This window comes from Moraxella tetraodonis, assembly GCF_022359095.1.
GTDB classification, from domain to species: Bacteria; Pseudomonadota; Gammaproteobacteria; order Pseudomonadales; family Moraxellaceae; genus Faucicola; species Faucicola tetraodonis.
Map to the genome: position 1 here is coordinate 1,268,775 of NZ_JACSYB010000001.1, position 115,343 is coordinate 1,384,117.

Annotated in this window: 91 protein-coding genes (1 of these 91 only partly in view); 59 read left to right on the forward strand and 32 right to left on the reverse strand. The window is 44.3% G+C overall.

The window, feature by feature from the left end:
- The 3 genes from ubiE to H9W84_RS05695 form a co-directional block, all read left to right on the forward strand.
- Positions 1 to 534, forward strand: partial view of a bifunctional demethylmenaquinone methyltransferase/2-methoxy-6-polyprenyl-1,4-benzoquinol methylase UbiE gene (ubiE, locus tag H9W84_RS05685; RefSeq protein ID WP_239742263.1) — the 3' portion only. Its footprint begins 498 nt before the window's first position; 534 of the gene's 1,032 nt are visible here — the last part of the coding sequence; the start codon falls outside the window, past its left edge; the stop codon is at positions 532 to 534.
- A 55-nt stretch (positions 535 to 589) separates the two neighbouring features.
- The gene (locus H9W84_RS05690; RefSeq protein WP_239742265.1) at positions 590 to 1,231 is read left to right on the forward strand and encodes a ubiquinone biosynthesis accessory factor UbiJ; all 642 of its coding nucleotides are present in this window, start codon (positions 590 to 592) and stop codon (positions 1,229 to 1,231) included.
- Positions 1,232 to 1,389: 158 nt separating this feature from the next.
- Entirely contained in the window at positions 1,390 to 3,054 is a 1,665-nt protein-coding gene (locus H9W84_RS05695) for an ABC1 kinase family protein (protein WP_239742267.1), read from the forward strand.
- A 4-nt stretch (positions 3,055 to 3,058) separates the two neighbouring features.
- Here H9W84_RS05695 and H9W84_RS05700 read toward each other — a convergent pair whose 3' ends face one another.
- The 3 genes from H9W84_RS05700 to rubA all read right to left on the reverse strand — a co-directional run bounded on the left by H9W84_RS05700 (position 3,059) and on the right by rubA (position 5,751).
- A complete protein-coding gene (locus H9W84_RS05700) occupies positions 3,059 to 4,021 on the reverse strand; it encodes an alpha/beta fold hydrolase (RefSeq protein WP_420846667.1) in 963 nt (320 codons plus the stop codon).
- 92 nt (positions 4,022 to 4,113) lie between these two features.
- Positions 4,114 to 5,565: an FAD-dependent oxidoreductase gene (locus H9W84_RS05705; protein ID WP_239742271.1), complete on the reverse strand. Its 1,452-nt coding sequence runs from the start codon at positions 5,563 to 5,565 to the stop codon at positions 4,114 to 4,116.
- Between the two features lie 21 nt (positions 5,566 to 5,586).
- The gene (gene rubA / locus H9W84_RS05710) at positions 5,587 to 5,751 is read right to left on the reverse strand and encodes a rubredoxin RubA (protein ID WP_036589380.1); all 165 of its coding nucleotides are present in this window, start codon (positions 5,749 to 5,751) and stop codon (positions 5,587 to 5,589) included.
- A gap of 384 nt (positions 5,752 to 6,135) precedes the next feature.
- Between rubA and H9W84_RS05715 the strand changes: the two genes are divergently transcribed.
- Positions 6,136 to 6,672 carry an adenine phosphoribosyltransferase gene (locus H9W84_RS05715; protein WP_065252647.1) on the forward strand — a complete coding sequence of 179 codons (537 nt, stop codon included), beginning with the start codon at positions 6,136 to 6,138 and terminating at the stop codon, positions 6,670 to 6,672.
- 115 nt (positions 6,673 to 6,787) lie between these two features.
- Here the strand turns inward: H9W84_RS05715 and H9W84_RS05720 are convergent, their stop codons facing one another.
- Positions 6,788 to 7,726, reverse strand: a complete 939-nt coding sequence (locus H9W84_RS05720; RefSeq protein WP_239742272.1) for a transaldolase — start codon at positions 7,724 to 7,726, stop codon at positions 6,788 to 6,790.
- Between the two features lie 407 nt (positions 7,727 to 8,133).
- On the opposite strand from H9W84_RS05720, the gene pheA reads away from it, so the two are divergent.
- From pheA to H9W84_RS05755, 7 genes are all read left to right on the forward strand, one after another.
- A complete protein-coding gene (gene pheA / locus H9W84_RS05725; RefSeq protein ID WP_050324445.1) occupies positions 8,134 to 9,234 on the forward strand; it encodes a prephenate dehydratase in 1,101 nt (366 codons plus the stop codon).
- A 54-nt stretch (positions 9,235 to 9,288) separates the two neighbouring features.
- Positions 9,289 to 10,374, forward strand: a complete 1,086-nt coding sequence (gene hisC, locus H9W84_RS05730; RefSeq protein WP_203171863.1) for a histidinol-phosphate transaminase — start codon at positions 9,289 to 9,291, stop codon at positions 10,372 to 10,374.
- Between the two features lie 4 nt (positions 10,375 to 10,378).
- Positions 10,379 to 11,293, forward strand: a complete 915-nt coding sequence (locus H9W84_RS05735) for a DMT family transporter (protein WP_239742275.1) — start codon at positions 10,379 to 10,381, stop codon at positions 11,291 to 11,293.
- Positions 11,294 to 13,528, forward strand: a complete 2,235-nt coding sequence (locus H9W84_RS05740) for a bifunctional prephenate dehydrogenase/3-phosphoshikimate 1-carboxyvinyltransferase (RefSeq protein ID WP_239742277.1) — start codon at positions 11,294 to 11,296, stop codon at positions 13,526 to 13,528.
- A 125-nt stretch (positions 13,529 to 13,653) separates the two neighbouring features.
- Positions 13,654 to 14,637 carry an EamA family transporter RarD gene (gene rarD, locus H9W84_RS05745; protein ID WP_239742278.1) on the forward strand — a complete coding sequence of 328 codons (984 nt, stop codon included), beginning with the start codon at positions 13,654 to 13,656 and terminating at the stop codon, positions 14,635 to 14,637.
- A gap of 11 nt (positions 14,638 to 14,648) precedes the next feature.
- Positions 14,649 to 15,176, forward strand: a complete 528-nt coding sequence (folB, locus tag H9W84_RS05750; RefSeq protein ID WP_239742279.1) for a dihydroneopterin aldolase — start codon at positions 14,649 to 14,651, stop codon at positions 15,174 to 15,176.
- A gap of 40 nt (positions 15,177 to 15,216) precedes the next feature.
- Complete coding sequence (locus H9W84_RS05755; RefSeq protein WP_096488898.1) at positions 15,217 to 15,765, forward strand: 2-amino-4-hydroxy-6-hydroxymethyldihydropteridine diphosphokinase; 549 nt, start codon at positions 15,217 to 15,219, stop codon at positions 15,763 to 15,765.
- On the opposite strand, the gene H9W84_RS05760 is transcribed toward H9W84_RS05755, so the two are convergent.
- Both H9W84_RS05760 and H9W84_RS05765 read right to left on the reverse strand, forming a co-directional pair.
- On the reverse strand, positions 15,762 to 17,468 hold the full coding sequence (locus H9W84_RS05760) for a sigma-54-dependent transcriptional regulator (RefSeq protein WP_239742281.1): 1,707 nt from the start codon (positions 17,466 to 17,468) through the stop codon (positions 15,762 to 15,764). The genes H9W84_RS05755 and H9W84_RS05760 overlap by 4 nt on opposite strands.
- Positions 17,469 to 17,643: 175 nt before the next feature.
- Positions 17,644 to 17,925, reverse strand: coding sequence for a subtilase-type protease inhibitor (locus H9W84_RS05765; RefSeq protein ID WP_138019279.1), 282 nt, complete (start codon positions 17,923 to 17,925; stop codon positions 17,644 to 17,646).
- Between the two features lie 389 nt (positions 17,926 to 18,314).
- On the opposite strand from H9W84_RS05765, the gene H9W84_RS05770 reads away from it, so the two are divergent.
- The 6 genes from H9W84_RS05770 to iscX all read left to right on the forward strand — a co-directional run bounded on the left by H9W84_RS05770 (position 18,315) and on the right by iscX (position 23,328).
- Positions 18,315 to 19,364, forward strand: coding sequence for a ribonuclease Z (locus H9W84_RS05770; RefSeq protein WP_239742283.1), 1,050 nt, complete (start codon positions 18,315 to 18,317; stop codon positions 19,362 to 19,364).
- Between the two features lie 222 nt (positions 19,365 to 19,586).
- Positions 19,587 to 20,708, forward strand: a complete 1,122-nt coding sequence (locus H9W84_RS05775; RefSeq protein WP_239742285.1) for a Re/Si-specific NAD(P)(+) transhydrogenase subunit alpha — start codon at positions 19,587 to 19,589, stop codon at positions 20,706 to 20,708.
- 43 nt (positions 20,709 to 20,751) lie between these two features.
- Positions 20,752 to 21,114: a proton-translocating transhydrogenase family protein gene (locus H9W84_RS05780; protein ID WP_219299461.1), complete on the forward strand. Its 363-nt coding sequence runs from the start codon at positions 20,752 to 20,754 to the stop codon at positions 21,112 to 21,114.
- 11 nt (positions 21,115 to 21,125) lie between these two features.
- Positions 21,126 to 22,514: an NAD(P)(+) transhydrogenase (Re/Si-specific) subunit beta gene (locus tag H9W84_RS05785; RefSeq protein ID WP_239743685.1), complete on the forward strand. Its 1,389-nt coding sequence runs from the start codon at positions 21,126 to 21,128 to the stop codon at positions 22,512 to 22,514.
- Positions 22,515 to 22,602: 88 nt separating this feature from the next.
- Entirely contained in the window at positions 22,603 to 23,115 is a 513-nt protein-coding gene (locus H9W84_RS05790) for an acyl-CoA thioesterase (protein ID WP_239742287.1), read from the forward strand.
- 12 nt (positions 23,116 to 23,127) lie between these two features.
- Positions 23,128 to 23,328 (forward strand): Fe-S cluster assembly protein IscX, encoded by a 201-nt coding sequence (iscX, locus tag H9W84_RS05795; protein ID WP_239742288.1) that lies wholly within the window; start codon positions 23,128 to 23,130, stop codon positions 23,326 to 23,328.
- A gap of 250 nt (positions 23,329 to 23,578) precedes the next feature.
- Here the strand turns inward: iscX and dapE are convergent, their stop codons facing one another.
- On the reverse strand, positions 23,579 to 24,817 hold the full coding sequence (gene dapE, locus H9W84_RS05800) for a succinyl-diaminopimelate desuccinylase (protein WP_239742290.1): 1,239 nt from the start codon (positions 24,815 to 24,817) through the stop codon (positions 23,579 to 23,581).
- A gap of 197 nt (positions 24,818 to 25,014) precedes the next feature.
- Between dapE and H9W84_RS05805 the strand changes: the two genes are divergently transcribed.
- Complete coding sequence (locus tag H9W84_RS05805) at positions 25,015 to 25,629, forward strand: LysE/ArgO family amino acid transporter (protein ID WP_227716754.1); 615 nt, start codon at positions 25,015 to 25,017, stop codon at positions 25,627 to 25,629.
- Here the strand turns inward: H9W84_RS05805 and H9W84_RS05810 are convergent.
- Entirely contained in the window at positions 25,615 to 26,229 is a 615-nt protein-coding gene (locus H9W84_RS05810) for a 2OG-Fe(II) oxygenase (protein WP_239742292.1), read from the reverse strand. The genes H9W84_RS05805 and H9W84_RS05810 overlap by 15 nt on opposite strands.
- A gap of 133 nt (positions 26,230 to 26,362) precedes the next feature.
- Here H9W84_RS05810 and H9W84_RS05815 point away from each other — a divergent pair, with 133 nt between their 5' ends.
- Together H9W84_RS05815 and pssA are read left to right on the forward strand one after the other, a co-directional pair.
- On the forward strand, positions 26,363 to 27,250 hold the full coding sequence (locus H9W84_RS05815; protein WP_007116651.1) for a 23S rRNA (adenine(2030)-N(6))-methyltransferase RlmJ: 888 nt from the start codon (positions 26,363 to 26,365) through the stop codon (positions 27,248 to 27,250).
- A gap of 129 nt (positions 27,251 to 27,379) precedes the next feature.
- Entirely contained in the window at positions 27,380 to 28,297 is a 918-nt protein-coding gene (gene pssA, locus H9W84_RS05820) for a CDP-diacylglycerol--serine O-phosphatidyltransferase (RefSeq protein ID WP_239742294.1), read from the forward strand.
- A 2-nt stretch (positions 28,298 to 28,299) separates the two neighbouring features.
- Here the strand turns inward: pssA and H9W84_RS05825 are convergent, their stop codons facing one another.
- Entirely contained in the window at positions 28,300 to 28,440 is a 141-nt protein-coding gene (locus H9W84_RS05825) for a hypothetical protein (protein WP_239742296.1), read from the reverse strand.
- Positions 28,441 to 28,464: 24 nt separating this feature from the next.
- Here H9W84_RS05825 and H9W84_RS05830 point away from each other — a divergent pair, with 24 nt between their 5' ends.
- The 5 genes from H9W84_RS05830 to H9W84_RS05850 all read left to right on the forward strand — a co-directional run bounded on the left by H9W84_RS05830 (position 28,465) and on the right by H9W84_RS05850 (position 39,558).
- Positions 28,465 to 30,129, forward strand: a complete 1,665-nt coding sequence (locus tag H9W84_RS05830; protein ID WP_050324457.1) for an alpha/beta hydrolase family protein — start codon at positions 28,465 to 28,467, stop codon at positions 30,127 to 30,129.
- 458 nt (positions 30,130 to 30,587) lie between these two features.
- Positions 30,588 to 33,401, forward strand: coding sequence for a DNA gyrase subunit A (gene gyrA / locus H9W84_RS05835; protein ID WP_239742298.1), 2,814 nt, complete (start codon positions 30,588 to 30,590; stop codon positions 33,399 to 33,401).
- 172 nt (positions 33,402 to 33,573) lie between these two features.
- Entirely contained in the window at positions 33,574 to 34,269 is a 696-nt protein-coding gene (locus H9W84_RS05840) for a glutathione S-transferase (protein ID WP_239742300.1), read from the forward strand.
- Positions 34,270 to 34,548: 279 nt separating this feature from the next.
- Positions 34,549 to 37,362, forward strand: coding sequence for a pyruvate dehydrogenase (acetyl-transferring), homodimeric type (gene aceE, locus H9W84_RS05845; RefSeq protein WP_239742302.1), 2,814 nt, complete (start codon positions 34,549 to 34,551; stop codon positions 37,360 to 37,362).
- An 84-nt stretch (positions 37,363 to 37,446) separates the two neighbouring features.
- Complete coding sequence (locus tag H9W84_RS05850; RefSeq protein WP_239742303.1) at positions 37,447 to 39,558, forward strand: 2-oxo acid dehydrogenase subunit E2; 2,112 nt, start codon at positions 37,447 to 37,449, stop codon at positions 39,556 to 39,558.
- Positions 39,559 to 39,661: 103 nt separating this feature from the next.
- Here H9W84_RS05850 and ppsA read toward each other — a convergent pair whose 3' ends face one another.
- Entirely contained in the window at positions 39,662 to 42,028 is a 2,367-nt protein-coding gene (gene ppsA / locus H9W84_RS05855; RefSeq protein WP_239742305.1) for a phosphoenolpyruvate synthase, read from the reverse strand.
- Between the two features lie 477 nt (positions 42,029 to 42,505).
- On the opposite strand from ppsA, the gene ppsR reads away from it, so the two are divergent.
- The 10 genes from ppsR (at position 42,506) to kdsB (ending at position 52,958) form a co-directional block, all read left to right on the forward strand.
- Complete coding sequence (gene ppsR / locus H9W84_RS05860; RefSeq protein ID WP_007116642.1) at positions 42,506 to 43,390, forward strand: posphoenolpyruvate synthetase regulatory kinase/phosphorylase PpsR; 885 nt, start codon at positions 42,506 to 42,508, stop codon at positions 43,388 to 43,390.
- 93 nt (positions 43,391 to 43,483) lie between these two features.
- Positions 43,484 to 45,178: a Si-specific NAD(P)(+) transhydrogenase gene (sthA, locus tag H9W84_RS05865; RefSeq protein ID WP_239742307.1), complete on the forward strand. Its 1,695-nt coding sequence runs from the start codon at positions 43,484 to 43,486 to the stop codon at positions 45,176 to 45,178.
- Positions 45,178 to 45,825 (forward strand): 16S rRNA (guanine(527)-N(7))-methyltransferase RsmG, encoded by a 648-nt coding sequence (gene rsmG / locus H9W84_RS05870; RefSeq protein WP_239742309.1) that lies wholly within the window; start codon positions 45,178 to 45,180, stop codon positions 45,823 to 45,825. Before sthA ends, rsmG begins: the two co-directional genes overlap by 1 nt.
- 101 nt (positions 45,826 to 45,926) lie before the next feature.
- Positions 45,927 to 46,727: a ParA family protein gene (locus H9W84_RS05875; RefSeq protein ID WP_050325335.1), complete on the forward strand. Its 801-nt coding sequence runs from the start codon at positions 45,927 to 45,929 to the stop codon at positions 46,725 to 46,727.
- A 178-nt stretch (positions 46,728 to 46,905) separates the two neighbouring features.
- A complete protein-coding gene (locus tag H9W84_RS05880; protein WP_239742311.1) occupies positions 46,906 to 48,051 on the forward strand; it encodes a ParB/RepB/Spo0J family partition protein in 1,146 nt (381 codons plus the stop codon).
- A gap of 51 nt (positions 48,052 to 48,102) precedes the next feature.
- Positions 48,103 to 48,726: a MotA/TolQ/ExbB proton channel family protein gene (locus H9W84_RS05885; protein WP_036593908.1), complete on the forward strand. Its 624-nt coding sequence runs from the start codon at positions 48,103 to 48,105 to the stop codon at positions 48,724 to 48,726.
- A gap of 30 nt (positions 48,727 to 48,756) precedes the next feature.
- Positions 48,757 to 49,212: an ExbD/TolR family protein gene (locus H9W84_RS05890; RefSeq protein ID WP_239742313.1), complete on the forward strand. Its 456-nt coding sequence runs from the start codon at positions 48,757 to 48,759 to the stop codon at positions 49,210 to 49,212.
- A gap of 63 nt (positions 49,213 to 49,275) precedes the next feature.
- Positions 49,276 to 51,039 (forward strand): lipid A export permease/ATP-binding protein MsbA, encoded by a 1,764-nt coding sequence (gene msbA / locus H9W84_RS05895; RefSeq protein ID WP_159676295.1) that lies wholly within the window; start codon positions 49,276 to 49,278, stop codon positions 51,037 to 51,039.
- Entirely contained in the window at positions 51,039 to 52,142 is a 1,104-nt protein-coding gene (gene lpxK / locus H9W84_RS05900) for a tetraacyldisaccharide 4'-kinase (RefSeq protein WP_239742316.1), read from the forward strand. Before msbA ends, lpxK begins: the two co-directional genes overlap by 1 nt.
- A 21-nt stretch (positions 52,143 to 52,163) precedes the next feature.
- The gene (gene kdsB / locus H9W84_RS05905) at positions 52,164 to 52,958 is read left to right on the forward strand and encodes a 3-deoxy-manno-octulosonate cytidylyltransferase (protein WP_239742318.1); all 795 of its coding nucleotides are present in this window, start codon (positions 52,164 to 52,166) and stop codon (positions 52,956 to 52,958) included.
- Between the two features lie 57 nt (positions 52,959 to 53,015).
- On the opposite strand, the gene H9W84_RS05910 is transcribed toward kdsB, so the two are convergent.
- From H9W84_RS05910 to H9W84_RS05920, 3 genes are all read right to left on the reverse strand, one after another.
- Entirely contained in the window at positions 53,016 to 54,017 is a 1,002-nt protein-coding gene (locus H9W84_RS05910) for an LLM class flavin-dependent oxidoreductase (RefSeq protein WP_065253079.1), read from the reverse strand.
- Positions 54,018 to 54,078: 61 nt separating this feature from the next.
- Complete coding sequence (locus tag H9W84_RS05915) at positions 54,079 to 55,005, reverse strand: LysR substrate-binding domain-containing protein (protein ID WP_128677843.1); 927 nt, start codon at positions 55,003 to 55,005, stop codon at positions 54,079 to 54,081.
- A 68-nt stretch (positions 55,006 to 55,073) separates the two neighbouring features.
- Positions 55,074 to 55,223 (reverse strand): hypothetical protein, encoded by a 150-nt coding sequence (locus tag H9W84_RS05920; protein ID WP_239742322.1) that lies wholly within the window; start codon positions 55,221 to 55,223, stop codon positions 55,074 to 55,076.
- A gap of 337 nt (positions 55,224 to 55,560) precedes the next feature.
- Between H9W84_RS05920 and H9W84_RS05925 the strand changes: the two genes are divergently transcribed.
- The 4 genes from H9W84_RS05925 to H9W84_RS05940 are packed head-to-tail and all read left to right on the forward strand — an operon-like array spanning position 55,561 to position 60,183.
- Entirely contained in the window at positions 55,561 to 57,159 is a 1,599-nt protein-coding gene (locus H9W84_RS05925) for an AmpG family muropeptide MFS transporter (RefSeq protein WP_338106443.1), read from the forward strand.
- Entirely contained in the window at positions 57,152 to 58,006 is an 855-nt protein-coding gene (gene prmC / locus H9W84_RS05930) for a peptide chain release factor N(5)-glutamine methyltransferase (RefSeq protein WP_239742324.1), read from the forward strand. The genes H9W84_RS05925 and prmC overlap by 8 nt, the downstream gene beginning before the upstream one ends.
- 55 nt (positions 58,007 to 58,061) lie before the next feature.
- Positions 58,062 to 58,856, forward strand: a complete 795-nt coding sequence (locus tag H9W84_RS05935; protein WP_239742327.1) for a HesA/MoeB/ThiF family protein — start codon at positions 58,062 to 58,064, stop codon at positions 58,854 to 58,856.
- A 13-nt stretch (positions 58,857 to 58,869) separates the two neighbouring features.
- On the forward strand, positions 58,870 to 60,183 hold the full coding sequence (locus H9W84_RS05940; RefSeq protein ID WP_239742329.1) for an ABC1 kinase family protein: 1,314 nt from the start codon (positions 58,870 to 58,872) through the stop codon (positions 60,181 to 60,183).
- A 12-nt stretch (positions 60,184 to 60,195) separates the two neighbouring features.
- Here H9W84_RS05940 and H9W84_RS05945 read toward each other — a convergent pair whose 3' ends face one another.
- A complete protein-coding gene (locus H9W84_RS05945) occupies positions 60,196 to 62,430 on the reverse strand; it encodes a DNA primase (RefSeq protein WP_239742331.1) in 2,235 nt (744 codons plus the stop codon).
- An 87-nt stretch (positions 62,431 to 62,517) separates the two neighbouring features.
- The gene (locus H9W84_RS05950; protein WP_239742333.1) at positions 62,518 to 63,600 is read right to left on the reverse strand and encodes an outer membrane protein assembly factor BamD; all 1,083 of its coding nucleotides are present in this window, start codon (positions 63,598 to 63,600) and stop codon (positions 62,518 to 62,520) included.
- Between the two features lie 249 nt (positions 63,601 to 63,849).
- Between H9W84_RS05950 and H9W84_RS05955 the strand changes: the two genes are divergently transcribed.
- Positions 63,850 to 64,905: an RluA family pseudouridine synthase gene (locus H9W84_RS05955; RefSeq protein ID WP_239742335.1), complete on the forward strand. Its 1,056-nt coding sequence runs from the start codon at positions 63,850 to 63,852 to the stop codon at positions 64,903 to 64,905.
- A gap of 93 nt (positions 64,906 to 64,998) precedes the next feature.
- Here the strand turns inward: H9W84_RS05955 and H9W84_RS05960 are convergent, their stop codons facing one another.
- From H9W84_RS05960 to H9W84_RS05970, 3 genes are all read right to left on the reverse strand, one after another.
- The gene (locus H9W84_RS05960) at positions 64,999 to 65,814 is read right to left on the reverse strand and encodes a TIGR03915 family putative DNA repair protein (protein ID WP_239742337.1); all 816 of its coding nucleotides are present in this window, start codon (positions 65,812 to 65,814) and stop codon (positions 64,999 to 65,001) included.
- Positions 65,815 to 65,898: 84 nt separating this feature from the next.
- Positions 65,899 to 67,155 carry a putative DNA modification/repair radical SAM protein gene (locus H9W84_RS05965; protein WP_239742339.1) on the reverse strand — a complete coding sequence of 419 codons (1,257 nt, stop codon included), beginning with the start codon at positions 67,153 to 67,155 and terminating at the stop codon, positions 65,899 to 65,901.
- A 191-nt stretch (positions 67,156 to 67,346) separates the two neighbouring features.
- Positions 67,347 to 67,901 (reverse strand): hypothetical protein, encoded by a 555-nt coding sequence (locus H9W84_RS05970; protein WP_239742341.1) that lies wholly within the window; start codon positions 67,899 to 67,901, stop codon positions 67,347 to 67,349.
- A 382-nt stretch (positions 67,902 to 68,283) separates the two neighbouring features.
- Here H9W84_RS05970 and H9W84_RS05975 point away from each other — a divergent pair, with 382 nt between their 5' ends.
- The 9 genes from H9W84_RS05975 (at position 68,284) to H9W84_RS06015 (ending at position 84,136) form a co-directional block, all read left to right on the forward strand.
- A complete protein-coding gene (locus H9W84_RS05975) occupies positions 68,284 to 69,480 on the forward strand; it encodes an amino acid aminotransferase (RefSeq protein ID WP_239742344.1) in 1,197 nt (398 codons plus the stop codon).
- A 280-nt stretch (positions 69,481 to 69,760) separates the two neighbouring features.
- Positions 69,761 to 70,543, forward strand: coding sequence for a vWA domain-containing protein (locus H9W84_RS05980; protein WP_050325355.1), 783 nt, complete (start codon positions 69,761 to 69,763; stop codon positions 70,541 to 70,543).
- A gap of 63 nt (positions 70,544 to 70,606) precedes the next feature.
- Complete coding sequence (locus tag H9W84_RS05985) at positions 70,607 to 72,709, forward strand: PP2C family serine/threonine-protein phosphatase (RefSeq protein ID WP_239742346.1); 2,103 nt, start codon at positions 70,607 to 70,609, stop codon at positions 72,707 to 72,709.
- Between the two features lie 3 nt (positions 72,710 to 72,712).
- The gene (locus tag H9W84_RS05990) at positions 72,713 to 75,229 is read left to right on the forward strand and encodes a hypothetical protein (protein ID WP_239742348.1); all 2,517 of its coding nucleotides are present in this window, start codon (positions 72,713 to 72,715) and stop codon (positions 75,227 to 75,229) included.
- Between the two features lie 41 nt (positions 75,230 to 75,270).
- Positions 75,271 to 76,149, forward strand: coding sequence for an RDD family protein (locus H9W84_RS05995; RefSeq protein ID WP_239742351.1), 879 nt, complete (start codon positions 75,271 to 75,273; stop codon positions 76,147 to 76,149).
- Positions 76,150 to 76,199: 50 nt separating this feature from the next.
- Entirely contained in the window at positions 76,200 to 78,449 is a 2,250-nt protein-coding gene (locus H9W84_RS06000; protein ID WP_239742353.1) for an FtsW/RodA/SpoVE family cell cycle protein, read from the forward strand.
- A 74-nt stretch (positions 78,450 to 78,523) separates the two neighbouring features.
- Positions 78,524 to 81,544, forward strand: coding sequence for a penicillin-binding transpeptidase domain-containing protein (locus tag H9W84_RS06005; RefSeq protein WP_239742356.1), 3,021 nt, complete (start codon positions 78,524 to 78,526; stop codon positions 81,542 to 81,544).
- Between the two features lie 25 nt (positions 81,545 to 81,569).
- Positions 81,570 to 83,165 carry a hypothetical protein gene (locus tag H9W84_RS06010; RefSeq protein WP_239742357.1) on the forward strand — a complete coding sequence of 532 codons (1,596 nt, stop codon included), beginning with the start codon at positions 81,570 to 81,572 and terminating at the stop codon, positions 83,163 to 83,165.
- Between the two features lie 62 nt (positions 83,166 to 83,227).
- The gene (locus H9W84_RS06015; protein ID WP_239742359.1) at positions 83,228 to 84,136 is read left to right on the forward strand and encodes a pseudouridine synthase; all 909 of its coding nucleotides are present in this window, start codon (positions 83,228 to 83,230) and stop codon (positions 84,134 to 84,136) included.
- 9 nt (positions 84,137 to 84,145) lie between these two features.
- Here the strand turns inward: H9W84_RS06015 and thiE are convergent, their stop codons facing one another.
- The 5 genes from thiE to H9W84_RS12115 all read right to left on the reverse strand — a co-directional run bounded on the left by thiE (position 84,146) and on the right by H9W84_RS12115 (position 87,404).
- The gene (gene thiE, locus H9W84_RS06020) at positions 84,146 to 84,805 is read right to left on the reverse strand and encodes a thiamine phosphate synthase (RefSeq protein ID WP_239742362.1); all 660 of its coding nucleotides are present in this window, start codon (positions 84,803 to 84,805) and stop codon (positions 84,146 to 84,148) included.
- The gene (locus tag H9W84_RS06025; RefSeq protein ID WP_239742364.1) at positions 84,795 to 85,256 is read right to left on the reverse strand and encodes a GNAT family N-acetyltransferase; all 462 of its coding nucleotides are present in this window, start codon (positions 85,254 to 85,256) and stop codon (positions 84,795 to 84,797) included. Before H9W84_RS06025 ends, thiE begins: the two co-directional genes overlap by 11 nt.
- The gene (locus H9W84_RS06030; RefSeq protein ID WP_239742366.1) at positions 85,256 to 86,188 is read right to left on the reverse strand and encodes a lantibiotic ABC transporter permease; all 933 of its coding nucleotides are present in this window, start codon (positions 86,186 to 86,188) and stop codon (positions 85,256 to 85,258) included. The genes H9W84_RS06025 and H9W84_RS06030 overlap by 1 nt, the downstream gene beginning before the upstream one ends.
- 241 nt (positions 86,189 to 86,429) lie before the next feature.
- Positions 86,430 to 86,732, reverse strand: a complete 303-nt coding sequence (locus H9W84_RS06035) for a polyhydroxyalkanoic acid system family protein (RefSeq protein WP_239742368.1) — start codon at positions 86,730 to 86,732, stop codon at positions 86,430 to 86,432.
- 72 nt (positions 86,733 to 86,804) lie between these two features.
- Entirely contained in the window at positions 86,805 to 87,404 is a 600-nt protein-coding gene (locus H9W84_RS12115) for a TetR/AcrR family transcriptional regulator (protein ID WP_275579720.1), read from the reverse strand.
- 220 nt (positions 87,405 to 87,624) lie between these two features.
- Here H9W84_RS12115 and H9W84_RS06045 point away from each other — a divergent pair, with 220 nt between their 5' ends.
- Genes H9W84_RS06045 through H9W84_RS06065 form a run of 5 tightly spaced genes read left to right on the forward strand, consistent with a single transcriptional unit; the run spans position 87,625 to position 93,006 of the window.
- Complete coding sequence (locus H9W84_RS06045; RefSeq protein WP_239742369.1) at positions 87,625 to 88,374, forward strand: SDR family NAD(P)-dependent oxidoreductase; 750 nt, start codon at positions 87,625 to 87,627, stop codon at positions 88,372 to 88,374.
- Between the two features lie 33 nt (positions 88,375 to 88,407).
- Positions 88,408 to 90,084 (forward strand): NAD(P)/FAD-dependent oxidoreductase, encoded by a 1,677-nt coding sequence (locus H9W84_RS06050; protein WP_239742372.1) that lies wholly within the window; start codon positions 88,408 to 88,410, stop codon positions 90,082 to 90,084.
- Positions 90,085 to 90,090: 6 nt separating this feature from the next.
- The gene (locus tag H9W84_RS06055) at positions 90,091 to 91,017 is read left to right on the forward strand and encodes a DUF1365 domain-containing protein (protein WP_239742374.1); all 927 of its coding nucleotides are present in this window, start codon (positions 90,091 to 90,093) and stop codon (positions 91,015 to 91,017) included.
- A 29-nt stretch (positions 91,018 to 91,046) separates the two neighbouring features.
- Complete coding sequence (locus H9W84_RS06060) at positions 91,047 to 92,531, forward strand: SAM-dependent methyltransferase (protein ID WP_239742376.1); 1,485 nt, start codon at positions 91,047 to 91,049, stop codon at positions 92,529 to 92,531.
- Positions 92,532 to 92,589: 58 nt separating this feature from the next.
- Positions 92,590 to 93,006, forward strand: a complete 417-nt coding sequence (locus H9W84_RS06065; protein WP_239742379.1) for a DUF2177 family protein — start codon at positions 92,590 to 92,592, stop codon at positions 93,004 to 93,006.
- A gap of 84 nt (positions 93,007 to 93,090) precedes the next feature.
- On the opposite strand, the gene H9W84_RS06070 is transcribed toward H9W84_RS06065, so the two are convergent.
- The 3 genes from H9W84_RS06070 to H9W84_RS06080 all read right to left on the reverse strand — a co-directional run bounded on the left by H9W84_RS06070 (position 93,091) and on the right by H9W84_RS06080 (position 95,533).
- Positions 93,091 to 93,822 carry an SDR family NAD(P)-dependent oxidoreductase gene (locus tag H9W84_RS06070; RefSeq protein ID WP_239742380.1) on the reverse strand — a complete coding sequence of 244 codons (732 nt, stop codon included), beginning with the start codon at positions 93,820 to 93,822 and terminating at the stop codon, positions 93,091 to 93,093.
- 3 nt (positions 93,823 to 93,825) lie between these two features.
- On the reverse strand, positions 93,826 to 94,860 hold the full coding sequence (locus tag H9W84_RS06075) for an NAD(P)/FAD-dependent oxidoreductase (protein ID WP_239742382.1): 1,035 nt from the start codon (positions 94,858 to 94,860) through the stop codon (positions 93,826 to 93,828).
- A 157-nt stretch (positions 94,861 to 95,017) separates the two neighbouring features.
- The gene (locus tag H9W84_RS06080) at positions 95,018 to 95,533 is read right to left on the reverse strand and encodes a fasciclin domain-containing protein (protein WP_239742384.1); all 516 of its coding nucleotides are present in this window, start codon (positions 95,531 to 95,533) and stop codon (positions 95,018 to 95,020) included.
- 263 nt (positions 95,534 to 95,796) lie between these two features.
- On the opposite strand from H9W84_RS06080, the gene H9W84_RS06085 reads away from it, so the two are divergent.
- Positions 95,797 to 97,242 carry an FAD-dependent oxidoreductase gene (locus H9W84_RS06085; protein WP_239742386.1) on the forward strand — a complete coding sequence of 482 codons (1,446 nt, stop codon included), beginning with the start codon at positions 95,797 to 95,799 and terminating at the stop codon, positions 97,240 to 97,242.
- Positions 97,243 to 97,341: 99 nt separating this feature from the next.
- Here H9W84_RS06085 and H9W84_RS06090 read toward each other — a convergent pair whose 3' ends face one another.
- Positions 97,342 to 99,006, reverse strand: coding sequence for a fatty acid--CoA ligase (locus H9W84_RS06090; RefSeq protein WP_239742388.1), 1,665 nt, complete (start codon positions 99,004 to 99,006; stop codon positions 97,342 to 97,344).
- Between the two features lie 272 nt (positions 99,007 to 99,278).
- Between H9W84_RS06090 and H9W84_RS06095 the strand changes: the two genes are divergently transcribed.
- The 3 genes from H9W84_RS06095 (at position 99,279) to H9W84_RS06105 (ending at position 101,788) form a co-directional block, all read left to right on the forward strand.
- Positions 99,279 to 100,466, forward strand: a complete 1,188-nt coding sequence (locus H9W84_RS06095) for a cupin domain-containing protein (RefSeq protein WP_239742391.1) — start codon at positions 99,279 to 99,281, stop codon at positions 100,464 to 100,466.
- 12 nt (positions 100,467 to 100,478) lie between these two features.
- Positions 100,479 to 101,150: a hypothetical protein gene (locus tag H9W84_RS06100; RefSeq protein WP_099834016.1), complete on the forward strand. Its 672-nt coding sequence runs from the start codon at positions 100,479 to 100,481 to the stop codon at positions 101,148 to 101,150.
- A gap of 80 nt (positions 101,151 to 101,230) precedes the next feature.
- A complete protein-coding gene (locus H9W84_RS06105) occupies positions 101,231 to 101,788 on the forward strand; it encodes a hypoxanthine-guanine phosphoribosyltransferase (protein ID WP_007115322.1) in 558 nt (185 codons plus the stop codon).
- 100 nt (positions 101,789 to 101,888) lie between these two features.
- Here the strand turns inward: H9W84_RS06105 and recD are convergent, their stop codons facing one another.
- The 3 genes from recD to H9W84_RS06120 are packed head-to-tail and all read right to left on the reverse strand — an operon-like array spanning position 101,889 to position 112,980.
- On the reverse strand, positions 101,889 to 103,856 hold the full coding sequence (recD, locus tag H9W84_RS06110; RefSeq protein ID WP_239742394.1) for an exodeoxyribonuclease V subunit alpha: 1,968 nt from the start codon (positions 103,854 to 103,856) through the stop codon (positions 101,889 to 101,891).
- A gap of 30 nt (positions 103,857 to 103,886) precedes the next feature.
- Positions 103,887 to 108,371 (reverse strand): UvrD-helicase domain-containing protein, encoded by a 4,485-nt coding sequence (locus H9W84_RS06115; protein WP_239742396.1) that lies wholly within the window; start codon positions 108,369 to 108,371, stop codon positions 103,887 to 103,889.
- Between the two features lie 25 nt (positions 108,372 to 108,396).
- Positions 108,397 to 112,980 (reverse strand): exodeoxyribonuclease V subunit gamma, encoded by a 4,584-nt coding sequence (locus H9W84_RS06120; protein ID WP_239742399.1) that lies wholly within the window; start codon positions 112,978 to 112,980, stop codon positions 108,397 to 108,399.
- Positions 112,981 to 113,343: 363 nt separating this feature from the next.
- Between H9W84_RS06120 and H9W84_RS06125 the strand changes: the two genes are divergently transcribed.
- Complete coding sequence (locus H9W84_RS06125) at positions 113,344 to 113,556, forward strand: hypothetical protein (RefSeq protein WP_239742402.1); 213 nt, start codon at positions 113,344 to 113,346, stop codon at positions 113,554 to 113,556.
- A 24-nt stretch (positions 113,557 to 113,580) separates the two neighbouring features.
- On the opposite strand, the gene H9W84_RS06130 is transcribed toward H9W84_RS06125, so the two are convergent.
- Both H9W84_RS06130 and H9W84_RS06135 read right to left on the reverse strand, forming a co-directional pair.
- Entirely contained in the window at positions 113,581 to 114,252 is a 672-nt protein-coding gene (locus H9W84_RS06130; RefSeq protein ID WP_239742404.1) for a YoaK family protein, read from the reverse strand.
- A gap of 173 nt (positions 114,253 to 114,425) precedes the next feature.
- Positions 114,426 to 115,229: an enoyl-ACP reductase FabI gene (locus H9W84_RS06135; protein WP_076776629.1), complete on the reverse strand. Its 804-nt coding sequence runs from the start codon at positions 115,227 to 115,229 to the stop codon at positions 114,426 to 114,428.
- Between the last annotated feature and the right edge of the window lie 114 nt (positions 115,230 to 115,343).

Below are 115,343 nucleotides of genomic sequence, written 5' to 3' on the forward strand. Positions count from 1 at the left end.
GGTGACTTGGCAAAAGCCTTTAGTAAAGAGGTGGGTCGCACAGGTCATGTGGTATTATCCGATATCAATGAAGCGATGCTAGAGGTCGGTCGTGAGCGTCTGCTCAATGCAGGCTGTAGTAATGTCGACTTTGTACTAGCCAATGCTGAGACGCTGGCACCATTTGATGATGAAAGTTTTGATTTGGTGACAATTAGCTTTGGGCTACGCAACGTCACCGACAAAGACGCGGCACTGCGCTCGATGTATCGGGTGCTCAAAAAAGGCGGGCGCTTGCTGATTTTAGAATTTTCAAAACCTGTGTTTGAGCCATTTGGTAAAGTGTATGATTTGTATTCATTTACCGCATTGCCACTCATGGGTAAATTGGTAGCGAATGACAGCGAAAGCTATCAGTATTTGGCAGAGTCTATCCGTATGCACCCAGACCAACGCACCCTAAAAGGCATGATGGAAGACGCAGGCTTTGTCAATTGTGACTATAACAACTTAACAGGCGGTATCGTGGCGGTACATCGTGGGTTTAAAAAGTAACTGATGGCGAAAAATATAATAGCTCACTGAAATTTATATACTAAAAGAGAATCAGATGTTTACTGTATTACTACTCGCAGGCATTGAAAAAGTGGTTAATCTAGCGATTGCCACTGACCCCATCACCCAAGCAGGGTTACAACCGTTATCGGGTAAAGTTTTGCGCCTAGTGATGGCAGAGCCCGCCATTGAATTTGATACGATTTTTAATGATGACCATATCCGCTTTGAGCCTGTGACGGTTGATGTTTTTGAACCTAAGGGTAGCGCTGTGGTAAGCAAACCTGATTGTATGGTCAAAGTAGACAACCCTGTGCATTTGCTCAATTTGATGGGTGAGCCACAAGGCAATCTGCCGATTGAGGGCGATTATAAAGTGCTGATGCAAGTCAAACAATTAGTTGCCGGGTTTGATCCTGATATCATTGGTAAACTGCAACCTCTGATTGGTCTGCCGATGGCAAGTCAACTGTCTAATCTGTTAGCCAACCTAAAAGGCACAATCGCTGCACCTGCCAAAGAGATGTTTGCCGATATTGCCAATATCAGAGAGTGGAAAACCAACGGTGCAAATACTGATGACAATGTAAGTCATGAGTTAAAACAACAGCTACTAAAACTGCGGGCGGATATTGAACGTGAACAAGCCAGACTCGATGCCATCAAGCAACAGCAAGCGGCTTTATTGGAAAAGTAGATTAGAAGAATAGATTGCAAAAGTAAATTTATTGCAAAATTCGCTTTTGCACAATCAAAATGACGGGTTAGATCCCCGTCTTTTTTTTAACCATTAAAAAATTGCTTATATCATGCTAGAATTCCCACCATTGATAAGCTTTCTAACGAGTTGCCAACGTGTTACTAAATCATCGCAAACGTCTTTTACAACTGTGGCGCATTGCCGCTCATTATCGTGTTGATACGCATCTGCCTATTGAAGAGACACCGCAGCTTGAGCCCATTGCCAAACTTATCCGTATGCACCCTGCCAGCTATTTTCAAAAACCTCATCCAGACGGGTTTAGGCTGGCGCTTGAAGAGATGGGCACGCTGTTTTTAAAATTAGGGCAGCTGCTTTCCACCCGTCGTGATTTGGTCACCCCTGAGATTATTGAGCAGTTGGTGCATCTGCAAGACAGGGTAAAACCCTTTAGTGTCGATACGGTTATCGAGCAAATTGAACAATCGACAAAAAAAGGCGGTTTGGGGCAACCTATCAATCAGCTATTTGCTAGATTCGATGGCACACCGTTAGCGGCGGCATCCATCGCGCAAGTACACACCGCACGCCTGCATGATGGGCGTGAAGTGGTAGTCAAAGTAGTTCGCCCAACTATCCGTGAACAGATTATTGAAGATTTTGAATTATTGCGCGATTTGGCAGGGTGGGCGTCAGCACGGATTGAAGCGGCGCGTGCCGTACATATTATCGATATCGTTGAAGATTATCGGCAAGTCTTGCTCAATGAGCTTGATTTAACCCTTGAAGCTGCCAATACCACCCAAATGCGCAACAACTTTTTGGGTTCATCGATGATGTATGTGCCTGAAGTGTATCAAGCCAGCAAAAACATCATGGTGATGGAGCGCATTATTGGGGTGCCGATTTCGCAAACCCAAGTATTTGATGCGCTTGGATATGATAGGGCGGCACTTGCGGCAAAAGGATTAACGATTTTTTTCACCCAAGTGTTTCGAGATAATTTCTTTCATGCCGATATGCACCCAGGCAATGTGTTTGTTGAAACGCTGCCAGCCGATACCCCAAGTCCCAATCCCCGCTACATCGCCCTTGATTGCTCAATCGTGGGCGAGCTATCTAAAGCTGACCAAATGATTGTGGCAAGGCTTTTATTATCGGTAATGAACAATAACTTTACCGGTCTAGTGGATATCATTGCTCGGGCAGGCTGGATTCCACCCAATACCGATAAGTACGCCCTCATGCGCGATATGCGCCGCACCGTGTCACCGATGATTAGTAAGCCAATCAACGACATTGATTTTGCAGGTGTGCTCATGTCGGTGCTTGATATTGCGCGTCGCTATCATTTGGATATACCGCCGCAGTTGATGCTGCTGCTTAAAACGTTAGTGCATGTGGAAGGTCTAGGACGGGATTTATACCCTGAGCTTGATATCTGGTCGCTCGCCAAACCGATTTTGACAGGCTGGGTGAAGCAGCAATTTGACCCGATGCAAAAAATTGGCGAGCTACGCAAGCAATTACCTGAACTGTTACTGAGTCTCAATGACATGCCACAATTGCTAGATAATAGTTTGCAAAGTCTATCAAATCTGGGGGGGCACCAAGATCAGCAGCTGCGTGAAATACAGCAAATTCGCTCAGATATGCTCAAAAGTCGTCAGCAGGATTGGCTTGCGGTGCTTGGGTTTGTGGGTGCTTTATTCATCGCGCAAATGATCGCCAGTCATGCCGTTTGGCAGGTGAGTAGCTGGCTTGCGCCAATTTTTTATGTGATTGCAGTGGTGTTTGTATTATGGCGGTTATTAAATTAGCGAGTTAAGCATGCTTCATATAATGATCGGCTAGCAGTTTGACAATCGTAGGGATAAAGGGTTTTGCCAAATCATGTCCCATGTCTTTAATCAAATGAAACTCACTGTGCGCAATCGCTTTGGCAATCGCCCGACCATGCGCCGATGGCACCAGCCCATCTTTTTCCCCATGAATGATAATGGTCGGCTGTTTGATTTTTTGGTCGAATTTAACAATAGAGCCAGTGGCTAATATTGCTTGCAGCTGCTGAAGCGCGCCACGGGGATGATAACTACGTTCAAACCGCAAGCGAATGAGCCGTTCTACTTCCTCTTCATCCACATGTTTGGGTGAGCCGATACGCTGCATACACCACACGCCGTATGCGACCACGTCATCAATTTGGGTGGTTTTGGGATGTGACAGTAGGGTTTGCAGCTGCTTTGGCTTGGTGGGTGGTAAAAATGGCTTGTTGTTACTGGTAAACATGAGACCCAGTGTCGACACGCGTTTTGGGTATTTGGCAGCCAAAATTTGCGCAATCATCCCGCCCATAGATGCCCCCACCACATACACATTTTTTAGCTCAAGCTTATCAAGCAAGCGGCGGGTATCTTCGACCATGTCAAATAAGTTATACGCCACAGGAAAATGACGGTTCGTCAAACCCACTTGCATACGCAGCATCATTTTGACATTGTTGACGGGAAAACGGGGGAAGGGTCGGGCGATTTTTGAGGATAGCCCGATATCACGATTGTCAAAACGAATCACAAAAAAGCCTGCATCAATCAAGCCTTTGACAAAACTATCTGGCCAAAACACCAACTGCGAGCCTAAGCCCATAATCAGTAGCAAGGGCGGATGATCAGGATTGCCACCAACTTCAACACACAGTTGTAATTCATCACCAATATCAATGATGGCACTCTGCATAAAGTCCGTAATCACTGAGGGTTCAAAATTAAATTTGGCTAAATCCATAATTTATTCCAAAAATATCAATCTGCTAGTAGGTTGTTGAATGAACTTGCCGCATTAGATGGCCCGTTGCACCAGCGTGGCAACTAAGATAGTTACTAAGACAGCCAATCTGCCACTTGCTTGGTTAACGTTAAGCGCTGTTTTGCTGCTTCTTTACCGGCTAATACAAACCCTAAAATGCTATTAGAGTCATCTTTTGGATGGGCGGTCATGACCATGCCATCAGTCGTTGGGGTCGTTTGCCAATAGAGTTGATCGTCACTGTACTGCCCCGATACCGGTAATACCACCAAAGGTAAACTAGGTGTTTTGATAGCCACTGGCATGGCAGGATACGCCACTTTGGTCGGCGCCATGTTAGGGTCAGCCAGGGTTTTTGCCAACGCTTTGGCTTGGTTCATCAATGGCATGACATAGGGCATATAGCTACCCATCACGTTGGCACAATCGCCAATGGCATAAATATGCTTTGCCGATGTGGCTAGGTAGGCGTCGACTTTGATGCCTTGCTGCACTGTTCTTGGCAAATGGGTTATTGCAGGATTGATGTGCTGTGATGATGCTATGGCAATGTTCGCTGATGCAGCAAGCTCAGTATTAGCCACCAAACCAATCGCTATCAAAACAATATCCGCTTCAAAGGTTTGTGATTGCTTATCCCTGTCAAACGAGATGGTCACGGTTGCATTATCGCTTGTATTAATATTTGTAGTAATATTTTTATTAAGGTTTGTCGTGATACTGGTAATATCAGTGCCTAGATAAAAATCCACCCCTGACTGAGTCAGAGCGTCTTGTAGCAAGATACCTGCCTGGCTAGGGAGTTGCTGAGCCAGTGGGCGTGCCGCTTTATCAAAGAGAGCTACTGCGATGTCAGCGGTCTGGTTATCTGTATTTTGACCAATCAAATCATTGGCAAATTCACAACCAATCAACCCTGCACCAATAATCGCTACCTTAACCGGTAATGATTTTTGAGATTTTAGGGTGTTTAGGCGCTGCTGAAAGCTTTTGTACTCATCTAAATGATTGACGGCAAAAATGGTTTGGTGATTGACAGCTAGATTGGGTAATAGTCTAGAATGCGCGCCTGTCGCCAATACCAAATCTCGATACGCAAGGGTTATCTGAGACGCTTCATTGACTAACGAGCGAACCACAATAACTTGTTTAGCGGCATTAATATCAATGACTTGATGAAAATTTAATAGGGTCAGATTTAACGTTTCTGCCATTTTTTCCGCGCTCGCATTGGCAATGCTATCGGCAAGTTTGTTTTGCGCATAGGCATTTGACAAGGTTGGCTTAGCATAGCTATCACCACTGTCTTGACACACCATGACGATAGGCAAGCTAGTCGTTAGCTTTCTGAGCTCACGCGCTAGCGTATAGCCCGCCATGCCTGAACCAATAATGATTACAGGTTGTGGTTGTGTATTTGACAGTTGCGCAATAGGCGCGTCATTTGAACTGATACTGTCTAAGCTTACACTATTGTCACTGGCACTATCGACACTCGCACTATCGGCATTGTTAGTTGATTGCATGATAAAACCCTATTATATTTATTATAGTTCAATCATTTCAAAGTCTACTTTGCTAACCCCACATTCAGGGCAAGTCCAGTCTTCGGGAATATCTTCCCAGCGTGTACCCGGAAGGATGCCTTCTTCTGGGCAGCCCAGTGCCTCATCATACACCCAACCACACACGATACATTGATATTTTTTCATTGGTAACTTTCCCTATGTTAGTGGTAACTTTTGCTATTGAAGATAAGGATAAAAATTGCAATTACAATGCCCAGCAGTATGTTAACCATGCAAAACTACGCAATCACCTAAAAATTTAACTTGCGATAGTTTACAAGTATGCACTGAAACAAGCAAGCCAATGACAGGCAACATTCAATCCCATATCGTAAATCTTTAAATCAGTTTGCCCAAGTCTAGCCTATTAATCATGGCTAAAGTAAATACTTAACGCCATCCATGACCTTGATTGGCTCAGCAGGAAAAAATTGCTAGAATGAGGCACGCTTTAACAATTTTTACTTAATTTTTACTTAACACTTACTTTTTACTTAACCCTTATTTTTTCTGAATTTGGTCAATCCTATGCAATCGACTATCTCCCCTGATTCACCGCACCCATTTTGGCAAATCATCAGAGTGGTACCTGATTTTCCCAAACAAGGCATTGCGTTTTATGATATCACGCCATTATTGCGCGCTCACGTCAATGCGGTAATCGATGCGTTACTGGCAGCGATACCACAGCCAGTATTTGAGGCGGTTGATTGCTTTGGCGCCATTGAAGCGCGGGGGTTTATTTTTGCTAGTCTGTTGGCGGGTCGAACAGGCAAAGGCATGGTATTGGTACGCAAGGAAGGCAAGCTGCCACCGCCTGTGGCGAATAAAAGCTATGCCCTAGAGTATGGTAGTGATACTTTAGAGATGCAGGCGGGACTTGCGCCGGCGAATGTGTTGTTGGTGGACGATATATTGGCGACAGGCGGTACTTTGAGCGCCGCGGTGGGGCTTTGTGAAGCCGCAGGGCATCAGGTGCTAGGCGCACTTGTATTGCTTGATTTGGTGGATTTGCATCAACCGCTTGCTATACCACTTTATACCGTGTTGCAAGCTAAAGGCTAATGGGGTGGCATAGGGCTAATCATGATTAAAGGATATGATTAGCCGCTAATGAAAATTTAATGAACCAAGCTTTATCCATCAAAGTTTTAATGAATAAAGCTTTAATTAACAACGCTTAGTTAACCAAGCCTCTCAAGGTTTGCTCTAACGCTTCTCGAGCTTGGATAAAGCCTTCAATACCAGCAGATAATAACGCTTGGCTAATAGGATCAAGCGCATGTTGTTCGGTAAATTGGGTCTCATCGAGGGTTTCTTTTTTTAGGTCAACAAATTTCATGTCGGGAAATAGCTGACGCTCGACTTTGACATCCATCGTGGCAAGTTGGTCTAGCAAATCAGGCGCAATCGTTAATAAGTCACAACCTGCCAATGCCAATATTTGCTCAATACTGCGAAAACTCGCGCCCATGATTTGGGTGGTGTAGCCATGCTGTTTGAAGTAATGATAGATAGTTTTGACTGAGTTCACGCCTTTATCGCGGCTGATTTCGATGCTATCGAGTCCTTCATCTTTTTTCTGCCAATCCAAAATCCGTCCGACAAATGGCGAGATTAAGGTAACATCGGCATCGGCACAGGCTTTGGCTTGGTGCAAGCCAAATAGCAGCGTCACATTACAATGGATACCTTGTTGCTCTAGCGCTTTGGCAGCTTGGATGCCTTCCCACGTGCCAGCGATTTTGATGAGTACGCGTTTTTTATCAATCCCGGCGACTTCATAGGCTTTGATAAATTGCTGCGCTTTGACAATTGTGCCATCGGTATCATAAGACAACCTTGCATCCACTTCAGTGGAAACCCGACCATCAATCAGTTTTAAAATTTCGGTGCCGATATAAATGGTGAGCTCATCAATCACCGCATCGATATCATTGGGGTGTTTTTTTAATGTCTCAATTAAAATGGGCTGCATTTGTGGCGCTGACAATGCCTTGGTAATTAAGCTTGGGTTGGTGGTCGCATCGACTGGTTTTAAGCGGGCAATCGCTTGCAAATCCCCAGTATCTGCCACAATGGTTGTCATCATTTTTAGTTGGTTTAAGCTGCTAGTCATGTACTTTCCTAAATGTCAAATTGCTGCGTGTCACTGATAACCTATCAGGGACAAAATAGTATGGTTTCATTCAATGTTGTTTAACCTATGTCAAAAGCTATCACAAACATTGTGACAATCGCTAGTTTTTTTTCTATTTTGCAAGTATTTGTTAAGCATCAAACCAAAAAATCCAACTTTTTTTAGGGTATGCCAAAAATATTGTGTCTATATCACTATTTGTGATGAAAAAGCGCCGAGCGAAACTCGATTAACAGGCGTGATTTGTGCTAGTATTAGGCAATTTCTGCTATAAAGCCATTTGGTAACTTTGTATATTTCAAGGTATATTTCAAGCTAGGCTGCCTGTGATTTATGACCCTCAATCCTATCGCGCAGGTCAGTGTTGACTGTTGAGTTGTAATTTTATGAATGAACAAACGATGAGCAATGATGAATTAATTGGACTTCGCCAAAAAATCGATGAAGTGGATGAAAAAATCCAGCGATTAATCAACGAGCGAGCAGGCTATGCGGTGCAAGTAGCCAAAGCCAAAAAGACGCAAGAGGACAATCCGATTTTTTATCGCCCAGAGCGGGAAGCACAGGTGCTAAAAAAAGTGATGGCGCGTAATGAGGGTCCACTCCCTGCCGATAAAATGGCACGTTTATTCCGCGAAATTATGTCAGTGTGTTTAGACTTAGAAGCCCCACAAAAAATTGCTTATTTGGGCCCTGCAGGTACCTTTACTCACATGGCAGCGCTGAAGCATTTTGGCAAAGCCGCCACGACAGTGCCGCTATCGACCATTGCTGATGTGTTTCGTGAAGTGGAAGCCGGCTCTGCGATGTATGGCGTCGTCCCTGTGGAAAATTCGTCAGAAGGCGTGGTCAATCATACCCTTGATGGCTTTTTATCCTCCGATCTGAAAATCATTGGCGAGGTGGAATTACCGGTGCATCATCAATTTTTGGTGGGTGAGCATACCAAAGTGGGCGCGATTTCAAAAATTTATGCCCACAGCCAAGCGCTTGCCCAATGCCGTCAATGGCTAGATACCCATTATCCCAATGTCGAGCGTGTGGCAGTCTCTAGCAATGGTGAAGCGGCGCGGCGTATCAAAAATGAGTGGCACTCAGCCGCGATTGCAGGGGAAGTGGCAGCAAGCGAGTATAATTTGCACAAACTATTTGAAAATATCGAAGATACCCCGTCCAATACCACACGTTTTTTAATCATTGGCCGCGAAGCAGTAGCGCCGTCAGGTCAAGATAAAACCTCGATTTTAGTGGCAGCCAAAGATCAGGCGGGCGCGCTGATTCAAATATTGCAGCCACTCGCAAAACATGGCGTATCGATGACCAGTATCGAAACCCGCCCAGAGCGTCCAAACAAATGGGCTTATGTGTTCTTTATTGATATGCTCGGTCATATTGACGATGCCAATATGCAGGCAGCGCTCGCTGAGATTCGCCCGCAAGTCAAAGATTTACGGGTACTAGGTGCTTATCCAAAAGCGGTGATTTAATCGTTTTTGGCAATAAATTTTTATCAGTATCAATCATCAATTAAAGGTTTTGATATGACGATCCAATCGGTCAATCACAGTATTGAGCAGTTAAAAGCTTATGAAATGGATAAATCCAATGAAGAGCTGACCCGTGAGTATGGCTTGGGTGACATCGTCAAATTGGCGAGCAATGAAAACCCAACGGGCTGCTCACCGCATGTGACCTTGGCAATCACGTCAAAACTGGGCGAATTATCGCGTTATCCCGATGGCGCAGGGCAGGGGCTTAAACAAGCCTTAGCTGATTTTTTGGGCTGCGAAACAAAACAAATTGTGTTGGGTAATGGCTCTAATGAATTACTCAATAACATTACCGCAAGCTTTGCCGATGGCGATGATGTGATTGTGTATTCTCAATACGCGTTTTCGGATTATGAATTGGCGTCCTTGGGTATCAATGAGCGAACCCAACAAGTCGCTGCCAAAAATTTTGCTCATGATTTGCCTGCGATGCTTGAGACCATCAATCAAACCGCCAATTGTAAAATGGTGATTATCACCAATCCCAACAACCCCACAGGCACCGTGCTCGCCAAAGATGACCTGATTAAATTCATCAAAAAAGTGCCATCGGAGGTGTTGGTGGTGATTGATGAAGCTTACATCGAATTTGTGCCAACGCTCAGCTGTGTAGATTTGACCCAAGAGTATGACAATGTCATTGTGCTACGTAGCTTTTCCAAAGCTTATGGACTGGCAGCCTTGCGCATTGGTTATGCAGTAAGCAGCGCAAGCATTGCCGAGATTTTAAATTATACGCGCCAGTCGTTAAATACCAGTACATTGGCGCATGCCGCCGCCACAGCCGCGATTAAAGACCAACATTTTATTAACCAATATTTGGCGTTTAACCATGAGCAAAAACAAGCCTTATATGATGGCTTGGATAGCTTAGGTGTCGTCTATGTCAAATCAGCCACCAACTTTGTGATGGTCAATGTCGGCGATGGCATGGATATCTACCAAACTTTGATTGAGCAAGGCGTGGTAGTGCGACCGATGGTTGGTTACGGTCTGCCAGCTTGGATACGCGTGAGCGTGGGGTTGCCTGAAGAAATCAACCGTTTTTTAGATACGTTGGCGCAGGTATTGAGCTGAGCCGATGTTAGAAAAAAGGTTAGAAAAAAAGTTAGAAAAAAATCGTGAAGTATTTTGGCATTTTTTAGCGTTATTTGTGGTCATCGTTTGGGGAACAACATTAGCAAGCACCAAGGTGCTGCTGGCGGATATGTCACCCATTCAGATTTTGCTGTATCGGTCGGTATTTGCCTATGGGTTATTGTTTGCCATGTCACCTAGACTGCAAACATTTAGCAGTGTAAAAAACGAAGTGTTGTATTTTTTGTCGGGGCTGTGCGGTATCACCTTGTACTTTTTGCTAGAAAATACCGCATTGCTATACACCTATAGCAGTAATGCGGCATTGCTAGTCACAGCATCACCTTTGTTTACGGTGCTGATTGCCAGTTTTATCATTAAAACGCATACCTTTAGCAAGTTGCTGTTGATTGCCTGTGTGATGGCGTTGGTTGGCGTGGCATTAGTACTAGCTAATCAGCCGATGAGTTTAACCAATGGCATGCTAGGTAATATTTTAGCGATATTAAGTGGGTTGGCGTGGTCATTTTTTGGCTTTGCTAACAGTGCTATTAAAGATGCGCTCAACCCGATGGTACGCATGCGTAAAGTGTTTTTGTATGGCATAATCACCGCGTCGCTGTATATGCTTGTGACAGGTGAAGGCTTTATCAACCTTCATGCGTTTACGCCCATTAATCTGGCAAATTTACTGTTTTTAGGTGGTATCGCTTCTGCCTTGTGTTTTGTGTTGTGGACCAATGCCAATAAGCATTTGGGCGTGGTGAAAACCTCGCTGTATATTTATTTTATTCCGCTCATTGCGGTATTGTTGGGTGTGGTTTTATTGGGCGAAACAATCACCATCACCACTATGTTGGGTGGGATTTTGATTGCGCTCGCAGTCTTTTTAGCAAATTATAAAAAATCGGTAAGTTAAATGTTTGAAAAAGTGTGTTTTATTGGGCTAGGGCTCATCGGCGCAAGTTTGGCACAAGCCATGCGTGATAAAAAATTGGTCAAATCAATTGTGGCGGTCAGCCGTTCACAATCAACCATTGATAAAGGTATCAATTACGGACTGCTTGATGCAGGATTTGATGATGCTGCCTTTGCCGTGCAAGGGTCAGACTTGGTGGTGATAGCCACGCCGGTAAAGGCAGTCAAAAAAATTTTTGAACAAATCAAACCCATCATTACCGATAAAACCATTATCATGGATGTGGGCAGTACCAAAGGCAATATCATTGCAGACGCCAGCGCGGTGTTTGGTGACGATATGCCCAAAGGTTTTGTGCCCGCCCATCCGATTGCCGGCGCAGAAAAATCAGGGATTGATGCGCGTAATGCCAAACTATTTGATAACCATAAAATCATCCTAACGCCGCTAGATACCACCAGCAAACAAGCGGTTAAAAAAGTGATTGCGTTATGGGTGCAGACTGGCGCAGAAGTGGTGACCATGCCAGCGGATTATCATGATAAGGTGCTCGCGCGTACCAGTCATTTACCCCACTTGCTAGCCTACAATCTAGTTGCGCAATTAGCCAAGCACAACGACAATATGGATATTTTTCGTTTCGCGGCGGGTGGCTTTCGGGATTTTACCCGTATCGCCGCCAGCGACCCAACCATGTGGCATGATATTTTTTATGCCAATAAAACCGCGCTCCTCGATGCCATTGATGAATTTAGTGAGCAATTAAGCCAGTTGAAAGCAATTATCGAAACCAATGATTCTGAGCGGATGCTGGGTATATTGACCCAAGCCCAAGCCGCTCGACAACATTTTGGACATATGTTAAATAAAACGCCTTATTTGGAAAAACAAGCCATGAAGCAAACTTACGTTATCGCCCCAGCCCAACAATTTGAAGGCAGTCACACCGTCGCAGGTGACAAGTCTATTTCTCACCGTTCGATTATGTTTGGTTCGTTAGCCAAAGGCACCACCACGGTTACAGGGTTTTTGGAAGGTGAAGACGCACTCGCTACTTTGCAGGCCTTTCGCGATATGGGCGTAGTGATTGAAGGTCCAAACCAAGGCAGAGTAGTGATTCATGGGGTTGGATTACATGGGTTAAAACCCTCGCATGATCCGCTATACATGGGTAATTCAGGCACCAGTATGCGCTTGTTATCAGGTATTTTATCAGCACAAAAATTCGATTCGGTGATGACGGGTGACCCGAGTTTATCCAAACGTCCCATGGAACGGGTCGCCAAACCTCTGCGGGATATGGGTGCCAAAATCCAAACCACGGGCGAAAAAGGTACGCCACCGATTAGCATCACCGGTAATCAAACTTTAACAGGTATCCGCTATGAAATGCCGATGGCATCAGCGCAGGTGAAATCGTGTTTGCTGCTAGCAGGGCTATGGGCACAAGGCACTACCACGGTGATTGAGCCAGAAGTGACGCGCGATCACACGGAGCGCATGCTGACGGCATTTGGTTATCCTGTAACAGTGACAAAAGTGCACAATGGCAATCAAATTAGTGTGACAGGGGGCGGCGAATTAACGGCGTGTGATATTGCAGTGCCTGCTGATATTTCATCTGCGGCATTTTTTATGGTGGCAGGCGCCATCGCCCAACAAGGCAATGTGACCATCAACAAAGTGGGCATCAATCCCACGCGCACCGGCGTGATTGATATCTTAAAGCTGATGGGTGCTGATTTGACATTGACCAATGAAACCACCGTTGGCGGTGAGCCAGTTGCCGATATCGTGGTGAAATCTTCAAAGTTGCAAGGTATTGAGATTCCTGAGCACTTGGTGCCACTCGCCATTGATGAATTCCCTGTGCTGTTTGTGGCAGCAAGTTGTGCCACGGGTAAAACCGTGCTACATGGCGCAGCTGAGTTACGCGTTAAAGAATCTGACCGTATTCAAGTCATGGCAGATGGGCTAAAAACCTTAGGAATTGCCTGTACCGTACTCGATGATGGCATTGAAATTGAAGGTCGCGGTGATGTGGCACAGGTGTTTGGCGGTGGTGAGATTGAATGTCACCATGACCATCGCATTGCCATGAGTTTTACTGTGGCAAGTTTGCGCGCAAGCGATACGATTACCATTCATGGTACTGAGACGGTCAATACCAGCTTCCCTAACTTTGCTGAACTGGTCAATAGTGCAGGGTTGCAAGTTAAAGTGGTGACTGACTAAACCATAGGTGAGCTAAACTTGTATCACTGTCGCAAGTCTTTACATGGATGACATGAAAACTAAGATAGACTATGACTTTCTTAGTTTTTACTTTTTTATAAAAAATAACATTTATCGTTGTGTTAATGAAAAATCAAATCCCCCAAAATCAAATCCCCGAAAGTCAAACCATTGATATCATCAATAGTGACATTCCGACCCGTGCCGTTGATATTACTGACCATGAAAAACCAACCATAGTGACCACGCCCAAAGGGGTATTGACCGCACTGGCTGCTTTTTTGATTTGGGGGTTTTTCCCGCTGTATTTTAAGCTACTCAAAGATTATGATGCGATTGAAATCATTGGGCATCGAATTATTTGGACGTTTGTCACGATTTTACTAATCATGACAGTGACCAAAAACTGGCACTGGGTAAAAGTGATTAAAGCCAACCCAAAATGGCTACTTTATACTGCCGTCTCGGGGACGATTATCTCAGTCAATTGGCTGGTGTACGTGTGGGCGGTCAATCATGATCAGATTTTGGAAGCCAGTTTGGGCTATTATATTGGTCCGTTGATGGGTATTTTACTATCCCTTGTGGTCATCAAAGAAAAACTGCGTCCTTTGCAATGGATGGCAGTGATTTTGGCAGCGATAGGTGTGGCGATTCAGCTGGTCGTGCTGGGTAAATTGCCGTGGGTATCGTTATTGTTGGCGAGTAGCTTTTCTGTGTATGGTTTGATGCATCGCCATACCCCGCTTGACGCGCTGTCTGCGATGTTTATCGAAACGGCATTATTGGTGCCGGTCTTTATTGGCTGGTTCGCTATGCATGATGTTGCTAGTAGTCAATTAGATTTTTGGCTGTCGCCATCAATTTTTTTATTGATGATTGCAGGGCCTGTGACCTTGATACCGCTCTTAATGTTTAATAAAGCCACCAAAATGGTTAATTTTAGCTTATTGAGCTTTTTAAATTATTTGACCCCGTCCATGATTTTTTTATTGGCGATATTCTTGTATCATGAGCCTTTTAACATTTATAAATTGATTACCTTTGCCTTTATTTGGACAGGGTTGGTATTTTTTAGTTATGATTTAATCAAACAACGAAATACCTAACGAGAGTAAAAATGACCACACCAGAAACCCCCCAACAAACTAAGCTTGAAACGCCCCACAGCACCACGCAAGCCCCTACACAAAAAACCATGCATGAATCGCTATATTCAGCGGCGGATGCCTTGCACGCGATAGCAAACGAAAAGTCCAATAATCAGCCAATCAAACTGACCGGCAATTCAACGGACACGGTATTTGTCAAGGGGCTCAAAGTCGATGCCGTGATTGGCGTGTATGAGTGGGAGCAGCAAATAACCCAACCGCTGATTTTTGATATTGAAATGGTGGGCTGTCAATACCAAGCGTCGCAGACTGATAATATTCAAGATGCCATCAACTATAAAAGTGTCAGTGAGCGCGTGGCTGAAGTGAGCATTGCCAATAAGGTCGCGCTGTTAGAGCGGTTAGCGCAATTGGTCGCTGAGATGATTTTGGCAGAATTTGCCCCAGAAAAAGTCACAGTGACGATTCACAAACCAACCGCCATCAAACAAGCCGATAGTGTTGGGGTTAAAATTACCCGTTTTCAGCAAAATTAATTAGCCTAAGCAAAAAATATGTTTATTTGAGCATTTGAGTATGAGTGTACCACCGCGTGATGTCATAGTCATCGAAGCCTGTGTTTTGTCGTTAGCCAGTAATGTCAAACAGCCTTATTATTTACAAAAAGCCAAAGACTGGCTGCAAAACTTTGGCACTTTGACCCTCAGCGTGATTCATAGTAGTGAAGATACTTGTAGTGATAACAATTTAAACGACGATTTAAACAAGCAAACATCCAATACACCGGTTTATTTTAACCAAGTGGCTTATTTAGCATTTGCGCAGCCCATAGATTATTGGCAGTGGTTACAACTCACCAAGAAGTTTGAACAGCAACAAGACAGACTTCTGTACCAAAAACCCGCTGTTACATTAGACATTGATATCATTGCGGTAAAATGCCTGCATCAAATTGACAATATCGACCAAAGCCTCGATGAAAAAGGCAATCGATTCGTGCTATTTGCTAAATCAGCAAACCAGTGGTTAGGCATCCACCGGCGTTTTCCACTAGCTTGTTATGACCAAGTAGGGATAGTAGATTTATCAAAAAATATCGATTTGTCCTTTATCCGAAGTTTTTAATCCTCATCGCTGTCACTATCACTATTAATATCACTGTCACTATCAATGCCCAATTTTTTCATACGGTAGCGCAGTGAGCGAAACGTTGTATTTAACAGTTTAGCAGCTTGGGTGCGATTCCAACCACTGCAGTTGAGCGCCGCGATAATGACTTTTCGTTCTTGATTCATCAAATATTCTTCCAGCCCTTCGGCAGGCAGTTGACCTTCTTCAGCAGAGGGCTGGGCTAAATTAGGTGCATTGATATTCCCTATCGGCGCATCTAAAGTTAACGATTCATGGGTTAACGCATCATGGGTGGATTGGGTTGGTGTGGGCGCAAGTTGAATATTGGGTTTGACTTTGTAACCACTTGCAAACAAGTTGCTGCTATAGGAAGTATTGATGGGGCTGTTGGAAGCGGATTTAGGCTCGGCTAAGGGCTCAACTTTTGGCGCGCTAGGTTGACTCGGTATTGATAAGACGGGGTGATTGGAGTTTTCTGTGATTTCATGAGTTTTTTGGGTTTCATGGATTCTAGGAGTGTCAGCCGGTACGTTGGCGGCTGATAATGGCAAATTTAAATGATGGCCTTCAATCACATTACCATCAGCTAGGGTAATCGCCCGCTCTAAGATATTTCTTAATTCACGTACGTTGCCTGCAAAGTGATGGTTTGCCAATTGAACCGCGGCTTCATTCGATAATGTCGGTGGCTGCGCTAGTCCCCAATCTTCTGCAATCAAAGCGATAAAATGATTGGCTAACAGTAAAATATCATCGCGCCGTTCATTGAGGCTTGGTAATTTTACTTCAATCACGTTGATTCGATAATATAAATCTTGTCTAAATTCACCCGTTTCGACAAGCTTAGCCAAATTTTTATGGGTAGCGGATAAAAGACGCACATCCACGGCAATTTCTTGGGTGCTCCCAATGGGGCGGATTTTCTTTTCTTGAATCGCGCGTAATAATTTGACTTGCATGGAAATCGGCAAATCCGCTACTTCATCCAAAAATAGCGTGCCGCCATTTGCTTGTTGGAATAACCCCTCTTTATCTGCGGTAGCCCCAGTAAAGCTGCCTTTTTTGTGCCCAAAGAACTCACTTTCCATCAACTCTGATGGGATGGCGCCGCAGTTAACAGGCACAAAATTGGCAGAGCAGCGCGGGCTTAAATCATGAATAAGCTTGGCAACGACTTCTTTACCGGTGCCCGATTCTCCCCACAAAAATACGGGCGCTTGGCTACGCGCCAATTTTTGGATGGTGGTTTTGAGCTGAGCAATGGCGTTAGAGTGTCCGATTAGGCGATTGCTAAAAGGATCATAGACTTCTTTACAATTGAGTTTATTGGCATTTTCCGCCACCTTCAAGGCGTTTTCGACCAACTGGCGCAGCCGCGACAGCTCAAGCGGTTTATTAACAAAATCAAAGGCGCCCAATTTTAACGCTTCAATCGCCAAATCCATGCTACCGTGAGCGGTAATCACTGCCACGGGGGTCTTGGCATAATTTTTACTGATAAATTTAACGATATCAAGTCCTGTGCCATCAGGAAGTTTGAGATCGGTTAAGCAAAAGTCAAAACTATACGCTTGAAGATGGCTGATGCCGGTGGCATAGTCATAGGCGACTTTGGTTTCAATGCCCATTTTTTTGAGTGTCATCTGCATCAACCGACACAAATCTACTTCATCATCAATAATCAGCGCTAATGCCATACAGATGCAAAACCTTTAACACAAAGTAATTAGAGGGATTATAGCTCTTCGCTTGTTTTATCGTCAGTCAGCTATGGCAAAACAAGCTAGTGCAGACGTTATAGCGGGCTAACTTATGATAGCCCAGCTATTTGCTAGCTCAGTCACTTACTAACTCAGTTACTTACTAACTCATTCACTTGCTAGTCTCTGACTCACAAGCACCTTTGGTGACGCTCATAGTGTTGTCCATAGCATTGACGCTATTACTCGCCATACAAGCGTTGCCATAGGTTTGATAGCGGACGATGCCATTATTGATAGTTTTGACACAGACAGGATCATATTGCATGGTGCACATCATCTCAGGTTTCTTAATTGGCTGAGGCATAGGTTGGGGGTTTTGCTGAGCTGGGCTAACAGCTTGGCAGCCAAATAAACTTAATGAGAAACAGAGTGGGGTAAAAAACTTGAACATAGCATTTCCTTATTGTGTTCAGTAGGTGATATAAGCGGCATTGAGTATACCAAAACTCAGTGAAATCATCTTCAATAATAACCCGCTTGCCAAATTATTATTGCTATTATCTGTTACCAAATTTTTAAAACGTAAACGGTTAAAGCGCGACGACAGCCGTTGTCCCCGTAACAAAGCATGCCCCAAATAAACCTATCGCCAAGCACAAGGCTAATGGTTAAAGGCTAGGGGTTAAGGGTTAAAAAGATACGTTGAGTCGTTGCTAATATCCCATTCACAAGTATCCCAATCAAAAGTTGTTGTGAAATTCGTTAGCGTATTTTATTTTATAGTTAAATTGATAAACGTTCACTATAACAATGTAACACTCGTTCGATCAAGAGGCAATCATGTTAACACTCACTTTTTTGGGCACATCTGCAGGGATACCCACCAAACACCGCAACGTCACCGCGCTTGCTGTATCACTCATCAATCCTTATAGCAAAGCAAAAAATGTCCCTTGGATATTGGTAGACTGTGGAGAAGCCACGCAGCATCAATTACTCAAAACCCCGTTGTCCGTGATGCAGCTAGAATTGATTTGTATCACCCATGTGCATGGCGACCACTGTTATGGCTTGCCAGGTTTACTGGCAAGTATGGCGATGAATGGTCGCAAGCACCCATTAACCCTCATCGCCCCACAAGCCATTGCTGATTATCTTGCCGCCGTGCAAGCCACGACAGCGCTGATGATAAATTTTGACATTCATTTTATCGCAACTGAAAATAGAGTGCAGGGGGATAGTTACCCACCCATCATGCTGGATTTGACAGACGACCATCAGTTACAAATTGACGTGATTGCGCTATCACACCGCATCCCTAGCCATGCCTTTAAATTCACCCAGCAACTTTCCAAAAAAACCTTATTGACCCAAAAACTCACCGAGCTTAACGTGGTAGATAAACGGCTATGGGGCAAACTTAAGTACGGTATTGACGTCGATCTAGATGATAACACCTTGCTAAAATCCGCGGATTTTGTCACCACCACGCTGCATAAAACCGTGCTGATAGTCGCAGGCGACAATGACTCACCTAAGCTATTAGCAAATGCCATATCACATACCGATGTGCTAGTACACGAGGCGACCTATACCCAAGCAATCGCTGATAAACGAAAATTAGCCACTCATTATTTTGACCCCATGCATTCAACCGCCAAGCAAGTAGCTGAGTTTGCGCAGTTGTCACAGTTAAAAAACCTGATTTTGACCCATTTTAGCGCACGCTTTCAACCTGTTGATAAACCTAGTAGCAAAACTTTGAATATGTCACATATTCGGGCGGAAGTGGGTGCAAATTATCAAGGTAACTTCTGGCTTGCGCAAGATTTTGATGAATTTGAAATCAATAACGGCAAGGTTAAAAAGCGCAATAGACAGCTAGATTAACCTTCAATAAGCCATCGTATTAAAAGAAAATTTTGTAAAAAGTTTTATTGATAACTTTTTTTTATACGCACCAGTCAAATTTACTTGTTATTCCGCCTAGAATTGTTTTGCATAATTAATTATATTTATGGTAATTTAATTATCATTTTTTTAATTTATAACTGTCTTAGCCAATCGCCAGTTGTGGATTAAGAAGCCAACCGAACCGCTTGAGGAGAGTGTATGCAAATTGGTGTACCAAAGGAAACTGCATTATATGAAAATCGGATTGCGATTACCCCCGATACCATCAAAAAGTTCATCAAGTTGGGTCACAGTATTGTGGTCGAACGTGATGCGGGTAAAGGTTCGTTTATTACCAATGATGCGTTGGAACAAGCAGGGGCGCAAATTGTTGATGATGCGATCTCAACAAGTGATGTGGTGCTCACGGTCAATAGCTTGCCGATTGAACAAATCAACCAGCTAAAACAAGAAGCGATTGTTATCGGTATGATGAATCCGTATCGTAATGCCAATTTGCAGGACTATGCCAATCGCCACGCCAAAGTGTATGCCATGGAGCTATTGCCACGAACTTTGTCGCGGGCGCAGAACATGGACGTACTGTCATCTCAAGCCAACTTGGCAGGTTATAAAGCGGTGATTTTGGCTGCCAACCAGTTTGGTCGTCCTTTCCCCATGTTTATGACATCGGCAGGCACGGTGAAACCTGCGCGTATTGTCATCCTAGGCGTGGGCGTCGCGGGTCTGCAAGCGATTGCCACCGCCCGTCGTTTGGGTGCTGTTGTAGAAGCCAGTGACTTACGTCCCACCGTGCGTGATCAAGTGGAGTCAGTCGGTGGTAAATGGCTCGATGTCCCCATGAGCGATGAGGAAAAAGCCAAAGCCAAAGACACAGGCGGCTATGCCTGGACACCGTCTGAGCAATATATCAAAGACCAAGCCGCGGTTGTCGATAAAGCAGTCAGCCAAGCAGATATCGTGATTACCACGGCTCAAATTCCTGGTCGCAATGCCCCGCGTTTGATACACCAAGCTACCATCGATAAAATGAAATCTGGCTCAATTCTACTCGATATGGCAGTGGAAACAGGCGGTAACGTAGAAGGCTCAGTGGTCGGACAAAATATCATCACCCCAAACGGTGTCACCATCATGGGTGTGCCCAATATTCCATCGACCTTGGCAGCGCAGTCATCGGTATTGTATGCCAACAACTTGTATAACTTTTTTGCAACCTTAATGGATGACAATAAAGCGTTTGCGCTCAATCCAGAAGATGAAATCCAAAAAGCCTTGCTGGTTACTAGCCAAGGTCAAGTATTGTTAGCCAGTCGCTAACCTAATTTTCATTTAATTTTACCTATCGAGGTTAGGAGGTTTTATGTTATTGACCCTATTAGCGTCTGCGACATCTGCCACCCCATTTGTGGCAATCTTTAGTATCTTTATTTTGGCTATTTTTGTGGGTTATTACGTGGTTTGGGGGGTAACACCTGCCCTACATACCCCGCTGATGGCGGTGACCAATGCATTATCCAGTATTGTCATCGTCGGTGCCATGCTGCAGACCGTCAGCATCGATGGCAATATGTTTACCCCAACCAGCTTATTGGGTGCGTTTGCGGTATTTTTAGCCAGCATCAATATTTTTGGTGGTTTTGCGGTGACGGAACGTATGCTTGCGATGTTTAAATCAAAAGATAAAAAAGCCAAAGCTGAGCCAAACAAAGAAGGAAATGCTTGATGAATGAGAATTTGAATTGGGTCGCCCAACATGCTGATTGGTTTTATTTGATTGGTGCGGTGCTATTTATTTTGACCTTACGGGGTTTATCAAGCCCAAAAACTGCCATCCGTGGTAACCGATTCGGTATGATAGGTATGGCGATTGCTATTATCACCACCTTTTTCTTGGCACCCAGTCCGGTATTTGTCTTAATTGTTGGCGCGATGGTGCTAGGCGCGGTGGTCGGCACTTGGAAAGCACGTACTGTTGCCATGACGCAAATGCCAGAAACCGTGGCTTTGATGCACTCTTTAGTCGGTCTATCGGCGGTTGCCATCGCACTAGCGAGCGTGTTGCATACAGGCGTCGAGCATAGCACCATCGCGCGGTTTGAGTTATTTGTGGGCTGTTTTATTGGTGCAATTACCTTTTCAGCATCAATGTTTGCTTTTGGTAAATTGGCGGCAAAAAGCTGGGCAAAGACGCTTAAAGGCACTTGGGTAAAACCTGTCCAAGCGCTATTGTTCATCGCGATGTTAGCATTTGGTATTATGTATTTTACCACCCAATCCATGCCAGCGTTTTATGCCATGACCATCCTTGCTATTATTTTTGGCTGGATGTGGATTGCGCCGATTGGCGGCGGTGATATGCCTGTGGTGGTATCGCTACTCAACTCATTCTCTGGATGGGCAGCAGCCGGTATCGGTTTTACCCTAGGTAACTCAATGCTGATTATCGCAGGGTCGCTGGTGGGTTCATCTGGGGCGATTTTGTCCTACATTATGTGTAAAGCCATGAACCGTTCACTGCTCAACGTATTGTTTGGCGGTATGTCAAGCAGCTCAGTCGCTGCGACAGAAGAAGATACGGGACCGAAAACTTACCGTACAGGCTCACCTGAAGATGCCGCCTTTATGATGGAAAACTCTAGCAGTGTCGTCATTGTGCCAGGTTATGGTATGGCGCAAGGTCGCGCCCAAAATGCGGTAAAAGAGCTTTATGAAATGCTAAAAGAAGAAGGCGTGGATGTGCGTTTTGCGATTCACCCTGTGGCAGGTCGTATGCCAGGTCATATGAACGTACTATTGGCTGAAGCGGATGTGCCGTATGAAGACATCTTAGAAATGGATGAAATCAACTCCGATTTTGCAGGTACTGACGTTGTGCTGATTATCGGTGCCAATGACGTGGTCAACCCAGCGGCAAAAGACGATCCAAACTCACCCATCTTTGGTATGCCAATTCTTGAAGCAAACAAAGCGCAAACCGTGATGGTCATCAAACGCTCAATGAGTGCCGGCTACGCAGGTCTTGATAATAGCTTGTTCTATATGGACAAAACCATGATGATCTTTGGCGATGCCAAAAAAGTGGTAGAAGACATGATTCGCCATATCAATGGCACCGGTCACTAAGTTTTTTTGACTTCAATCAACCCTGACTAATCAGTTTAGTCAGGGTTTTTTATTTGTTATAATTAGGCGGATATCACAAGGAAAATTCATGAATTTATTACTTCGTTACTTTATCTTATGTTTGATGCTAAAATCCGATAAAGCAAAGTCATCTAAACCAAGCTATAGCGATGCGATCATCCGCCACTACCGGATTTTGCCACATGATATGGGGTTTCGTCACCATGTGCCTAATTATCGCTACTTAAGCTTTATTGAGCTCAATATCCAGCAGTGGCTGATGCAGCAACGCCCAACGGACAAGCTAGGTTGGGTGATTGCATCGCAACAATTAACTTACATCAAAGAAAGCTTTTTGTTTGATAAATTGACGCTTCGCAGTCAATTATTGGCTTGGGATAAAAAATACCTGTATTTTCGCCACGAGTTTTGGGTGAAAAATGACTTAAATGTGGTGGCATTGACCAAAATTGTATTGATGCTAGACCAGCAAGTGCAACCGACCAGCGTCATTGTACAGCAAGATGAACAAACTCATCCTGTCATCAAAACCTGGCAAGACAATCTTAACGAAATCAAAAAACTCACCCCCATCAAGTAACTGGAGAAAAATATGTCCCTCAAATGGAACGACACGTTAGAAATTGCCATTCAACTTTCTGAAAAATACCCTGATGAAGACGTGCAATATATTCGTTTTACTGATTTGCATCGGTATGTGACGCAGTTAGAAGAATTTAGCGATGACCCAACCAAATCCACCGAAAAACAACTAGAATCGATTCAAATGGCTTGGCTCGACGAACTAGATTAAGCTGAATGCTAGATTCTTCTTCATGCTAGATTGTTAATGAGCAGCAGCTAAATTAATTTACCCATGAAAAATGACCCGCGTTTGCTTAATGCGTCAGCCAAAAAGTAACGGTTTTTGACATCATTTGACTTGGGTAAATAATCATTTGACTTGGGTAAATAATCATTTGCTGCCCCCACGAAGATTGCCATCCCAGCAAAATTAGCCGTATCACTGGGTTGTTAGCATGCAGTATTTGGGCTAACATTATTTAGTCTAACAGCAAGTTTTGTAATATTTGCTCATAAATTGCGGCAAGTTTACCCAAATCTTCAACCTCTACACACTCATCAATCTGGTGAATGGTTGCATTACGCACGCCAAGCTCAACCACTTCAGGCGACCTATTGTCAACATTCAAGGTTGCGATAAAACGACCATCTGAGGTGCCGCCTGTGGTTGACAGCTGTGTATCTGTCCCTGTCACGGCTTTAATCGCGGATTGACAGGCGCCCACGAGGTTGCCTTGTGGCGTCAAAAATGGGTTGCCCGATAGTTTCCAATTGATGTGATAACTGGCTGCACCGTCTTGAAAATGCTTGTCAAAAATCGCATGGGTAGTTGCTTTAAGTTTCTCATCGTTGGTCTCAGTGGAAAAACGAAAATTAAACTCGGCGCTTAAAGTTGCAGGAATCACATTGTTAGCCCCAGTGCCTGCATGAAGGTTGGAGATTTGCAGGGTGGTGGCAGGAAAATACGCATTGCCATTGTCCCAAGTTTGGCTACAAAGCTCGGATAGTGCTGGCAAAGCATAATGAATGGGGTTAACTGCCAAATGCGGGTAGGCAACATGGCCTTGTTTGCCGGTCACCGTCACAACGGCGCCAAGCGAGCCACGGCGACCATTTTTGATGATATCACCCAAGGTGTGAGTACTAGAGGGTTCGCCAATCAAGCAATAAGTTATTGGCTGGTTGCGAGATTGCAATGTTTCCACCACTTTGATTGTACCGTTAACCGAAGGACCTTCTTCATCAGCGGTAATTAAGAAAGCAATTGAGCCGTGATGATTGGGGTGCTTGGCGACAAAGTTTTCAACAGCGACAGTAAATGCCGCAATCGCTGTTTTCATGTCTGCAGCACCACGCCCATACAGTATGCCATCTTTGATAGTGGGTTCAAATGGCGGATAAGTCCATTGGCTGACATCGCCCGTGGGCACGACATCGGTATGTCCTGCAAAACATAAGACGGGCGCCTGCGCCTGCTCACGACCTTGACGAATTGCCCATAAGTTTTTGACTTCTGCTTCGCGTCCTGTTGCGCCTTTTTCACCAAAGTATAAAAACTCACAATCAAAGCCGAGGTGGTTAAGCCGCTCAGCCAGTATATTTTGACAGTCAAGGTCAGTCGGCGTCACTGATGGCTCGCGCATCAGCTGTAAACTCAGTGCTAAGGTCTGCGCTTGAAGGTGGTCTAAATCAGTCGCGTTACTGGCATAATCAGTCATTCTCGTTTCCTTAAAATCTCTTAAAAATCTCTCAAAAATCTCGCTTATTTGCGCTGCATATTAGCATAAATTAGCGCCTTAGCGGGTCGCATTGTTCGCAATCGCTCAGCATTTTGGCTACAATACGCTTTTTTTCTCACTGCGCTTTTTTTCTTACTGGGCTTTTTTGTGTTGTTTGCGAATGTTACTGGGGACATATGGTACCGATGAATATCTCTACTTTTTTCATGGGCATGAGCGTGTGCTTTTCCCTAATTTTGGCGATTGGTGCGCAGAATGCGTTTGTGCTTAAACAAGGGCTAAAACAACAATTTGTGTTCATCGTGTGTTTGATTTGCGCGTTATCCGATGCGGTGTTGATTACGGGTGGTGTGTTTGGTTTTGGCAAGCTGATTTCGCAATTCCCGCTGATTATTACCATCGCCAAATACGCAGGGGCGTTGTTTTTAATTGTGTATGGTGCCCGAAGTTTTATTGCGGCTTATCAATCAAACCAATCGCTCGTGGCGCAGGGTGAAGACGTTGGTAATTTAAAACAAGTAATTGCCATGTGCTTGGCATTTACTTGGCTTAATCCCCATGTGTATTTAGATACGGTGATTTTGCTTGGGACGATTGCATCACAGGTTACCGATAAATTGGCGTTTGCGTTGGGCGCAATTTTATCATCGTTTATCTTCTTTTTTAGTTTGGGTTATGGGGCGCGTGTGCTGCAGCCGCTATTTGCCAAACCACTGTCTTGGAAAATTCTTGATATCCTCATTGGGGTTGTGATGTGGGGGATTGCGGCAAGTTTATTACTGGCTAATTAGCCCATCTTTTCTCATCCAAGTGGCAATGGAGAAGCGTTCACGATGGGTGATTGCGACTTGATGGACTAAGTTACTGTTAAAAATCACCAATCTGTTACCTTGGGGCTGTAATTGTTGCTGTGTGTCATGCTGATCGATGACAACAATTTCACCGCCATCGTGCGCGCCCCAACCGTCATTGAGATAAAAAACTGCCGATAACACACGTTCATCACGCCCTTGCGGATTGTCTGAATGCCACTGATAACCAAACCCTGCAGGGTAGCGGGCATAATGGGCTTCACTACGGCGAATGCCTGTGTATAAGGTTTGATTAAAAAATTGCGCCAGCTCATTAATCGCTTGTAGATACTGCATACCAATCGGACAGCGCTCATCAATCCAGCGGGTGCTATCCCCGCGAATGCTAGTGATTCGCTCACCCTGCGTCAAATTAGCCGCTTGATAGTCAATCAAGCCACTCTCTTTTTGTAACGCCTGAAAAAATTTGACGTCAAAACAGTCATCTAGCACCATAAACCCGTCATTAACCAGACCGTCAAGCTGTGCGTCATTTATTTTTTCAAACCAGTTGGGCAGGATAAAATTCAACTCTGGCATGTGCGCTGTGTTTCCTCCAGCATTGTTTAAACATTTAACTGGGCAGTTTTTAGCAAAAACTTCTAGCAAAAACTTCGCCAATTTTTGATAGCTATGCTACCATACCTGCTAATTTGTTTACGAAAAATTTATTATGAATTATCAACACAGCTACCACGCGGGCAACTTCGCTGATGTGGTAAAACACGTTTTATTACTCCAATTACTTGAGATGATGAGCGCCAAGCCAAAACCTTATTATATTTTGGATGCGTATGGTGGGCGCGGTTTGTATTCACTTGCCAGTGATGAAGCCAAAAAAACGGGTGAAGCCATCCATGGTATTACCAAACTGCTAGCGCAAGATAACAGCCAAGCGCCACAGGCGGTGCAAACTTATCTACAAGATATTGGCTACGCCAAAAAATTCTACGATAAGCATGTGTATCCAGGTTCGCCTTGGTTTATTGCCCATCACATCGAAAAACAACAAGACGCTCACCCAGAGATTAACAATCGCGCCGAAGCGTTTGAATGGAAAGCAAGCGAGTTTGATGCGCTCAATTACCAACTGCACCAATTGCCCATTGGCGTGCAACATCGCAATGCCTATGAAGGGATTTTGGCGGTACTACCACCGCAAGAAAAACGCGGGTTGATTTTAATCGATCCTCCCTTTGAACAGGAACACCGTGATTTTAGCGCATTGGTAGATTTATTGGTAAAAGCGCATAAAAAATGGTCAACCGGAGTATTGGCTCTTTGGTACCCCATCAAAAACAACGATGCGGTTGAGCTGTTTTATAAAAAAATGAAACGTACTGAAATCCGCCGTCAATTGGTGCTTGAGCTGAATATTTTCCCACCCGATTTGCCAATGGGTTTAAATGGGACGGGCATGTTGGTGATTAACCCACCGTGGCAATTTGATGCTAAAGCCGAAGAGATTTTGCAATATCTACAGCCAATTTTGCAGCATCCTGAAAGCCCACAAATGAGCGTGGAACAGCGCACCAAAGTACAATGGTTGGTTGGCGAATAATGTCACACTTGGCGGGTTAACTGGTCACAAAACCCGCCAAATTTCGCAATTTTTTACCGAGCTTGATGCACCTAGCAACAGATGATTTATTATAGACGACCTGCAAGAGACAACCTGCAAGGATAATCAATGAATAACGATAATAATAACCAACCAACCCTTATCAAGACGCCCATCGAACCCTCCCAACAGCCGCCACAGGCTCAGGATATCAATCCAATTCAGCTTGAGCATCAGCGTAACCGTGAATTGGCAGAAACCGATGACTATGATGGGCTCACCTTTGAAGTCATTGAAAATGCGCGTGTCGCTGATAAAACGATTGCGCAAAAAGGCGTTTATTTAATTCCCAATTCATTTACCCTATTGTCGTTACTCGCGGCATTTTATTCGATTACCCAAAGCGCGTTGGGGGAAGGGCATTATATGCGTGCCTGTGTGGCGATTTTTATCTCGGCATTGCTAGATGGGTTAGATGGTCGGGCGGCAAGGCTGTTCAATGCACAAAGTCCCTTTGGCGAGCAGCTAGACTCGCTAGCCGACTGCATCGCGTTTGGACTGGCGCCTGCGTTATTGATTTATCATTATGCGTTAGAGCCGTTGGGGCGTATTGGTATTGCTTGCGCCTTTGTGTATGCTGCCTGTGCCGCGCTGAGACTGGCGCGTTTTAATGTACAAATTGGTGTCGTTGATAAAAAATACTTTGTCGGGGTAGCAAGTCCGTTAGCCGCTATTTTAGTCACGACGTTTGTGATGGTACATATGGATTGGCAAGTTGAATTGCCGGCGACCAGTCCCGCTTTTCAAATCTTGGCAGCCATTTGGGTAGTGGTTGCCGGCTTTTTGATGGTAAGTAATTTAAAATATTATAGCTTTAAAGAGTTTGATAAAAAGCGTGTCCCGTTTGTGGTATTGATTTTGATTGTGTTTGCGCTCGGTATCGTGTTGTATAATATTCCTGCAGGATTGCTGGCGATTAGCGTGATTTACGCCTTATCGGGCCCAGTAACTGCGGTTTGGAGCAAGGTTAAACGCAAATCTGTTTAGGGCTACTCTAGTTTTTTTGTTTCAGTAGCAAATTTTTTCATAAACGGATGTTCAAATAGTACAAAAACTGGCATGATGAGCGTATCGTTTTCATGCCCGTTTTTTTTGGGTAACATGATGCGTTGTTCAAGGATATGAACCATTAATTTCCTCATAAGGAGTATGAGATGCACCGCCAGTCTGATTTAATCCACCCTACTTTTAGCCTAACCAAAATTTTTATCTCGGTGTGGTTGGCCTCAACCTTAGCCGCTTGTGGTAGCGACAATGATTCCGCGACAACGCCACCTACCAAAACAGGCGTTGCTTCACTGCCCACAGGTAATTTAATCAAAGATCCATTAACGACCAAAAATCTAACTCCCAGCGCCTTAACCCAGTTATTTAATACCACAGATCCCGATTTTAGCCAAGTTGCAGCCACGCCCAAGTGCGGTGTGCGTGTTGAATACATGCAATATGATACCGTCGATGTCAAAGGTAATAAGACCGATGCGACGGGTGCTGTGTTTATTCCGACAGGCACGGATGCAAGCTGTAGTGGCAATCGACCGATTGTACTCAATGCTCACGGTACGGCAACGACCAAAGCCTATAATTTTGCAGAAGTGGGTAATGCCAACAATGAAGCAGGACCAGCCGCGACATTGTTAGCGGCTTTGTTTGCAGGGCAGGGCTATGTGGTTATCTCACCCAATTATGCAGGTTATGACAAATCAAGCCTAGCCTATCATCCGTACCTCAATGCCCAGCAGCAGTCACACGAGATGGCAGATGCGTTAAAAGCAGGCAGGGAAGTGTTACGCCGCACAGGCAGTGCAACCAATGTCGCTGACAATGGCAAATTGTTTGTTACAGGTTATTCTCAAGGTGGCTATGTCACCATGGCAACCACGCGCTATCTTGAAACGCTCAAAGAACCTGTGACAGCGGCGCTGCCAATTTCTGGACCTTATGCCATGGAAGCCTTTGGTGATGTGGTATTTGGTGGCAAAGTCATGCTCGGTGCGACTTTTTTTGCCCCGCTGATGGCTCGCAACTATCAAGAGCAGTATGGCAATATTTATGCCAAACCCAGTGACATGTTCGCGCCAGCCAATGCCGATGAAATCCCCTCGCTACTGCCTAGCGCCAGCATGACTGATATGCAGCTCATTTTAAGTGGTAAATTGCCTGCCTCAGCAATGTTTCAAAAAGCGCCAACGGGCAATTCAACGCTCGATGCGATATCACCGTCTGACCCAGCATTTAGCTTTGGCTTTGATACAACGCAGTATTTAGTCAAAAATGACTACCGTTTAGGGTACTTGGCGGATGCCCAAAAAAATGTCGATTGGGCAGTGCCTTATTTACAAGGCTATACCAACTATAGCCCAGTGCCTGCTACACTGCCTGAACATCCCCTACGTAAAGCGTTAAAAGCCAATGACTTGCGCGGCTATTTACCAACAATGCCTGTCATTATGTGTGGTGGTAACCAAGATCCGATGGTGTTCTTTGACGTCAATAGTAGTTTAATGAAAAAACTATGGGACACAGATACTAATAAAACTAGCGCGACCAAGTTGGGAATTATTGATATCGATGTCACCAATCGCGCCACGCGTCAAAAACCGGTTTATCAAACGTTAGGTTTTGATACTGTCAACAATAATAGCATCCAGTCTCAATCAGAAAAAATGCAGGCAGGATTTGCTAGTAAAGTGCAAAATATTGCGGCAAATGCGGCTGCCAACGGGGGCAATCCATCACAAGCCGTTGCTATGCAATATCATGGTTTAGTCACGCCATATTGTATGGGTGTGGCACAGACATTGTTTAGCCAGTTCTAAATTTGTCATATCTACTAAACATATACGTATATAACTGACTCCAATTTAACAAAGCCTGTTTATCAACAGGCTTTGTCATTAGACAGTTTGATATCGAGCCTCAGATTTAATCCGATTATTTTATAGCTTGTAAAAATAACTGGTAAAGTTTGGGCAGTTTGCCATGGGGGTAAAATAACACCCGTCAAAGCATGATATTTTGATGTTACCGTCGACATTTGGCGGTGGGTTAACTGCTAAATCATGCGTTTTATGCTATAATTATTCCTTTTTACTATCCTAAAAATATAACGTCATCTGTGTTACTTTTCTAAAAGTTTTGATTGGGTTTTTTTGCAACTTTTGGTCAAAATTGCGCATTGCTTTTAAACGCATGGTTGTTAACTTAGCTATCGCCTTGAAAAGTAAAATAAATAAGATGACTCGTATATTTAAGTAGCTTGATAAAAGGAGCGTGCATGTCCACCGATTCCGTTAGCCCGATTGGCATCGTCGATGAATTAAAACAATCTTATCTCGACTATGCCATGAGCGTAATTGTCTCCCGTGCTTTACCTGATGTGCGTGATGGGCTCAAACCTGTTCATCGCCGTGTGTTATACGCGATGCATGAATTATCAAACGACTTTAACAAACCTTACAAAAAATCGGCGCGTGTGGTCGGTGATGTTATCGGTAAATACCACCCACATGGCGATACTGCAGTGTATGACGCGATTGTGCGTTTGGCGCAGCCGTTCTCAATGCGCTATATGCTCATCGATGGTCAAGGTAATTTTGGCTCAGTGGATGATGACCCTGCCGCAGCGATGCGTTATACCGAAGTGCGCATGCAAAAACTTACTCACCAAATGCTGGGTGATTTGGATAAAGACACTGTGGATTGGGAGCCAAACTATGATGGTTCAGAGCAAATGCCAAGCGTCATGCCAGCCCGTATTCCAAATTTGCTTGTTAATGGTGCCACAGGCATTGCGGTGGGTATGGCGACCAATATGGCGCCACACAATCTGACGGAAGTGATTAATGCGTGTTTGGCGTATGCCGATGATCCGCACATCTCGGGTGAAATGCTTATGCAGTACATCACCGGTCCTGATTTCCCAACAGGCGGTATCATTTATGGCCGCTCAGGCATTGTCGATGCTTATCGCACCGGTAAAGGTCGCCTGCATTTGCGCGGCAAATATCACATCGAACCGATGAGTGAAACGGGCGCCAATAAAGAGCGTGAGCGTATTGTATTTACCGAGATTCCGTATCAAACCAATAAAGCAAAACTGATTGAAAAAATCGCAGAATTGGTACGCGATAAAAAACTTGAAGGCATTAGCGAGATTCGCGATGAGTCAGATAAAGATGGCATGCGTATCGCTATTGACTTAAGACGGGGTGAAAACGCGGAAGTCATCGTTAACAATCTATTTATCCAAACGCCTTTAGAATCGAGTTTTAGCATTAACATGGTTGCCTTAGATGAAGGTCAACCTAAAATCATGACGTTGCGGGATTTGATTGCCGCCTTTATACGTCACCGCCAAGAAGTTGTGACTCGCCGTACTATTTTTGAACTCAAAAAAGCACAGGCGCGTGGTCATCTGCTAGAAGGGCTAACGATTGCCCTTGCCAACATTGATCGTATTATTGACACTATCAAGGCATCGGCAAACCGCCAAGAAGCCCGCGATAACTTACTGACCAATACTTGGCAGTCAGGTGGCGTGATTGCCATGTTAGAGGCAGCAGGCAGTCATTCGATTCGCCCCGATGTGATTGAAGGCGAAGACCTAAACGCCCCATATGGACTGATTGATAACAACCAACATTATCGTCTATCGCCTGACCAAGTCAATGCTATTTTGGATATGCAGCTGCACCGTTTAACAGGGCTAGAGCAAGACAAGCTACAGCAAGAATTCAAAGAAATCTTGGCACTCATTGCCCAATTACAAAGCATTTTGGATAACTTTGACCAATTAATGCAAGTAATCAAAGATGAATTAATCCAAATCCGTGATGATTTTGGCGATGCGCGCAAAACCCAAATCGTCGATAGCCGCAGTGACTTTAGCCGTGCAGACTTGATTCCAGAGCAAACCGTTGTGTTGACTGTTTCACGCACGGGCTATGCCAAAACCCAGCCTATCAGCGACTATATCGCCCAAAAACGCGGTGGCAAAGGCAAGTCAGCCACTGCCATGAAGGCAGACGACGTCATTGACCATATGGTGGTCACATCGACGCACAACAACGTGATGATTTTTACCGATCGGGGTCGTGTGTTTGGGTTACAAGTGTTTGAAGTGCCTATTGCCAGCCGTGGTTCGCGTGGCCGTCCGATGGTCAATTTGATTGCGCTCGATGCCGATGAAAAAGTCACCGCCATCTTGCCCGTGACCGAAGACGACAAGCAAAATGACAATAGCTATGTGTTCTTTGCAACCGCATCGGGCATGGTAAAACGCGTCCAATTGTCACAATTTAAAAACCTTCGCGCCAACGGACTTCGCGCTGTCGAACTCAATGACGGCGATAACTTGATTGGCGTTGCCATTACCGATGGCGAGCAAGACATCATGTTATTCTCTAATGAAGGTAAAGCGATTCGCTTTAATGAAAGTAAAATCCGTGCGATGGGTCGTACCGCAAAAGGGGTACGCGGTATGCGGGTGACGCTACTGGCCAATCAAGGTATCGAAGACGAGGACACCGAGCTTGAAGACGATAGCCATGATGACCAAGACAATGACAGTGTCGTTGCGGTTAGCCGTGTGGTGTCGTTAGTTGTAGCCCCACAGCAAGGCGAGATTTTATGTGCTTGTGAGCGTGGCTTTGGTAAACGTACCCCTGTCTCTGATTTCCCTGTCAAAGGTCGGGGTGGTAAAGGCATTATCGCCATCAAAACCACGGCGCGTAATGGCGAGCTGGTGCAGGCGTTAGCGGTAACCGATGCTGATGATATTGTGCTGATTTCTGATGCAGGCACGCTTGTTCGTACACCTGTCGGACAAATCGCGCAAACAGGTCGGAATGCGCAAGGGGTCACCCTGATTCGTATTTCAGAAGATGAATCATTGGTATCTATTGCTTTGGTTGAAGGCGGTAGTGAAGACGAGCTGGACGAAGATAGTTTAGAGGCAGCATTGGCTGACAATATCACGCAAGATGGTACTGATTTACAAGACAGGGCGGATTTGCAAGACATCGAGTTGTCTGAAGCGCTGCAGCAAGATGGTTTACTAGAAGCCGATGCACAACAGCTAGATGACTAATTTGTAGCCTTGCTATTTGTAACCTCGCTTTATCAAACCAGCTTATCAATCAATAAGCTGGTTTTTTTCGCTCAATTCTACAATTTCGCAACAGCCAGCAAGTTTAAAGCCTTATAAAATTTAAAGTTACTTTGTTCCAACAATCCTATTACATTAAAAGACGAGTATACCCATGTCAAAACTGCATCTACATCACCTTGAAAAATCGCGTTCGTTTCGAATTCTTTGGCTATTAGAGGAATTAGAACTGCCTTATCAGTTGACCAAGTACGAACGCCATCATGGTTTGGCGCCCAAGTCTTTGCAAAAAATTCATCCGATGGGTAAGGCACCTATCCTGCAAGATAATGGAAAAACGCTGATTGAATCGGCCAATATCATTGAGTATTTGATTGATAACTATGACCAGTTAAGCGACCAGCAAGATGCTCAGCCGATATCACAACTGGTGCTGAATAAAAAATTTCGCCCAGATTATGGCAGTGAGGCGTATGAACAGTATCGATATTGGCTGCATTTTACTGAAAGCTCGTTGATGCCCTTGCTTATTATCCGACTGCTATTTGCTACCATGATAGAAAAATCACCGATAGGTATCAAACAAGTGGCAAAATTACTCAAATCGGGGATAGACAAATCTTATCTGAATCATTCATTAACCGAGCAGCTCAAAATGCTAGATAAGCATTTGGGGAGTAATGAATGGCTTGCTGGCAACCAATTTAGCGGCGCTGATATACAGCTTGAATTTGGCATAAACGCCATGCAAGAAACCCATAGTTTAGAGGCAAAATACGCCAATATTCACAATTGGTTAAAAAAATGCCAAGCTCGCCCAGCTTATCAAAAAGCGGTTGATAAGTGTTGATGGTTGACTGTCAAGCGATTTAATGCTTTTATTGCTTTACTTTGTTGATAAATTTACTATACGGTCAGAAAAAACAGTTGTTTTTTCACCTTTATTTCATAGCTAAATACCTATTAAAAATTAGGGAAAATACATAAATATTTTTTTCATGTAAAATATTGCTATCGCTATTTATAACAATGTTTTGTGTCTAATAGTTGAATACTTTGAGTCGTTTACAACCTAGCTCCATTCTAGGTTATTTCCATGGATGGATGCCATTGCCAGAAGGAACGAAAAATGCAATATCAGTATTTTAAAGACCCTGATAGTCAAGAAACCCAAGAATGGCTTGACGCCTTTGATTCGGTGATCAAGTCAGTGGGAAAAAAACGTGCCACTTTTTTACTAAAAGCCATCTATGATAAGGCGGTACAAGAAGGATTACGCGTTAACCGTCTTGACACCGCTTACATCAACACTATTCCTGTAGAAGATCAACCCTCTTATCCCGGTGATTTAACCCTAGAGCGTAAAATTCGCGCTATCATTCGTTACAATGCGGTGGCGATGGTGATGCGTGCCAACAAAAATGACGACGACTTAGGCGGTCACTTAGCGACGTTTGCCTCAAGCGCGACGTTATACGAAACAGGTTTTAACCATTTTTGGCGCGCAGCGAGTGAAAGCTTTGGCGGTGATATGATTTATTATCAAGGTCACGGTTCACCAGGGATGTATGCTCGCTCATTTTTAGAAGGTCGATTGACTGAAGAGCAGCTAACGAATTTTCGCCGTGAAGTAGGCGGCAAGGGGCTATCTAGCTACCCACACCCTTATTTGATGCCTGACTATTGGCAGTTCCCAACCGTGTCGATGGGTTTAGGCCCAATCATGTCGATTTATCACGCGCATGTGCATCAATATCTTGAAAATCGTGGCTTGATTCCAAAAGAAGGTCGCAAAATTTGGGCATTCTTGGGTGATGGTGAAACCGATGAGCCAGAGAGCCTAGGTGCTATCTCACTAGCAGGTCGCGAGAACCTAGAAAATTTGATTTGGGTGATTAACTGTAACTTACAGCGCCTAGATGGCCCTGTACGTGGTAACGGTAAAATCATCCAAGAGCTTGAATCCGTGTTTCGCGGTGCAGGCTGGCGAGTGATTAAAGTCATCTGGGGCGGTAAATGGGATACGCTACTAGACAAAGACCATACGGGCGCGCTCAAACACCGTATGCTTGAGACCCTCGATGGTGAATACCAAGTGTATAAAGCGCGTGATGGTAAATTTGTCCGTGACTATTTCTTTGGTAAATACCCAGAACTTGCCGAAATGGTGAAAGATTGGACTGACCAAGAAATCCAAAATTTAGACCGTGGTGGCCATGACCCGATGAAGGTGTATGCCGCATTTAGTGAAGCCATGAAAGCCAAAGGTCAGCCGACGGTGATTTTGGTTAAAACCGTCAAAGGCTATGGCTTATCTAACCAAAGCCAAGCGGTCAACAAAACCCACCAAATCAAAAAACTCGAAATTGATTCGTTAAAATACTTCCGTGACCGTTTTGATTTGCCATTTACCGATACGCAGCTTGAAGAATTGCCGTTTTATCGTCCTGATGAAAATTCTGCTGAAATCCAATACCTCAAAGGTCGACGTCAAGCACTGGGCGGACATTTACCCAATCGCCGTAGTGGTCATATTCCACTCGATGTCCCAGGATTGGAGATTTTTGACAAATTACTACAAGGTAGTGCGGGCAAAGAACAATCTACCACCATGGTATTTGTACGCTTGCTAGCGGCACTGCTAAAAAATAAAGCGCTGCAAGAGCGTGTAGTGCCGATTGTTCCTGATGAAGCCCGTACTTTTGGTCTTGAAGGTATGTTCCGCCAATTGGGTATCTACTCGGCATCGGGTCAAAATTATACCCCTGAAGACCATGAAGCCTTGATGGGTTATAAAGAAGCCAAAGACGGTCACATGCTGGAAGAAGGCATTAATGAAGCGGGTGCGATGAGTACTTGGATTGCGTTAGCGACCAGTTATTCAACCAATGCGTTACCGATGATTCCTTTTTATATCTATTATTCGATGTTTGGTTTCCAACGTGTCGGTGATTTAGTTTGGGCCGCAGGCGATATGCAGGCGCAAGGGTTCTTGCTTGGCGGTACCGCAGGTCGTACCACACTCAATGGCGAAGGCTTACAGCACCAAGATGGTCATCAGTTGATTTTATTTAACACGGTGCCAAACTGTGTCACTTATGACCCATGTTATGGTTATGAGCTAGCGGTGATTGTACAAGATGGTCTGCGCCGTATGTATGGTGAAGGCGAACGGGTTTTCTATTATATCACCTTAATGAATGAAAACTATGAGCAACCAGCTATGCCAACAGGGGTCGAAGAAGGCATCAAAAAAGGCATGTACTTGCTCAAAGATAATGGTTCAAAACAAGTGCAATTGCTGGGTTCGGGCGTGATTTTACGTGAGGTTGAAAAAGCCGCGCACATTCTAGCTGAAGAATTCAACATCAATGCCAACGTGTGGAGTGTCACAAGCTTTAATGAACTCACTCGTGAGGGCATGGCATGTGATGAGTACAATCGTCTACACCCATTAGATGAACAGCGTACGCCTTGGGTTACTGAACAACTTGCACAGCATGAAGGCATTGTAGTCGCCGCCACCGACTATATGCGCATTTTCTCTGAACAAATTCGCGCCTACCTACCAGACAGTCGTCCGTATGCCACCTTAGGTACCGATGGTTTTGGTCGTTCGGATAGCCGCAGCCAATTACGTAGTTTCTTTAAAGTGGATGCTGCCCATATTGTGGTAGCAACGCTCAAACTATTGGCAGATGAAGGCGAAGTTGATGCGCGTTTGGTCAAAGATGCCATTAGTAGCCTAGGTATTGATGCCGATGCTTCACCTGCTTGGTATCCTCAAGTACAAATCGACCAATCCCCAGATGCACCAGCGATTTTAGGCGCGAATCCAAAACCTGTACCAACCTTGGTTGAAGAGGATGATGAAGCGATTTCAGCAGACGGCAAAGCAGAAGATAAAGCCGATGCGCCAATTCTTAACGAAAAACCTGAATAATATCAATTAATAATTGGAAAAAATCAGCCACGTATTAGCGGCTGATTGCCCACTTAGTAAAAATAAAAATTTAAGGATAAACCCATGGAAATCAAAGTTCCCGACTTAGGCGTTGATAGCGCTGAAGTCAGCGAAATTATGGTCAAAGTCGGCGATGTCATCAATGTGGACGATAACATTGTCTTATTAGAGTCTGACAAAGCCTCTGTAGAAGTACCTGCGACATCAGCAGGGACTATTACAGCGATTAGTATCCAAATCGGCGATAAGGTCAAAGAAGGTGATGTGATTCTCACCATCGATAGTGTAGACAATAGCCAATCCAACACTACACCCGTAGAGCAATCTGCGCAACAGACAGACCAACAAGCAGCCCAATCTAACGAAGCTGGAGAAATTAAAGAGGCTAAAGAGGCTAAAGAGGCTAATGCGACTTCATCGCAAGCGCCGTCTATGGCTGCGTCAAACCAATCACAGCCAACATCTACATCGGCTGAAGCAACTTATACATTGCCAGATTTGGGGGTAGATAGCGCAGAAATTAGTGAGTGGTTGGTCAAAGAAGGCGATACTGTCACTGCTGAACAACCGCTGGTATTGGTCGAATCCGATAAAGCATCGGTCGAAGTACCGGCACCTGTCAGTGGAAAAATTGTCAAATTTTTAGTCAATGCAGGTGATACGGTCGCCAATGGTCAAGATTTTATCGTGATGACCTCCCAAGCAGCTTCGCAACAGCCATTAGCTAGTGACCCATCAGAACAAGCCGCCAGTCAAGCCACTTCAGCCGCAAACCAAAATGAGCCACCCGCTCAAACGGTATCTGCGCCTCAATCATCCACCCCCGCTGGTAAGCAAACCTTTGGTTTGCCTGATCTTGGGGTAGAGTCGGCACAGATTAGTGAATGGATGGTCAAAGTAGGCGATGAGATCACAGCAGAACAACCCTTGTTGTTGGTAGAATCCGATAAAGCCTCGGTGGAAGTCCCCTCGCCAGTCGCAGGTAAAGTGGTTGAATTACTGGTTAACGCTGGCGATACCGTCACCAATGGTCAAGACTTTGTTGTAATTGAAGCGGTGGGGTCAGTGCAATCAGCATCAAGTTCAGCATCACAGCCGCAAGCGACCACCCATACCGCTCAGCAAGAAGTCGCTAAAACGCAAAATACCGCGCCGACTTCAACTAATAGCGCCAGTACACTATCTAGTCAGTCAAATTCACAGTCAAAACTGTCTGAGTCGCAAATCAATGCCAAAAATGCCGCGGTTTATGCAGGTCCAGCGGTGCGCAAACTTACGCGCCAATTGGGTGTTGATGTCAGTGAGGTGACTGGCACGGGCGCTAATGGGCGTATTGTCAAAGAAGATGTGTTTGCTTATGTCAAAAATACAATAAAAGCAATTAGCACGCCCGCAGTAGCAAATAATATATCTGCGCCTTCAGCGGCTCGCTCAGGATTACCTAATTTACCCGATATGAGTAAAACGGAAATTTGGGGAGAAATTGAGCGCCAAGATTTGACCCGTCTACAAAAAGTCTCAATTCCGCAGCTTAATTACAATACCTATTTGCCACAAGTCACCCAGTTTGATTTGGCAGATATTACCGATGTTGAAAAATTGCGTGGTGACCTAAAAGATGAGATGAAAAAAGAAGGGGTGAGTCTAACTATTCTGGCTTTCATCATGAAAGTAACCGCTTATGCGCTCATGCAACACCCAAAATTTAACAGCCATTTAAGCAATGACAATACCCAGATTATTATCCGTAAATCCGTGAATTTAGGCTTTGCTGTAGCCACCGAGGAGGGTTTGACAGTCCCTGTCATTCAACGTGTAGAGCAAAAAGGTATCAAACAACTAGCGATTGAAATCGGTGAGCTTGCCAAAAAAGCGCGTGATAAAAAACTATCTGCCAAAGAGTTAACCGGCGCGTCATTTACGATTTCAAGTCAAGGCAATCTTGGCGGTACTTATTTTACGCCGCTGGTCAATTGGCCACAAGTTGCGATTTTAGGCATCAGTGAATCTAGTATTCAGCCACGTTGGAATGAGACCAAAGGCGAGTTTGAGCCACGTTTAATGCTACCGTTGTCATTATCGTATGACCACCGTGTGATTAATGGTGCGGACGCTGCGGTATTTACCCGATATATTGCGAAATTACTAGCAGATCCACGCCGCGTGTTGTTATAAATTGCAGCGCAAAAAAACCTAGCGTGTCATGTGCATGCTGGGTTTTTTAATGCCCAAAAAAAGCCCTTAGTCAAAACTAAGGGCTTTATGAATGCCAACAAGCTTATTTTTCGGTTTTTGCTAAGAAGAACCAAGTGTCTAACACCGAATCCGGATTCAATGAAACAGAAGTAATACCTTGTTCCATTAACCACATCGCTAGGTCTGGATGGTCAGAAGGGCCTTGTCCACAGATACCGATATACTTGCCTTGTGCGTTACAGGCATCGATAGCCATTTTCAGTAGTTTTTTAACCGCTGGGTCACGTTCATCAAATGATTGAGATACGATACCCGAATCACGGTCAAGACCAAGCGTTAACTGGGTTAAATCGTTTGAGCCGATTGAGAAACCATCGAAGTATTGTAAAAACTCTTCTGCTAACAAGGCATTGGTTGGCAACTCACACATCATGATGACGCGTAAACCGTTTTCACCACGTTTAAGACCATTTTTCTCAAGCAGTTCTAGTACCTTACGCGCTTCTTCTGTGGTACGTACGAATGGAATCATGATTTCAACGTTGGTTAAGCCCATTTCATCACGAACACGTTTTAATGCACGACATTCTAATTCAAAGCAGTCACGGAAGTTTTCTGATACGTAACGGCTTGCACCACGGAAACCGAGCATGGGATTTTCTTCAGATGGCTCATATAGTTTACCGCCGATTAAGTTTGCATATTCATTCGATTTAAAGTCAGACATACGTACGATAACTTTCTTATCTTTGAATGCGACGGCTAGGGTTGAAATACCTTCAACCAATTTATCAACGTAGAAATCAATCGGTGAAGCATAACCTGCCATGCGCTCTTGAATCGCTTGTACGATTTCGCGTGGTAGGGTGTTCATGTTAAGCAGTGCCTTTGGATGCACACCAATCATACGGTTGATGATGAATTCTAATCGCGCCAGACCCACCCCTTCATTAGGGATTTGGGCAAATCCAAAGGCGCGGTCAGGGTTACCCACATTCATCATAATTTTAAATGCCAAGTCTGGCATTGACTCAATTGAGTTGTTTTGGATTTCAAAGTCCAATTGACCTTCGTAGATATAACCGGTATCACCTTCTGCACAAGATACAGTGACTGCTTGACCATCGGTCAATAGGTCAGTGGCGTTACCACAACCCACGATAGCAGGGACACCCAATTCACGCGCGATAATTGCCGCGTGACAGGTACGACCACCACGGTTAGTGATGATAGCAGCGGCACGTTTCATGACGGGTTCCCAGTCTGGGTCAGTCATATCAGAAACAAGGACGTCACCTTCTTGTACTTTATCCATTTCATGGATTGAATTGACCACGCGTACAGTACCTGCGCCGATACGTTGACCAATTGAACGACCTTCACAGATGACATCACCTTTTTCTTTAAGGATGTAACGCTCCATGACGTTTTGACTTTCACGGCTTTTTACTGTCTCTGGACGGGCTTGCACAATGAATAATTTGTTACTGTCACCATCTTTTGCCCATTCGATATCCATCGCATGACCATAATGTTTTTCGATGATTAACGCTTGTTTGGCAAGTTCAACCAATTCTTCATTGCTCAGTGAAAATTGGTTGCGTTCTGCTTTGTCTACTGGGACTATTTTGACTGATTTGCCAGCTGAGTGCTCGTCTGCATAAACCATTTTTTGTTGTTTGCTGCCGAGGTTGCGGCGAATAACCGCGGGTTTGCCGGCATTTAATAACGCTTTTGAAATATAGAATTCATCAGGGTTCACCGCACCTTGCACGACCATTTCACCCAAGCCATAGCTTGCGGTAATAAATACCACGTCATTAAAACCACTTTCGGTATCAATGGTGAACATCACACCTGAAGTGCCTGTCTCTGAGCGTACCATGCGTTGTACGCCAGCTGATAATGCAACACCGGCGTGCTCAAAACCTTTGTGAACGCGGTAAGCGATGGCACGGTCATTGTATAAAGAAGCAAAGACTTCTTTAATAGCAATCAAGATATTGTCAATACCACGGATATTGAGGAAAGTTTCTTGTTGACCAGCAAATGAGGCGTCTGGTAAATCTTCAGCAGTCGCTGATGAACGAACTGCAACAGCGATGTCCTCGCCTTGGCTCATCTCGGCAAAGGCCTCACGGATTTCTTGTTCTAGATCTTTAGGTAACTCTTGCTCAATAATCATGTCACGGATTTTTTTACCCGTGGCAGTCAATGCCGCAACATCATCCACATCCAGACCTTGAAGCGCGGCTTTGATTTTGTCTTGAAGACCTGTACCGATTAAGAATTTGTTAAAAGCTTCAGACGTTGTTGCAAAGCCACCTGGTACGCTTACCCCTAAATCTGTTAGGTGACTAATCATTTCACCTAATGAAGCGTTTTTACCGCCTACTTTGTCAATGTCGTTTTTGCATAACTTGTCGAGTGAGATAACTTGTGCGTTCAAGGTGATAACTCCGTGAAATAAAGATTATTTTGAAAAGATTATAACGGTATTTCGTAGAAAATTCATCTTAAAAAATGATTTTCTAGCAAAAAATTTATAATTTTAGAAAAACTGTCAGCCATTAACAATTCCACTAAAATTTTGCTTGGATGTCGATTTTGTTTGGATGTCTTTGAGTCTAAGGTGAAAAAAACGTAGATAAGCCTTTAGTGACAATAACTGATGGCTAATTAAGGCAAATTAAGCATCGATTTGTTAGATTAAAGCCTACAAGTCACGTATAATAACAAACACTCGACCTGTAAGACAAACGCCTGTGAGACAAAAGATAGTGTCTGCACTGATAACGACATGAATAGATGAAATTCACTGCCAAAAACGCAGTTAATGTGTGAGGTTGACCATCAGTATGAGTTTAAACCAGTGTTAATTTAAATTAGTATGGACGCTGCTTGTCATTTTTTTGGATAATTTTTCATGACCATTGAGCAAATCAAAGCCACGATTCAAAATAAAGACGCCTTAAATTTTGCAAATTCGCAGTCGTTGCGAAGTGTGTTTTTTATCTCCGATGGTACCGCGATTACGTCTGAAACCCTAGGTCGTTCTATTTTAAGCCAATTTCCCACGGTACCATTTGAGACTCGGGTTATTCCTTATGTTGATACCCTTGATCGCGCCGATGAAGCGGTCAATCAAATCAATCTTGCCCACCAACGTGATGGGGTAAAGCCGCTAGTCTTTGATACAATCGTTGACCCTGTGATTCGTGAGCGAATCAACGGTGCAGATGCCTTTAACTTGGATATTTATGAAGGCTTAATTAGTAAAATTGCCGATGAAATCAAAGTACAACCTGCACCGCATACCGGTCATGCGCATGGGGATGTCGATTCTGAGAACTATAAATCACGTATTGATGCGGTGCATTTTGCTTTAGATAATGATGATGGCGCGCGTACCACCCATTATGATGCGGCAGATATTATTTTGATTGGGGTGTCACGTTCGGGCAAAACGCCCACCTCTTTATACCTAGCGTTGCAATTCGGTATTCGTGCGGCGAATTATCCGTTGACTGAAGATGATTTATATGAAAATTCGTTGCCCAAAGCGTTAAAGCCCTACCGTGACAAACTGTTTGGTTTGGTGATTGACACCGATCGACTGGTAAAAATTCGTAACGAGCGCCGTGCAGGTAGTCGCTATGCAAGTTATCAGCAATGTCAGCAGGAGTTGCGCGCCATTCAAGGTATTTATATTTCTCAAGGGATTCCAAATATTGATGTATCCACGATGTCGATTGAAGAAATCGCGACGCGTATTTTACAGATGACGGGGTTAAAACGTCGAATTGGTTAATGTAATTTCTTAACATACGGTTAATTTATCGTATTTTATATTTCATTTAAAAATTTTTTATTCATTATCAAGGCTTAAAATATGGGAGCTAATATGCCAAAAAAACGGATTAATGACAAAGTTACTCAAATTCCCCCTACAAACAATGACAACGAAAACATCTGTGATTCCAACACACAGTCAATTATTGAACCCCAAGAAAATATTACCGAAATTTTGGCAAAACCAACCAAAACTGAAATTTCGGATTCTGATAAAAAAGCCAATACCGTCAGTATCAGTGAAGACGACGATAAGGTAAAACATTTTGATGATGCATCGGTGCATTTTGATTTAATTAGCCCGCTAGATAACACCCGCATCAATTTAAAGCGTTATAAACGTCAAGATGCCGTTAGCCATGCCTATGATTATGATGCTGTCGTGATTGGCGCAGGACCCGCGGGTGAAGCAGCAGCGATGAAAATCGCCAAATCTGGGCAAAAAGTTGCCGTGATTGATCCACGCAAACAAGTGGGGGGCAACTGTACGCACGTAGGCACGATTCCAAGTAAAGCATTGCGTCAGTCAGTGTTTAATATTATCGGTAATCGCCGCGATCCTATCTTAAACCAAGGCATTGACTATCACCAAATTCCACTCAATAAAGTATTAACCAAAGCGCGCGAAGTGGTGCGTAATCAGGTAGAAACGCATACCCGTTTTTATGAGCGCAATCAAATTGACTTAATCAATGGTTGGGCAAGTTTTAAAGATACCCATACCATTCATATTGATATGAGTGATGGTACCGAGCAAGACATTACCTTTGAACAAGCCATTATTACTGTGGGTAGCCGTCCTTATCGCCCAGATTTGTTAGATTTTAGCCATCCTCGCGTGTTTGATTCTGATAAAATCCTACAAATGGATTATGTGGTACAGCGCATTATTATTTATGGTGCAGGCGTGATTGGCTGTGAGTATGCGTCTATTTTTACTGGTCTTGGCTATAAAGTAGATTTGATTAATACCCAAGAGCAGTTGCTTAGCTATCTAGATGATGAGATTTCTGACGCATTATCGCATGACTTTAGACAATTTGGCGTGTTGATTCGTAACAAAGAAGAAATTGAACGGCTAGAAACTTATGATGACTGCGTGATTTTATATCTAAAAAGTGGTAAACGCATCAAATCAGATGCTATTTTATGGTCAAACGGTCGCTCAGGTAATACCGACAGTCTCAACCTTGCCGCCATCGGACTCACCGCAAACAGCCGTGGTCAACTTAAAGTCAATGAACATTACCAAACCGATATCCCAAATATTTACGCAGCAGGGGATGTGATTGGCTGGCCATCGCTTGCATCGGCAGCTTACGACCAGGGACGCTGCGCCGCTGCTTATATGGTGGGCGATGAAAACGCACAACCTGTTCGCAGTGTGCCAACGGGTATTTATACCATTCCTGAAATTTCAAGCATTGGTAAAAACGAACAAGAATTAACGGCCGAAAAAGTGCCGTATGAAGTGGGTCAAGCCTTCTTCAAACACCTTGCCCGCGCACAAATCATCGGTGAGCGTAGTGGGGTGTTAAAAATACTGTTTCACCGTGAAACCTTAGAGGTTTTAGGTATCCATTGTTATGGCAATCACGCCTCTGAGATTATTCATATCGGACAAGCAGTGATGGAAAGTAAGGGCAGCAATACGCTAGAATACTTTGTCAATACTACCTTTAACTACCCAACGATGGCAGAAGCCTATCGCGTTGCTGCCCTCAATGGTCTTAATCGGGTGTTTTAATGGCGCAGATTAATGTAAAGCTACAACCCCAGTACCTAAAATTACAACCGCAGTTGCAACAAGCGCTATCTGAGTTAAAATTGCCACTATCGGATGAGCAGCAATTACAGATCCTGTACTATCTACAGCAGCTGTTATTTTGGAATAAAGCGTATAATTTGACCGCTATCAAAGATGACCAACAAGCGTTAATCAAACACATCTTTGATAGTTTGTCGATTGTGCCATTTTTGCCAGCCGGTGATTTGCTAGATATTGGGACGGGTGCGGGTTTGCCAGCGGTGATAGTTGCCATTTGTCAGCCACAACGTGCGGTGACAGCGCTCGATAGTAACCAAAAGAAAATTCGCTTTATCAAACAAGTCGCCAGTGAGTTGGGGTTAAAAAATCTAACACCGGTTGCCAGTCGTATCGAAGCGCATGCAGGTAGTTATCAAGTGATTACCTCAAGGGCGTTTGCATCACTGGTGGATTTTGTCATCCATAGTCAAAGCAAATTGGCAGACAATGGTGTCATTTGTGCCATGAAGGGGGTTGAACCTATTGACGAGATTCAAGCGCTTCAAACTGAGTGGCAAATTAACACGCAGGTGTTAACCGTGCCTGAGCTGCATGAATCACGCCATCTGATTTATTTGCAAAGATAAACATCCCATTTCAGCCAGTTTTACCGGTATTAGGGTTTGATAAACTGGCTGTTTTTGACTACAATTTTCAACCTTTTTATCAACACATTGCGAGACAGTTCATGGATATTTTAGCCATTGCTAATCAAAAAGGTGGGGTGGGCAAAACCACCACCGCGGTTAATTTGGCAAGTGCACTGGCACATCGCCGCAAAAAAGTCTTACTGATTGATTTGGATGCCCAAGGCAATGCGACCACGGCATCAGGGCTGGATAAACGCGAGTTAGAATACAGCATTGCTGATGTGCTATTAGATGATTTACCAATCCATGAGGCGATTGTCAAAACCCCGAATGGGTTTGATATTGTCGGTGCCAACAATGAATTGTCAGGCAGTGATTTGCATTTAAGTCAAAAGCCTGAAAACCATGCAATTTTGTCAAAAGCCATGCAGCAGCTCGCTGATATGCCTGCCAAAAACGGCCGCGCGACTAAGCCGTATGATTTTATAGTGATTGACTGCGCGCCGAGTTTAAGTTTACTTACCATTAATGCAATGTGTGCCACATCAGGGGTGATTATCCCGATGCAATGTGAATATTTTGCATTGGAAGGATTGGCGGATTTGTCGCAAACCATTGAGCGTTTGAAGTCGCTAAACCCAAAACTGCATATTCGCGGTGTGCTAAGAACCATGTTTGACCCGCGCAATACCTTGGCAAATGATGTCTCTATGGAATTGATTGAGCATTTTGGTCCGATTTTATTTAATACCATCATTCCCCGTAATATTCGTCTAGCAGAAGCCCCCGCGCACGGCATCCCTGCGCTTGATTATGAGATGAATTCAAAAGGCTCACAAGCGTATATTCGCCTTGCCAATGAAATTATCAAGCAAAGTCGCCAATTCCAACTTGCCTAGCTTAAGCTGTTTGGGCACTTTTTTTGTTAACTTGTTGGCAAGTGCGCACTGGCAAAAGCAATGAAACTATTTTTCAAGCAATAGCGAATCTGCTAAAATAGCCAGTTCAAAAATGGCGGCATTGGTTTAATTTTTTATCAGTCATTTTTAACTATTTAATGGCACTGGGAATTTCGACATGGTTAAAAAGCGTGGATTGGCATCAAATCGAGGACTTGATGCGTTACTCGGCTCAATCAAAACAGAAAAATTGATTACCGGTAATCTAATCGATGCGAGTGTTCCAGCCGCTGTCGATGACGCGAAAAGCGCTGAAAAACTACATGCCAAGTCAACCGATGATAGGCAAAATGTCTCAGATGCCGAATCAGCCGAAGCTCGCGACACTATAGCCGTAGCCAAAAATTCGCCTACAGCTGCGGTAACCCCCAAACCACTCACCGCAAAACCCGCCAAAACACTAAAGTCCACTACCCATAACGCATCGATAAATAACGATGATGATAGTAATGTGGCTGGGTTAAATTTGATGCATATCAACGTCGCGTATTTGCAGCGTGGCAAGTATCAGCCGCGCATTGATTTGGACGAAGATGGCTTGCAAGAGTTGGCAACGTCTATCAAGCAGCATGGCGTGATGCAGCCCATTGTGATTCGGCCTTTAACCAAAGTATTGCCCAATTCCTCGATTACCCATGAAATTATCGCGGGTGAACGTCGCTGGCGTGCGGCGCAAATTGCAGGTTTAACCCATATACCTGCCATCATGCGCCCAATGTCAGACGACTTGGCAATCGCTTTGGCTTTGATTGAAAATATCCAACGGGAAGATTTGAGCGTCATGGAACAGGCTGCTGCATTGCAGCGTTTTCATGATGAATTTGGCATGAGTCATTCGCAAATTGCTGATGTGGTGGGTAAGGCGAGAACAACGGTTTCTAATTTGCTGCGTTTGAACCAATTACATGACGATGTCAAACAAGCGTTAAATGAAGGGCAAATGGACATGGGACATGCCAGAGCATTATTGTCGCTGTCACCCAAACAGCAGCCGGTTATTGCCAAAAAAATTATACAGGGTCAATTGACCGTTCGTGAGACTGAAGCGTTAGTCAAAGACATTTTAAATCCAAAAGCGCCGACACAAAGCCAAGAAATTGATTATGATAGGCTGCGACTAAACCAACACCTCTCTGAACAACTCGGTGCCGTGGTAAAAATCAAAGGCTCCTCAAAAGGTAAGGGGAGTATTGAGATATTTTTTCACAATGAAGAAGAATTACAAGCTTTGATTGTGCAGTTCCAGTCGCAACTTGAGCATTAAATTTAGTTTTCTCAATTGATTAGTCATTGGCATGCAAAGGCAGTATAACGGATGTGGGAATTAGTTAAAGCAGGCGGTTGGTTGATGTGGCCCATTGTCCTATGTTCGATTTTGATGTTGATTATTATCATTGAGCGCGCGATAAAACTTAAAGTCAGTACAGTGACACCCGCCCATCTGCGTGAACAATTGATGCAGCGGCTGATTGAGCAGGGCGATATTGATCGTGAATCGCTTGAGAATGTCAAACTCAATTCGCCTTTGGGTGATATCCTTGCTGCAGGACTCATGAATCGCCAGCATGGGATTGATTCAATGACCATGCATATGGAAAACCGCGCCAGTATCACCATCCACCAATTAGAAAAACATATCAATATGTTGGGTACCATCGGTGCTATCGCCCCATTGTTGGGTCTTCTAGGTACGGTACTGGGGATTATTTCATCCTTCTTAGCCATTACCGAAGGCGCAATGCAAGATCCGACCATGCTGGCAGCTGGCGTATCGCAAGCGCTGATTACCACAGCAGGTGGCATGCTGGTTGCGATACCTGCGGTAATGGCGTACCGTATTTTTCAGCGCCGTATTATTGATATCAATGCTGCGTTTGAACAAGAAGCGGGTTTGATGATGCAAGAACTACTGGACAATGGTCTAATCACGCCTCGTTAATGGCGTATAGCTGCGTAAAAGAGTCAAACCATGCGATTTCGTAAACCCACGGTCGAACCTTTAGAAATCAATCTTACCCCGATGATTGATTGCTTGCTGTTTTTGATTGTTTTTTTACTGCTCTCGACCACTTTCAACCATTTTAGTAAACTCAATATCATTTTGCCGCAAGCAGAGGGCGTGCCGATTACCGAGAAAAGCAAACGCATTGAAATCGCGGTGCAAAAAGATGGTAGCTATTTGGTCAATGGTATTGCTTTATCTGGCAATGGCGAAGCTGAATTGACGGCGATGATTCGCCAAGAAGCAGGTGAAGACCGAAAGCAGCTATTTGTTATCTCTGCGGATGCCGAGACCAGTCACCAATCGGTGGTTAAAGTGATGGATATAGCAGGTAAAATGGGCTTTATGAATTTAAATATCAGTACTGTGATACCTGCCACTTCGCTCGATAGTAATATTGCCCCAGTCCCTCATACCAAATAATTTTTATTTTTCAATTTACTGATACAATAGCTGTTAAGTCGTTCTTTTATATATTGAGATGCCATGACTGTTTCAAAACCTTCCAATGCTCACCCACGTTGGCAGACCTATCGAAGATTGCTAGGTTATCTCAAGCCATATTGGTGGGCGATGACGCTAGTCGTCATTGGCTTTACCTTAAATGCAGGCACCGAAGTAGGCATTGCCAAGCTAGTCAAATTCATTATTGATGCGATTAATGAACGTGATCAAGCGCATATCAATCTTTTTCCAGCCTTAATCGTATTGTTGTTTGTACTGCGAGGACTTAGCTCATTTTTGGGTAATTACTTTAGCGCAGTGATTTCACGCAATGTCGTCTATCAGCTGCGTATGCAAGTGTTTTCAAAATTGCTCAGATTACCCAGCCAATTTTATTTGAGCCACAATGCCGGTCAGATTTCTGCAAAATTAATCTTTGATGTCGAGCAAGTGACTGCGGCGGGTACTGATACGCTCAAAACCTTGTTACGCGATGGTCTGACCGTGATTGGGTTGTTGGCGTTTTTGCTTTACAGTAATTGGAAATTAAGCCTGTCGTTGTTTGTGGTATTGCCGCCGATTTTATTGTTAGTCGGTAAAGCCAGTAAACGCTTTCGCAAGCTGTCGCGCGGTATTCAAAAATCCATGGGCGAGGTCAGTCATATTACCAATGAAGTCATCACAGGCTACCAAGTGGTCAAAAATTATGGCGGTCAGCAAAATGAGCTGACGCGGTTTAACAACGCTTCTTTAACCAATCTTAAACAAGGCCTAAAGGTGGTGGTGACCAATAGCATCAATACCCCATTAATTCAATTATTGATGGCGTGCGCGATGGCTGTGGTGGTATGGATTGCATTAAGACCGAACGTATTAGGTGATACCACCGCAGGCGAGTTTATCGCTTATATCAGTGCGGCAGGGCTACTGAGCAAACCCGTGCGCTCGTTGACCGATATCAACCAAGGCTTGCAAAAGGGTTTGGCGGCGGCGGATTCTATATTTGAGATGCTCGATGAAGCCGAAGAAAAAGACACAGGCAAGGTTGAAAAAACTCTGAGTGGTAAAATAGTACTTAACGACCTAAGCGTCACTTTTGAGGATGGCAAACAAGCGCTCAACAACGTAAATTTGGTGGTCAATCCCGGCGAAACCGTGGCGTTAATCGGTAGAAGTGGCGCAGGTAAAACCACGCTAGTCAACTGTCTGATGCGCGCGCTAGAACCCACAAAGGGCAATATTTATCTTGACGATGTCGCTATCGAAGATTTGACATTACATTCACTGCGTAGTCAGATTGCCAGTGTCAACCAACAAGTGGTACTGTTTGATACCTCTATCTATAACAATATCGCCTATGGAGAATTATCTAACCGAACCTCGGAGCAAGTGATTGATGCTGCAAAATCAGCCTTTGCGCACGATTTTATCATGCAGTTGCCGCAGGGATACCAATCAAAGATAGGCTCACAGGGTCTGCAGTTATCTGGCGGACAACGTCAACGCTTATCCATTGCACGTGCCCTGCTAAAGGATGCGCCTATCTTGATTTTGGATGAAGCCACAAGCGCGCTAGATAACGAATCGGAATTTTATATCCAAAAAGCGCTGGAGCGCGTCATGCATGGCAGAACCACCATCGTTATCGCGCACCGATTAACCACTATCCAAAATGCCGATAAAATCGTGGTCATGGATAAAGGTGAAATTATTGAAGTCGGTACCCACGACAGTTTGCTAGCGGCGCAAGGTACGTATGCCAAGTTGTATGAGCGTCATTTTGAAGAGGATATATTGTCAAGCTAATGCAACAAACTCTACTACAGGCGTGGCGCAACAAATCCCTCTGGCTATGGTTGTTATTGCCCGTGTCTTGGTTGTATGGATTGGTTTTTTGGCTCAATAAAACTATTTATCGATTAGGGCTAAAACCAGTTTATTATCCCAACGTGCCCGTCATTGTAGTGGGCAATATCACGGTTGGCGGTAGCGGTAAGACACCGCTAATCATTGCGGTGGTAACCTACCTGCAGCAAAAAGGGCTGACGGTCGGCGTCATCAGTCGTGGCTATGGCGGACAACCCAAACTCATGCCTTGTATCGTGACAGCAAATTCAAAACCCAGTGAGGTTGGTGATGAGCCATGTCTGATTGTGCAGCGTACAGGCGTGCCAATGGCAGTCTGTCCAAGCCGGGGTCAAGCAATTGAGTTATTGCTTAAGCAGTTCCCAAGCATTCAACTTATTTTGGCGGATGATGGACTGCAACATTTTGCCTTGGATAGGGATGAAAACTGGATTGTCGTCGATGCCGATCGCGGCTTTGGTAACCGCCAGCTATTGCCCACAGGCTTTCTGCGCGAACCGATTAAACGCCTGTATCAGCCCAATACCACCGTCATATTTCACCAAAGTGATTGGCAGGATACTCAGGCTTTAACCCATTTTTCAAATAGCCTAAGCAAAAATAGTCATAGCATATCACCCGATATTCGTATGCGTTTGCTACAAAAACCGCTAGAACCTTTATTTAAAACACCTTTATTTAAAACGCCTGCGCAAGATAGTTTACCTGCCCAACAAGTGATTGCCATGACGGGGATTGGATTGCCGCAGCGTTTTTTTAATAGCCTAAGCCAATTAGGATTTGACATCATACCGATGCCATTGAATGACCATCACACTTATAGTTTGCAAGATTTTGCCAACTTGCCAAAGTTACCGATTATCGTCACCGATAAAGATGCGGTCAAATTGCGTGTTTTGTTCGCTCAAGGTCATGAGAAAAATGACATTGCAACAACCATATGGGTGTTACCGGTAGAAGCTGAATTATCACCCGCCTTATATGCGTTAATCGACCGACAAATCGGTGAATTGGTTACCCTTACTGACAATGCTGACAATTAAAAAACTTGTAGGAAATACAATATGTTAAAACATTTGGTCATACCAGCCCGTCTAAAAAGTACCCGACTGCCCAACAAACCGCTGTTAGAAATTCATGGCAAGCCGATGATTCTATGGGTGATTGATCGTGCCAATGCGGTGAAATCGGCGGGAATTGCCGATGATGTTTTTGTGGCAACAGATGATGATAGCATCGCTAAACTGTGTCAAGACTATGGGGCAAGTGTCATCATGACTGACCCCAATCATGCGTCTGGCACTGATAGGCTTGCTGAAGTAGCTAGACTTCAGCAGTGGTCAACTGAGGACATCGTGATTAATATGCAAGGCGATGAACCACTCGTGCCTGCAGGACTCATCAAACAAGTGACTGAGCTACTGCTACAAAAAAAAGATTGCGTAATGGCGACTTTGGCTGAACCCATCCAAAGCGTTGAAGAGTTTTTACGCCCATCGGTGGTCAAAGTCGTCAAAAATGCCCACCAAGAGGCCTTGTATTTTAGCCGAGCACCGATTCCTTGCGATCGTCATACAGCATTGTTGATCGACCAGCCAATCAGTGGCGAAAATAGCGCGCCAAAAAACGCTTACCGACATCTAGGCATCTATGCTTATCGGGTCAGTTTGTTACAGCAATTTAGTGTCTGGCAGCAAGGCGAGCTTGAGCAGCTTGAATCATTGGAACAATTGCGTATTTTGGAGCAAGGCATGCGTATAGCCATTGATATCGCTTCAGAATTGTTGCCGCCCGGTGTAGACACGCAAGAGGATTTGGATCGGCTCAATGAGTTGGCGTTATCAGAGTTATTGAAATAATAAAAAAGCCCAAGTTAATCTTGGGCTTTTTTGTGGTTTTTGCTTTTGTGATGTTGATTAGCTGTTTAAGCTAAATGAATCAAGCGCTTTCACCAAAGATAAGGAGTTAAGGCGGGCTTGTTGGTCATAAATATTACACGTGACAATCAATTCATCAGGACGGATAGTTTCAAGAAAATGGTCAAGTTTTGGTTTGACACTGTCAGGTGTGCCGACAAACGAAATTGCCAACGACGATTCAACCATGTATTTTTCTGCAGATGTCCAAAAAGCATCAATATTCTCAATCGGTTTTGGCATTTGTGAGGGTTTACCACGGCGCAAATTGACAAAACTTTGCTGCGCTGAGGTGAATTGGTAAGCGGCTTCCTCGTCGGTTTCGGCCAATAGCAAGTTACTTGCTACCATCACATAAGGTTGTTGCAAATGGCTAGAGGGCTTGAAATTCTCACGGTACAATGTCACCGCTTGCGATAACATCTGCGGCGCAAAATGCGACGCAAACACATAAGGCAAGCCTAATGCAGCAGCGAGACTGGCACCAAATAAAGACGACCCTAAAATCCAGACAGGCACATTTAAGCCATTAGCCGGCATGGCAGTCACTGTCTGACCATCGAGCGGGTCAAAATAATGCATCAGTTCTTGCACATCTTGCGGGAAGTTTTCGGCATCATTCATAGTGCGGCGCAAGGCACGGAAGGTTGCTCCATCCGTACCAGGGGCACGGCCGACGCCAAGATCGATACGTTCGCCATACAAAGTGGCTAACGTACCAAACTGTTCTGCGACCACTAACGGCGCATGGTTAGGCAACATGATACCACCCGAGCCAATTCGAATCGTTGAGGTGTGAGCGCCAATGTGAGCTAGCAACACACTGGTTGCAGTACTGGCAATGCCGCGCATGTTATGGTGCTCAGCCAGCCAATAGCGGTTAAAACCTACTTGTTCGGCAGTTTGGGCAACAGTCACCGCTTGCTTAAGCGCGTTTTTAGCGTCACTCCCTTCAGGTACAGGAACAAGGTCTAAAAATGAAATAGGGATTTGTTTGGTCATCATTATAGTCATCATAAAAAGAATAGTAGTCCCTTTATAATGGCGAATCCAAAAAAATCAATCACCCAAATTGTTGCTGACAAATATCAATGAAAGCTTTGCCAAAATTACGGATATCGCCATCGACACGGGTGGCTATCCACGTCACATGTTTTCCAAAAATTTTCGTTGGAATTTTGACAAGATTGCGATAATTCTGACCTTCAAATGCCATTTCAGCAATTGTGCCCACGCCCATACCAATACCGACATAGGTACTAATCACATCGGCATCCAAAGCAGTAAGTACAATATTAGGTGTCAGTTCTGCCGCACTAAAGGCTCTATCAATCGCACCACGACCCGTAAAACCACCGTGATAAGTGATAATCGGATAATTCGCTAAGGTTTGGATATCAATCTCAGTGCGATTCTCAAGCTCATGTCCCACGGGCACAATCACATGATGATACCAATCATAATAGCGAATACAGTGTAGATTATCGTGCGCAAGCAGCGATTCAGTTGCGATGCCAATATCGGCTTGACCTTGTGCCACCATATTGGCAATCGACTCAGGGTCAGCTTGATGTAAAATCAGATGGACATTGGGGAATTGTTGTTTAAAGCGCTGTACCACCCAAGGCAACACATAACGTGCTTGGGTATGCGTCGTAGCAATTGACAACTCACCCTGATGGGGATTTTGAAAATCTAAAGTTAAATTTTCAATCGACCTTACTTCTACAAAGATTTTTTCAATATGTGGTAGTAGCAGCTCACCGATAGGGGAGAGACCCACCAATCGCTTACCCTGACGCACAAAAACTTCCGCCCGAAGCTGACTTTCGAGCGCGGCAATATGCTTACTAAGACTGGATTGACTGGTATGTAATACTTTGGCGGCTTGGCTCAGATTGTAATTATTAATCACAGTCTGCCAAACGGTTTCAAGCTGTTTGAGTTGAATTTGTAAATAACGTTGATTGATGACAACATTGATTGCCATAAAATGACCTTAATAAAAAAACGAATAAAAAACGAAATAAAATGCTCGCTATAAGCGCTTGATTGAAGTTAAATCTTAACAAAACTAGGCATTACCGCCATATCTGTGTTAGACACCGCGCCTGCCATGCTACTATCGACTACAGATATGCTTTTAATATCAGGTACCGTGACATGATAGGCATTATTTTGCTGATAGATAGCAATCGGGTATTGCATAATTCGCCTCAAAGCCGTCAACAGCTAAACAACTGACAAAAAGGTTGAAAGTCACCGCAGGGTGTCAAGTATAGCATATTACCATAAAATAGCAGGTTCAAAACCTAGCTGCTTAAGTCAGGCTTATTTAATAGACTTAAAATTTAAAAAATTGAAATATGACAAGTCTGTAGACATTGACTCGGTTATTGATTCAGTTGCAGTCCCGCCTTGTTTCAGATATCGACGTTTCAGACAGCCATAATAATTTTAGTTTGTCTAGACCTAGAAAACCGCTACAATAGCAAGATTTTAATGAAGTTTTGTGGTAAATCGTGCGTGATGAGTGAGAGGTAACATGGAAATATCAAAACAACCTGTGGCAAACGACCAAGCGGCGCTACCAAGCGAAAGCTCAGCAGGCACAAAAAAGTCTTGGGGCGAAGCCATCAAAGCCTATATGGACAAGCGCGCTTGGGTGATGTTGCTATTGGGTTTTTCTTCAGGGCTACCTTATCTATTGATATTTTCTAGTTTATCAATTTGGCTCAAAGAAGCAGGGTTTGATATCAAAATTATCACCATGTTTAGTTGGGCGATGCTCGGGTACTCGTTTAAGTTTGTTTGGTCGCCCCTCGTCAATGCCGTGCCGATTCCATTGTTAACCAAAATGCTAGGCCAACGCCGTAGTTGGTTAGTTGTGGCACAAATCGTGGTCGCCTTTGCAATTTTCATGCTTGGTAGTTTTAATCCCACCAGTGATGTTGTACTCGATTATATGGCATTTTTTGCCGTGTTGTTAGGTTTTTCAGCGGCGACACAAGACATCGTGATTGATGCCTATCGCATTGAAATTGCTGAAAAATCTATGCAGCCCGTACTCTCTGGTATGTTTATGGCAGGCTACCGAATCGGTCTGATTGTTGCAGGGGCAGGGGCGCTGTTCTTGGCAGAATATTTTGGCTCGACCAAAGCCACTTACAACTACGCTGCTTGGCAACAAACCTATTATATTATGGCCTCTTTGATGCTCATAGGGGTTGTCACCACCCTGTTGATTAAAGAACCCACCGTCACCCGGGTGCAGCATGAACGCCCGATGACGGATTATTTTCAACTGTTTTTACTATTTTTAATTTCAGTGATTGCGCTGATTGCCAGTTTTATTGTCATCGGTCATGTGCTTCCAGAGACTGAGTCAAAATTTTTAGGCTTTGTTTATGAGAGTATTAAATTTATTGGCGCTGTTGTTATCGCCATTGGTACCGCGTTAATGTTATTAAAAGCCAAAATCATCAAAAAACAAGTCGCGGTTGACATGTGGGTCGCGCCGATTCAAGACTTTTTCATTCGTTATGGTAAAAAAGCCGTATGGCTGATTTTATTGATAGGCTTGTACCGTATTTCAGATATTGTGGCAGGTACGACGTCAAACTTGTTTTACGTCAATTTAGGCTTTAGCAAAACCGATATCGCCTTGGCGGTCAAAACCTTTGGGATGGGGATGTCAATTGTAGGTGGTATTCTAGGCGGTTTGCTTGCTGAGCGTTTTAAAATCATGAATGCTATGTTGATTGGTGCTATTTTAGCGTCAGCCAGTAATTTATTGTTTGTGATTTTGGCAGGCAAAGGACATGATTTTTTTTATATGTACTCAGCGGTGATGTTTGATAATCTCGCATCAGGTCTAGCAAGTGCCATCTTCGTCGCCTTTTTATCGGTATTGACCAATATTCGCTTTAGCATGGTACAGTATGCACTGCTTAGTTCATTGATGACGTTAACACCAAAAATTTTAGGTGGCTACTCAGGTGCGATGGTAGAGACCATGGGGTATCCTGCTTTTTTCACCTTTACCGCATTGATTGGGATTCCTGTGCTGTTGTTGATTTATATGGTAGATAAGCATGTGATGAGCCAAGACGCGACAAGAGGCGATAACATCACCCATGAATAACCCAATGTCATCTTACACTATTCAATCGTTGTTGGCTGTGCCAAGCACGGTTGAAAAACACATCCGCAAACAGTTGCTGGGTGAGTATCTTCATGTAGGGCAAACTTATCTTATTACCCATGATGGCGAAATGGTAGCTGCAGAGATAGCCACTCAATATTTTGCTGCGCTAGAGGAGTTGATAGCCGGTAAACCATTCGCTTATGTTTTAGGCAAACAAAGTTTTTGGCAGCATGAGTTTTTAGTCAATGAGCATACTTTAATACCGCGTCCTGATACCGAGCGGTTGATAGAGGCGGTGCTTAATCATTATAAAAATAGCCTAAGCAAACCAATGAATATTTTAGATTTAGGCACTGGGTCAGGTTGTATTGCCATCACGCTGGCAGACGAATTTAAAAATTCATCCGTTAGCGCAGTGGATAAGTCGCCTGAGGCGCTAAAGGTAGCAGCAAAAAATGCTAAAAGACTAGGGGTTAATAATATCACGTTTTTTGAAGGCAGTTGGTATGAACCCTTGGTGACAACCAATGCAGATGAAAACAACAAATTTGATATCATCGTATCTAATCCACCTTATATCGATCCCAACGATCCCCACTTGGCAGGCTTAACCGATGAACCCATTAGCGCGTTAATCGCGGATAATAAGGGCATGGCGGACATCTGTCATATTGTCAAAACTGCGCCACAATTTTTACAGCCTCATGGGTTATTAGCGATTGAACATGGGTATGATCAGGGTAAACAGGTTAGGGGTGTGTTTTTGTCAAATGGCTTTGGCGATGTAATCAGCGTCAAAGACTATGGGGACAATGAACGAGTAACGCTGGGTGTACTAAATTAGTGTACTAAATTAATGGGCTAAAATAGCCTAAGCAAATATGTGTAATTTAACTACTATGTCAAAACAAACAGAATTAACCGATGCAGAAATGCTACGCTATGCCCGCCAAATATTGCTAGAAGGATGGGATATAGAAGCACAAACGCGGCTAAAAAATAGCTGTGCAATTATTATTGGCATGGGCGGGCTGGGTTGCCCACTTGCAGAGACCTTGTGCCGTGCTGGCATTGGCAAACTACTGATTATTGACGATGATACGATTGATGAGAGCAATCTGCAGCGGCAGTCGTTGTTTACCCCTAACGATATCGGTCAATCTAAAGCGCTGGTAGCCAAAGCTAAATTACATGAAATCAATGCATTTTGTGAGGTTATCGCCATACAAGCACGTTTAACAGCAGATAATTATCAACAAATGGTTGAACAAGCGAAAATAAATAGCCTAAGCAAATTAATATGCGATTGCACAGATAACTTCAAAACACGAGACCTCATTAATACCATCGCTGTCAAGTCAAATTTGTCATTATTATCAGCCTCAGCCATTGCGCAAACCGGGCAACTGGCATTATTTGCGCCGCAGCAAGGTTGCTATCATTGCTTATTTCAAGGGGCAGGGGATGATGAGCAAACGTGTGCTACTAGCGGTGTGCTTGCCAGTACCACCCAAATCATCGGCAACCTTCAAGCCCAAGCGGCTTTAAGTTTTTTGGGACTGGGCATCAATCCTATAGCGCAAACGTTATTGCTATGGAACGGCAAAACCATGAATCTTAAAAAACTTCACTATCGTAAAGATGCTAACTGCGAGATTTGTAGCCAACCATCGGCTATCACAGACGTAATTTAAACTAGAGTCAATCATGCAAAAAAATCACTTTTTAAAAAAATCCTTAAATATCATTCAGCGGGTCGGGAAAACAGCAACCGTGGCTGGCAAAACAGGGCTGCGTATCGCCCAAGGTGAAAAAATAACCCCAACGCTGCTGCGCCAAAGCTTTGAAGAGTTGGGTACTACCTATATCAAAATCGGTCAGTTTATTGCCAGTACCCCGTCCATCTTTCCCCGAGAATATGTGACAGTATTTCAAGGCTGTCTGGATCAAACCACACCCATGCCTTACAGTTATATTGAAGGCGTCTTAAGAGAGGAACTGGAAAAAGACGGGCAGACATTGGAAGATATTTTTCAAAGTATTGAGGTCAAGCCGTTAGCGTCTGCATCCATCGCCCAAGTTCACAGTGCTATTTTAAAAAATGGCGATAATGTGGTGTTAAAAGTGCAAAAACCTGAAGTAGATACCATCATTCAAACCGATTTAGGCATGATGGTTGGGGTAACTAAACTGATTGACAGTATTGCACCATCGCTAAAATTTGCCAGTATTTCACCCATTATTGATGAAATCCGTTTGCGTATGGCAGCAGAAACGGACTTCTTACAAGAAGCCAAAAACATTGATGATTTCCAAGATTTTTTGAAAAAAACCGACAATCAGAAAGTAGTCGCACCCGATGTCTATCATGATATCAGTACCAAAAAAGTACTTGTCATGACACGGTTCTTTGGGGTGTCGATGATTGATGATGCTGCCATGCGTCAATACTGCAAATACCCCGCACAGGTGATGACAGATACTTTAAATACGTGGTTTTCTAGCTTGATGCTGTGCAATAGTTTTCATGCCGATTTGCATGCAGGCAATTTGATGTTGTTGACCGATGGTCGTATTGGCTTTATTGATTTTGGGATTGTAGGTAAACTTGAACCCAAAGCCTGGCAGGCCAGTATGGGGATGATGGATAGTTTTGCTAAAGAAGACTATCGCGGCATGGCGCATTATATGGTTGAAATGGATATGACCCATGTGCGAGAGCAAGTCAATGTCGATGTCCTTGCCCAAGATCTTGAATCAGTGATGAAAAAAATCTTGGCAGATGATAGTTTGTTTATGGGAAAAACCATTGACCAAACCATGCCAAACCGCTTAAAAGATCATACTGATGAAATCAACCAAATGTTGCTTGAAATGGTGGAAGTCGGTAAACGCCATGGTATTCACTTCCCAAGAGATTTTGCGCTACTCACCAAACAACTGTTATATTTTGACCGTTTTATGAAAGTACTCGCCCCTGAGATGGATATGTTTCATGATGCGCGGATTAAAATGGCATAAACACGCGATGAATTAATCCTCTTTACGCTGTAGCCATGTTCTAAGCCAAGTTAAAATCGCTTGGTGGTGTTTGATACATAGGCTCAGCGCCTTTAAGTCTGCTTTTAGGGTTTTTTGTTCGCGCTGTAGGCTTTCTAACATCAGCTGAACCACCAACTCTGTCACCAGGTCTGAGATATCATCAATATTGCGCTGACTGAGCTCTTTAAAAAACCGCGCCCAATGCTTAATAAGTTTGTTTTGCTGATCTGATGTCAAGCCCGCCAGTATAAAATGCGCTTTGGCATTGATTCGATCGTAAGTTGACCATTTTGGTTCATCAAACCCCTGCAATCTTGACTGAATGGTTTGAATCCAAGTAATCAACTTCAATAATTCTTCATCGGCAATGGCTTGCCAAGTTAGGCAGCAGCTTTCATCATAGTTTTTGCAGGGCGCATTCATCGCATCCGTGATGACATCCGCGATAACACCAGCGATAACATCAGTGCCGCCAGTTGAATTTTCATCTAATCGAATCGGGGCTGTCGGTTTGGTAGATGGGTGTTTCGGTTTAAAAACGTTAGCCGCTTCGCTGCGCTGATAAATATCGCGGATGACAGATTGGCTAATGCGGTTATTTTCCAGACTGCCTAACAGCTCTGGTTGAAACAAAAAACACAGCTGCAGATGCAGTTGTACCGTCAATTCGCTATCAAAATTGAGCAGGGCATCTTGCGCTTGCCGTGCTTGGTTTTTTCGCCCCAATCCCATTTTGTTTTTGATGTCTTCACGCAGCAACCAGCCATAACTGCCTTTTGGCAGTTTTTGGGTCAGCGCAGAGAGCTGCTGCAAAATTTTGCTGCGATTTTCAGGGGTATTGGTAGGATATTGACGCGTCAGACTTGAATACAAATACGCTGATAGGGGAACGGCTTGGGCGATTTGTTGCTGCATCGCTAACAAACCATGCGCTTTGACATAACTATCAGGATCATGATTATCTGGCAGTGTCAAAAAGTGTAATTCCTTGCCATCAGTGAGCGCAGGCAACCCCACTTCCATGGCACGCCAGGCGGCTTTTTGTCCTGCACTATCGCCATCAAAACTTAAAGTAAGTATGGGATTAAATTGCAGTAATCTTTCGATTTGTGATTGCGCCAGTGCTGTTCCCATGGAGGCAACTGCACCATACACGCCCGCTTGATGAAGGCTTATGACATCCATATAACCTTCAACCACCAGCCAGTCTTTGGCTTTAGCCTTACGCCCTTCAAAAAGACCATACAACACGGCTTGTTTATGAAATACCGGTGAATCTGAAGAGTTGATATACTTGGGCTGCTCATCATCAGACATGGTACGACCGGCAAAGCCAATCACGCGTCCTTGTTGGTCGCGGATGGGGAAAATCACCCGATTGCGCAGCAAATCAAAATCACGCCCATTTTGCGAAGTGCGTACCAATCCCAAGATTTTCAACCCTTCGATGTCTTGGGGGAAGGCTTCTTCAAGATGTTGCCAACCGTTTGGGGCAAAACCCAAGGCAAATTCTTCGATAGTGTGCGGCGTCAGACCACGTTTGAGCAAATAATGTTGAGCAAAGCTATTTTGCTGTAATTGATGTTGATAAAACTGGCAGATTTGGGTCAGTAAGTCGTATAAACTTGATGAACTATCCTGCGGACTGCTATTACCCATGCCATCAAAGGGTGAAAACCCGCCAACGCTTGCATCATCATAATCAGCAAAAGGGATAAAGCTCACATCTAAGTCATTAGACGTTTGAAAATCATCAAAAGCGTCTATCCACAAAGCCTCTGCATCGTCAATAGACGGACGCTCGGCAACATCTGAGTCAGAGAGGGCTTGAGCAGGACTTTGAGCCAGATTTTGATGAGAGGATGCCCTTGCTTGCGATACAGCAGGTTTGGTTTGAACGGGTGTTTTTTTATAGGTATGTGATTTGTTGACAGGTTCTTTGGGCAGCTCAATCCCCGTTTGACGGGACAGTTCTTTGAGCGCTTCACCCGCGGTGAGGTTTTCGTACTCTTTCAAAAAGGTGAGCGCATTGCCTGCGACACCACAGCCAAAACAGTTATATAGCCCTTTTTGCGGATTGACAAAAAATGAGGGCGTTTTTTCGCCATGAAAAGGGCAACAGCCTTTGAATTCATTGCCCGAACGTTTGAGCTCCACATGCTTGCCAATAATCTTGACGATATCAGCATTGGCAATGATTTGATCAATGATGGCATTGTTACTCATGGTAAAAAGCGCATTTCCAGTTAAAAATTAGCTGATTGAAAAAAAATAGCTAGGATAAACCTAGCTAATGTTAACAGGGTTTATAGATTATTTGACTTGACTGGTATTGTCAGGTGGCAGACCCAAGCCAATTGTGGTCTCACGTGGTCTGGTTGGTGTTTCATCATTTGCCGTGGTTGCTGGACTTGGCAGGCGCATTGCCGCAGCTTGCTGAATTGAAGTCTGAATCACTTGCGGCTTGGTGTTGCCTGAGTATTGACCAGACTGCTGGGCTAGCCCTTGAACAGCAGCATTTTGTGAGCTTTGACCCAGCACGCCCAATGTGGCTTTATTTAACCAGTTTGAACCGGTACGGGTATTATCAAGCTTGACGCTGCCACGCGCATCAATCAGACCAGGATAGTTGATACGAAGCAGTTGTTTATATTGATTGGCGGTATCGGTCATTCCCAGTTTGTCATAGCTATAGGCGATGGTAGCAATAGACTCTGGAATCGCCTCGCTTTGTGGGTAGTACTGAAATACCCATTTAGCACGGTTGGCAGCTGCCACATAGGCTTTGCGTTTAATATACCAGCGCGCTACATCCATCTCACTTTCTGACAATTGGTTATAAATATAACGCATACGTAGCGCAGCATCTGGAGCATACGCACTATTGGGGAAGCGATTAATCAGTTGCTGAAAGTTATTAAACGCGATGCGCGAATAGCCCATATCACGGTGTGCAGGATTAAGTTTGGTGTACTTCATCACGCCGCCTGATGCTGCCTGCATATTTGAGATGCCGCGAACATAGTAAGCGTAGTCAACTTGCGGGTTGGATGGGTAAGACTGGATAAAACGATCAGCACTGGCAATCGCATCCAAATAGTCACCATGTTGGTACTGCGCATACATCAAGTCAAGTAACGCTTGCTCGCTGTAATCACCCACAGGATAGAAAGTCCGTAAATCGTTCAACTGGCTAATTGCTTTAGCAAGGTTGCCTTTTTTGATGTTGTCAGTCGCTGCTTGGTAGTAGCCTTGTTCGCTTTTTTCAGCTTTGGTCGCGACGACTTCGTCTTTGCCACCAAACAATTTTGAATTTTTTAGCGTTTGACAGCCCGATAAAGTGGTCAAAGCCAGAGTAATTGCGGTGAGACCCACAACTTTGGAAAGATGATGCATACGAACCTCAAATCTATTGCAAAAATATTTGCCCATCATAATACTTATTGTTCAAAACTGAATGCAAAATATTGTATTAAAAATTTCACTAAGTCTATCACGAAACGTTATACTTTGTGACCTATCCGCACATATTAATTTTGAAAATCCCTATACCCTAAGTCTGAACTGTTTATGACCACGCCAATCGCCTCACATCCGATCAACTTAAATCCAATCGAATCAAACATTGAATCTATGAACGAATCTATGACTCAAAACAATACCAATCAACTCGAAGAAGAATGGGAAAACCTGTCACAACCACACCCAAGTACTCAAAACCTGCAGACCCACGACGCTGGCAGTCATCAAATTATCCAAAATTATACAGTCAACTCTGAGCAAATAGGGGAGCGCATTGATAAAATTGCTGCCTTGGTGTTTAGCGATTATTCGCGTGAGCAAATCAAAAATTGGCTTGAATCAGGCGAACTAACCGTGAACGGCGCAGCGCAAAAACCCAAATATCGTCTTAAGCCCAATGATATGTTGGTGCTTAAAGCGAGTTTGACCGCTCAGCAGCAAGATTTGCCCGAGAATATCCCACTTGATATCTTGTATGAAGATGAGGCGGTGCTGGTCATCAATAAGCCCGTAGGCTTGGTCGTCCATCCTGGTGCAGGCAATGGGTCAGGTACGCTAGTCAACGCGCTACTTTTTCATTATCCTGATAGCCGCACGCTACCTAGAGCAGGACTGGTACATCGCATCGATAAAGAAACATCGGGTTTAATGGTGATTGCTAAAGACAGTCAAAGCCAGCTGCATCTAATTAATCAGCTTAAAGACAAATCCGTGTACCGGCTTTACCAAGCAATTGTGTTAGCGTCCGCCGCTGAGCTTGCCCGCCATCGCACCATTGATGCCCCCATTGGTCGCCATCCGACCCAGCGCACCAAAATGGCGGTGGTGGGTAGTGGCAAACCTGCTGTTACTCATCTTGAGAAAATCACAGCGATAAGCGACGCTGTCTCATTGGTCAGCGTCCGTCTTGAAACAGGGCGTACCCACCAAATCCGTGTACACTTATCAAACTTGGGTTTTCCGTTGCTCGGAGATCCGCTCTATGGTGCAGCTCGTAAAAATGCGATATTGTTAAAAACTTTGCATGACGACCAAAAACACATCGTGCAACAGTTCCAGCGTCAGGCACTACATGCTTATGAGCTTGGCTTTATCCACCCAAAAACAGGCGAGCCTATTAAAGTGCAAGCACGCCTGCCCGAAGACATGCAAAAATTACTCGACACCCTAAAGCCCTAACAAAGCCATAACTTTTTACCGTTATACGACTTTGATTAAATGACTGAGGCGTTATTGAGGCGTGTTAGCGGGCAATTAGGGTACGCCCCGCTATTAACCCATTTTTTCCGTCAAATATTTCCAATAGCGTTTTGGTAAATACTGAATATGCAGCTTGCGATTTAACCGCTCTTTGATGGTCACGTGGGTAAAATATTTTTGCCAAAGCGTTTGGTATTGTCGTTCTGCCTCGCTATAAAACTGCTGCGGATGCAGTAGCGCTTCATCATCTACATCACAGATGATATGGACTTGTTCGCTGGGACCATCGTGAGCGTAATAAATACCAAACCCGCGTTTGACATCATAAATCGCCCAAGTCTGATCGGCATAGCGTGCTTTAAAATGCTGATGCAAAATGGGTAATACATTAAAATCAGGCTCAACGCGCGCAAAATATACCGGTTTGTCGGTGTCTGGCATTTGCATTTCTTCAAATCGCACAAACGCCTGCATACGGTGGCGCTCACGCCCGACCATTTTGATAAGCTTGCTCACTGCCATCACATCCGCATGGGTATAATTCTCCCACACATCAAGGTTGGGATTGGACAATTGAAACCGTACCACCCCAAACAGATGACTATAAACTGTAGGCGATTCTGATAAAAAACCCCACAGCAGTTGTCGCATACCGTTTTTGCCAAAGACGCACGCTAATTTATCACTCACCCGTAAGGTTTTGGATTCATCGGTCGCGACGGTGACAGTGTCTTGCCAAAAATTGGGCACTACTTCATGCTCGGCTTGAATGGTCACAATCGGTGTGTGCTGCCAACCGTTCTCATAGATGGTAAACACACACGTGAGCCACCCTTCAAAGCTGCCATCAAAGATTAAAATAGGGGGCTCAGCCGTCATTAAATCCATAAATGATTGACCTTTTGCACAGTGGACTTTAAAACCTTAATTTTAAAAGATTGATTTTAAAAAATTAATTTTAAAACAATAATGCTAAAACAACACCAATTGACCATGCCGCTCGGCTTTGAATTTGGTTTGGGTCTGCGCCAGCACATAATCGCGAAAGTTATCCTGCGTTAAATGACTTAAATGCTCATTGCGACCTTTGAGTGCGATAAAGTATTTGGCACGGTTTACGGCAGCGCCCATTTGCTTGAGATGTTCGAGCGTCAACGTCGAAAATTTTCGTGCCTGAACAATTTTTTTGGCAGTTCGGGTGCCAATACCAGGAATACGCACAATCATTTTGTAAGGCTCGGTCTGAATATTGACGGGGAAATGTGACTTATTACGAATCGCCCAAGCCAATTTGGGGTCACAGTCCAAATCCAAGAACGGATGGTCATCGGGTAGAATTTCTTCTGCTTCAAATCCATAAAAACGCATGAGCCAATCCGCTTGGTACAAGCGATTTTCTCGCACCATCGGCACAGGAGTACCCATGGCGGGCAAGCGATTGTCACTGAGCATAGGTACATACCCTGAATAGTACACCCGTTTTAGGTCGTATTCTTGATAAAAATGGCTCGATAAACGGATGATTTGTAAGTCGGTCTCTTGCGCTGCGCCCACAATCAGCTGGGTACTTTGACCCGCTGGGGTAAATTTTGGGGTATGTTTGTGTTGTTTTTTACTGTCTTTAAACACCACGATTTGTTCTTGCACCACTTTCATTGGCGCTTTCATATCGTCATGGTTTTTTTCAGGGGCGAGCAATGCCAAGCCTGATTTGGTGGGGATTTCCATATTGACGCTTAAGCGATCGGCATACAACCCTGCTTCCTGCATCAACTCAGCAGACGCACCGGGAATGGTTTTTAGATGAATATAGCCATTGAATTTGTGCGCAAGGCGCAAGGTTTTAGCGACACGAACCAATCGCTCCATGGTATAGTCGGGTGATTTAAAAATCCCTGAGCTTAAAAACAAACCTTCAATATAGTTGCGCCGATAAAACTGCATGGTCAAATCAACCACTTCTTCGACAGTAAATGCTGCGCGCGGCGTATCGTGACTGCGCCTTGAGGTGCAATACGCGCAATCGTAGATACAATGATTGGTAAATAATATTTTTAATAAGGAAACACAGCGACCATCTTCGGTATAACTATGACAAATACCCGAGTTGGCCGTGCCGAGTCCTTTGTTATGATTGTCACGTTTGCTGCCACTTGATGAACAGGAAACATCATATTTGGCAGCATCGGCTAAGATGGATAATTTGTCTTGCAATCTTTCATAATTCATCGCGTAAACCTTGCATATCTTATATATCAGCGGATAAAAACATAAAAAATAGGTTGCAAAATTAAACTTAAGATGAGTATTTTACCTTATCAGCCGCTAAAAATACGGTTAAAAAAAAGCAAGACGACAACATGTGACGTCTTGCTTTGGGTAGATTAACTAATTAGTGTCTACGAATTACGAATTACGAATTACGGGTTAACGATAATAGCCGGTGCGGTCGTGACAGGCACGGTGGTCATTGTCGCTACCGCAGGCGTTGATGCCGGTAGCAATACGGGAGTTGTCGTGGTAGTAGAAACAACGGTGGAAGGTTTTGACACGGTTACTGTCGCGCCTGAGCCCGTTTGTACCGTCACTGGGGCGGTGGTATTGACATTCGATGTTGATACTACAGTGGTACTGGGCGCTGTTGTTAACAGAGGGGCTGTGGTAGTGACGACAGGCGTAGAGGTAGAGACAGTGCGATAAGTCGGCGTGGTGACAATTTGCGTCGGGTAAAATGGCATACCGTCAACGATGGTAAATCCATTGGGGCGAACCATCACGGTATCGCTAGTGCCATCGATATGTTGATTGACAATCGTTGTGGTTTTTGGTGCGATGCGGGTCGTGGTTACTGTTGTAGTTTTTTTGGCGGCGGCTTTAACGGTGCGCGCATGACTGGGCGTTGCCACGGCACTCATGGCAATCACCGCAACTGTCGCGGCAACGATTTGAGATTTTTTTATAGCGGTCATCATCATGTTGTGTTTCCTCAAAAATACACAGTGGTGAAGAATAAATAGGGGTCAAAAATATACACCGAATTGATGAAATTATTATGCGCATATTGTTGATAGAAATATAAGTTATAAATGTAAATAACACGCAAAATTTGCAATTTATGCGATAACTGCTGTGAAAAAATGTAACTGCATGGGTCAATTAACCCATTGAACAGGACACTTTGATAGGCTTAAAACTTTGTCAGGTAAAGCGCTTAGACAAGCAAAAAAATAGGCGTGACGGTTGTTTTATTGGGTTACAAGGTTTATCCTTATCCGTTGACATTGAATATTTGGGCAATGCCACGTTAGCGTAAATTTTTTAGCAGTCAAACTTATCAATTAAATGTAGGAGCTATTCATGTTTTCACATGTAGAACCGTATGCGGGTGACCCGATTTTGGGGCTGATGGACAAGCATAAACAAGACCCACGTGCCGACAAAGTTAATTTGGGTGTGGGTGTCTATTTTGATAATGACGGTAAATTACCCGTCCTCAACTGTGTGCAAAAAGCTGAAGCACAAATCGCTAATCCACCAAAACCACGTCCCTATCTGCCAATGGATGGTCTGCCAGGTTATCGTGCTGCTTGCCAAAACCTATTGTTTGGTAAAGACGCACAAGTATTAAAAGACCAGCGTGTAGCAACCACAGCGACCATCGGTGGTTCAGGCGCGCTCAAAGTCGGGGCTGATTTTATTCATGCTTGGTTTCCACAAGCCAAATGCTATGTGTCTGACCCAACATGGGCGAACCATATTGGTATCTTTGAAGGGTCTGGTTTTGCAGTGGGCAAATATCCCTACTATGATGCAGCGACCAATGGCATCAAATTTGATGAACTGATTGCTTTTTTAAACACCTTGCAAGCGCATGATGTGGTGTTGCTGCATCCTTGTTGTCACAACCCAACGGGCGTTGACTTGACCCAAGCGCAATGGGATCAAGTCCTTGAAGTGGTCAAAGCGAAAAACTTGCTTGCCTTTATGGATATTGCCTATCAAGGCTTTGGTGAAGACATGGATGCAGATGTCTATGCGATTCGCAAAGCAGTGGACATGGGCTTGTTATTCTTTGTCAGTAACTCATTCTCAAAAAATCTATCACTGTATGGCGAACGCGTTGGCGGTTTATCGGTGGTGTGTAAAGACGAAGCACAAGCCAAAGCGGTACAAGGTCAATTGCAGTTCAATATCCGCCGCATTTACTCAAGCCCACCTTCGCATGGCGGTCACGTGGTTGATATCGTGATGAATGACGAAGCGTTATTCAATGAATGGGTACAAGAAGTGTATGTGATGCGCGATCGTATCAAAGATATGCGCCAAAAACTGCGTGACAGTTTAGAAGCCAAATTACCGGGTCGCAGTTTTGAATATATCACCAAGCAAAACGGTATGTTTAGCTATACCGGTCTCACCCCTGAACAAGTAGCGCGCATTATCAAAGATTTTGGTATCTATATGGTCGCTAATGGCCGTATCTCGGTTGCCGGTCTAAACGCTAGCAATATCGACTATGTAGCCAATGCCATGGCAGAAGTGTTAAAAGACTAAGCGTATTACATGGGCTTATTAAATAAGCCTGTTAAAAAACTAAGATAGCTTAAATCATCAAAACCCTTAACCGCCTGTTAGGGGTTTTTTATAACTTATGATTTATAAGTGATGGTGTATGACTTATGATTAATGGGGCGGGGGAGTAAGCCCTTCTGGTAAGGTTGTAGAAATATTTTTGACTGTTGTTAATTAAATCCCCACAAAAAACCTTGCTTTTCGTATCGGCTTTTGCTGAGATACCGATTACAATAATTTTAATAAAAATAGGATATCTTTTATGGTCGCCCACAACCCCATGCCCAATTTTCAAAACCCAGCTGAGTCTACGCCACCATCCATCTCGCAAGCACTCACCCCCCAGTTTCGAGAAATCGACTACGGCAATAACGTTGCCCAGCGTACCCTGTGCGTTTTGGTGTTGGATTTGTCAGGCTCAATGGCGATACGCTCAGGCAATGGCGACAAACGCCGTATCGATATGCTCAATGAAGGGATTGAAGCGTTTTACCATGATTTGATGAAAGATGAAACAGCCCGCAACCGTGTGCGTTTGGCCATTGTCATCGTGGGCGGGGTCAATGACACTGCAGAGCTGATGATGGATTGGACGGATGCGATTGATTTTTTCCCCATTAAATTTCGTGAAAATGGCATGACGCCGCTCGGACAAGGTATGTTACTTGCGCTCAATTTGATTGAGCAAGAGCGTATCAATCTACGCGATAACGGTATCAATTATACCCGTCCTTGGGTTATTGCCATGACGGATGGTCTGCCCACCGACAGCCAAGATGTGTGGCAGGCGGCTATCAATCAATGTCACCAAGCCGAGCAAAATAATCAATGTATTATTTATCCGATTGCCATTGATGCGGGCGTGCAAGAAGTTAAGATGCTCAAGCAACTGTCGATTTTAACCCCGCCCGTGCATCTCAACTCCGTTAAATTTGTCGAATTTTTTGTGTGGTTGTCCGCGAGTCTTAAGACCGTGTCACAATCTGCGCCTGGGGAAACCGTGCAATTAGGGAGCATCTCACCGTGGGCGACCATTCAAAGTTGATGGTAAAGACAATCACCTTCAACGCTAATACTAATAAAAAACCTAAAAAAATTGGGGATAATGATGAACCAAACCACGGATTTGTTCGCGCAAACATTGCAATCATCAGTCCAATCATCTTGGCAAGTGTATGGCGCATCCAGTATTGGTAAATCCCATATCGACAGCAGCCTGCCCAATCAAGACAGTATCTATTTGCAAAAAAACGAACACGGTATAGCGGCTGTGGTATGTGATGGGGCGGGCTCGGCAAAATTTAGCCAAGCGGGGGCAGCGTTTTTTAGTCAATCGATTGGAAAAATGCTGCTCAGTCTCGGTGTTAGTCGCAGTGTCAGCGGCATTGCGCTTGATTTAGGACAACTTAAACAGCAAATTATCGAGCAATTATCACAAATACGCCTTGACCTGCAGTCACAGCTGCCCGCTGAATCAAGCCTAAGAGACTATCACACTACCTTTACTGGGCTACTTATCCATTCAAATCATCAAGCCATATTGGTGCAAATCGGTGATAGCCCCCTTATCACTAGCCAATTTGTTGTGCGCCATCCTCACATTGATTATTTCACCAATTTGCAAGTGTACGGGGATGATAGCAAGAATGAATACGTCAATGAGACGCATTTTATCACCCAAGACAATTGGCAATCCTTCTTACGGGTTGAGCCCATTGATTTATCGCAAGTGGATTGCCTTGCACTGATGTCGGATGGCTGTGCGGACTTGGTATTTGAAGGCGCAAGTATTACGCCCAAAATTTACCGCCCTTTTTTTGGCAACTTGCTATTTAATTTAACCCAAAGTCAAAGCTCACAGCAGGGCAGCGCGATTATTGAACAGGCGCTTGGCAACCCTGCGACCTATCGATTAACCGGTGATGATAAATCCTTGGTGGTGTTATTAAAACATCAACAGCATTATCAAAACCTTGAACCGATGGTTGAGGGGCAAAATAAAACCCTAGCGAATGAAACCCTAAAGAATGACACTATAGCGACTGCACCAAACAACCCCACGGTCTGGCATAACAATGCTGTCAATCATAAAAATACCCGCGTCACTAGCACGCCTGATGACGTAGCATTTAATGACATAACCTCCAGTAACATCAATAACATAACGCCTAACCCAAATCCGCAATCTGCCAATTTTGTAACTGAAACTGAAACTCCAGCGGCCACAACGTCACAGGTTTTGCCGCCTTCACAGTCCGTCAGTGACTCAACCAGACAGCGGCGTAATACTGCTATGATGGCTGGCGCCGCGATGCTGATTGGCACCGGTATATTAGGCTGGATAAATAAAGATCGATTGCTGCCGACGCAAACTGTCAACAATGTAAATACTGCGGCATCGGTGGCGAGCACAACGCCTACCTCGGCTATAACGCGCCCACTGACCGCGCACGCACTGGGTGATTCCTATGCCATTGACTTGAGCAAAGTCGCAGCGGTTACCGATAGTAGCAATCCCATCGATGATCCCATCTTGAAGGTAATAATAGCCAGCCCGCAAGGTGGGTCTATCGGTGTCTTCGAGCAAAAATCCAAACCAACAAGCACCGCTAAAACTAAAAACGACAATAAAAACGAAAACAAAAATAGTGTGAATCAGCCCTTATTATCCGCCACTGTTACCACGGTGGTCGCTAATAAAAACCCAACGGTTGCCAGAATTGCCAGTGGCGCAGCAAGTACAGCTTTGCAAAACCAACATACCGAGACCGAGGCTACTTTGACCGACTCACAATTTAACAATCATGCTGTCAAACTTGCGGCTAAAGCAAGCTGTTTGCCAGTTACCGATACCCATGATTTGACAAGTTTAGGGGTCACCATCCAACCCACGATGCATTACTACAACTGCCAAATTAGCTTGCCTATCAAATCGATAACGAGCCAAATAGCTGGGTTAAGCAAAAAGACGGAAATCTTGGATAGTCTGACGCTCGATAACGGGTTATCAGAAATTTTAACTAGCTCTACCACCAATACCGCAGCTACCGCCTCTACGGTTTTGCCAGCTAGCACGGTCAGCGATTCTAGCGACAATCAGCAAATACAGCTATACTATTTGGGTATTACTGACACAATAAATCATATGAGTGCCGCTGCTAGCACTGAGTTAGCCGCTTTACCCACCTCATCTGCCAATCTTAAGAGATAGTTCATGCCGTATTTAATTGCAAACAATCAGCGTATCACCATTGATTTGCCTATCTCTCATGAGATCGGCTCTGGCGGTATGGGCATTGTCTACCGTCTTGGTAATCTGTTAGGCACGGGCAATTTGGTGGCAAAAATCTTTAAAAATCCCATCGACCCCAAAAACCCCAGCCTTGCCAAACTACAAGCCATGATGGCGCGCCCGCCTGAGCATATTTATGAAGTGATTAATGGGGTAGGATATACCCAGTTTGCTTGGGTGAGACATCTGATTGTCGGCGAGCATGATGAGCTCATTGGCTATGCCATGCCAGAGCTGGATTTTGATAGGTCGTTATCGCTCAATCCTTTTATGTACCCACGAGAGGCGGCAAAACTGACCGCGTATCAGCAGAGTCTCAATTATCGTGTACAGCTGTGTGCCAATATTAGCGCCCTGATGGCGGACTTACATGGTCATGGGCATGCCTTTATTGATTTTAAAGAAGCCAATATGCGCCTGATGCCAGAGCCAAGTACGGGCATGGATGATGATTATAAGGGCTTTATCGTTGGGTTTATCGACTGTGATAGCTATCGTATTACTGCCAGTGATGGCAGCATTTATCCCAGTCCTGTTATATCCCCTGAAATGACCAGTCCTGAGTATCATGAACACAAAGACATTGGTTTGTTGGATGAAAAACACGACCGTTTTGTACTGGCGATTGAGCTGTTTAAAATTTTAAACAATGGTATTCATCCTTTTTATTTTATCCCTGTCTCAGAACGATTAAAAAATGCCGCCCATCGCAACACCGACCAATTTATCAAAGAGCGGCTATATGCTTACGGCTTGCAGCCACAGCCAGAGATTGCACCGCTAAAAAACAGTATTCATGTGTGTTGGGATGACCAAACCCGTGCGATGTTTGATAAAGCGTTTTTATCGACCCATGCAACTGATCGCCCAAGCGCCGCCGAGTGGGAAAACCATCTACGCGGATTGGTTCAACACCGCCAGTTTAAAGTGTGTGAAAATTATCCCAATGATGCCAGCCACATTCATTTTGTCGGTAAACCCTGTCATCGCTGTCTGTTTTTAACCGTACCCAATAACCCGTTAACCACGCCCGTCACACCTGTACCCGCAATCAGCGCTGCAGCGACAACCAGCGTCTGGCAGACCATGCCCACCCGCGCTTCTGTAGCGTCCACTGCCGCAAATCACCCAAGTCATCAGCCAAGCGCGGCTTTGAGCGGTTTGATGGATGATGAAACATTGGCAAATAATCGTCGGCTTGAGCAATCGCTCAATACTCAGGCTAACAGTCACACGGGCACACCGAGCCAGCCCATCAATATAGTCAATGCAAATGTAGTCAATGCAGGAAATGCAGTCGATGACGCGACCCAAACACCGGCGACTCATTCAATGGCAATGCCAGATACAATGGCTGATACGATGACAGCACGCGCGCATCACACTGATACTACAGAGGCGACACCCACTTCGCCACCGCATACCACTGCCACCAGTGAGGTATTTGTCAAAAAGCCCTCTAAAGGCTGGTTGATAGCGATGATTGCCGCCTTAGTGGCAATCGGTGGCTATGGCGTATCAAGGTTAAAATCCGCCTCAACACCCACAACATCACAATCTGCCACTAGCAATCAGTCCGATAACGCCAAAGCGGCAAGTACCGATGACAATCCACAAAAAAAACCGAAAAGCCAAAATAGTTACAGCACCATCATCAAATCGCTGCCGACTGCAAAAGCCACTATGACGCAAGCGCTTAAAGCGCAAAATGGCTTTTTTTCTTCCTCGTCGCAAACTAGCGTAGCCAAGCTGTATCAAGACACGCTCGGTATTAGCCCTGAGTTTTTTGATAACGTAGTCAAGGTGGGTGAGTTTGCCGAGCCATCGCTCAAACAGCTGCAAGAGCTGGGTTACAGCCAAGATATCAATGCGACAAAGCAATACTCGCTTGAAGCTTTTCGCAACGCGGATATGGGCTATTTTAAACAGCAGCCCACGAATAAAACGCTCGCCAAACAACTCAATGAAGCGGCAAAAAGCTATTACTGGCGCAAAAAAGACCCAAAAGCCGCCGCTTATCTTCAAGCGCAAGCAGTGAAATACAATCCTAACCAAGGCGAATATGTCGCCAATTTCGCTTATTATTTATTTAAAAATAGCTATCCTTATAGCAAATCTTTTTTGCTATATGCGCTACAAACGCCGCGTGATAGCAGCAAATACCCCAATACTTATATGATTGAATTGGCAGCGGCAATGGCACTGCAAGCGGGTGATGACAAAGGCGCAGTGGGGTCGTTATTGGCACAGTTTTATACCACGGACGATCAACAAAAACGTTGCCAAAACATGTTAAATTATCCGCAAACCTATCCAGAACTGGTACCCATCGCCGAAAAAGTGTTAGCCATTATCGACCAGCAAAACAGTAGCGGCGCCAATCCTGTGCCCGCTGAGTGCTTGCCGCCATACAACTGGGTCGTCGGATCGTCAAATTAGTTTATCAAATTGGAAATATGAAAATAGGGTAGTAAACATCTATGATTATTGTCTGCCAACAATGTGGTCAAAAATTACCAAAAACCGCGGTTATGTGCCCAAATTGTGGCAGTCGTCAGTTTGCGCAACAATCTGATAATCATACTCAGCCGCAGCAAGCAAATTCGTTTGTACAGTCAAGTGGCTATAATGCCTATGACGCGCCGCAGCCAGAACATTCTACTTGGCAAAGTTATACACCAAATCCATTTGCAGGCAATTATCAACCGACAGATATGCAACCTGTTCAGGCTAGTCAACCTATGCAGCAACCTGCTCAACCAATTTATCCACAGACTAACTATGAACAGCCTGATATTGCTCAGGCGTCAAATCCACCCGCACAACCTACTGACTACGCAAATCCTTATGTCGCTCCCGCAGTACAGCCACAACAACCTAGCCAATACCCAACGTCCACTACCAATCAGCTGCCTTCAACCGCGCTGCAGACTCGTAAGCCGGCTCATACCATGCTGTATGCAGGTTTTATGCGCCGCGCATTGGCTTATCTATTTGATTTAGCGTTAGTCAGTTTATTGTTGGGATTGGCTTATCAATTATTGTTGCCGCAGATTTTACCGCAGCTTGGCATTCGTGGGTTTACCGATCAAACGCTTGCCTTGATAGCGTATGGATTTTATTTGTTTTATATGACGTTATTGACCTGTTTGGGACGACAAGCAACGGTGGGCAAGGTGATTATGGGTATGTGGGTGTTTGGTATGCAGGGACAACGGGTTAATTTTTTCCATGCGTTAATCCGCGAAACCTTAAAGCTTATCTTATTGCCATTTGGTTTTTTGATGTGGTTTACCGCCCGTAAACAAACGCTGCATGATTTAATCGCGCGTACGGTGGTGTTGTATGACCCCAATTAATTTTTAAACAGGGATAGCAATAAAAAAAGTTAATCAATTTGGAAAACCCCATGCTAAACATAGTGAGTCGTACAAAAGCCAGCAAAAAACCCAACGCCAAAGCGCAAACGTTGAGCGAAATTATAATTTTAGCGGTGGTATGGCTCCTGTTAATTGGGGCGTTTTTACTGGCAGATTACGCCCATTCGCCCAAACTGCAGCGTTATCAACTTGAACTCACCAGCTATACTGAAGGCATCGCCAAACCGCAACTGCTCAGCAAATATTGTGGCGACAACGTTATTACTAATCTGTATGACAACCGTAATGACCCCAATTATGGCATGACTCAAGCCTGTGCCCAAGCCAGTCAGCCCACACAATTAATGAGTGAGGCGAAGCAACATTTTGCCAAAACCCAACAAGCCTTAGCGGCCGCATGGCAAGTCCAAGGCAAACAGCAACGCCAAACCGAGCTGGTTGAAAATGAAACCGAAGTGAATTTGGGTGGCGATAAACTCAGCAATCGACAAGATTGGCTACACCTTAACGCTAGTGGGCAACTCGATAGTTTAAACAACCTAATGGCTGTAAAAACCGATAAATTATCCCCTGCCGACCAAGCCAATTTTGCGGTGTCATTGCTTGCAGTCGCCGATGGCAATCGACGTTTTGCCTACAATCGCTTGTTTAGCAATCAGCCTGCTATTGCCAAACTGTTAAATCAATCAGCAAATGATGTTGCCAGTATCTATGACGCCAATAACAACCAACAAAAAGCCTTGCAAGCGAACAATTTACTGCCGTTAATTGGCACGCCCATGCATTTGGGAATGCTCACGCAGGTGTGTATTTGGTCATGGGTGACGTGGGGGTTACTGTGGCTGTCTCGGCGTAAGCACTGGCTGGAAGTGTTACCGATAGCCATCACTGTGTGGGGACTGGTCATTGCAGGTGTTAGCCATACAGTGATATTGCCGATGATGGTGGGGGGTGTGATGTTTTGCGTCGGCGTGTTACTGAGTGTATTGACGATTTTTTCGCCCATGCGTCGGTTGATGGAAAAATTCCCTGATAATCGGGAAATACAGTCATCAGTATGGATTTATCCATTATTTGTGGGTTTTACCACCTTTGGCTTGATGATTTTATTTGACTTAAGCACCCGTAGTTATTTGTCACTGCGTTATATTTTTCTCAATCATTTCAAAGATTTGTTTTGGTGTTTTGTGTTTATTAGCCTGGCTCGCCCGATTAGCAGTTTGGTTAGTTGGGGGCTTAAAACCCTCGTTGCCAATAACTTACTACACAGCAGTTGGGGCAATGTCAAATCGGCGATGACTAAAGCCCGTGTGTGGCTGCTTGCCTTTGCGGTGGGTTATTTGGGCTTGGCAGTGTTGATTCACAGTGACAGTGCGAAAGTCGCTGAACTGTCAAAGATTTGGCTGATGGTGTTCTTGGGCGTGTTTTTGGCGATTAACCAACGCGGCTTGATTAATCATCTGTTTTTCCGCTCCAAAAAAATGACCCTGCTGCTTGCTTTCGCGGTGGTGTTGCCGTTTATTGCACTGGGTATTGCCAATGAAAAAGGCACCATGCTGGTATTTTTGTTTTTGTTTACCTTTTTGGTGGGCGTGGCGCTATCCAACAAAATTTTCCAAATGGGCGGACGGGGTTATATTTTGGGCGTGTTGTCGAGTACCGCGATTTTGCTTTTGCTGATGATGGTATTGGTGAATTTAAGCGGGTTTGATGCGCGTACTGCCGAGCGGGTCAATGCGTGGGTGAATCCGTTTGTGGCGAGCAACGATCAGATGGCGATTTTGCATTGGTTTCGCGATAGTGTGCCGATGATTGGCTATGGGTTTGGCGATATTCCGTGGTGTGGGTATCACTTAACAAACAGCCATTTGTCGGGCTGTCAGGGCGTGCCTCTACAGATGCAAAGTGACTATACCATCACTTCGGTGATGGCAGTGGTGGGTATCGGAGCCAGTGTGGTGCTGATGATGGTGTATTTTGCGTGGCTTGCGCTCATGGCGCGTCAGCAGATGGCGTTTGCCAGTGAGCAGATGAAATCACGGCTGTTGTCGGGCGGTTATTTTTTGCTGGCGTGGGTGATTTTGCTGTGGGTGGTGATTACAGTGTTTCAGGCACTTGTCACCATTTCGGGGAATTTAGGAATTTTACCGCTCACGGGGGTGACGTTGCCTTTTTTAAGTTATGGCACCAGTAATTTATGGCTCAATAGTATTATGCTCAGTTTGGCGCTGTTTCAGCCAAAGTTGATGTTGGACGGCAATAAACCGTATGCTCAATAACTTATCCAATCGTAGAAACATCAAACGTAGAAACGTCAAATTTTAGTAAGGCTTGCAAAAATTAAAGGTTCAAAATGACCGAAAACCAAACCCCGAAAGACGAAAACAGTCAAGAAACTATGAACAGTGGCAAGTTAGAAACTGTCAACAACACAGGTTCTGACACGCTGTCACAGGACGAAAATATTCCTGATTCAGTAGAGGTCGAACAAATCACCCCGCCTGCCAATGCCTCCGACAATACGCAAGCAAGTGAAACAAAAAATACTAACAAAAAAATCAAAAACGATGGCAAAGTTGCCAGTTTTCGGGTTTCTCAAGCGCTTTACAAAACCATTTTGACCAACTTACAAGTGATTTTGGTGGTGTTTGTTGTCGGTCTTATCGGATGGGTGGCGTGGTATCTCTCGCCCTTAACCGCTTCAAATACCACGTACAATGCAGCGGCGAATGAAAACGCCGTGTCACTTGTCGTTGATAATCTGGGTATGGCGGATGTGGTCAACCAAGCCAACAGCCAAAATACTAATAGCCAAAGTGTAAACGCTAATCTATCCAGTTCCGTCAATGCCACGCCTGCCAAAACGTGCGATTTAACTCAGCCCAAAAACCAAGCCCGTTTTACCGACAGTATCAACCGAGTCAATCAAAGTCTGCTCAGCTTGTATCAGCAAAAACGTCTAGCCAACCCATACCAACTGCAAACTGCCAGCCTTTGGCAACAAGCCTGTGAGCAACATATCAACGAAGACGCGTTAGCCTTTGCGCTAAAAACGCTTGCCAGCCCTGAGAGACTGTTGCAGCTACAATGGCGAGAACAACAGCCCAATCGCCGCAATCAAAACGACCCCAATGTCGCCCATATGCCAACCAATTGGCTCACCCAAACCAACCCTTGGTATGGGCTACCGGGCTGTGTGTACATCAAAACCGCCAAAACAGCGGACAATCAAACAGGCTATCTGTACGTCGATAGTCGTGGCAATACCATGACTGACACAGGTGACGTTGACCCATTAACCCAGCTTTGTAACAACCCTAGATTGATTCCAGTGTCGGTCAAATCCTTGGCGGTTAAGCCATTAACAGGGGCGGCGACTTTACCCAATGCCCAAGCGGCTGACCCCAACAATGCGTTTACTAAAACCAAAAACGATATTCAAAACCAAGCCAATGGCGTGCTGCAAACCCTCCAAGACAAACCCACGCAAGACCCGAAAAAACGGATTGCATCCACCAGCAAAACTGAGGTTGCTTTACCGACCAATCTAGGGTTGATGTATAGCGAATTGTCCAACATTCACGCCAGCCATTTTGACCGTCAGTTATTGGATGCTTATCAAAGCTACCAACAAAAAAATGATCAACGCAGCTGGTGGCAAAAACTCACGGCACCGCCAATCAATAGTATCAATGTCGATGGCTCAGATATCAAAATCGGCTACAACATGGCGTTAACTCTGGATCCCGCCGTACAGACTACCGCCCAGCAAGTAGCGGATTGTGTCACCAATAACCCCAATGGCGCGGACTGTAATAACGTACTATCGCCTGCGTTGCAAAACGTCGCCAATGGCATGTATGAGAACGCATTGGTACGCAGTATCGGTATCGCGGTGATTGATGTCAAAACCCAAGGCGTGCTTGCCCTTGCTAGCGCTGATTCCAACTGCTATCGTGCCGATAATGGCGATACCACGATTAAGCCCACAGGTTGCCCGATACTGTGGAAAAAAGACTGGAGCAAGCAAAACCTCATGAACCATGCGTTATACCAAACCGTGTACCCAGGTTCGACCGTTAAAACCGTACAAGCATTGGCACTGGTACGCGCCAATCCACGGTTTAAAAATATGCAAACCCCTGAAGCGCAATATCTCAAACAAGTGATAGCAAGCTCATCTACCGAAAAAGTGGCGAATTTTTTATATTGTCACCGTACCACCAGTGCGATGTCATTGCAACGTGACCGACAAGGCATTTGCCCGGGTATGCCCGCCTTTAAAAAAGCCAGTGATGACATGGGCTGGAGTGTGAATTGTGCCGATAAAGGGGGAGTGAATTGCGGATTTAAAGATTTACTGTTTGGTAAAGCCTATAATAGCGACCCGATGCTACAAAGCCGCTATTTTTCAGGTGTACTGCTAACCGATGGCAAGCAAGATTACACCACCAAACAATTGCAATTTACCGAAGGCCAAGTGGCAAGCTGTGTCAAAGCCAATGGTGGACGTATGAACGGGGCGTGTCGTCAAGGGGGCGATATGCTCAATGCCAGCATGAACCAAGTGTTTGGCGCAGGCAATGCCAAAATCTCGGTACTGGGTGTGTCGGATATGTTTGCCAATCTGCTGATTGCCGATAATGGCGCGACCCAGCGTCGCGGCGTGCATTTAATTGAGGATTTGTGGGGCGTCAATCAAATTCCACTGCGCCCTAAAGCCTGGCGAGGCGATGCCCAAAGTCAAGAGACATTGACCACAGCTACCAGCCAACTCGGCGCCACGCCACTGGGCATCAACCAATCTGACGCTCGTGGTGCGCTCAATTTATTATCAGGTACGCTGCTAGCAGGCACAGGTTTGGGCGGCGGCAATGGCACAGCTTTTGCTGCCTGTAACCAAGCGATTGGTAGCTGTGCTTGGACACAGGGCGTGATAGTGGGCAAAACAGGCACACCCGGCTTTAACTACCCAACCCGCCAAAACGGTCGCAGCTTTTATACCCCCAATGTGACCGTCAGTATGGTGGCAAATCTGTGTAACAATGCAGACATTCGCGCAGGCAAAGCTCAGCCATCGGTGGCGTGTTATGCTCGTCCGTATAAATGGTTTGTCTATGGGTTAAAGGATAAAAATGGCAAATGGGATAAAGCGGTAGCGGTATTGGTTGAACGTAACTGGACTAAAAATGGCTTGGTCGATGACCCTCGCGATGGCATCAACCGAGCAGTACAGGCAGGCATGGTGTTAGCCAAACAGATGTATCAAAGCTCAGCGATTAGCCATCCTGCTAGCGCCAACCCACGGGCTGATTCAGCGGCTAGTCCAGTAACTGATGCTACGCAAGTTGTTAAAAAAACACAACATCAATAAAAAATTTCACCATTAAGAGTAAATTATGGCTTACATCACCACCAATCACCGTTTTATCATTGACGACAAACACCCAAGCGATGTGTTTGATGAAATGGAAAATTTCTTTAGCCTATACACCACCGCCATTGATGACTTACAACGTGTGAGCGTTCAACTCTCCGTGCCGACGAGTTTTGATATCACTGCCAATAAGAAAATGGCAGAAAGCTACCGACACTTTACCCAATCGCTCAAATACACCATGCCTGATATTCATATATTGCCGATTAAAACCCATGCCGCCCAAACAGCGGATGACGACGACACAGCCAGCGAAGCAGATAATTCGGTCATTTTGCTGATTCAACGGCTTGACGGCTATGCACTAGATGACGAAGACGAGAACCCCGGTCTGTATCCCAGTCTATATAGAAGTGTGTTAGGTCGATTGATACCACGATTTGCCGAAGAAAAATCTGCTACAGGACACTACCCTGAGCGCGCCCCAATCACCTTGCCTGAGCCTATCGCGCAACCAGCGCCTTTAGCCCCGATACCTGTATCGCCGCAGTACCCAACCCAGCCTGTTTCGCCACCACCACAGCCTGCTCAAGCTTATCAAATGCCTGTGCAATCAACAACACCGCCTTCAACCCCCAACCCAGTGCCTACGGTTGCGCCGATGCAGCCGCCGCTGGTCAATACCGAGTCTATGTCATCTGTATCTTCTAAGCCACAACCTACGAGGGTACAACCGCCAACAGCTGCGCCCAAGCCGATGGTCACTTTGTTACCAAACATCCAAAAATCCGCCAAGCCGTACCAAGATTTATTGACCGATGCGATTATGGCAGCGGCGAAACAATGGGTAGATAAATCCCAAGTCATTACTCAAATCACCTTAAAATCCAATGATGGGCTGACAACCGCGATGGTGGAGCAGTTATTTAGCAGTTTTAATCATGCCCACGAATCTACCCATACCCAGCATGATGCCATTGACTTGGTATCCTACGGCTATGAGGTGTTAAAACCCAAGCTTGCCACAATTGGGGTAACTTTGTCCGACGAAGCGCAATTTGGGTTAAAAGCCAAAGTGCAAGCCACGCCAACTGATATCGCACGTTTGCAAAAAGGTGAGGTGTTTAGCAATGAGATTAAACTGGGTGTTAAATTCATGACTCAGGCTCAGAATCAGAATCAGGCACAGCCAAACTCAAATCATCATATCCCAGCAAGCCCGCCGGCTTTTAGTGCTGCTAGTACTGCGCCACGCCAAGCGCAAAGCAAACTGCCGCAGTTGAACCAAAATCTACAGCAGATTGTTTTGACCATAAAATCTGTGGATGGGCTAGGGGAGCGCCAACAAAAAGTACGCGAATTTCCGATTATTTTTGCCAGTCGGGAAGCGCAAATCGCGCATGCCTTACGTCTCTTTGCCGCCAATGACCTAAAGCTTGCCAGCGGCGTGTATTTTGCGATTGTCGAATCTCAAGGACAGCTGCTGATTGATGAGATTGATCCCAATATCAGCATTACCCGAAACGGTCAACCCATCAACCGACATGATGTTTTGCTGCCCAATGATGTGCTAAGCATTAATCATGCGATAACTGTGCAGTTGTTGTTAGCCCATTAAATTAAATGGGCGTAAAGTAAAACGACATTGATAAAGTGGTTTTTAAAAATGATAGAGTTAACATGATACAGCGCGGCATGAAACCCAGTAAGTTATATTTACCCCATGATAAGTCGTTTATGGGTGGGCGGCTTATCGATTATTTGGCAGCGCATTTTTCTCATATTAGTTTGGCAAACTGGCAAAGACGATTTGACAGCGGTTTAATTAGCCTTGAGCGTGGTGAGCCGCTCAAACAAGATTCACCCTATTTGGCAGGGCAAACCATCTTGTACTATAGGCAGGTTGAAAATGAGCCTATCATTCCATTTGAGCCCAATATTCTTCATTTGGATGAACATTTGCTGGTGGTCGATAAACCGCATTTTTTACCTGTTACACCGTCAGGTCACTATGTCAGCCAAACCCTGCTCACCAAATTAAGAAATCATCCAGATTTACAGCAGCTAGCCGTGAATGATATTTCACCCTTGCATCGGTTGGACAAAGACACAGCAGGCGTGATGTTACTATCGGTTAATCCAAGTAGTCGCGCTTGCTATCATGCGCTGTTTGCCGATAGACACATCCACAAAACTTACCACGCCATAGCACCGACTCGCAGCGATTTATGTTATCCCTTTCACATTCATTCCAGACTTGAGCGTGGCGAGCCGTTTTTTTTGACCAAGATGACCCAAGGTGAGCCGAATGCGCATACCACAATTGAATTGATTGAAAATAACGGGGCGTTTAGCTTATACCGATTAACCCCTGTGACAGGCAAAAAACACCAGTTGCGGGTACATATGGCAAGCTTAGGTATGCCGCTGTTACATGACAATTTTTATCCCACTGTCAAACCCAAAGGTACAACCGATTTTGCAAAACCGTTAAAATTGCTAGCAAAATCCATTGCGTTTATTGACCCCATCACCCAGCAAGCAAGGCGTTTTGATAGTCAGCTAAGGCTGATAAAAAATTCTAAATGATTGATATATTTAAGTTTTTATCACTTCTTTAAGCTGCTGACTGGCGAGTTTGACATCTTTTTGCCCCAAAATTGCAGAAACGACTGCCACGCCGTCAATCACACCACCAGTGGAAATTTCGGCAGCTTGCAGCGCTTGTTGTAAGGCGGGCAGGGTGGCGTGATTGATACCACCAATGGCGACAATCGGCAGCGTTACCGCTTGTCGTATTTGCATTAAGCTCGCTATGGTAACTGTTTGGGCATCTTGCTTGGTGGATGTAGCAAACATCGCGCCAACGCCCAAATAATCCGCGCCGTCTGCTTGCGCTTGGATGGCTTGCTGGGCGGTGCGCGCGGAAACCCCAATGATTTTATCTTTGCCTAAAATTTGCCGAACCACGCCACACGCCAAATCACTTTGACCGATATGCACCCCATCTGCCTCAACTGCTAGGGCAATATCGACACGGTCATTAATCAGTAATGGCACGTTATAGCGGTGGCAAATCGCTTTGATACGCAGCGCGCGCTCATAAAACTCTTTGCTAGCAATCGCTTTTTCTCGAAGCTGCACCAATGTCACGCCGCCCAATATCGCTTGTTCAACAGCTTGCTCAAGCGTTTGCTGTTGCAGGCAATTGCGATCTGTGACCAAATATAGCCGATAATCAGCACGGTTATGCATCATGTTTGACTTCCCATATCATATTGACATGCTCAATGCCGTCTTCAAGGTAACAGTCGCCTTGTATACAAAAGCCGAGCGCTTGATAAAAGTGTATCAGATAAGTTTGAGCGGCGATAAAAATCGGCTGGCTAGGGTAGTATTGCTGGCAAATTTCAATGGCTTTTTGCATCAAATCACGCCCATAATGGTGACCGCGAAAATCGCCAACCGTTAACACGCGACCAATCGCGACATAACCCAAATAATGATAATCAGGTGGGATAATCCGCGCATAACACGCCAGATTATCATCAATAAAACCCTGTAGATGCCAACACACCAAATCTGTGTCATCAATTTCTGGATAGGCGCAATGTTGCTCTACAACAAACACATCACAGCGCGCCTTAAAAATGCCATATAAGGCTTGTGATGATAACTGTGGCAACGAATTGAGTTGAAACGTTAGCATTATTTTAGGCTAGCTTGGCTGTCGATAGTATGCCATTTGACCATCTTTTTACCCAATAACGGCAAGCAAAACGAAGGCAATTGGTACGCGCCAATCAGCGGTAAAAACATCGCACCCATAAACGGCGTGGTGATGGTATACGCCAACAACACATTGCGACCACCGCAAGCCAGCGCAGAGATAATGGCGTTTTCATAGCCAAAGCGGCGGTATAAAAAATAGGCAGAAAAGTAAAATACTAACGACAAGACAGTGCCCAAACCAAATAAGCTTAACGCCTGCATGGGATTGGTATCAAAGGTATGTCTAAAGCCCGACATCAATCCAAGCGGAAACATCATCAGTAGAATAATGTTAAATTTAGCAATTCTTGGATAATAAGTATTGAGCGTATCACGGGGAATATATTGCCTTGCCGCGACCGCCAAAATCATGGGAGCGATAATGTAAATTAACAACCGCTTAATATACAGGACAAAGTCTAAATGGGCATCCTTGCTGCCAAGTAACCACAATATCACCAGTAAGCTAACAGGCATGACCAACGTGGCTGTGATAGTTTTTGCCATGGCTAGCAGTGCATCAAAACCAACTGCATTCACAATCGCGCCCGTACCAAATAGCGGTGCGGTGGCTGACAGACCCGCGATAGCCAACAACAAATCACCACGGACACCCAGTAAATAAGCAATTAAGGTAATCGCCAAGCTCATCAGCGCACTTTGGAAGATGGCAAATCCCCAAACATATTGGGTCGTCATACGCCTAATCAGCTGGGTTTGGTCAATGCCCAACAAGGTAAAAAACATCAAGAAAAATAAAATCTGCGGCAAAAGCCCAAGGATAAAATGCGACACGTCAGGAAATATAAATCCAAGCACACCAAATAACGGCATAAAAATCGTACTATGACGGGCAATAAATCCAATCATGATAAATCCTTGGCGAATTTAATGATAAACAAACGATAAATAATTGAGTGAGCATACTACTCATTATTGATTGATAAATGCAAATGGTTTTGCGGCTAATTGTCATTTCATCATTAAATTAATCACTGTGCCATATATCTCGTTTTTGACACCGATAGCTTTTATTTCGCATAATGTATATTATGTTAAATAAAATAATTCAAACTAAACGCTAACTGCCATTCAAAGTTCCCTGTATCTGCTAACGGTCTTTTACCGCTTGCAATGCATTATCAAGATTTTGATTGACTGTCTTTTCTATTAGCGGCAAAAAACTTTTAAATAAAAACCCAAGCGTTGCTTGCATATCAAATACCTTATCATCCACTGTTAACGTACCTGTCACACCGGCACGAGAAAAGTTGACGCGTATTTGCTCATCACTGCGCACTACATCGCAATGCATTTTATAGTCTTTTTCTGCTGAGACAATCCAGTCTTCGGTTATCTCAAAGGCTTGCGCTTTACTGATGCCATGCTCACGATGAATCACAAAATTACTCATACTTTTCTACTCTTTTTCTACGCTGTCTTGGGTTTTTAGCTGTCTATTTTTAGTGGTCTGCGTTCGCTGAATTTAGGTTAGCCCTTCAAAACACGTGCGGGTTACGATAGCGATAATCTCATCATCGTCATACAGCTGAGATGAGCGTAAAAACCCCAGTACAGGGTCACAAGCTCTGGCATATAAGGTATATAAAATTGCCAGTCCTGGTATGTTGCTTTGTAGCCTGCCCTCTGCTTGCGCTTGCTCAATCCATTCACCGATGCTATCTGACAACATGACCAAGTTGTTGGTGTAATCATCATTAGCAATTAGCAGCTCGCGCAGTTGGGAGTTTTCACTCGGCAGATTTGGCATTTTTTGCGCCAGTTTTAGTCGCATCGCCCACTGTGTCAGCGCTTTGAGCTTATCGATGGCGGTTTGGTCGGTCGTGTTTAGCTGATTGATGACCTCAATCGCTTTGTACATGATATCAACCAGCGCCGCCATGCCTAGCGCTTCTTTACTGGGAAAATGTCGATACAATGACGCCTTGGCAATCCCTACCGTATCAGCAATCTCATCGACGGTCATCGCGTCATAGCCTTTAGTGGCTAACAAATGGTTGACCGTTTCAATAATCAACGACTCACGCTCTAGCATCATTCGCTGTTTAAACGTTAACTTTTTCATCACAAGTTTCTAATGTTTTTCAGGTTTCTAATATTTATGAGGTTAAAAATTAGCTAATATTATACTACAAATGTTTTTATGATACTTATTATTTGATTATATACCAATAATTATATTTTTATACCAAATAGTATAAAAACTATTGCCAACCATCCGCTACTCTTTTATAGTATGCGTTAAGCCGTTTTCAAAATTTTGTATTGAATTATATTGAGTCGCTATGATGCCCACCCCCAATTCCTCAAAGCCTTTATCCATCGTCATTACAGGTGCAACCTCAGGCATCGGTTTACAGTTGGCGATGGATTATCTAAGCCAGGGGCATGAGGTGTATACGGTGGGTCGAAACAGCGATGTTTTGCACACGTTGGCAACGATGGGCGCAAAAACGATTCAGCTTGACTTGACCGAGTATGATGCCGTAATGCAAGCATTTAGCGACATTAAAACGCTGGATTTATTCATCGCGGCAGCAGGTGTTTGCGAATACATTGACATGCCAAACTTTGATTCGCGGTCTATCATGAGGGTGATGAATGCAAATTACGGCTCGTTAGTGCATGCCATCGAAGCGCTACTACCCGCCCTGAAAGCAACTAAAGGTAAAATTGTCACCGTCGGCTCTGCTTCTGCTTTAGTGCCGTTTGTGCGTGCAGAGGGGTATGGTAGCTCAAAAGCGGCAATCCATTATCTGAGCAAAACATTGCAAATGAGCCTGCAACCTTATGGTGTCAAAGTGGCTTTGGTAGTACCGGGCTTTGTCAAAACGCCGATGACGCTGCAGAACGACTTTCCAATGCCTTTTTTGCAAACCGTACAGCAAGCCAGCCAAGCCATTCAACAAGGCATTGCCAATGATGATAATGTCATTGAATTCCCGCAGACATTGGTACAGCCCTTAAAGCTATTGGCGCAGTTACCTGATGCAGTATGGCATTTTGTGGGTTCAAAACTTTCTCATACAACTTAATCATTTGACTTGGCTTTAAAGGTATATCCGCACATGGCAATGTTTACAAAAAAATCCCTGAACTCTACTCACACAGCCCCCAAGCCTGTGGTGGCTAATCCTATAGTAGCCAAGCCTACTAAGCCAAAGATTGCCATGCCAAAGATTGCTATTATTGGCAGTGGGGTATCAGGGCTAACGTGTGCGTATTATCTCAAAGACAGTCATGCAGTGACGGTATTTGAAAGCAATGATTATCTGGGCGGGCATGTCAATACGCTGGATGTCAGCGTTACCGAGCGCTCACTTTTTAACAATCCGTTTTTTAACAACCCGTTTAGACCATCAACCGAAAAAGTCGCCATTGATACAGGCTTTATTGTATTTAATGAGCGTACTTACCCCAATTTTATTCGCCTGCTTGATGAACTCAATGTGCCGTTTCAAAAAGCTGAGATGAGTTTTTCGGTTAAAAATACTTATATTAATTTTGAATACAATGGTCACACGTTAAACAGTCTGTTTTCTCAGCGTCGCCATGTGCTAAGCCCTCGATTTTGGCAATTTGTTCAGCAGATTTTACGCTTTAATCGCGAGACCAAATCACTATTAGCGAATTTTCGCCAAGCCGATAAAATGCAGCAAGCAGCTTTGAGCCAGCAAACACTCGGGGATTATTTAGACAGTCATGACTATGGCGAGTTGTTTAAAACCAACTACTTGGTGCCGATGGTGTCTGCGATATGGTCGATGGGAATGGATGACGCCAAGCGTTTTCCCCTACTCTTTTTTGCCCAGTTTTTTGATAATCATGGGCTGCTAGATGTGGTCAATCGCCCACAGTGGTTTACCTTGGTGGGCGGCTCGAAGCAATACGTCAATGCCTTAGTCACTCGGCTTGCTGCAGCAGGTACAACCCTGTATATCAATACCCCAGTGCAATCGGTAACGCGTGGCAAGGATGGCGTTAGCATTGAATTTATTCATCAAGGTAAGCGTCAAACCCAAGTGTTTGATGACGTTGTATTTGCTTGCCATGCCGATGTAGCAAGACGTCTACTAGCTGACATCACTGAGACAGAATCGGCTATTTTAGGGGCTTTTGACTATACAGATAACGAAGCGGTTTTGCATACTGACACCCAAGTTCTACCCAAAAAACCGCTGGCTTGGGCAAGTTGGAATTACGCGATAGATAAACCGACCGCGCGCGTGGCTGACCAAAAACCTATATTGACGTATCACATGAATATCCTTGAGCGATTGAGCGCAAAACATAACTATTTGGTGACGCTTAATACGCCGATTAATGAGGCGCATGTCATTAAACGTGTGGATTATCGCCACCCTGTGTATGACAACAAAATGACCGATGCCCAAAAACGCTGGCATGAAATTTCAGCGAAGCGGCATACCCATTTTTGTGGTGCTTATTGGTTTAATGGGTTTCATGAAGATGGGGTAAAAAGTGGCTTGCGGGTATGCCAAAGTTTGGGGGTAGATATCGACATTTTGCTCACTACCAATACCACAGCTGCCACAACCGCTGCACAAATCAAACGGCTGTCTAAGCCCAGCAAACCGTCGGCAAAATTTACCGCGTCAAAGTTACCGAGCCACGCTGATAAAAAACGCTCGGTGCTGCAGCGACGGCAAGTAACCGCCACGACCAACCATGCGTTTTGCCAAAACCTAGCGCATGATGGTTTGTGCAACACCCCTCAAAGGTAAATCATCATGATATTTGCCCATCAAATCCTGCAAGGTGTGACTTGGCATGCCAGACAAATCCCTACCAATCATGAATTTCATTACCCCTATCGGTTTTGGGCAGTCAATTTAACCCAGCTAGCGGACAATCCATTACCTAAGGTCAATATGGTCGCTAGTCATGTACCAACATGGTTGCCCCAATGGCTGAAAAAATCGCTACAACAATCATTGAAGATCCCTCTGCTATCACAACACCATTGGGCGCTTTATCAATTCCATCAAGCAGATTATTTTGCTATCAATCGATTAGACACCTCTTTGGATAACCGTCTAACCGCGTCAGTAGCACAACCTACGCCATCGGCTAGTTTATTGGTCAAAGCCCAACAAACTTGGCAGCAATTGACTGGCAGTCAGCCGACTGGCGACGTGGTGGCTTTGGTGGTGTTACGTAATATGGGTTGGTATTTTAGCCCTGTCAATTTTTATATTGGCTTTGATGACAACCAACAGCCAAGCCATTTTTTGGCAGAAGTCTCTAACACCCCTTGGAATAAACGCCATTACTATGGTTTTTTACTCACAGGTGAAAAGACCTTGTACCAACATGACAAAGGTTTTCATGTATCGCCTTTTAACCCCATCAATCAGCAATATCATTGGCGTGTTGAGATTCACCCTAAACGCTATGCATCGGCAAATGACAATCCTGAGCAAAATGGCTTTGATGTTGTGATTGATATTGGGCTGACAGATAGCCGCGGCAAAGTGTTTAATGCAGGCGTGAGTCTAAAAGGCGTTCAATTAGACGAGGCTTCGGTGATAACGGCGATTAAGCGCCGACCATGGATGAGTGCCACATCGCTACTGCGAATTTACTGGCAGGCTTTTAAATTATACGTGCTAAAACGTGTGCCTTATCAAGCTTATAACCAACGTTTACCCCAATAGTTAACTGAAATTTTTTATGGGAATTGACTATGACACCGTCTTCTTTAGAGGCTAAAAACACTGCAACTTCTCACCCGTCAAATCACCTATCAAAAGGTAAGGAGACTTTGGTGAAACGCCGTCAATCCGATTTAGCCAAGCGGCGCTTCCTTACGGATTACCTACCCAACCCAATTGTTGACCATCTGCTCACGCCCGTTCAACAAAGTGCGGCGAAAGCAGCGCGGCAAATAATATTTTTATTGCTATCAAAGCTCAAACAGGGTCATCTTACCGTGATTGAAACCTTTCATCAGTCTGACGATATAGCAACTAAGGTGGCGACTAAGGTAGCTACCCACAAAACCTTTGGTATTAGCGTGATGAATACTGAGCCTGTAACACAGTCGCCAGTGAGCGATACAAAACGAACGCTAGGGGAACAAATTGGCAATCATCCTTTGGCAGTGACACTCACCATTCATTCACCGCAAGTGTATCAACACCTATTAACAGGCGGTTCGATTGCTTTTGCTGATGATTATATTGATGGCTTATGGCAAGCCGATGATTTAACAGCATTTTTACGCTTGATTGCGCGCAATTTGACCCTCATCAATACCATCGAAGCCAAATTTGCCAATTTGACCAAACGCTGGGAACACCGCCAACATCGCAATCGGCATAATGATAAACGCAACGCCAAATCCAATATTTTAGCCCATTATGATATTGGCAATGCGATGTATGCATTATTTTTGGATGAGCGTATGATGTATTCATCGGCAATTTATCCGACACCCTCGTCAAGCTTGGCGGCAGCCCAAACCCACAAGTTGGCAAAAATTTGTGAATTGGCTGAGTTAACAGCTGACGATCATGTTATTGAAATCGGCACGGGCTGGGGTGGGTTTGCTATTTATGCCGCCACCCAGTATGGCTGCCGTGTCACCACCACAACTATCTCAGACGCGCAGTATGAAGAAGCCAAACGCCGCATTGCCGCTGCCAATCTAACCGACAAAATCACCCTGCTAAAACAAGATTACCGTGAGCTTACCGGCAAATATGACAAGCTGGTCAGTATTGAGATGATTGAAGCGGTCGGTCATGAATATTTGCCAGATTTTTTTGCCCAATGTAATCGACTGCTCAAAGATAATGGGCTGATGGTATTACAAGCGATTACCTTTAATGACCGAGGTTATCAAAAATATTTGCACGCGGTGGATTTTATCCAAACCCATGTTTTCCCCGGCGGGTGTTTATTGTCTAACAGTGAAATTCTCAGCCAAGCGCGTGACCATACCGATATGCAAGTAACGTCATTGGTTGATTATGGCTATGATTATGCCCGTACCTTGATTGATTGGCGCTATAATTTTATGCAGGCGCTACCGCAGCTCAAGGCACTCGGCTATGACGATGCGTTTATGCGTTTGTGGCATTTTTATTTTGCGTACTGTGAAGCAGGATTTTTGGAAAAAACCATTGGCGTGGTGCAAGTACGCCTTGAAAAAGCCCAGTACCGTTAACCCAATTCGCGCGGCAACGGCTTCATGACAATTAATAACAGGACACAAGGATTTAGCAATGGCACCATTAAACTATCTGTGGGTATATCTGATCGCCGTCATGGTATTTTTGGGTATTGATGCCGTATGGCTTAAAACCATGACCCAACGCTTTTATGCACCGCGCATTGGACATTTACTCAGTGAATCACCCAATATGGCCGCAGCAGGCGTGTTTTATCTATTTTATGTTTTTGCGCTTTGTGTGGTGGTCATTTACCCGCAGCTAAAAGCTCACGCATCATTGGCAGTACTGGCAGGGTATGGGGTGGTCATTGGGCTGATGGCATATGGAACGTATGATTTTACAAGCTTAGCATTACTTAAAGGTTATGACAAAACTGCGGCACTGGTTGATTTCATTTGGGGCGGCTTTGTCACAGGATTAACTTGCGTGATTGTGGGCGTCATCTACAAAAACTGGTTGGTGGACTAGCCTTAAGCTAGGTACGAAGCTACCACCCTAATACAAGGCTAATGCACAATTTTAAGACTGATTTAAGGCGGATTTAAGGCGGATTTAAGGCATGATTTCTTTGCCGTCCCAAGCCCAAATTTTGCCCGAGTCTTTGGGGGTGAGCTGATGCAAAACCTTAAGTAAACTTTGTGCTGAGAACGCTGGGGTAAATAATTTACCTTCTGCCACATTTTTTTGAAAGGGTCTGGATAACTCACTGTCTACCGTGCCGGGGTGCAAAGCAACAATAATCGCGTTGGGGTTTTTTCGTTGCAGTTCGATGCTTAAATTTTTAATGCCCATATGTAAACTTGCTTTTGCCATTCGATAACCATACCACCCGCCCAAGCGATTATCCGAAATACTCCCTACCCGTGCCGACAATACGGCAAATAGCGACTGCGAGGATTTGTTTAAGGCGGGCAAGGCGTATTTGGCAATCATCATCGGTAATACCGCATTGATATGGAAATATTGATGCAGCTGGTCGGCTGTGATATCTCGCAGCGATTTTTCAGGCGCGATGTGTTGAGCCTCGAGTTTAGAGTCATGTAATAACCCAATCGTCACAATGACACTGTCCAACGCTTGAGTGCTGCTTATCGCTTTGATAAACGCGGCGATAGCCAGTTCATCATCAAAATCAAGCTGATGAGGGACGATATGAGGATGGCTAAATGCCGGGGGTTTTCTGGCAATGGCATGAATGGTGGCATTTGGATAGGCGATAGCCAAACAATCACAAAATGCCTTTCCAATCGCGCCAGAAGCACCAAATATGGCGATATGTTGCATACGCTACTCGCTTTTTAGTAATTTAATTATCGCTTTTGCCAGTTTTTGACCGCTTAAGTAGGCAGACTCGACATCACCCTTAAGTAGCCAGTCCCCACAGACGCCGATGTTTTGTTCGCTGTCTAGTAGATAGCCTAAATGGTGGTCACCTGATTGGGGGTTAACCGCTTCGCCTGTGGCATAGCGCCAGTGGTGTATGTCTTTGTGTGCTGCAGTCGATAAATCGATACCCAATACTTGACTAGCCGCTTGTGTCAAATGGTTGATACAGGCAGTTTTATCTTCCTCGATATGTCTATTGGTCCATGCTGGGGTACTATGAATCACAAGGCTATAACCGCCTTCGCGATGGGGTTTTGCACTATTGACAATAATTTTACCGATATCCTCACTCTCGATTTTGGCATACTCATAGTCTAAAGCCAGCGGTGGATCAAATCCTAGCATCAGCACACTACAGGGCATGAGCGCATATTTATTCAACACTTTGGTATGTAGCGATGTTTGAGCAAAGCTTTTTGCTTGTTCTACCGGCATCGCCGAAATAATCCAATCAAACTGACCCAATGTTTCACCCTTGTCACTTAACAACTCCCAACTATTAAAAATCGGATGATGGTCAATGATAGAGGCTACCCTAGTATTGCGCTGCACAGTTAAGCCACGGGCGAGATGTTTACCAATGGCATTCATGGCGGGTATGCCGACATAGTAGTCAGAATAGCAGTCAGAGACTTTGGGCACGGAGTGTGGTTTGGTAGATACAAGGGAATCATCGGGGGTAGCTTGGTCAACTGCCCACACTGCAACCACCCCTTCAGTGAGTAATTGATTGACAAAACCTTGAAAATCGTCGTCACTGGCAGTAAACGCCGCAACACCATGATCAAAATAAAATGGTTCGGCACGGCGCGTTGCCAGTCGCCCACCGATGCCACGGGATTTTTCAAAAATCACTACGTCGTGCCCTGCTTGTTGCAACGCTTTACCACAAGTTAATCCTGCTAATCCTGCACCGATAATGGCAATCCGTTTCATAGTTTTACCCGCTCTATACGATTTTTGAAAGTTAAAAAAATAGCGATGACTCGTATCACCGCTATGCCATCGGACCAATAAATTGTTGGCTACTATAACTAAAGATAACTATGGATCAAGACAACAATTTATCGGCGATAACTTTATCTATGATAACTTATCTCTTTGGCAATATCACACGGTCAATCACATGTACTACACCATTGCTCGCTTTGATATCTGTGGTGACAATATTGGCAACACGTCCATTGGCATCTTGTAATTTACCATTTGAAGTCACCATGACGTTTTGACCTTGTAAGGTTTTAACCATACCTGGCTTGACATCTTTTGCCATCACTGTGGCTGGCAGTACATGATAAGTTAACACAGATTGCAATAATGGTTTGTTTGCAAACAATTGCGCTTTGGTCATACCGAGCTCAGCAAGTAAATTGGCAAACGCAGCATTGGTCGGTGCAAATACCGTGATGTTTTTAGTAGTCGCGACGGTGTCGGCTAAACCTGCGGCTACCACCGCTTCAACTAATATTGAAAAATCTGGATTTGATTTTGCCACATCAACAATATTAGCCGTGTGCATCGGTGCATGAGCGGTATGGGTTGGTGTCGTGGCACAACCGGCTAATAACGTGGTAGAAATCGCCGCTGCTAAGAAGGCTTGTTTTAACATACTTATTTTCCTTATTTAATTATGATTGTTGGATAAAATACAGGTCAGCTTTTCAAGCTAAATTAACTTTAACTGATAATATTAGAATTTTCAATATATTTTTATACTAAAAAGTATAAAAAATACTACTTATTTTAATATATACTATTGGGTAAAATTCATTAACAACAAAAGCGACAATTACTGCATAAATGTCACAGTAACTAGATTATTTTCCGCTACAATTTATTTCTTCACTTTGGGCAACGCATAAGGGCAAAATTATGTACGTTAATTCAGGTACGCAAGCACCGACTGTAGCAGTGATTGGCGGTGGTTCAGCAGGTTCTACGATTGCTATACGGCTGGCAATGGCTGGCATCCATGTGCATTTGATTGAAAAAAATGCCAGCCTTATCAACGCCCCACCCATGTGTCATCTGCATGCAGGTGGCAATTTGTACCGCGAAATCAGTGATGAAGATTGCCGCATGTTGATGCGCCAATGTATTGATATTGCCAAGTTGTATCCAGAGAGTATTGATGTACGCCCCACCCTCATCACGGTGCCAAAACGCGATAACAATACCGCCACTGACTTACTGCCACGTCTTGAGATGTTAACGGCTTACTATCAATCATTGGTTGATGCTGACCCTAGCAACCAAGTGTTGGGCAAAGTTCAAGATTATTACCGAGTATATGACAAGCAGCAAATTCAACAACTGATTCAATTAGAAGCTAAAGACATTCCGACCACTACGGATGAGTGGGTTGTGGCGGCTCTTAAAGTAATGGATTTGGAAAAACTGCAATACCCCATCATTGCGGTGCAAGAATTTGGCTGGAACATTTTTAGACTCTCTGCCAGTGCTTTTTTACAATTGCAGCACTTACAGCGCGCTCAGTTACATCTAAATGCCCAAGTTGATGATTTAAAACGTCATATGGATGGCTGGCAAGTGTCATTTACCGATGAACATGGCAAGCTTCAGCGTATCTATGCCGATTTTGTAGTCAATGCTTGCGGGTTTAGAACTGGTATTATGGATGACAAAGCAGGCGTGCATATCAAACGCATGGTAGAATTTAAAGCTTCTTATATCAGTGAATGGCGTGATTATAAGGGGCGTTTGCCTGAGATTATTTTTCATGGCGAGCGTGGCACGCCCAATGGCATGGCGCAGTTCACCCCTTATCCTGATGGGTTTTTTCAGCTACATGGCATGACCGAAAACATCACCTTATTTAATGATGGGTTGACCAAAGCTACACAAAAAAGCAGCCAACCGCCCATTAATCCACAATATCTAAATTATATTGAAAACGGTTGGGAGCCAAACGCACTAAAACAGCGCACCCAAAACGCCATAGATTATGTCAGTGAATTTGTGCCAAGTTTTCGAACTGCACAAGCAGGAGATAATGCACTATATGGTGGGCAGCAAGTACCGAGTGATGATATTACTGTGCGCGTCGCAGATTTGCAGGTGTTTGCCAAGCTGCGTTATGCGGTGGCAGAAAATGTGAAAGCCAATTCTACCCTAGATGTGGCAGATAAAGTCATGGATGCGCTAGTTGATGCCAATTTAATAGAAAAATCTGCTTGCAAACGTCCCAACTGGCACAAAATTGATATCAATGAGGTCAATATAGTGGCACGCGATATTGCCAAAGCCCGACATTACCCATTACCAATGGCAAAGGTCAATCAGCGCTTACTGGTTTGATGGATTGCTTGATTATTTGATTGGTTGGGTAATAAAAAAGGTAGAAAAAATTCTACCTTTTTTACTTTCTTTTTTACTTTATCGTGATTAAGTAACAGTCTAAGCAAATAACCCTTGGGCATATTGGTCGCGGATGACTTTTTTATCAATTTTACCCACGCTGGTTTTTGGCAATTCCGTGATAAATTTCACATCCTGCGGAATACCGTATTTTGGCAAATGACCGCGCTCATACGCTTGCTGCGCAATCGCGATGATGTCTTCGGCTTTGGTGTCTTGATAATCGGGTTTGAGCACAATTAATGCCATCGGACGTTCACCCCAGCGCGCATCAGGAATCGCAATCACAGCAATATCGGCAACGCTTGGATGTAATGACATGATGGTTTCTACTTCAAGTGAAGAGATCCATTCGCCGCCCGATTTGATGACATCTTTTAGCCGGTCGGTGATTTTGACATTGCCTTTTGCGTCCATCCAACCGATATCTTGGGTGTGCAGATAACCGCCCTCCCACAGCTCGTTTCCTGCATCCTGGTTTTTGTAGTAACTCTGCGTCAACCAAGGTGAACGCACCACGATTTCGCCTGTGGATGTGCCATCGTTTGGCATACGTTTGCCGTTATGCCAGATTTGCAAATCGACCAATGGCACCGGCGAGCCTGACAAGCAGCGATGCTCAATTTGTTGCTCTTCGTTCATGTGTTGGAATGTTTCATCAAAGTTGACAATGCTGATAATTGGACAAGTCTCTGACATGCCATAACCCGTAGACACTTCGATGCCGCTGGCTACAGCCATTTTGGCAAGTCCTTGATTAAGCTTAGAGCCACCGACGACCATTTTTAAGCCGTTGAATTTTTCTTGGCGTTTGTTGATTTCACCCAGTAGCATTTGCAAAATCGTTGGCACGCCATGGGTGATGGTGACTTTGTGTTGTTGTACCAAGTCAACCATGGTGGAAGGCACATAGCGACCTGGATAGATTTGCTCCAGCCCTAGCATGGTTGCGACAAATGGAAACCCCCAAGCATGGACATGAAACATCGGTGTCATTGGCATATAGACATCCGAGTAGCGTAGCCCTTGACCTTCGACATTCAGCGCACAGCCAATTGCGACGACGAGCGTATGCAGGACGATTTGACGATGGCTAAAAAATACGCCTTTGGGATTGCCGGTTGTACCGCTGGTATAGAAGGTTGTGGCAATGGTGTTTTCATCAAAATCTTCAAACTCGTACTCATCGCTGGCTTGTGCTAGCATGGCTTCATATTCGCCTTGGGCGTATGGGGGCATTGGCGTGTTGTTATCATCCAACCAAATCACATGCTCGACCGATGGCGCATCTTGGGTATGGCTTTTGATCATCGGTGAAAATTCTGAATTTAACAGTAGCGCTTTTGGTTTGGCATGATTGATGGTATATAGCACTTTGTCTTCTGACAAACGCACATTGACGGTTTGCAAGATATAGCCACACATCGGGATGGCAAAATAACATTCCAAATAACGGTGTGTATCCCAATCCATGACCGCAACCACATCGCCTTTTTGTAGATTTAAGCCTTTTAAGACATTGGCTAAGCGATTGACACGTTTGAAAAACTCTTGATAGGTGTAACTGGTTTTGTCAGCGTAATGGATTTTTTTGTCGCCAGAGACCACTTTGGCGCGAGACAATAAATTTTTGATAAGCAAGGGAAAACCATAAGCTTGGTCGGCTTGTAGGTAGTTTTCGTGCTGATTTAAAATAGCTGTCATAGAACATTCCTTTGTTGTGGTATAACTGTTGTTGTATAAACAACGAGTCAATCAAATATTGCTCGTCTAACTTTCCTGTGAGTACTTCCTTGTGAGTATTGACTATATACGAGCGTTATAACCAATACAACAAAAAATATGAAACTTTCCAGTTCAATATGTTTCATATTTTTACGCTTGTTTTACACTTTGATGAAAAAAATTTTATTATAGGATTTTGGTATACTGCCTTTGCTATAATGCGCGTTACCTATCCCACTGAACGAAAAAATATGACCCAGCACTTTTGTTTGCCTAGCGATATCAGCCCCGAACAATTTTTGATCGAGTACTGGCAAAAAAAACCACTGCTAATCAAGCAGGGCTTGCCGCAATTAGTTGGTATGTTTGAGCCAGACGATATCATCGGGCTTGCCCAAGATGAAGACGCCACTGCCCGACTCATCAGCGAAAATAACCAGCAATGGTCACTTAAAACCAGCCCTCTTACCGCCAAAGACTTTCAAAAACTGCCAAAACATTGGACGGTGCTGGTGCAAAATATGGAACAATGGTCGCCAGCGCTTGGCAACCTATGGCATGCGTTTGATTTTATTCCGCAGTGGCAACGTGATGACATTATGGTGTCGTATGCGCCCTCAGGTGGCAGCGTTGGCAAGCATTATGACAATTACGATGTCTTTTTGGCGCAAGGATACGGCAAACGTCATTGGCAATTGGGCAAGTATTGCGACCAAACAACCCAATTTGAAGCAGGTCAACCGATTCGTTTGATGAATGAAATGGGTGAGCTGATATTTGATGAGGTGCTTGAGCCAGGCGATGTGCTGTATGTACCGACCAATCTCTCTCATTACGGGGTGGCCGTTGACGATTGTTTAACTTTTTCGTTTGGCTTTAGGCGCCCCACCCCATTACAGCTGCTCGATAGTTTGGCAGATGTGGCTACCCATTTTGATGATTTAGCCATTCCCTTCAAAATCAACCAACCCGCCGCCGTTGCAGGCGAGCTGTCGATAGCCAGCGTTCACGATATCAAAGCGCAGCTGATTGCGCTGCTAAACTCTGAACTTGGCGATGAAATAATCACTCAAGCGATTAGCGAAACGGTAAGCAAGCGTCAATATGAGCTGATGCTCCCTGACACGTATGCCGATATTGATGAGATACAAAGCGCTTTGGCAGCGGGTGCAGTCATCATGCAAGACATGTCTAGCCGTATTATCTTTACCCAAACCCAAGCGGATTCAAAAACTCAAGCAAAAATTTATGTCAATGGCTGTGCTATTGACGCGGACGATATACCCGCTAACGCGCAATCACTCCTCATTCGGCTTGCCAATGGTGAATCAATCGATGAGCAAATTTTGCAAGCAGCCGATGTCGAAACTGATATAATTTGTGATTGGATAGAAAATGGCTGGGTAGTGATTGATTACCCTGAAGAAATCATTGGATAACGAAAAAATATTATGAGCTATTATTTTGGGTTTACCCCTTCCGTAGAATTGAGCGCCACCATTGATAAGGCGTATGAGCTGATTGCTAGCAAAAGTAGCGAACGCTATGATGGTTATCGCGATAAAATCACCCAGTTGACCAGTAAAGAGCTGATGGATGCGCTACTGATTAAATTAATCGAATCGCTACCGGATGATTCAGAACGAAAAGCGCATTTGATTAAAACCGCAGAAACCATTGAAGCGACCAGCGACAAACTGATTAACACACTGTTAAGCCCTACAAAAAATGAAGATGTGTTACCTAGCTTTGATTTTTTTGACCAAAAAGTGTTAAAAAACACCCAATCGGGTGAACGTCGTATCTCGGTGCCGCTGAGTGACGAGCTAGCAAAGAATTTACTGGCTACCATAGAAAATGTCCAAGCAGGTAAAGGGCTTGAAGAGCAGCAAAATTTGATTCGGTTATTTGGCGAGCTAACCAAAGCCTGTTTGCAGCATTTTTTGGTCGATTTTACCAAAACGCTCAATTTAAATATGCTTAAACGTGCGGCAATTCCAGTGACCGATGGTATCATCGTTAAAGTAATTGATATCGCGCTACGCCGTTTAATCCCCCAAATGCCACAAGAATCGCTTGAGCGTTTTACCAAACATTACCAAGCGTTAATATTTAACGATTAGGTATTGCTAACCGTTATTATTCAATTGGATAAAACTGCGTTACAATAGCCCACTTATTTTTTTAAATTAATAGGTCCACCATGAATCAACTTAGCAATCAGCAAATCGAAGAAGCGCTACGCAATTCTGAATGTCTCATCAGTAGTTTTGAAGTGAGTAGTGCTTACGAGCGTTTGGCAGCCAGTGTCAACCTGCACTATGCAGGTCAAAATCCCATTGTGATGGTGGTGATGAATGGCGGGTTGATTCCAGCAGGTCAACTGCTTACCCAGTTTACTTTTTATCATCGTATGTACTATATCCATGCTACTCGCTATCGCAATAACCAAGGCACTAATGAACTTGAATGGAAATTCAAACCTGAAATTGATTTGGCGGGCGAAGATATTTTATTGATTGATGATATTTTTGATGAAGGCATTACCCTAAAAGCGGTGGTCGATGAGCTGGCAAAAGAAAATCCAAAATCTATCCGCACCTGTGTGCTACTCAATAAACTCCATGACCGAAAAGTTCAAGAGTTTAAAGTCGATTTTGTGGGTCTAGATGTGGCAGATCGTTATGTGTATGGCTGCGGTATGGACTATCACGGCTATCTACGCCATATGCCAGGGATATATGCGTTAAAAAATGTGTAAAACTGCTTGTCATAAATAAAAAGGTATCGTTGGATACCTTTTTTTATGGCGTATTTTTTAGAAGATATCTTTTTATAATGCCTGTTTTATGACCTATCCTTTATGGCATGTTGTTGAGATGCTCAAATTGTAATTGCAAACCAGTTTGCCGCACCGCTTTTTGCGTCACCGCTAACTCAAAATTCTCTTTAGCGCTATATATGGATAAAGCGGATTTACTGCGCGTCACCGCTGTATAAATCAGCGCTTGGCTTAGTAGCCTTGTATGCGCTTTATCGATACAAATGGCGACCGTGTGAAATTCTGAGCCTTGTGACTTATGAATGGTCATCGCATAGGCATAGTCACAACTTTCACGGCTTAATCGCTGGATGGGTATCACTTTTTCTGCAAAACAGGCGTATAACTGCCCTTGGTACAACAGACAAATCGCAATATCGCCATTGAATAACCCCAACTGATAATCATTGTTTTGGATGATAATCGGTAAACCGTGATAAAAGTAAGCTTTGGTTCGCGTAATTTTGGAAAACTCGGTAAAAGCTAGGCTCATCTTTTGGTTGATTGATTGGGTGCCCAATTGTCCTTGATGACCTGCACACAGAATGCGGTAACTATCAAATACCTCAAACAATTCTTTTCGATTATTCGCTTCAAAAATATTGACAGGCTTGCTGTACCATTGCTGCATAAGCGCAAAAAATGGATGGTAAGGTTTCGCTAATTGGTTGAAAACAGCAGGTAAACTCGAAGACGCATCAATTGGGTAGAAAGGAATATTTGCTGTTTGCTGTGTTTTACCAGCCAAGTCTGGTGGATTTGCATTTTGAGATGGCTTAATTGCTTGCAAATCAATGGGTTGTAATAATCGCTGTATGAGCTTTATTTTTTTAGGTGCAGGCAAATTTTGCTGAATGGCGAGAGCAAACTGACCGACAACTGAATTTGAATCAAAGCGTTTTGACTCCGTCAACTCAGTGATATAAGGCTGCAAACGCGTCACCGCGCACAAATCTGATAGAACCGACCCCGCATCTACCGCAGCCAGCTGATTGGCATCACCCAACAAAATCAGCCGACCCGTGGGTTTGATAGCATCAACCAACTGACTGGCTAGCTCAAGCCCTAGCATAGACGCTTCATCTACGATAATCAAATCATCGGGTAATGGATTTTTGGCATGATAGCGTGGTATGCCATCACTACCAATACCTAGCAGCCGATGTAAGGTTTTTGCATTATCCAAAGTGATTTCTTCACCTTGCAAACTTTTTTGCAAGCTTATACGTAATGACTCTTGCATACGCTGCGCTGCCTTCCCTGTCGGTGCAGTCAAGGTGATAGATAAAGGTGGTAAGTTAGGGTCCTGTTTTCTTTTGTGCTCGTGCCCCTTTTGCAGCGTGGTTACCAGCTTAGCCACGGTAAAAGTCTTACCCGTACCAGGGCCACCGATAATAATACTCAGTGCGTGTTGACTCGACTTGTCGATGGCGAGTTGCTGCATCGCATTGGGCTTGGGCGCCAAACCGTTATCTTTGCCCTGTGATACAGATATACCATTGAATGCCGCCACTTTTCTATGGGCAATTTTCATCAGCTGCTTGGCTAAAGATTGTTCTTCATACCATTGCCGATGCAGCCAAACAATGTAGCTAACTTGCGTTTCACCAACTCCATCAACTGCTTGGGTAAGCTTTTGAAGAATGATAGGTGTATTGGTGTCATGGTGGCATAATTCATCCTCCTTCACCCCTATCACGCTTGCCCAGTTATTGTCAGTTAACTCTGCAATGAGTGATTTTTCATATTCATCATTGACCGTCATTTCATACATAGTATGACCTTCTGACAGTTGTTTATTGATTTGGTCAAAAATTTGTAGGATTTTCGGTTCTTCTTTTGTTTTTTGGCCGTTGTTTTGATTTCCTTTGCTTAGGCTATTTTTATTGGTTTCTGTATTAGTTAGCTGTGATTTTTGCTGCTTGCGGTATTGAATAAAATTGGCTAATTGGGTTAATTTAGCGGTTTCTTCAATTGTAGCGGTTGGCTCAGTCGTGTTTGTTTTCATAATAAATTCTTTATGCGTCATTGTTAAATTTTAATTGTCATTGGGATAGCCGAACATATCATCGAGTGCCAAGATAAAGTCACTATCAAACTGCTTTACTAGCTTCCCACAGGTAGCGTGTTTGGCTGACATACCGCGTAAAAAGGCATATTCGACCGCACCCAAATGGGTATTGATGTCATAATTGGGTAGTCGCAGCTTTAAATAGCGATGCAATGCCACTTGGTAGATGCTTGCTTGCAACCAATAACTATGCGTGGTCATCGCGTCATATAATGCCGCTGGGTTATAACTGTCGAAATCACTGCCGAGATAATTGCTTTTATAATCGACGATAAAAAACTGTGTGCCGTGCTGATACACCAAGTCAATTTCCCCTTTGAGATACTGCCAAACCATGGTGTTGACTTCTTGGCTCTGCAATTGCAGTGGGATATCAAATTGATGAAACAACCTGTTTAAGTCGCTAAATGACAAATGCTGATTTAAGCGTAGATTAAACCCTAATTCAGCAACTTTTTGGTTGTATTTGATATTGACCAGTGGGACTGCCGAAGCGGCTAACGGTGTATGGATAATGTCATCTAGCCAATCCACCAACGCGACATAATCCGGCTGTAAATCATCAATGTTGATATCATGCCAATTGCCATACTGCCCTGCACTACTCTCTTTTGTAGAAAAATAATTGCTCGGTATTTGGTAGCGTCTTAACGTGCGATCCACCATGACTGACCAGCGTTTTAACTTGTCTGCTCTCGCATCTTGCTGTGGTATAGCCAACTCAGGGGTTTCATTGTAGTTATTGGCAATGTCTTCTAAAACACTATGTAAAAAAGTACCCGAGTTTGTGCCCTTTTCAAAGTTAAATCTAATGGAATTAACCTCGTTACTCGACTCCCCCGCTAGCCTGTTATTGGAGACAGGCAATAAACGGGTTTGCGCCGCTGACAAAATATCATCATCTTGCCTGTCTTCGGCATTAACCACTGTGTCAACGCTGGTATGGTCAATATAACGAGACAATGCGGTAAAACTGGTATTCGCCCATCCTTTAAAGGTATCGATGGTGATGACCTTGATGATTTCATCGTAATCAATCTTAGCGACCGTAGCGTTTTGTTCATTTTGCTTATTCGTTTTGGAGGTGAACTTTAGCTTTGAGTCATAGTATTTACTTAGGCTATTTGAATCTATGATATGGGTCGTTTCAGTCAACGTTTCTTTGACAGCAAATTTTGCTAAATCGTCCATGAAAGGCGCCAAAGCAGAATTTTTCACTGCAGATTTTTTGGCGACAGTAACAAGATACACTTGTTCTTTTGCGCGGGTAAGGGCAACGTACAATAATCGCAGTCGTTCCTCGTAGGCAGATTGGTCTTCAATGGCGACATAATTGATTGGGTTGTTATCGGTTATTTGGCTGGGCAACGCGGTCAATCGGCGGCTTAACAACGGATTATCATGATTTTGGGTCAATTGCGGCGTTGCTTGATGGGTGCTTTGTATGGCATACAGATATAACGGCGCACCATGAAACTTGGCTTTACTCTCCCCGGTAAATCCAACCACAAACACTATCGGAAATTCCAAGCCTTTAGACGCGTGAACCGTCATCAGTTGCACCCCTTCATCGGATGGCAAGCGCTGCTGCGTTGACCAATCTTCTTTTGGCTGCTGCTGCACTTGGGCGCAGAACCACTCAAACAGTTGATGCTCGCCTACCTGTCCATTGAACTGGTCGCTAATAATATCTAACAACTGGCGCAAATCGATGAGCAATCGCTCGCCATTTGGATGTTTGGCGAGGCGCTGCCAAAAATTGAGGGTGATTTGGTTGGGTAAAGTAAGCGGTTGATTGAGTAGCCACTGTATCGCAACCAAAAAACTGTATTTTTGCCACAACTCGCTGGCGGTCAATACCAATTGCTGAATCTCAGCCAGACTGGTGTTTGTTGACGCTTGATGATGAGGGTGAGCTTGTCCTTGCGCCGCTTGGGTGTTAGTTTGATTAAGCGCATCATACAACTGGTTGATTTGTTCAAGGGTCAGCTGAAAAAAACTAGACAACATCAAGGATTTTAATTTTGATTCGCTAAATGGCGTCAACAGCACGCTTTGCAAGGTCATCAAATCAACACTCATACTATCACCAAAGACACTTTTACTACCGCCTCTGACCGTCGCAATCCCCTGATGATGTAAGCGTTTCTCGATGGTATGAAGCTCACTGTTTTTGACTGCCAACACACAAATATCACTCAGCGTCAAGCCACGAGTTTGGTAGCTTAATGCTTTACTATCATCAAATAAATCAAAAATTTGCGCGGCAATCGCATCGGCATAATCCACCGTTTTTTCATCAGTTGATGAGATGATGTCATTCGAGGAGTCAGTATCATTTGATATGCCGTCATTCTCGGCTACTGCCACCATTTGCTGACTATAGGGCGCTTTATATTCGATAGCAATATGATTGAACGCAGGTAAGCTTACAGCTTCATTTTCCGCCGCATTGCCGACAACTAGCTCAGTGGTTTGGCGCGTCGCAGAGATTTTGCGATAATAAATTTCACGCCCCATAAAATACGGCTGTTGGTTAACATTGGGCAGCTGGTCGGCTTGATTTGGGTCAATATCTTGCTCGCCAACGCCATACCAGTGATTGAGGCTATCAATCAGTGCTGCCGATGAGCGATGGTTTTGGCTCAGTGACTTGGGTTGTTCTGGAAATAATTTTTTTAGCGTGGTGTAGTTTTGTACGTCCCCGCCGCGAAATCCATAAATTGCCTGTTTGGGATCCCCTACCAATAGCAAAAACTGCGAAGGGGTGTGATATTTTTTAGCATTTGATTTTTCTGCTTTATCTGCTGTATCTGACTCAAAGTCTTGTAAATAAACCCTTTGAATCAGTAACGCTTGTTCGGTGTTGATATCCTGCGATTCGTCAATTAACGCGATGGGATACTGATGGCGAATATAACGCGCTAACGACTGACCTTTTTTGCCGGATAACGCATCGTTTAACCGCGCTAATTGTAAGGCAAAGGTAGTTAGCCGCTGTGATTCTAGTCGTTTTGGCAGGTGAGTACGCACGTAACGGCTAATAAACTGGGTAAAGTAAAAATTTACTTGTTTAAAGTAGTCTTGCAAGGCTTGCGTTTGTTGGATAAGCTGCCAAATGTTGTCCACGATGTCAAAGGATTTGAATGTGGCGCTTTGCTGTTCTTTTTTGCTATTAAAGCCTTTATCGTTGACGTATAAATCTTCAATCCCATCTAGCACCTTAACTATATTGCCAACTTTATACATAGCAAAAACATTGGTAATGTCACCCGTGCTGAGTAAATTTTGCAGATTTTTAATTTCGTTAAAGTGTTTATGAAGTTTATTGCTAGCACTAAACCCTTGGGCTTTACGAAAGTCACTATCAAAATATGCCTCAAACTCACTATCAATATCATCTGCAATCGACTGCATCAGTGCCTTAATAGTAGTGGTATCAAACGCTGTCAATGGTACAGTATCGATGTCAGCGGTATAAAAATTTAGCGCGCGATTAACCGCCTCATAGTAATCATCAACCGGTAAAAACACGTTATTGTCAAACATCATCGGATACAATTCAGGCATATTGGCATTGACCTGCGCCATAAATGCCCTAAGTTGGTCGTGAATCATACCCTTGATGATGCCGCTGACATCATTACTGATTTGTACCTCTGCAGAAAACCCCGTTTCGCTACTGTATTCTCTTAGCCACTTTTGACACAAACTATCGAGGGTGCTGACAAATAAGCGATCAAGCTGGTTGAGTGCCAATGTGGTGCGCTGCAGTGCGATACGAAAATTGACGGTGTTTTTGGCAGGTTTGTGGGTGCTGTTTTCACTATCCTCAGCGGTTGGCTTTGGGGTATTTAGGCTTTCTTTCGGGCTTACTTTTGGGCTTGCTGCAGCGGTTACATCTACCGGCAAACCAAAGACTTGTTTGGCGACCCACTCGATTAAGTGTTTATTGATAGGGTCTTGGTACTTACCCAGTAAATTTTTTTGTGCTGCAAGGGCTTGTACCTGCGCAATAAAGTGTGCATATTTTTGCACAGCGATAGCTTTGCTGCTATCCAAATCGCTGTCGTTTAACGGTGTAAATGTAGAATGGTTAATCATTTGCAGCAATTGATAAAAATCTTGCAAACGCTCACGAATCCGCTGGCGCATTTCGGCGGCGGCACTTCGCGTAAAGGTCGTGGCGATAATTTTTTCACACGGCTGCCCCGCTTGCACGATTAGTCGCAACATCACGCCCGTCAGCGTCCATGTTTTGCCCGTGCCTGCTGAGGCTTCAATCAAATGACGCCCCGTCAATGGCAAAGTGACTGCAGGAGGTAGTAAAGATTCAGCGTCTTCTTTAATGCGTGCTTCGTCGATGTTTGTTTGAGTGTTTGTTTCGATGTCTGCCTCGATATTTGTTTCACTACTTACTTTTATGCTTAGGGTATGAAGATCGTGTTTCATAAGATTTCTTTGATAAAAATGCGTGTCATGCTTCAATGAGTTGGTGCAATTCTTTGAGCATAGATAACATAGGCTCATAAATCAGCGCGCCCAACGTCTGTGCAAACCCAATAACCACCGATGGTTTATAATCGCCGATTAAATGCTGCCAAATCGGGTAGTTAAACTGGTTCACATCCACAAAATTAAAGTTACTGTCTTTTAGCCAATCACCTAGATGCTGGCTGGCTGGCGCCTCTAGCTGTTTTTGTTGTTTTTGTAAAAATGACAGGCAAAAAGCGGGCGGTACAATGGTTACGACGCTATCGATGAGTTGATACACCATCACAATGTCCTGCAAATAACCACAGGCTTGCTCACAAGGGATGGCAGGTAAATACACGGTTTTTTTATTGCTAAACTGCCACAGCGAAAAGCCATCATTCGCCTGTGCTTGTTGAGCCGTGGTGCGGCGCAGCACTTGCCAACATAAATGATGCAACCAAAATTGCAACAGGTATTTTTCTTTGCCAGAGGTTGGCAAATAATTTAACCAATAGCTGGGATTGGCAGCTGCTGCAACCTGATCTTCAATTGATTGATACGGTTTACACAATGGCAAGTTGGCAGTGATGACCCAGCTTTCTTTACTGTCCATCAGTCCCGCTTGTTTATCCAGCGCCAAGGCACTGATGGCGATTCGCTGCTCTTCACAGGGGGTTAACGCCGTTGCCACCCAGTGGATGACCTCGTCCGTATTTTGTACATCTAATGCCCCAAATTTATCTGAATAAAAATCCCCTAACAACTTTGTCTCAGTAGCATCGAGCTGTTGGCTGATGGTTTTTAAGTGATGAACAAAGTCCTGCAAATCTTTTTTGAGTTGTTGCTGATTTTGCTGCAATGATTGGTAACGGTTTACCCCGGCTGGTAATAACTCATTGATAGCGATGTTGATTGATTCTTGAATGATTGGCTTTTGCGCGTTTGCTGCCAGTTTCATCTCGTTTTTTTGAGTATTGTGATTATTATGGTTATTATCGCCCTTATCAAGTAAGGCTTGGGCAAAAAAAGCATCTAACAAAGATTTACGCAACAACCAGCCATCTAACGCATCCAAGGTTAACGATTCAAACTCGTTATCATTGCCACCACTATCATTGTCACCCTGGGCAGGGATAGAAATGTTTTGTGCCTTCACAAAGGCTTTGGCAGGATCGGCTAGGTTGCCAAAGATTTTACTCAAGTTGACATAATGCTGCTGCGACTGTTCAGGCAGGTTGGACAAACGCTTTTTCAGTTGTTGCCACTGTGATAGCCAGTCAATTAGTTGCTTTGTATCCCAGACTTGCACGATTGGCTGAGTGGACGTAGCGTTTTTATCTTGCAGCGCTGTATAAAGATTGTGCCAAATTTTGGCAGGTGGGTACAGGGCGGTTTTTGACAGCTTGATTTGCTGGTTTAGAGTGGCTGTGGTTTGTTGTAAATCAGCAGATACCCTATCGTCATTAATTTGCTCGGGACTTTGAATACCTTTATCTTTATGCTCGCTTTTTTGCTCGCTGTTATGCTCAGTTTGCGCCAATTCAAAATAACTTTTATCAAATGGCAAGGCGGCATGATGGGTCACTAAATACGCTTTCACCCATTGTTCAAAGTTAGCTGACTGGGGATTTGGGGGATTTTGAGAATTGTTGCTTAGGCTATTTGAGTCGTTATTGGGGTCAAGAATAGCGTCATTACTTGCCATTCGGTTTTGCAAAAAGTCGAGTAATTCCTGTACGGGACTGGCAGGTAAATGCTCGTGGGTATCTGTGGTACTTTTACCATTATAAAATATCCAGCACGCTTGCTTGGCGCACAGCAACGCGTCCAAAAACGCGCCTAAATCGTCATCTTCTCGAAATCTGTCACCGCGAATCGGCAATCCTGCCTGCATCAGATTATAACGGTTTTGCTGCTCTTGCTTTGGAAAATCCGATAAATTTAAATTGAGCATCACCACCAACTTATACGGCAAGCTGCGCACTGAACCGATACGGGCAAAGGTAATCACGCCAGACGGCTCGGCACTTACTTGCTGATTGATAATCGATTGGGCGATATTTTCGAGTACAAAAGTGAGTTTAAGTGGCAAATTCTCGGTGTCAATTTGCTGCACTGGCTCGGTAGGTGGGTTGGGAGTTTTTGCGGTTTTGCTTGTTACCGTAGCGAGGTATTTGCTATTGGCTTCGATATTTTCTTTTAGGTCATTTTGTGCGGCAAAAATGGCGCGCCACGCATTGGTTTGATTAAATAGGCTAAATTTTTGCTGAATCAGCTTTTCGATTTGGGTTAGCCATTCAGGCAGGGTTTTGACGTCATTACCTAGGTGACGATTGTCATCCAGCGTCTGATAAATATCACACAGCACAGCGACGATGTCGGCATCTGCCATGGTTAAGTTTGTCAGTGGTACAAACTTCTCTACCACGCCAAAGCTATTGGTATACTCCCCAAAACTGACCAACGTGGCTTTGGGCATCATCACGCCAGCGACCAAGCGCTCAAGCGCGTAAGCAAAGGTGTATCGATAGTCATCATCGGCGGCACTTAAGGTTTGCTGCAAATGCAGCTCGTCAAACCCGCGAATAAATCCTGCCTGAGTCAGCAAATCACAAGCACGGGTCATCTGCTCCAAATTAAGCCCAAAGCTTTCATATAGTGGCGCTAGCATCAACCAATCAAATACTTCACTACGCTGAAACCGAGCGCCTGCCCGATTGAGCAGCGTGTAGTACCCTGTAATCGCTTGCCAAAGCAGGTTGATATCTTTTGCCACCACGCCTGTCACTTTGGCTGGCAACTGATAGCCATCACCGCCCACGTGTTTGGGGAACGTGGCTTCGATGATGTTTTGGTGGGTTTCGATATCAGGCAATAATACCAAAATATCTGACAATGCCCGTCTATCCCAAGGATCGGCGGGAATCTGCGCGGGTGTGGCTTGCATATCGCTATAATTTAGCCACCCGATAATCATACTGCGTAGCACTTCAAGCTGGCGCACCATGCTATGACAGACATGAATGGCAATACTGGTATCAAGTGGTTTGGGTCGCCATTTTTCCACGTTTTCAAGTTGCTTGTTGGATTCTTGCTTGAGTTTGTCTTTAATGGCTTTGTATAGACCAAGCGTGGATTCAATATCTTTAAGCCCATTACTTTGAATATTGGCAAGCTGCTGCTGCAAAAGCTGGGTTTGCTGCACGAGGTTTTGGCGACAATCTTCACTCGCTGCTTTTGCTGCCTTTGCTTCATCGCCTTTCACCAGTTTAAGCATGTCATTGATTTTGGCGGTGGTTGCGACTTCTTCTAGCATTAAGATGTCATGTTGGATAAATTCAAGTAACGTATTGGGCGGTGTGTTATCAAAATCATCTTGCCACAGTACATGTTCATATTCATTACCCGATAAGCTTGCCAGCATGGCAAACACTTCACGCGACTGTTTGCCAAACCGTGACAATAAAGTATGACCATAATCTTTTAGATACCAAGCGTCATGCTTGCTGGCATCGTCTTCCATTTGCATCTGCATGAGCCAGTTTTTATCGACGATATCTGCCCAAAATTGCTCTGATGGGTTAAAGTGTAAAATCGTGACGTCGGTTAGCACCCCTAAGCGTTGTAAGTCCAGTAACTCTGTCGGCGGTAACTGCTGCAAAGTAAATAAAAACACGTGCTTTGGTAACTTGCTACGGCTGATATTGCGGATACGGGTCTCTGAATGGTTTAATGCCTGCCAAAACTGCTGATGCAGCAGCTCGCGAAACTGGTAGTCATCATCAAACAGCTGTCGCCATAAAAATCGCTGCGCGGCTTCTAACTGTTCATAGTGCTCAACGAGCCAGTCAGGTGTCTCGATGGCGTTGGACGCATCCCGCCCGTTTAAGCGATTATGCAGCGCATCTTTTTTGGCAATCATCTCACTCACCGCCACAGGCTTGTTTTGCCCCCAACTACTGAGCCACTGCGGACGATAGGTCATATAACGATTGAGCATGTTTGCCATATCACTGGCTAGCTGCCAGATGCGTTGATCTTGGGTTTGTAAGTCAGCAGATTGGCTAATCACGTCATTAGACAGTAGCGATTGGTTATTCGCCCAGCTCAAACTGTCAATGGTGGTTGGTGTATCAAATGCAAAACCAGTCGCATTTGCGCTATCTGCTTCTTTATCTTCAACCAATGGGGATAAAAATGGATAAAGCGGATGTTGCGGCTGCTCCACAATGGCTTGTCGATACTGGGTTAAATAGCCAAATATTTGCCACTGCATGACGTTTTTGGATAGCATTGCCACTTCTGGCACGTCTAATATATCGTCGTCCTCCGAGATGCGCGCATAGGTTCTTAAAACCCGCTGCATCAGTCCCAAAAAATAGCGACCCCAAAATTCGGTGGTTACTAAGGTGCTGATGCCTGCCTTATCTGCGACTTGTTTTTTTAACCACTCCCCCATGACTTTAGATGGCACAATCACCTGAAATGGCTCAAAAATTGAGCTTTGATAACTGGGATTTTTGTAGGCCTTTAACAAATGGTCAAATAGCTTATCGACTTTATTGCTTTGTATAATCGTTAGCATGCAGTAAATACTCAAGAATTTTTATAGATAGTAAGTGAGTCGCTCAAAAAATTATACAGCAAAAAAAACACCTCACCCTCACCGCTCAATGAAAAAATCGCCCGAATTTCTACAGTCGCGACATTGAGTGTCGCCTGCAATTTATCAACCTCAGTAACTCACTTAGCTGTTATGCAATACAAAGCAAGTAATATATAGCTAACAAAGTGATAAACTTATCCCTACGTCACTCATAAGTATATTTTTGGTTACGTTTCATCTTTAATTGTTGTAAGCCATTTGTTTTACTTATAATATTAAGCTTATTAGGTCTAACGTATAAAAGAAAACAACCGTATAAAAGAAAACAACAAGGAGACGACCGTGACTGACAATACTAACGCTAACCCTATCGACAAATCTCAATTAGACAACGCCCAATCTGATGTTGCCAATGAAGCAATGGAAGGCATCAATCGTACCGACATCAACCAAGATAATGCGAGCACTCCTACATCTAAGGGCTCTGATGAATCGCTACTTGATATGTTACATGAGGCGAAAAAATTCGAAGATGAAGATGAAGATGAAGAATAACATAAAATCAAACGGTTAAGGTTGCTACTTAGCCGTTTTTTTACGGGTTAATAAATATACTTGATAAGCCAGCGCTGACAATAACACAATCACAATGGGTAACATCAGCGTCATGTATTTGTAGTGGATATAGCCCAAAGCACCTAATACCCCACCGCCGCAAAAGCTATACCATATCATCGCTTGAAACACGAACATCTTCTTATTAATCGGCCTGCCTGCCAGCCAATTACCCAAGGCTGAGCCCATATCTGAGGTCAATCCTGTCAAATGGGTGGTGCGAATCACCGCACCGCTATAGGTCGCGACCATCGAATTTTGCAGTCCGCAAGCCATCGCGGCAAACACCTGCCCCCAAAATGACTGGTAGCTAAATAAAATCAAACTGATGATTAATAAACTTGCTTCAATTAACAAAGCGTTGCCATAGCGCTTACCTTCTTTTAATGCCGTACTACCCACCACAAAGCCACTGATAACTGCCCCAGATAAAAACGATAACAGCACGATACAAACCATCGCCATCTGCTGGTAATGCTGTTCCGCCAATGCTGTAGCAAATAGCGTCACATTGCCCGTTACATGCGAAGCAGATAAATGCGTGAAGCCGACTAATGCGGTGCTATTGATACACCCTGCATTAAACGCCAGCACGCAGCCACCCCATAAAATCCACTTGGGTAATTTATTAATCATTATATACCGCCATTTATCAGTCTTTAGCTGATTTGCCCAACATGTTAAGCCTGACAAAAAATGGTAAGCTTAACCAGACGGCTTTGCAATCCCTATCCAAACATCCATCAAAAAACAGCAAGCAAAAAAAAGAGCAACCATGGTCGCTCTTTTATCAACTACCCGCCTAAAAATTAGTCTTCTACCTGCATCATCACTTGTTCAGAGAGTGCCACGGTATTAAAACCTGCATCGACAAATAAAATCTCGCCGGTGATACCAGACGCCCAAGGCGATAACAAGAACATCGCGGCATTGCCGACTTCTTCAATATTGACATTGCGCTGTAGCGGTGACATTTTGGCGTTGGTGTCGAGCATTTTACGAAATGATTTGATACCGCTTGCCGCCAAAGTACGAATCGGACCTGCAGAAATCCCATTGACACGGATACCATCGCTACCCAGAGAGCTGGCAAGGTAGCGAATGCTCGCTTCCAGACTGGCTTTGGCTAGACCCATGACATTGTAGTTTGGCAACACATGAATACTACCTTCATACGTCAAGGTTAACAGTGAGCCTTGGCGTTTTGCCAGCAATTCACGGCTGGCTTTAGCAAGCGCCACAAAGCTGTAGCTACTAATATCATGGGCAATGGCAAAGCCTTCACGGGTGGTCACTTGGGTAAAATCACCATCTAGCTGATCGGCAGGGGCAAAACCAATCGCATGCACGACCCCATCAATGCCATCTGGCCAGTGTGCAGCAACTTGGGCAAAACACGCTTCGATTTCGCTATCTGACGCCACATCACACGCCAATACCTTCTCTGCACCAAAAGTTTCGGCTGCCATATCCACGCGTTTTTTCATTTTTTCATTCGGATAGGTCAAAATTAAACTCGCGCCTTCACGATGTAACGCTTCTGCGATACCCCAAGCAATCGATAATTTACTGGCGATACCGGTAACAACGAAACGCTTCCCTGTTAATAGCATGGTTTTTCCTTATTTTTCAGTGAACGAATATGCACTATAATAGCTCAAAATTAGGGAGTAATTCTAGCAAAAAACCCAAACAAAGCAAATTTAGTGATTTTCATGGCGTTTGTG

Bases quoted from the DNA above. Each gene is read 5' to 3' on its own strand.
- H9W84_RS05690 (WP_239742265.1), top strand. From the start codon at position 590: ATGTTTACTGTATTACTACTCGCAGGCATTGAAAAAGTGGTTAATCTA.
- H9W84_RS05705 (WP_239742271.1), bottom strand. From the start codon at position 5,565: ATGCAATCAACTAACAATGCCGATAGTGCGAGTGTCGATAGTGCCAGT.
- rubA (WP_036589380.1), bottom strand. From the start codon at position 5,751: ATGAAAAAATATCAATGTATCGTGTGTGGTTGGGTGTATGATGAGGCA.
- H9W84_RS05715 (WP_065252647.1), top strand. From the start codon at position 6,136: ATGCAATCGACTATCTCCCCTGATTCACCGCACCCATTTTGGCAAATC.
- H9W84_RS05720 (WP_239742272.1), bottom strand. From the start codon at position 7,726: ATGACTAGCAGCTTAAACCAACTAAAAATGATGACAACCATTGTGGCA.
- pheA (WP_050324445.1), top strand. From the start codon at position 8,134: ATGAATGAACAAACGATGAGCAATGATGAATTAATTGGACTTCGCCAA.
- hisC (WP_203171863.1), top strand. From the start codon at position 9,289: ATGACGATCCAATCGGTCAATCACAGTATTGAGCAGTTAAAAGCTTAT.
- H9W84_RS05735 (WP_239742275.1), top strand. From the start codon at position 10,379: ATGTTAGAAAAAAGGTTAGAAAAAAAGTTAGAAAAAAATCGTGAAGTA.
- H9W84_RS05740 (WP_239742277.1), top strand. From the start codon at position 11,294: ATGTTTGAAAAAGTGTGTTTTATTGGGCTAGGGCTCATCGGCGCAAGT.
- rarD (WP_239742278.1), top strand. From the start codon at position 13,654: ATGAAAAATCAAATCCCCCAAAATCAAATCCCCGAAAGTCAAACCATT.
- folB (WP_239742279.1), top strand. From the start codon at position 14,649: ATGACCACACCAGAAACCCCCCAACAAACTAAGCTTGAAACGCCCCAC.
- H9W84_RS05755 (WP_096488898.1), top strand. From the start codon at position 15,217: ATGAGTGTACCACCGCGTGATGTCATAGTCATCGAAGCCTGTGTTTTG.
- H9W84_RS05760 (WP_239742281.1), bottom strand. From the start codon at position 17,468: ATGGCATTAGCGCTGATTATTGATGATGAAGTAGATTTGTGTCGGTTG.
- H9W84_RS05765 (WP_138019279.1), bottom strand. From the start codon at position 17,925: ATGTTCAAGTTTTTTACCCCACTCTGTTTCTCATTAAGTTTATTTGGC.
- H9W84_RS05770 (WP_239742283.1), top strand. From the start codon at position 18,315: ATGTTAACACTCACTTTTTTGGGCACATCTGCAGGGATACCCACCAAA.
- H9W84_RS05775 (WP_239742285.1), top strand. From the start codon at position 19,587: ATGCAAATTGGTGTACCAAAGGAAACTGCATTATATGAAAATCGGATT.
- H9W84_RS05780 (WP_219299461.1), top strand. From the start codon at position 20,752: ATGTTATTGACCCTATTAGCGTCTGCGACATCTGCCACCCCATTTGTG.
- H9W84_RS05790 (WP_239742287.1), top strand. From the start codon at position 22,603: ATGAATTTATTACTTCGTTACTTTATCTTATGTTTGATGCTAAAATCC.
- iscX (WP_239742288.1), top strand. From the start codon at position 23,128: ATGTCCCTCAAATGGAACGACACGTTAGAAATTGCCATTCAACTTTCT.
- dapE (WP_239742290.1), bottom strand. From the start codon at position 24,817: ATGACTGATTATGCCAGTAACGCGACTGATTTAGACCACCTTCAAGCG.
- H9W84_RS05805 (WP_227716754.1), top strand. From the start codon at position 25,015: ATGGTACCGATGAATATCTCTACTTTTTTCATGGGCATGAGCGTGTGC.
- H9W84_RS05810 (WP_239742292.1), bottom strand. From the start codon at position 26,229: ATGCCAGAGTTGAATTTTATCCTGCCCAACTGGTTTGAAAAAATAAAT.
- H9W84_RS05815 (WP_007116651.1), top strand. From the start codon at position 26,363: ATGAATTATCAACACAGCTACCACGCGGGCAACTTCGCTGATGTGGTA.
- pssA (WP_239742294.1), top strand. From the start codon at position 27,380: ATGAATAACGATAATAATAACCAACCAACCCTTATCAAGACGCCCATC.
- H9W84_RS05825 (WP_239742296.1), bottom strand. From the start codon at position 28,440: ATGGTTCATATCCTTGAACAACGCATCATGTTACCCAAAAAAAACGGG.
- H9W84_RS05830 (WP_050324457.1), top strand. From the start codon at position 28,465: ATGCACCGCCAGTCTGATTTAATCCACCCTACTTTTAGCCTAACCAAA.
- gyrA (WP_239742298.1), top strand. From the start codon at position 30,588: ATGTCCACCGATTCCGTTAGCCCGATTGGCATCGTCGATGAATTAAAA.
- H9W84_RS05840 (WP_239742300.1), top strand. From the start codon at position 33,574: ATGTCAAAACTGCATCTACATCACCTTGAAAAATCGCGTTCGTTTCGA.
- aceE (WP_239742302.1), top strand. From the start codon at position 34,549: ATGCAATATCAGTATTTTAAAGACCCTGATAGTCAAGAAACCCAAGAA.
- H9W84_RS05850 (WP_239742303.1), top strand. From the start codon at position 37,447: ATGGAAATCAAAGTTCCCGACTTAGGCGTTGATAGCGCTGAAGTCAGC.
- ppsR (WP_007116642.1), top strand. From the start codon at position 42,506: ATGACCATTGAGCAAATCAAAGCCACGATTCAAAATAAAGACGCCTTA.
- sthA (WP_239742307.1), top strand. From the start codon at position 43,484: ATGCCAAAAAAACGGATTAATGACAAAGTTACTCAAATTCCCCCTACA.
- rsmG (WP_239742309.1), top strand. From the start codon at position 45,178: ATGGCGCAGATTAATGTAAAGCTACAACCCCAGTACCTAAAATTACAA.
- H9W84_RS05875 (WP_050325335.1), top strand. From the start codon at position 45,927: ATGGATATTTTAGCCATTGCTAATCAAAAAGGTGGGGTGGGCAAAACC.
- H9W84_RS05880 (WP_239742311.1), top strand. From the start codon at position 46,906: ATGGTTAAAAAGCGTGGATTGGCATCAAATCGAGGACTTGATGCGTTA.
- H9W84_RS05885 (WP_036593908.1), top strand. From the start codon at position 48,103: ATGTGGGAATTAGTTAAAGCAGGCGGTTGGTTGATGTGGCCCATTGTC.
- H9W84_RS05890 (WP_239742313.1), top strand. From the start codon at position 48,757: ATGCGATTTCGTAAACCCACGGTCGAACCTTTAGAAATCAATCTTACC.
- msbA (WP_159676295.1), top strand. From the start codon at position 49,276: ATGACTGTTTCAAAACCTTCCAATGCTCACCCACGTTGGCAGACCTAT.
- lpxK (WP_239742316.1), top strand. From the start codon at position 51,039: ATGCAACAAACTCTACTACAGGCGTGGCGCAACAAATCCCTCTGGCTA.
- kdsB (WP_239742318.1), top strand. From the start codon at position 52,164: ATGTTAAAACATTTGGTCATACCAGCCCGTCTAAAAAGTACCCGACTG.
- H9W84_RS05910 (WP_065253079.1), bottom strand. From the start codon at position 54,017: ATGACCAAACAAATCCCTATTTCATTTTTAGACCTTGTTCCTGTACCT.
- H9W84_RS05915 (WP_128677843.1), bottom strand. From the start codon at position 55,005: ATGGCAATCAATGTTGTCATCAATCAACGTTATTTACAAATTCAACTC.
- H9W84_RS05920 (WP_239742322.1), bottom strand. From the start codon at position 55,223: ATGCAATACCCGATTGCTATCTATCAGCAAAATAATGCCTATCATGTC.
- H9W84_RS05925 (WP_338106443.1), top strand. From the start codon at position 55,561: ATGGAAATATCAAAACAACCTGTGGCAAACGACCAAGCGGCGCTACCA.
- prmC (WP_239742324.1), top strand. From the start codon at position 57,152: ATGAATAACCCAATGTCATCTTACACTATTCAATCGTTGTTGGCTGTG.
- H9W84_RS05935 (WP_239742327.1), top strand. From the start codon at position 58,062: ATGTCAAAACAAACAGAATTAACCGATGCAGAAATGCTACGCTATGCC.
- H9W84_RS05940 (WP_239742329.1), top strand. From the start codon at position 58,870: ATGCAAAAAAATCACTTTTTAAAAAAATCCTTAAATATCATTCAGCGG.
- H9W84_RS05945 (WP_239742331.1), bottom strand. From the start codon at position 62,430: ATGAGTAACAATGCCATCATTGATCAAATCATTGCCAATGCTGATATC.
- H9W84_RS05950 (WP_239742333.1), bottom strand. From the start codon at position 63,600: ATGCATCATCTTTCCAAAGTTGTGGGTCTCACCGCAATTACTCTGGCT.
- H9W84_RS05955 (WP_239742335.1), top strand. From the start codon at position 63,850: ATGACTCAAAACAATACCAATCAACTCGAAGAAGAATGGGAAAACCTG.
- H9W84_RS05960 (WP_239742337.1), bottom strand. From the start codon at position 65,814: ATGGATTTAATGACGGCTGAGCCCCCTATTTTAATCTTTGATGGCAGC.
- H9W84_RS05965 (WP_239742339.1), bottom strand. From the start codon at position 67,155: ATGAATTATGAAAGATTGCAAGACAAATTATCCATCTTAGCCGATGCT.
- H9W84_RS05970 (WP_239742341.1), bottom strand. From the start codon at position 67,901: ATGATGATGACCGCTATAAAAAAATCTCAAATCGTTGCCGCGACAGTT.
- H9W84_RS05975 (WP_239742344.1), top strand. From the start codon at position 68,284: ATGTTTTCACATGTAGAACCGTATGCGGGTGACCCGATTTTGGGGCTG.
- H9W84_RS05980 (WP_050325355.1), top strand. From the start codon at position 69,761: ATGGTCGCCCACAACCCCATGCCCAATTTTCAAAACCCAGCTGAGTCT.
- H9W84_RS05985 (WP_239742346.1), top strand. From the start codon at position 70,607: ATGAACCAAACCACGGATTTGTTCGCGCAAACATTGCAATCATCAGTC.
- H9W84_RS05990 (WP_239742348.1), top strand. From the start codon at position 72,713: ATGCCGTATTTAATTGCAAACAATCAGCGTATCACCATTGATTTGCCT.
- H9W84_RS05995 (WP_239742351.1), top strand. From the start codon at position 75,271: ATGATTATTGTCTGCCAACAATGTGGTCAAAAATTACCAAAAACCGCG.
- H9W84_RS06000 (WP_239742353.1), top strand. From the start codon at position 76,200: ATGCTAAACATAGTGAGTCGTACAAAAGCCAGCAAAAAACCCAACGCC.
- H9W84_RS06005 (WP_239742356.1), top strand. From the start codon at position 78,524: ATGACCGAAAACCAAACCCCGAAAGACGAAAACAGTCAAGAAACTATG.
- H9W84_RS06010 (WP_239742357.1), top strand. From the start codon at position 81,570: ATGGCTTACATCACCACCAATCACCGTTTTATCATTGACGACAAACAC.
- H9W84_RS06015 (WP_239742359.1), top strand. From the start codon at position 83,228: ATGATACAGCGCGGCATGAAACCCAGTAAGTTATATTTACCCCATGAT.
- thiE (WP_239742362.1), bottom strand. From the start codon at position 84,805: ATGATGCATAACCGTGCTGATTATCGGCTATATTTGGTCACAGATCGC.
- H9W84_RS06025 (WP_239742364.1), bottom strand. From the start codon at position 85,256: ATGCTAACGTTTCAACTCAATTCGTTGCCACAGTTATCATCACAAGCC.
- H9W84_RS06030 (WP_239742366.1), bottom strand. From the start codon at position 86,188: ATGATTGGATTTATTGCCCGTCATAGTACGATTTTTATGCCGTTATTT.
- H9W84_RS06035 (WP_239742368.1), bottom strand. From the start codon at position 86,732: ATGAGTAATTTTGTGATTCATCGTGAGCATGGCATCAGTAAAGCGCAA.
- H9W84_RS12115 (WP_275579720.1), bottom strand. From the start codon at position 87,404: ATGAAAAAGTTAACGTTTAAACAGCGAATGATGCTAGAGCGTGAGTCG.
- H9W84_RS06045 (WP_239742369.1), top strand. From the start codon at position 87,625: ATGATGCCCACCCCCAATTCCTCAAAGCCTTTATCCATCGTCATTACA.
- H9W84_RS06050 (WP_239742372.1), top strand. From the start codon at position 88,408: ATGGCAATGTTTACAAAAAAATCCCTGAACTCTACTCACACAGCCCCC.
- H9W84_RS06055 (WP_239742374.1), top strand. From the start codon at position 90,091: ATGATATTTGCCCATCAAATCCTGCAAGGTGTGACTTGGCATGCCAGA.
- H9W84_RS06060 (WP_239742376.1), top strand. From the start codon at position 91,047: ATGACACCGTCTTCTTTAGAGGCTAAAAACACTGCAACTTCTCACCCG.
- H9W84_RS06065 (WP_239742379.1), top strand. From the start codon at position 92,590: ATGGCACCATTAAACTATCTGTGGGTATATCTGATCGCCGTCATGGTA.
- H9W84_RS06070 (WP_239742380.1), bottom strand. From the start codon at position 93,822: ATGCAACATATCGCCATATTTGGTGCTTCTGGCGCGATTGGAAAGGCA.
- H9W84_RS06075 (WP_239742382.1), bottom strand. From the start codon at position 94,860: ATGAAACGGATTGCCATTATCGGTGCAGGATTAGCAGGATTAACTTGT.
- H9W84_RS06080 (WP_239742384.1), bottom strand. From the start codon at position 95,533: ATGTTAAAACAAGCCTTCTTAGCAGCGGCGATTTCTACCACGTTATTA.
- H9W84_RS06085 (WP_239742386.1), top strand. From the start codon at position 95,797: ATGTACGTTAATTCAGGTACGCAAGCACCGACTGTAGCAGTGATTGGC.
- H9W84_RS06090 (WP_239742388.1), bottom strand. From the start codon at position 99,006: ATGACAGCTATTTTAAATCAGCACGAAAACTACCTACAAGCCGACCAA.
- H9W84_RS06095 (WP_239742391.1), top strand. From the start codon at position 99,279: ATGACCCAGCACTTTTGTTTGCCTAGCGATATCAGCCCCGAACAATTT.
- H9W84_RS06100 (WP_099834016.1), top strand. From the start codon at position 100,479: ATGAGCTATTATTTTGGGTTTACCCCTTCCGTAGAATTGAGCGCCACC.
- H9W84_RS06105 (WP_007115322.1), top strand. From the start codon at position 101,231: ATGAATCAACTTAGCAATCAGCAAATCGAAGAAGCGCTACGCAATTCT.
- recD (WP_239742394.1), bottom strand. From the start codon at position 103,856: ATGAAAACAAACACGACTGAGCCAACCGCTACAATTGAAGAAACCGCT.
- H9W84_RS06115 (WP_239742396.1), bottom strand. From the start codon at position 108,371: ATGAAACACGATCTTCATACCCTAAGCATAAAAGTAAGTAGTGAAACA.
- H9W84_RS06120 (WP_239742399.1), bottom strand. From the start codon at position 112,980: ATGCTAACGATTATACAAAGCAATAAAGTCGATAAGCTATTTGACCAT.
- H9W84_RS06130 (WP_239742404.1), bottom strand. From the start codon at position 114,252: ATGATTAATAAATTACCCAAGTGGATTTTATGGGGTGGCTGCGTGCTG.
- H9W84_RS06135 (WP_076776629.1), bottom strand. From the start codon at position 115,229: ATGCTATTAACAGGGAAGCGTTTCGTTGTTACCGGTATCGCCAGTAAA.